Source organism: Shewanella colwelliana ATCC 39565 (assembly GCF_000518705.1).
GTDB classification, from domain to species: Bacteria; Pseudomonadota; Gammaproteobacteria; order Enterobacterales; family Shewanellaceae; genus Shewanella; species Shewanella colwelliana.
The window spans coordinates 24,069-139,411 of the sequence record NZ_KI912481.1 but is presented as its reverse complement, the minus strand read 5'-3'; the positions used below and the strand labels follow the sequence as shown (position 1 = coordinate 139,411).

The window sequence follows — 115,343 nt, the reverse complement described above, 5'->3', positions numbered from 1 at the left end:
ATGGCGCACTGCATGCTTTGAGTGTCGACACCTCTTGCTACAACACTTCACGGTCAGTGACCTTTTTTCAAGCCAGTAAAGAGATAGATGATTGGCAACGAGCAAGACGTTGTGGTTTACGAACTCACCTAAACACCGACCATCTACTTGCCAGTGCGGCAATTCCATTAGTGTTTCCCTCAGTTAAGCTTAATCGTGGTTATTATGGCGACGGTTCGGTGCACCAATTGGCACCGCTAAGTAGCCCTATTCACCTTGGCGCCGAAAAAATAATGGTGATTAATTTAGAGAGTCGTCATAAGCAAGTGCACCAGGATTTAGAGCATCATCCCAAAACGGCAACCATAGCTGGCCACCTGCTCGACACTATCTTTTCTGACACACTAAACAGTGATTTAGAAAGATTACAGCGCATCAACGGAACAGTGAAGCTGATCCCTGAAGAGGTTCGTCACCAAGCAGCGCTTAAACCTATTGAAACACTGGTGATAAAGCCAAGTGAAGATTTAAGCATGATTGCCGCTCAACATTACCAAGATATGCCTATGGCTGTTAAAGCACTGCTGAGACTGATTGGCATTAACCAACAATCAGACTCGAGTATCGTCTCCTATCTGCTGTTTGAGCGTAGCTATTGCAGCGCATTGATAAACCTTGGCTACCTAGATGGTTTAGCACAAATGGATGAGATTAAAGCCTTCTTTAATATTGATTAGCCGAACCTTTGGTGGCGCTAATATAATGCGATGCGGCAGCCTCCCCCCATAACTGATAACTCGCCGAACTTGGGTGGAATCCATCGCGAGCCATCGCCTCGTCATTAACAGGCAATTGTAAGTCAAGCAGACAACAGCGAGTATCGCCGCTGGCCAACTGACGTAATTTACCATTAAACGCTGCAGCTCTTTGCCCCAAAAACCAGCCCAACAAACTTGGAAATGCGGGGAATACACCTAAAGGTGGGACTGGTGTTAACACAATATGTGCATTAGGCGAGTACTGATGCAAGGTATCAATCAGTGCCCGCTGCGCCAGCAGCCAACGATTTACACTGATTGGGCTGAGCACATCGTTCACCCCTAGAGAGACCAGCACCAAATCAAACTCATTAGATTGCATCACCTTGATGCCATGCCCTGATTTTAAGTGATTTAAGGTACTGACGGTCGTCGCACCAGAGCGTGCTACCAATGTCCAGTTGAGCGAATAATATTGTGCTAAACATTTAGATAAACACCCAGATAAGGCTTTATCTTGGGTATCTACGCCCACCCCAGCAGCGGCTGAATCTCCCAATATCAATAGGTTAAGCGGCATACCATAGCCCCCTTTACCAGAACGTTCGCCTTCTGCTTCGGGCAGTCTTAATGTGTTCCGTTTAACCCATAGTGCTTGCACTAAGAGTATCGGCCACAGTAATAGTGCAACAAACTGGTACAAAATAGCTTTCTCCAAAACATAAATAATGGGTTGAACACGGGTTACCTGCGGAAACCTTATCTCCCCCACCGTAGAAGGAAGACTCAACATAAAGGCGCTATATCACTGTTTTACCCCTGCAACAAATAGTGTTCTGCCTTCTCAATACGCCTCGGCTTACCTAAAATAATCAATATATCCCCAGGACGAACCTGCCAATTAAGCTCAGGACTTTCTACCTCTGCGCCCGCCCGGCGAACCGCTCTTATCTCGACCCTGAGTTTCTCCCACGGGATATCCCCCAAGGTTTGGCCAACCACATGAGCACCTTTGGGCAATGCAACCGCATGCAGAAGTTCAAGCGTGAAGTCTGTCTCTTCGCCGGAAAAAAAGCCGTGCAAATACTGATAATGATTCCGCCGTTCATACTCTAAACGCTTAAGAATACGCGATAGTGGCACACCACATTGAAATAGCACTTGGGATACCAACATCAAGCTGCCCTCCAGAGATTCAGGGATCACTTGACTCGCACCAGCTTGCTCTAGCTCCTCCATCCCCTCATCATCGCGAGTGCGTACCAAGATGTTAGCGTCAGGCGCCAATTGCCGACACAAAGGCAACACCTCATCAAGTACCCGGCTACTACTAAAGGTAAGAACAATCAGCTTGGCCTCTTTGATCTGCGCCTGTTTTAAAATCGAGCGCTTTGCAACGTCACCAAAATAGACTGGCTCGCCAGCTCGTCTCGCTTCTGAGACTCGTTTAGGGTCTAAATCTAACACCAAATAGGGAATGGCCTCAGTTTTCATAAAACGCGCAATAGTTTGCCCTACACGGCCGTAGCCCAAAATGAGCACCAACTCATTGCCATGATCAACGGTCGGGATCTCCTCATACTCAGCCTGCTGTGGTTTAACACCGTGCAATCGCCGAGCAATATCCACGCTATTTTTTACCAGCCAAGGGGCTACTGCCATAGACAGTACGGCCACCATGACCAATTTAGTACTTAAATTAATATCGAGCAGCTCATAATTAACCGCCAACGCCAGTACCACAAAACTAAACTCACCCACTTGGGCCAAACTTATCGCACTGGATACCGAGGTTCTAAAGGACTCTTTAGCGGCCCTTAATAAACCATAAACAATTAGCGCTTTGGCGATGATCACCGCCACCACTAGCAGTAACACCTGCCACCAGAAGGTGATCACTAAACTAAAGTCAAGCAGCATGCCGATGGAGATAAAGAACAAGCCCATGAGCAGATCCCTAAAGGGTCTGATATCGGCTTCAAGTTGACGCTTATATTGACTCTCACCCAACAGCATCCCCGCCATAAAAGCGCCCAATGCCATGGATAAGCCTATCCACTGCGTAAAGGCTCCGGTCACCAATGCGACAACGAGTGTCGATAATACAAACAGTTCATTAGAGCGAGAGCGTGCCACCTCATCAAAAATTTTAGGCAAGGCCCACTTACCAAAGGCCATCAGCGCAACAAAGGCCAAAACCCCTTCCGCCATGGCTAAACCAATGGCACTCCATGTGAGTGTTTCTCCGTTTGATGCCAGCAATGGCATAAGGATCAGTAGCGGTACGACGGCAAGGTCTTGAAACAACAATACACTGACCGACAGCTCACCGTGGCGGCGACGTAACCATCCGCGTTCGTTCAGCAGTTTAAGGACAATGGCCGTGGAAGAGAGCGCGATAGCCGAACCGACAACGATAGATTCCGTTAACGATAAACCGATCAACAAACTGATGCACATCGTCAGGACGGCAGTAACAAAGACTTGAGCGCTACCTAAGCCAAATACGGTTCGGCGCATTGCCCACAATCGCGGCAGTGAAAACTCAAGCCCCAAGGAAAACATCAATAAAACGACGCCAAGTTCGGCGACAGAATGAATCTGCTGCTGACTAAACCAGTTGAATAGTGAGGGGCCGCTTATAACCCCTGTCACAAGATACGCCAAAATGGCTGGCAAGCCTGCACGACGAAAAAGGGCAATAGAGACAATCGCTATTACCAACATCAATAAAATCTTTATGAGAAAGCTATGTTCCATTACTGCTCCAATCGACAGACTTTACGTGGTGTTGTTCGGTTAAGTGGTTCCCCTGACCAAGAGGATTGCTTGGTGGCTGATGTTGGGAAACCTTGCTTTCGTCAAAATCCTGACGCGCGCAAGTAAACCTATAACTAAGAGATTAACTTAATGACAAATAAAGACAAATTTAAATTTAAAGTATTAGGCACGATATTTGCTTAATAGAATATATCTTCAGTCCGATTTATTGTGGAGCAAACACTATGGACTTTGCCTTAGCGACAGAATTTTCACCTGACGAGTATCGCTTTCAACCAGAGTATCAACATGCTCGTCACACTGAGCCTAACTTAGTGTCTATGATGCAGCAGTTGCACGAAAGTTTAGATCCTCGGACAGTCTTTGCCTGCTACGGCAAACTGATGGGTCAATATCTGCCTGTCCATGGCGTTAAACTCCACTGTAAAGAGTATCAGCTAAGCTGGGGCAGTGAGCAAGGTCTGCAGATTAAACAAGCAATAGGTTTTGCCGGTGAAAAATATGAACTCGCCTATCAACTTATTGCACCACTGGTGCCATCACAGGCTGAACTACTCTACCAGATGCAAGACTTACTCTTGTTACCGCTGTTTAACGCCATCAAATATGATCAAATGGCAAGACAAGCGATGCACGATGCCCTAACAGGCTTAGGTAATCGTCACTACTATAACGAAGCAATCACTAAATCATTAGCTAGATCACAACGCCATGGCGAGATGATCTCTTTGGTGATCTTGGATTTGGATAACTTTAAGAAGCTAAATGACCAATATGGACACTTAGTGGGTGATGATGTGTTATCGACCTTTGGCCAAACATTAAAACAGGCGATTAGAGATACGGATCAAGCCTTTAGAATAGGCGGTGATGAATTTTTAGTCATAGTCGAAGGTGATACCTTAGTAGCGCGGATTTTGTGTGAACGGGTATTAGATATCATGAACCATCACCCACTGCTCAACAAATTTAACGTACAAAGCAGTCTCGGTGCAGCCCAGTGGTGCAGTGGTGACACATCGCAAGATCTTTACCTGCGCGCGGATAAAGCCTTGTATCGTGCAAAAGCATCAGGGAGAAGATGCTATAAGATTGATGGTCAAGCATAGTGAGTTAACCTAAGATGGTTAGCTCACGACTCTGCTGAACACTATTTAATAACGTAGGACAGTGCGTAAATACTCAGGCTTTAACCCGCACTCACTATTTTAGTTGGATATCGAGACCCATTTGGTCTGAAGCGGCAACAAACTTCCTCTCCACCCAGTAACCGATTGCAGCCACTATGCGCTCATTAAAATAGAGCAGCGGCACGCTATCACGTTCCCAAGGCGGCACGTCAAACTCCTGCCACAACTTCTTTAGCTCCCGTCCCTTATCGCGCATATGTGGATGACATCTGAGCGATCCTGGCACAGCAAAGCGTACACTGACCGTTTCACCAGGCATAGGCATGCGCACTCTCACGCCTTGGGAAGCTATGAAAAACTGCAATTGCCGCTGCGGGTCAATTTGTACCCTGGTTGCAACATCTGCTAGGGGCAAAGTGGTTATATCCACCATCAGGTTACTCAGCGCTACATTGCACCTAGGCTGATACTCACTTAAATAAAGATAGTGACGAAACCGACGTAACAATGTGGCCTGAAAACGGATCTCAACCTTGGCATCTGGTTTAGCATCAAGCAGTTGTGACAATGCTTGTTGCAGCTGAACAACCGATGGCATTGCGTGTCCTTGAGACTCAATAAAACCACGCAGTAGCTGGGCACGCCAAAGTGGACGCTGAGCTGCCAGCAACTTGAGGTCCAATACGGGAAAAACCCTATGGGGCAGATTGACTAACATTGCAGGTAAGCGAGCGCCCACCTCTTCATCAATCAGTGCCTGTTGATCGGCACATAGCTGAGCGCTACGACTGGTGGTGGCCGCAATAGCTGGCCAGCGCGACTTTAATTGCGGAATGACATGCAGCCGTAAAAAGTTGCGGTCAAAGCGACTATCGGCATTACTCTCATCTTCTATATGCGCCAACGCCTGCGCGTTGGCAAAGGTTTCTATCTGCTCGCGCTGAATATCCAGTAGCGGCCTGACTAGCCAAAAGTGCTTACCTAAGCCTTGAATGGTCCCCATCGCAGCGAGACCTTTGGGGCCGAGGCCACGTTTAAGGGCTAATAGTAACGTCTCAAGTTGATCATCTTGATGGTGAGCAGTCAGTAAGATATCGTCGGGCTCCATCACGCTTTGTAACGCGCTATAACGTGCCTCACGTGCAGCCGCTTCAATACTGACTCGTGGCCCACTGTCTACTTGTACCCGTTTCACCACAATGGGCAATTGATACTGCTTGGCTCTGGTTACACAATGCGTTTGCCACATTGCAGCATTGTCACTCAAGCCATGATGGACATGCACCAATAAGTAACGATACTCAGGGTGCAACTGCGCAAATTCAGCTAAGCCATAAGCAAGCACTTCAGAGTCGACGCCACCACTGTAAGCAAGCACTAACTGCGTGCCTGCCACAGGTCGATGTTCAGCAATGAGCTGTTCAATCTGCTTACAGGGGGAAAAACTCGGTAGGGCCATGTTAGAACAAGATCCTGACTTTATCCGAGCCGGTTAAGGTCTCTAACGCCAACATCAACTCATCGGTAGGATTTACCCGCCAATCATCACCTAACTTAAACTGCGCTTTTGCCTGTGCTTGAGCATAATTGATCACAACTGGCACAGTGCCTGATTTCCATGGTTCGAGAGCGGTTTTAAAGCCTTCAAGCCATGTGGAGTCGATGGCTTGCGACTCAACGTCTATCTCAACCGCATGGGCGAAATGACTGCGCGCCTCCCCCATATCAATAATGTTACGTGCCGTCATACGGTTACCGCCAGAGAAGTCATCAAAACTAACCTCCCCTTCGATAATCAAAATACGGTCTTTCTCTAATAGGTGACCAAACTTCTCAAACGCTTCGGTAAATAACATCACCTCAAGGCGGGCACTTTTATCGTCTATCGTCACCAGCCCCATCTTAGAGCCTCGTTTGGTCATCATCACTCGTGTTGCTATCACTAAGCCTGCAGCCTTCATCGTTTTGCCGCGCTCGGTTGGATGCACATCCTTCAATCGGCCAGAGGTGTAGTGCTTAAGCTCTTTGAGGTACTGATTAATCGGGTGCCCCGTAAGGTAGAGTCCTAAGGTCTCACGCTCCCCTTCTAGCCAAATTTTATCAGGCCACGGCGTACACTCAACAAACTGCTGTTTGCTGTCCTCTGGCTCACTATTGAGTAAGCCAAACATGTCGTGCTGGCCAATGGCTTCGGCTTTAGCATGTTGATCGGCCGCGCGAATAGCCTCAGGCAGTGTTGCCATCATCGACGCGCGGTGTGGCCCTAAGGTGTCAAGCGCACCTGCACAAATCAGCTTTTCTATCACACGTTTATTAAGCTTTTTCAGGTCTATACGGGCACAGAAATCAAACAAATCGGTAAATGGGCCATCTTCTCTGGCTTTAAGAATTGAATCAACCGGCCCTTCACCGACACCTTTAATCGCGCCAATGCCATAGACAATATTCATCTCGTCATCGACCGTAAAACGGAACAGACCTTTATTGACATCGGGTGGTAACAGAGGCAAACCCATACGCTCACACTCATCCACCAAGGTAACTATTTTATCTGTGTTATCCATATCGGCAGACATTACCGCTGCCATAAACTCCGATGGATAGTGAGTCTTAAGCCATAACGTTTGGTACGATACTAAGGCGTAAGCAGCGGAGTGAGATTTGTTGAACCCGTAACCGGCGAACTTTTCTACCAAGTCAAAGATCTTCATCGACAGATCGCCGTCGACACCGTTATTGACGGCACCCTCTTTGAAAATACTGCGCTGTTTGGCCATCTCCTCTGGCTTCTTCTTACCCATTGCACGACGCAACATATCCGCGCCGCCAAGGGTATAGCCAGAAAGTACCTGAGCAATCTGCATCACCTGTTCTTGATACAAAATAATGCCGTAGGTGGGCTCAAGCAGGGTCTTTAACGACTCATGCTGATATTGTGAATCGGGGTACGATACCTCTTCACGGCCATGCTTACGCTCAATAAAGTTATCAACCATGCCTGACTGCAGTGGCCCCGGCCTAAACAGGGCTACCAGTGCAATCATATCTTCAAAACAGTCGGGTTGCAGACGCTTAATCAGATCTTTCATACCACGGGATTCCAGCTGGAAAACGGCGGTGGTTTCATAACGCTGCAATAACCTAAATGAGGTAGGATCATCTAGTGGAATGGCTTCAATTCTTACCGGCGGTTTACCCTTTTTCTCAAGGCGCGGATTAACCATCTGCAGCGCCCAGTCGATAATCGTTAAGGTTCGCAGTCCCAGGAAGTCGAACTTAACTAAACCTGCGGTTTCCACATCGTTTTTATCAAACTGGGTCACCGGGTTTTGACCTTCAGAGTCACAGTAAAGCGGCGCGAAATCGGTGATCACCGTAGGTGCAATCACCACGCCCCCCGCATGCTTACCTGCGTTACGAGTTACCCCTTCTAAGATGCGACACATGTCGATAAGGTCTTTGACCTCTTCATCGGCGTCATAGGCTTCAGGCAGCGCAGGTTCTGCCTCAAAGGCTTTGGCTAGCGTCATTCCAGGTTCTGCGGGGATCATCTTAGAAATACGGTCGACAAAACCATAAGGGTGACCGAGTACTCGACCAACATCTCGTACCACCGCTTTCGCCGCCATGGTACCAAAGGTAATAATCTGTGATACCGCATCACGACCATACAGTTCAGCAACGTGGTCGATCACTTCATCTCGTCTATCCATGCAGAAATCGACGTCGAAGTCGGGCATAGATACACGTTCAGGGTTTAGAAAACGTTCGAAAAGCAGGTCAAACTCTAGCGGATCAAGGTCGGTAATTTTAAGCGCATAAGCGACTAAAGAGCCTGCACCCGAACCACGTCCTGGACCAATAGGAATATCGTTATCTTTACCCCACTGAATAAACTCCATTACGATCAGGAAGTAACCGGGAAAACCCATGTTATTAATTACCGTAAGCTCGATGTCGAGTCGTTCGTCATATTCTGGACGACGTTCTGCGCGAACATGTTCATCAGGGAAAAGAAACGCTAACCGCTCTTCAAGGCCCTTTTTAGAGACCTCGACCAAGAAGTCTTCGATAGAAAGATCGCCCGTTGGGAAATTAGGCAGAAAGTACTCGCCCAGACGCACAGTAACGTTACAACGTTTCGCAATCTCTACCGAATTAGCCAATGCTTCGGGAATATCTTCAAACAGTTCACACATCTCCTGTTCGGAGCGGAAATACTGCTGTTCACTATAAAGCTTTGGCCTACGCGGATCGGCTAACGTAAAACCATCGGAGATCGCCACGCGGATCTCGTGGGCCTCAAATTGTTCAGGCTGGAGAAACACCACTTGGTTAGTTGCTACCACAGGCAGATCTTTTTCACCCGCAAGATTAACCGCCATATGCAGATAACGCTCTTCATCGGCGCGGCCAGTACGAATGAGCTCAAGGTAGTAACGGTCAGGGAAATGGGTCTGATAAAACTCAACCAAAGAATCAACCTGGCCTTTATTACCTTTCAGCAGTGCCTTGCCCACATCACCATCTTTGGCGCCAGACAATAAAATCAAGCCCTCACTGTATTTTATCAACCACTCCTGATCGATAACCGCTCGGTCTCTGATATGACCACGTAAATACGCATCACTGATCAACAAGGTCAAGTTTTTGTAACCTTGGTTATTAATGGCCAATACCGTGATAGAGCAAAACTCGTCATCAAATCCTGGCGCTAACATCGAAAAGTCAGTTCCGATAATAGGCTTAATCCCAGCACCATGGCAGCCACTGTAAAACTTCACCAGACCACAAAGGTTGGTTTTGTCTGTTAGCGCCAATGCGGGCATCTCAAGCTCGCTGGCTTTGGCTAAAATTGGCTTTACTTTAGTAAGGCCATCAGACATAGAAAAATCACTGTGAACGCGCAAGTGCACGAAACGAGGTTCTGACATAGTTGATAGTTTCTTAATTATTTGGGCAGGTAATCGCCCTTTGAGATTAACAGAGTCACGCTTTACACGCTAGCCCAGCAAACCGTGAGCTAGCCATAAACATTGGTGACTATTGCGCGTCGAGGCGCTCTTTTACCGGGCGAAAACTTTTACGATGTTCAGCCAATACCCCGTATTGCGCCAAGGCTTCAAAATGCGCTTTAGTTGGGTAGCCCTTATGCTTAGCAAACCCAAACTCTGGATACTTAACATCTAAGGCTTCCATCTCTTTATCACGCACGACTTTAGCTATAATCGACGCAGCACTAATGCCAGCAATCAGTCCATCGCCTTTTATCACAGCATGGCTTTCGACACCGCCCTCTATGCATCCCTTAGCACTAAAGTCAGGGACTCGATTGCCATCGACCAGAATTCGATCTGGGCGTGCGCGCAGCCCTGCAATAGCACGCTGCATCGCCAACATGGTTGCGTGCAAAATGTTTAGCTCATCAATTTCAGTGGGTGTCGCTCGCCCTATAGAGACATCTAAGGCTTTTTCATAGATCTCATCAAATAATTTTAAGCGTTTTTTTTCACTAAGCTTTTTTGAATCATTCAAGCCTTCAATTGGGTTATTGGGATCAAGTACAACTGCAGCAGTGACTACATCGCCCACCAAGGGGCCACGCCCCACTTCATCGACACCAGCATAGTAACCAACGCACAAGGTACTGACTTGCTCAGGGGTGATATCTTTAAAAATGGCCATGCTAGGCTCCTGAAATCAGTGCTGTGACGGCATCAGCAGCGCGTTGGCTCGCATTACACTTAAGCTGCTGGTGCATCTGTTCAAATTGAGCGATAAGCGGTCGGAAATCACTGTCAAGTTGTGCAGACACGGCTGTAGCAATTTGCTCTGGCGTACAATCGGACTGGATTAACTCCGGCACTAAATCCGTATCGGCTAATAAATTAGGCAGAGAATAACGATCGATCTGCATCATGCCTTTGGCAATTTTATAAGTAATTGGACTCACGCGATAGGCCACCACCATCGGGCGTTTGACCAACATCGCCTCAAGCGTTGCTGTACCTGAGGCCAATAAAATCATATCGGCGGCCGCCATCACAGTACGTGATTGCCCTTCGACTAAATGAATCTCTAAATCAGGCGCAAACTGCGCCAAAGCAGCTTCAAACTGTGCACGCCTTTTTGCATTAACTAACGGGGTGACAAATTTAAGGTCTGGGTAACGCTGACGTAAAATTTGCGCCGCTTTAACAAAGGGCTCGGCAAGCTGTTTTAATTCGCCGCCACGGGACCCTGGCAGGATTGCCAAATACTCATCATCGGCTTCAAGCCCTAAGGTTTCGCGAGCTAAAGCTTTATCACTGATCATGGGGATATCGTCGGCTAAGGTATGACCAACGAAAGTACAAGGCACCTGATGTGTATCGTAAAACGCTTTTTCAAATGGCAATAATGACAACACCATATTGGTCGCTTTAGCAATTTTGAAGATACGTTTAGGTCGCCAAGCCCATACTGATGGGCTGACATAATGTATCGTCTTAATGCCGCGTTGCTTAAGCTTTAATTCCAGACCGATATTAAAGTCAGGCGCATCGATACCAATAAAGCAATCTGGGTTTAGCGCAGTGATCTCGTTAATAAGCGTTTTACGCACTTTTAAAAGACGTGGTAATCGCGACAACACTTCGACCAAGCCCATTACCGCTAACTCTTCAAAAGAAAAAATAGACTCGAAACCCAGTGCATCCATTTGCGGGCCACCAATGCCAACAAATCGTGCATCAGGGTATTGCTGTTTCAGTGCCTTAATCAGCCCGGCACCTAAGATATCGCCAGAGAGCTCCCCTGCGACCATGGCAAATATTTTCTGTCTATTTTCACTCATAACGTCATTCTTTTACTGTAATACCAATTGCTGTCATAAAAAAAAGCCCGTTAAAACGAGCTTTTCTTTTTATGGGCATATTCTTAACGAATAATGCCACGGCTAGAGTTAACGACAAAGTCCATCATCAACTTAACTTGTTCGTCCTGGGCATCATCACCCAATGCAGCTACCGCTTCGTCGATGGTCAATCCCTTACGGTAAAGACTCTTATAAGCACGACGCACCGCAAGCTGGCTCTCTTTAGAGAAACCACGACGTTTAAGTCCTTCGCTGTTCAGGCCACGTGGTATTGCTGGCTGTCCAGACGCCATCACAAATGGCGGTACATCTTGCAGAATTAATGAATAGCCTGCCGTAAAGGCATGAGCACCAATATGCACAAATTGATGCACACCTGTCATCCCACCAAGAATAGCCCAATCACCAACATGAACATGGCCAGCAATAGAAGCATTATTTGCCATAATAACGTTGTTACCGACCACACAATCGTGGGCAATATGCACGTATGCCATAAACAGGTTATTAGACCCGATAATGGTTTCGCCCTTATCTTGGGTGGTGCCGCGATGAATCGTAACTGATTCACGGATCACGTTGTTATCACCAATAATAAGACGTGTCGGCTCGCCGGCATATTTCTTATCTTGGCAATCCTCGCCCACAGACGCGAATTGGAAAATTCGGTTACCTTTACCGATAACGGTAGGTCCCCTAACCACCACGTGTGAGCTTAGATGACAATCATCACCAATCTCTACGTCTGCACCAATATAGGTCCAAGGACCAATGGTTACATTGGCACCGATTTTTGCGTCAGGATGTACAAAAGCTAACTTATCAATCACTTGCTAATCTCTCTACGAGCACACATGATTTCAGCTGAACAAACTAGTTCACCATCAACCCGAGCTTCACCAGTGAACACCCCAATCCCGCGGCGCTCTTTAATCATTTTTACTTCGAAATGAAGTTGGTCACCAGGCTCTACCACACGCTTAAAACGTGCTTTGTCGATCCCAGCAAAATAATACAATGCATCATTTGACGGTGCATCGCTCATGGTTTTAAACGCTAATAAACCAGTAGCTTGCGCCATCGCCTCAAGGATCAATACGCCAGGCATGACAGGCTGAACCGGAAAATGGCCTTGGAAAAATGGCTCATTGATCGTGACGTTCTTAATCGCGTGAAGCGTTTCACCTGGGGTAAAGTCTAAGACTCTATCGATCAACAAAAATGGATATCTATGGGGTAAAAACTTCAGGATCTCTTTGATATCCATTGTATTTAATTGATTTGACACTCAATAACTTCCTTAGCCGCCAACTGGCAGTTAATCATCTGATTTAACGTTTTTCTCTAACTTTTTAACGCGCTGGAACAACTCATCTAACTGTCTAAAGCGAACCGTATTACGGCGCCAGACTTTGTTTTCCATCGCAATTGTAGCAGAAGAGTATACACCAGGCTCTCTGATAACACTCGTGACGTTTGTGCCACCTGAGATGTGAGTACCATCTGCTACCGATAAGTGTCCTGCTACAGCACAGTTGCCACCGACAATGCAATATTTACCTAAAGTAGTGCTGCCAGCAAAGGTAGAACTCCCTGCCAGCGCCGTGTTTTCACCAATAATTACATTATGTGCAATTTGCACTTGGTTATCGATGATCACACCATCATGGATTTCGGTATGCTCAATAGCCCCTCTATCGATACTGGTACAAGCACCAATCTCCACGCGGTCACCAATACGAACGCCGCCAGTTTGGGGGATTTTAATCCATTGGCCACGCTCATTAGCATAACCAAAACCATCAGAACCAATAACCGTACTTGAATGAACGATGCAAGACTGGCCTAAGTGCACATCGTGATAAATGGTCACATTGGCCCAGAGCATTGAATTTGAGCCAATGATGACATTTTGCCCGATAACACAACCCGCACCAATTTGGACATTCTCACCAAGGATCACGTTTGCACCAATAACAGCATTAGCACCAATGGCCACCCCCTCACCTAAGGTTGCACTGGCATCGATAACCGCAGATGGGTGAATCGATTCCGCAGCACGTGGCGTGGTATCCAGTAACTGCGCGACTCTGGCAAATCCTACGTAAGGGTCTTTTAGTACAATGGCGTTACCCACAAACCCTTGTGCCGATTGAGGAGACAAGAGTACAGCCGATGCTGCCGTCCCCTCTAACTGACTTTGATACTTAGGGTTTGCTAAAAAAGAGATCTCACCAACTTGCGCCTTTTCTAGGGTAGCAACTCGAGTAATCTCAACCGAATCATCACCTTGTACTTCTGCATTTAGGTATGCGGCGATCTCTTTTATTGTATAGCTTTTCATCTATCTTTAGCCTTTGCTCAACGCTTCAACAACTTTACTGCTGATATCTGAAGTAGGCTTAACATAGATAACGGCGCCACGTTGGAACACCATGTCATACTGTTCTTTCTCTGCAATGGCGCTGATCGCTTTTTGAACTTTAACTAATAGTTTGTTCTGCTCTTCACCATTACGACGACGCATATCTTCATCCAAAGCCTTACCTTTGAGTTGTAGCTCGGCTTTGATTGATTCCATCTTACGTAACATCTCTGTCTTTTGGGTTTCGCTCATCAGGGCTGCATCACGCTGCTGAGTTTCAAGCATAGTGCGCAGTTCGTCTTGCATCTTTTGCACACCAGCAACACGATCACCAAATTCAGTTTTAAGGGTTTTGCTCACTTCTTCACGCTGAGGTAGTTGCTCAAACACCGCCTGCATATCAACAACGGCAATTTTCTCAGCTTGCGCAGCAATTGGTGCACCTAAAAGAACCAAAACCATCATTGCGCGATTAAACATCTTATTCAAAATAAACTCCTTATTGTCAGCAAAACTTGCCGAATACTTTTTAATTAAATTAATTCTACTTTAGAAAGTTTTACCAATGTTGAACGAGAAGATCTCTGTTTCGTCATCTTCATATTCTTTGATTGGCCAAGCAAGACTAAATACCATGGGTCCCATTGGCGACAACCATTGCACACTCATCCCCGCAGACGCACGAATACGTCCTGGATCAGAGTAATCCTGCAGCTTAGCAAACTGATCGGCTGGCAAGAAGCGATATGAGTCATAGTCAAACTCGGTGTCCCATACGTTACCCGCATCGACGAAGAAACTGGTACGTACAGAGTTTGTGTAAGCCTCATCGAGGAACGGCGTTGGTACAATCATTTCCAGCGTCGCTGTCGCGATAGCATTACCACCAATAGAGCGACCTTCACTCACTGTTACCCGATTTGGGTCCCCAGGCAAGCTACAACCGTCACCGGATGGATCTGGCGAACAAGGTTCGCTACCACGGTAGAGATAGAAAGAACGAGGTCCAACTGAGTTGGATTTAAAGCCACGTAATGAGCTGCTACCACCTGAGTAATAGTTTTCCCAAAACGGTAGAATCTGGTCATTATCGTTGAACTGACCATAACCGTTACCGTAGCCTAGACGTGCTTTGGTTAATACCACAAAGCTGTGACTGCGAGTAATTGGCCAGTAAAAACTGGTATCAAAATCGGTTTTGAAATATTGCAGATCTGAACCTGGTACCGTCATCTTACCACTTAAACGCTGCGATGAACCGTCGGTTGGGAAGGTACCACGGTTAAGCGTACTGCGAGACCAGCCTAGATTCATTTCAAAGTTATCAAATGATAAATCAGCATTAGGATCGCCCGCGTCACGATAGATATTATAGAAACGCAGCGCTTGTTCATAGGCTGATATTTCTGAAATTTCGTTGTGACGATAACCGATACCACCGTTAATACGGTTGTATTCGTTAATCGGGAATCCTGAGTTCAATGCAATACCATAAGAGCTATTCTTATAACGCTCTAGGTTAGCCTCATTTGCATCAAATTCGTTCCAATAGATATTTCCGCCCAAACTTACACCATCTTTGGTGAAATAAGGGTCCGTATAGGAGATATTGACGTTTTTAGAATACTTGTTGGTGTTTAAGTTAATACCAGCCTGGTTCCCCGTACCCAAGAAGTTACTCTGCTGTACACCAAACTGCAGGCTTAAGCCTGACTCGGTACCATAACCCACACCAGCGTTAAATGAGCCCGATGGCTGCTCCTTAACCGCAAAAGCAACATCGACTAGGTCATCAGTGCCAGGCACTTGAATTGTTTGTGTATCAACCGTCTCAAAATAACCTAAACGGTTTAAACGCGCCTTGGACTGCTCGACTTGGGCTGAGTTTAACCAAGCACCTTCCATCTGACGTAGCTCGCGACGCATCACTTCATCTTTGGTCACTTGGTTACCAGTAAAGTTAATGCTGCGAACATAAACACGCTTGCCTGGTTTAATATTAACGTTAAGGGCGACCTCTTTGGTCTCATCGTCAATTTCTGGATAGGTTTTCACTTCTGGGTAGGCATAACCAAAACGACCAAGGTACTTACCATACATCTCTTCGGTAAAGGTTACATCGGCACCGTTATAGGTATCACCCGCTTTGATAGGTAAAATGGCTTCCATCACCTTTTCACGGCCCATCAAATCACCAGTCAGGTTAACTTCTTTAACCTTGTACTGCTCACCTTCATCGACGTTGATAGTAATATATAAGCCTTTACGATCAGGTGTCATCGCCACCTGGGTCGAGGTGACATCAAATCGGATATAACCGCGGTTATGGTAGAAGGTCTTGATGGTCTCGAGGTCAGCTTGAAGCTTCTGCTTTTGATAGCGACGCTCACCAAAGAGGTCCCACCATGCAACATAATCTTTCAGCTCAAGCATGCCGATCAGCTCAGCATCAGAAAACACCGTATTACCCACAACGTTGATCTGACGAATTTCAGCGGCTAGACCTTCGGTAAACTTAAATTTAAGCTCAACACGATTTCGAGGCAGATTGATCACTTGCGCTTCAACTTTCGCGCCATATTTACCAACGCCATAGTAGAAATCTTGCAGACTCTTCTCGATACCGCTCAGCATAGTGCGATCAAGAGACTCACCGACTTTAACGTCGCTGCCGTCTAAACTTTCTTGAAGCTGCTCATCTTTAATATCTTTGTTGCCTTCGAAAGTTACAATACTGATCGTTGGCCGCTCTTTAACCGTCACCACCAGTACATTGCCATCGCGGCTTACGCCGATATGCTCAAAGTTAGTTGATGCATACAAGCTCTTAATTGCTTGTTGCAAGCGCTGTTCGTCAACGGTATCACCCACCTTAATGGGGATATTCAATAGTGCGGCACCCAAAGCAACACGTTGTAAACCTTGCACTTGGATATCGGTGACTTCAAATGGCTGGAATGTGTCGGCCCAACCGTTCCCTGATAAAGACGCACCGACTAATATCATCGAGGCAAAAATTTTATTCAATCTCATAGAGCACTTCTAATTATGTGTGTGTCCTTGCTCAGAGTCGGGAAAAATCATTGAAAAGGGCGATACTCATCAACATTAGCAGCATAGCTGCCCCAAATCTGAATCCAATTTCCTGCACCTTTTCGGGTACAGGCCTGCCTGTGATCACTTCGATGAAGTAATATAACAGATGCCCACCATCAAGCACTGGCAAAGGCAATAAATTAATAATGCCCAAGTTTACGCTGATTAATGCTAGGAATCCTAAAAAATAAACCAAACCATAGTTAGCACTACTTCCCGCACCTTGTGCAATAGAAATAGGGCCACTCAGGTTTTTCACTGACACATCGCCAGTAAACAATTTGCCAATCATCTTAATGCTGACGACGACAAGTTGCCATGTTTTATCGGCGGCGACCACAAAAGATTCGCCAAAGCCATACTCTAACTGCAAGCGCATCTCTTCAGGCCAAGGGGCTTGTGTCGGTGCAACACCGATAACCCCCTCTAACTGACCATCGACACCTTCTCGCTGCCCAGGTGTCACCGATAAATTAATCTGTTCGCCATCGCGCCGTACGGTTATAGAAATCGCTTTGTTAGCAGACGCTTTAATCTGGGCAACAAAGTCATCCCAATCACGATAAGGCTGTTGGTTAATCGCCACTAACGTATCGCCAACTTGCATACCGGCAGCTTTGGCTGCGCCATCATCACTCACCAATCCAAGCACGGGGGTGATTTCAGGCCTGTATACGCCTAAGCCAAGTGAAGTGATGGGCGACTGTTTTTCTGGGTCAAACTTCCAGTTACTGGTATCGAGTCGATATTGTCGTTCTTCTCCCATCAAACCAGACATGGGTGCTAAGGTAATATCGATATTCTCATCGCCAATATACCCAACCAAGGCATAAGTAACCTCCTCCCAGTTGCGCACTTCTCGATCGCCAACAGCAATAACCTGCATAGGTTTATTGACTTGAATCACTGCTGCGGGAGTGTTCTCTTGGGTCGATTCGATAATAGGTTTTAGCGAAGGGACACCAATCAAATACATAATATAAAGCGCAAAAATCGCAAAGACGAAATTGGCCATGGGTCCTGCACCCACAATCGCAATACGCTGCCAAACAGATTTTCGGTTAAACGCTTGTGACTTTAATGCCTCTGGCACCTCTTCTACCCGTTCATCGAGCATTTTTACGTAGCCACCAAGCGGTATCATCGCCACGACATATTCAGTGCCATCTGCACCGACCTTACGCCAAATAGCCTTACCAAAGCCAATAGAGAAACGCTCAACTTTAACGCCACAGCGGCGCGCGACCCAAAAATGACCATATTCATGGGCAGTAATGAGTATGCCTAACGCTATGATAAAAGAACCTAAGTTCCACAAAAAGTCTAACATCTCACTCCCTTTCTATTGCTTTAGCTGTTGTACTTGTTCAGCAGCAATACGACGTGTGTGCGTATCTAACGCTAAAATATCTTCGATACTATTTAAACTAGGCTGCGCTAATTTTGTTAGACAATATTCATTTACCTTGGCGATATCGGTAAATTTAATAACACCATTTAAAAATGCGTCTACCGAGATTTCATTGGCAGCATTCACCACGGTGGTTGCTTCTTGTCCCTGTGCACAAGCATCAATTGCTAAGGCTAAGCAGGGAAAACGATTGAAATCAGGTTCCATAAAGCTTAACTGTCCGACTTTGAAAAAATCTAAAGGTTCAACGCCTGCTGAAATTCTTTGCGGATAAGCCATACAATGAGCAATAGGTGTACGCATATCAGGATTACCCAACTGCGCGACGACTGAACCATCTTTATATTGCACCATTGAGTGAATGACACTCTGGGGATGCACCACCACTTTGAGCTGTTCTTGGCTGGCATTAAATAACCAACGAGCTTCAATATACTCAAGCCCTTTATTCATCATGGTGGCTGAGTCGACTGAGATTTTACGCCCCATCGACCAGTTAGGGTGTTTACACGCTTGTGCAGGAGTCATGGTATCGAGTGATGCGAGATCCGCCGTCAAAAAGGGACCACCCGATCCGGTGAGCAAAATATGTGAAATACCCGCATCGGTTAGTTGGCATGCACCAATCTGCTGTTGCACCCGCTCAGGTAAACATTGAAAAATGGCATTATGCTCACTATCAACCGGTAATACTTGCGCGCCAGAACCTTGCATCTCATCGATGAATAGTCGGCCTGACATCACCAACGACTCTTTATTTGCCAGCAGCACTCGCTTGCCAGCTTTCACCGCAGCTAAGGTTGAAGGTAAACCCGCCGCGCCGACAATCGCCGCCATCACGGTATCGACTTCAGGCGCGCTCACAAGGGCTAATAGCTCATCCTCGCCGCTCGTCACCTCAATATTTAATGCTGCCGGTAAACGAGACCTTAGTGCTAACGCCGCATCACAGTCCACCATATGGACGATAACGGGCTTATGAACCAAGCAAAGCGCTAGCATCTTGTCGACGCTAGCATTAGCGACCAATGCATAGGCCTTAAAGGTTTCAGGATTTTTTTCGATAACACTTAGGGTACTGGCGCCAATAGACCCCGTTGCCCCTAAAATCACCATATTTTGCATGGTTACATCCAAAATGCGATATAGATCAGCGTAAACACAGGTAACGCTGCAGTCAGACTATCGATGCGGTCAAGAACACCACCATGGCCTGGCAAGATAGTACCTGAATCTTTAATTTCAGCCACTCGTTTGAACATACTTTCAGAGAGGTCGCCAAGGGCTGAGATAAGCGCCACAAATAGGGTGACACTAATGACCAGGCCAAGCTCTTGTTCTGGGGAAACCATCATAATCCCCGTGACAACGACCATGGTTGTTAAAAGCCCCCCAACCAATCCCTCTATGGTTTTCGCTGGGCTTACATTAGGCATAAGCTTATGTTTACCCAAGGCTTTACCTGCGAAATAAGCGCCAGTATCGGTAGCCCATACGGTTAACATTACTAAAAAGACCAGTGCGCCACCATAGTATGGCATGGCGTCTGAACTGAGCGCTTTCAATGCTATCAGCGCGGTAAAGCAGGGAATAAGTGTGAGTTGGCCAAACATTGACTTCAACATGTGGCTCTTGCCCCAAAAATTGGCGCTTTTGGGAAACGATAGCACCAAGAGCAACGAGATTGCCCACCACATGGCACCAATGATCATGATGGCTAAAAAGATGGGGTGAAGGCTACCTTTAAACCATATTTCATCCGTAGGCACCAATACATTGAGTGCAATAAGCAACACGGCAATGGTGAAAGTAAAACTCCACTGAGTGACGGTACAGCGCTTATCTATAATGCGCCCCCACTCTTTAGCTGCAATCAAAAACACGGCAACTAAAGCCCATGAAAAATACTCCACAGGGAAAAAGAAAATGGCTCCCATGACTAATGGGATCAACCAGACTGCTGTTATTATTCTATGTTTTAGCAAAACTTTCCCTCTTTAAAATTATTGCTCAGCTTGCAACGTCTCTATTTGCGACCCCGTTAATCCAAAACGGCGCTGCCGAGTAGCAAATATGGCGACTGCGTCCTTAAACGCTTGCTCATCAAAATCTGGCCATAACACATCAGTAAACACTAACTCTGCATAGGCGGCCTGCCATAACACAAAATTACTGATGCGGAAGTCTCCTCCGGTGCGGATCATTAAATCAACTTCCGGCTGATTTTGCATGCATAAATGCTGACTTAATGCCTCTTCGGTGAACTGACTGCTGCTCATTTCACCAGATTCGACTTTTTCTGCCAAGGTTTGGGCCGCTTGCATGATATCCCAGCGTCCACCGTAGTTGGCCGCAACATTGAGCACAAGACCCGTGTTGTCCTCTGTCTTTGCCATTGCCGAGGCGATCTGCTTTTGCAAACGCTCAGAAAAACGGCTGATATCGCCAATGATATTGAGACGAACACCATTTTTATGCAGCAGCTTAAGTTCACGTTGCAGAACCGTAAAAAACAGCTCCATCAACAAACTGACCTCTTTATCTGGACGGCGCCAGTTTTCACTTGAAAAGGCAAACAATGTCAGCGAACCAATGCCCATCTCACGTGCAGTACTCACTGCCCGTCGCACGGCCTTTACCCCAGCTTTATGCCCGATTACACGCGGCTTTCCCTGGGACTGTGCCCAGCGTCCATTACCATCCATGATAATCGCAACATGCTTAGGTATAGACTGCTTTACCAGCTCGCAGAGTGCTTCATTAGAAAACTCTGAGCTAGATTGAGGTTCGATTGACATCTATTACAACCCTTTAAAATAGCAAACGCCGTGTAGTATACCCCTACACGGCGTGTTAACTCTAGTAACGAAGCAGGGAGATTAGACTTCCATCAACTCTGCTTCTTTTGCAGCCAAAATCTCATCGATCTGCTTAACGTGTGCATCGGTGAATTTTTGCACTTCATCTTCAGAACGGCGCACATCGTCTTCTGTACACTCTTTCTCTTTCTCTAACGCTTTGACATCTGAGTTTGCATCACGACGTACGTTACGTACCGCGATACGACCATTCTCAGCTTCTGCACGAACGACTTTGATCAGATCCTTGCGACGTTCTTCTGTTAGCGCTGGAAGAGGAATGCGAATCGTTGTACCGGCAGACATAGGGTTTAGACCAAGGTCTGAACTCATAATGGCCTTCTCAACAGCTGGGATAAGTGTGCTATCAAATACCGTTACAGCAAGTGTTCTTGAGTCTTCAATTGACACATTACCCACTTGCTTAAGTGGAGTCATTGAACCGTAATAAGAAACCTTAATTGAATCTAATAAGCTAGGGTGTGCACGACCAGTACGAACTTTCGCCATCTGGGTTTTAGTCGCTTCTACACATTTACCCATGCGTTCTTTCGCATCTTGTTTGATATCATTAATCACGTTAATTATCCTTTTGGGTTACTCAATTTTTTTACTCGGGCTGGCACTGCGCCATCCCGATATCTATCTGGTTTATTCGGCTGATTTTGCGTTACTGCTTCGAATCATAGTGCCTTCATGATCGCCCATAATAACACGGCGTAGCGCACCAGGCTTGTTCATATTAAACACTAAAATTGGCATGTCGTGATCTCGCGCAAGTGTAAATGCCGCAAGATCCATCACTTTTAATTCTTTATCTAAGACTTCATCATAACCCATCTCGTCATATTTAACGGCTTCAGGGTTTTTCACTGGATCGTCTGAGTATACGCCATCCACTTTAGTGCCTTTGAGTACCACTTCAGCTTCAATTTCAATGCCACGCAAACACGCTGCTGAATCTGTAGTACAGAATGGGTTACCTGTACCCGCTGCGAAAATAACAACACGGCCCGATTTTAGCAAGCTAATCGCCTCGGCCCAGTTATAGTCATCACAAACACCTTTTAATGGGATAGCAGACATCAAACGAGCATTGACGTATGCGCGGTGCAATGCATCACGCATGGCCAAACCATTCATAACGGTTGCTAGCATTCCCATATGGTCGCCAACAACGCGGTTCATGCCAGCTTTCGCCAAACCTTCGCCACGGAAAAGGTTACCGCCACCAATCACAACACCTACTTGAATACCAAGCTCTACAAGCTCTTTGACTTCTTGCGCCATGCGGTCAAGTACTTTGGGGTCAATACTAAAGCCCTCTTCGCCCATTAGGGCCTCACCACTTAATTTAAGAAGAATACGTCGAAAAGCAGGTTTTGGATTTGTGCTCATGGTTATTTATCCTGATCAATGCGATGGGTAACTTGCCAATTATATAGGAAATAATGCGTATTGCGGAATCTAATTGACATAACAAAACCGCAGCGATTGCTGCGGTTTTGGGGGTATCTTAAAAGCGGCGATTACGCCTTAGAAGCGGCGATTTGCGCTGCAACTTCAGCAGCAAAATCTTCTTCTTTCTTCGCGATACCTTCACCAACTTCTAAACGAATGAAGTTTGTAACTGTTGCGCCTTTCTCTTTAAGAATCTCGCCAACAGTTTTCTTTGGTTCCATGATGAACGCTTGACCAGTAAGAGAAACCTCACCAGTAAACTTCTTCATACGACCAGAAACCATTTTCTCAGCGATATCTTGAGGCTTGCCTTCGTTCATCGCAATTTCGATTTGAACGGCTTTCTCTTTTTCAACAACATCAGCTGGTACGTCACTTGGGTTAACGTACTCTGGCTTAGAAGCAGCAACGTGCATTGCGATGTGCTTAAGAGTCTCTTCGTCAGCTTCACCAGTTACAACAACACCGATACGCTCACCGTGACGGTATGTAGCAAGGCTAGCACCATCGATGTATTCAACGCGACGAACGTTGATGTTTTCACCGATTTTAGCAACTAGTGCAACACGAGTTTCTTCGAACTGTGCTTTTAGATCTTCAACAGTAACTTTAGAAGCCGCTGCAACATCTAGTACTGCGTTAGCAAATGCTAGGAAGTTTCCGTCTTTTGCAACGAAGTCAGTTTGACAGTTAACTTCTAGTAGCGCAGTAAAGCCTTCACCTTGCTTGATAAGGATTGTGCCTTCAGCAGCAATGTTACCCGCTTTTTTAGCAGCCTTTGCAGCACCGCTCTTACGCATGTTTTCAATCGCTAGCTCAATGTCACCATTGGTTTCAGTTAGCGCTTTTTTACAATCCATCATGCCAGCGCCAGTGCGCTCACGTAGTTCTTTAACTTGGGCAGCAGTAATTGCCATTGTTAAATCCTCTATAGGTAAATCTACAAATCAAATGATAAAAAACAGGGGCCTTAGGGCCCCTGTTCACCAATCATATATCTTGGTTAATAAGGGCGATGAAATTCATCTCGCCTTATTATTCAGCTTCTACGAAACCGTCTTGCTCAGCTTGAACAGCTAGGTCTTGACCGCGACCTTCTTTAGCAGCTGCAGCAACAGACTCAGTGTACAGACGGATAGAACGCATAGCATCATCGTTACCAGGAACGATGTAGTTGATGCCGTCTGGAGAAGAGTTAGTATCTACAACAGCAACAACTGGAATACCTAGGTTGTTAGCTTCTTTAATAGCGATATGCTCATGATCAGCACCGATAACGAAGATAACGTCAGGTAGGCCGCCCATGTTCTTGATACCACCAAGAGACTTTTCTAGCTTCTCAAGCTCACGAGTACGCATAAGCGCTTCTTTCTTAGTAAGCTTGTCGAAAGTACCGTCTACAGACTGGCTTTCAAGGTCTTTAAGACGCTTGATTGATTGACGAACTGTTTTCCAGTTAGTCAACATGCCGCCTAACCAACGGTTGTCAACGTAGTACTGATCACAAGAAATTGCTGATTCTTTGATTGCTTCGCTTGCAGCGCGCTTAGTACCTACGAAAAGAACTTTACCTTTCTTAGATGCTACGTTGCTGATGAACGCTAGTGCTTCATTGAACATAGGCACAGTGTGCTCTAGGTTAATGATGTGAACACCGTTACGTGCGCCGAAGATGAATGGCTTCATCTTTGGGTTCCAGTAACGAGTTTGGTGACCGAAGTGAACACCGGCTTGAAGCATGTCGCGCATTGAAACTGTAGTCATTTTATTACCTTAAAATATTAGGGGTTAGACCTCCACGCATCCCATATCTCCGACCTAATTAGGCACCCCGAAGAACGTGTCGATACGTGTGTGATTTAGTATTTAATAAATGCCATGTATAATGGCAGCCATATTCACTTTTAGCCCTATGTCCTCAGACAAAACAGACTAAGAGTCAAACATAACGGCGCGCTTTATACCATAATACCGGCGCAAACACAAATTTTTAGCGTAGAAACGTACCTAAAAGTGCGGCTACCGACATACAAGAGAAAGCTTAATGAGTATAGTGATAAAAACAGCCCAAGAGATTGAAAAAATGCGCGCCGCGGGCAAGCTGGCGGCAGAAGTTTTAGAGATGATTGCCCCCCATGTTGTTGCTGGCGTGACGACTAATCAGCTCAACGATATCTGTGCTAAATACACTGAAGAGCAAGGTGCGATCTCTGCACCACTCGATTATCACGGTTTCCCTAAATCAATTTGCACCTCTGTCAATGAAGTGATCTGTCATGGTATCCCTAGTGACAGAGCCCTCAAGGATGGTGACATCATCAATATTGATATCACTGTTATCAAAGATGGTTACCATGGCGACACGTCAAAAATGTTCCTGATTGGCGACGTCAGTGCCAAAGATATGCGTCTATGCCGTATCGCTCAAGAAAGCCTCTATGAAGCCATTAAGAAAGTACGCCCTGGCATGAAACTGGGTGAAATTGGTACGATTATCGAAAAATTCATCAAGAGCAAGAAAACTGGCCTTGAAAAGTACAGCATTGTTACCGATTACTGCGGTCACGGTATTGGTGCTGGCTTCCATGAAGAGCCACAGGTGATGCACTATAAAAACAATGATAAGACTGTGCTGCGTCCAGGTATGTGCTTTACCATTGAACCTATGATTAATGCGGGTCGTCATACAAGCGTGTTAGACAAAGAAGACAACTGGACTGTGACCACATCTGATGGAAAAAACTCAGCTCAATGGGAACATACATTGCTCGTGACCCAAACCGGTGTTGAGATCCTTACTTTGCGTGCAGAGGAAACCATTTCTCGGATTATCAACCACAAGAGTTAGCCCCTTAACGCGCAAAAGCGGACCAATGCGTCCGCTTTTAGCACAGTTAATTCGAGGAATGTAATGAATACAGCGCTATCAGCCAAGACCGCATTAAAACAACAAAATCAAGAGTTATTGGAGCGATTTAGCGCAAAAGAGTCCGTTACATCCTTGGTGAGTCAACGATGTCGATTTGTCGATGAGCTACTGATAGAACATTGGCAGTCTTATCAATTGGACCGTTATCCCATCGCGTTAATCGCTGTCGGTGGCTATGGCAGAGGAGAGTTGCACCCGCAATCTGATGTCGACCTGCTATTTCTTATTGACGACAGCCTTCCTAAAGAGGCCGAAACCCAGCTTGGTAGCTATATCGCTTTCCTATGGGATGCAGGGCTTGAAGTGGGTCACAGTGTTCGCACGATAGATGAAACCATCGCACAGGGTGCACCAGACATTACCATTGCCACCAACCTATTGGAAGCGCGTTTGTTGTGCGGTCCTCAGGCGATGTTTAACACCTTGTATGACAGGGTGCGTGAGCCGCTATTTTGGCCCGCTAGCGAATTTTTCATCGCTAAGCGCGATGAGCAAACCGCACGACATGCCAAAGCCAGTGCCTTTGATCTGGAGCCTAACCTAAAATCTTGCCCCGGTGGATTGAGGGATATCCAGACCGTCAGTTGGGTCGCCATGCGCTACTTCGACGCCTCGTGTATTGAAGAGTTAGTTGCCCACGAATTTTTAGAACAAGATGAGCTTGAAGAATTACTCGAATGCCAAGGCTATTTATGGCAACTGCGCTTTGCACTTCACTTAATCTCTGGTCGCGACGAAAACCGTCTACTTTTTAACCTACAAAGACAAGTTGCGGAGCTAATGGGCTTTAAGGATGGTACCGAGTTAGCCGTTGAACAGATGATGAAGCGATATTACCGCACAGTGAGGCGTGTAATGGAGCTTAATCAAATGTTGCTACAGCTGTTTAAACGCGCCACTTTAGGACACACCAGCGCGTTAGAGATCAAAAAGATTAATGATCACTATCAACGTCGGGGCGCTTTTATCGAATGTTTGCAACCTGAGCGACTCAATGATCCTGTTGAGTTGATGCAGCTATTTTTACATGTAGCTAAAAACTCCAACATTAAAGCTATCTACGCACCAACACTTAGGAGCCTACGGCGCGCACGTCGCGCACAAACAACTCCCTTAATGGAAAATGAGCTGTGCAGAGCCGTATTCTTGGAAATCCTGCGCCATCCTCGCGGTATAGCCTCACTGTCGTTAATGCATAGCCATGGCATACTGTCGGCCTACTTACCCGCTTGGCGACGTATTGAAGGCCAGATGCAGTTTGATCTGTTCCATGCTTACACGGTCGACGAACACACCTATAGATTATTGCGCAATATCGATCGTTTTTCTCAGCCTGAACAGAAAGATGAATTTCCACTAGGCTCGGTATTGATCAATCAATTGCCAAAGAAGGGCTTGTTAGTGTTAGCGGCAATTTTCCATGATATTGGCAAAGGCCGCGGTGGCGATCACAGCAAGCTAGGCGCTGTCGATGCGCAGGCATTTTGTGATCTACATGGCCTCAACAAACACGATGGACGACTCGTGAGCTGGCTAGTCGAAAATCACCTCGTCATGTCGGTAGTGGCACAGCGCCGAGACATCTCAGATCCCGATGTTGTCGCGGACTTTGCCGACAAGGTCCGCGATGCGGTCCATCTCAGCTACCTCTATTGTCTCACCGTCGCCGATATTTGCGCCACTAACGAGAAGACTTGGAACAATTGGAAAGGCTCTTTGTTAAGGGATCTCTATTTCTCAACCCAAAGGGTGCTTGCTCGTGGAAAAGAGAAGCCTGTAGATATTCGCGCACGGGTGCGAGAGCACCAAGGAAAAGCAAAGAAAGAGCTGCTACGTCGTGGTATCAAAGAGAAAAGTCTCGATCTGCTTTGGCAGCGCTTTAAAGCCGACTACTTTCTCCGCCATCAACCCAACCAAGTAGCATGGCACAGTGAGGCGATACTCAAACATAAGCACGATGAAGCACTCGTATTGATCTCTAAACATACCACTCGAGGTGGTACTGAACTGTTTGTTTATAGTCCAGATAAGCCTAAGTTATTCGCTACAGTTATGGCCGTTTTGGATAACAAGAATATAAATGTTCATGATGCCAGTATCATGACCTCAAAAGATGGTTATGCACTGGATTCTTTCGTCATTTTAGAGCAAGATGGCAGCCCTGTTTCGCAATTGTCGCGTATTCAAGGTTTAAGAAAAGCCTTAGTGAAAGCGTTAAGTAGCGATACAGGCAAACTGCCAAAATTTAAGAAGCTACCACGTAAGATGAAGCCCTTTAAGGTGCGCACCCAAGTGAGCTTTTTACCTGCCCGTAAGCAAGGCACCAGCATGATGGAGCTGATCGCACTTGATAGCCCTGGATTGTTGGCTAAAGTTGGTGACATTCTCTATCGTTGCCAAATAACGCTACTAGCGGCCAAGATCACCACTATCGGTGAGCGCGCAGAAGATTTCTTTATGTTACAAACGGCAGATGGACAACAGTTAGATCAGACACAACAAGATGAGCTGAGTGCGGCACTAATTCAAGCCCTCACTGAGCCCAGCAGTTAAGTTTTTTAATCAACAGTCATAAATAATGATAATTGGGAGATGTTAATGGAGGCTTTACGCCAACGTATTGAGGTAGCTTTTGAAGCTCGCGCAGAAATTACCCCTAGCTCGGTTGACTCAAGTGTTCGTGCCGATGTAGAAAAAGTTATTGCTATGCTAGATAAAGGCGAAGCACGTGTCGCCGAAAAAATCGATGGCCAGTGGCATGTACATCAATGGCTAAAGAAAGCCGTTCTGCTCTCTTTCCGTATCTTCGATAATGAAGTTATCGATGGCGCTGAAACCAAATATTTTGACAAAGTTCCAATGAAGTTTGCCGATTATGATGAAGCACGCTTCAAAGAGGAAGCAATCCGCGTTGTGCCACCAGCAGCCGTACGTAAAGGCTCCTACATAGGCAAAAACACCGTGCTTATGCCGTCATACGTAAACCTTGGTGCCTATGTCGATGAAGGTACTATGGTTGATACTTGGGCAACTGTTGGTTCATGTGCGCAAATTGGTAAAAATGTACACCTCTCTGGCGGTGTTGGCATTGGTGGCGTACTAGAGCCATTACAAGCAGGTCCAACCATCATCGAAGATAACTGCTTTATTGGCGCACGTTCAGAGATCGTAGAAGGTGTTGTCGTTGAAGAGGGCAGCGTTATCTCTATGGGCGTTTATATTGGTCAAAGCACCCGCATTTTCGACCGTGAAACCGGTGAAGTTCATTACGGTCGTGTTCCTGCAGGCTCTGTTGTCGTGTCAGGTAATTTGCCTTCTAAGTGCGGCACTTACAGTTTATATGCTGCGATCATCGTTAAAAAGGTTGATGCTAAAACACGCGGTAAAGTCGGGATCAACGAGCTACTACGTATCGTTGACTAATCAATTGAACCGTTAAATGATTGCTAAAGCCAAGCTTCTCGCTTGGCTTTTTTAATGGTGCAATTCAGACTCAAATTCATATGATTGTGCACTAGCGAAGGTTTTCCAGGTTACCGCCCCTATTGCCTTGCCATCCAACACTACCACAAGAAACTCATGGGGCTCTCTATCTAGCTGGTGTTTAGCATCTTTTAATATAGTTTTACCCGCCACAATGGGGAGGTGATGGCTCATCACTTGATGAATTCGTTTGTTTTCAATATTGCGATCAACCGTTCTTTCTGCGGCGGTATCGAGTAACGGACTGTGCCATAAATCCAAAATACCTTTATCTACAATACCAACCATTTTGGCGCCAGTCTCATCACGAACCACAGCAATGTTGGCATTGCAATCACGCATTAATTGACGAACTTCACCCAAACTATTATATAGCTCCACCTCAATCACAGGCTCTAACTGCAGATGACAAACACACGGCACATTTTCAAACTCATGGCCCGACAGCATATCTAAACAAACATCGACGATCTTTGGCTCAAAAAGGCTACCTTTGCCACTTTCTAAAATTTCAGTGAGCTTTTTTATCCCCAATGAAGGTCGATAGGGTCTGTGGCTCAATACTGAATCAGCCACGTCAGCAACACCAATTATTTTGGCTTCCAATATAATCTGATCCCCCTTTAAGCCTCTTGGATAGCCTGAGCCATCCAAGCGTTCATGGTGCTGTAGAATCATCTCCTTTATTGGCCAAGGAAACTCGACCTCATCAATGATATCTGCGCCCTGCTGTGAGTGCATTTTCACCAATGCATACTCTTCACTGGTCAGCCTTGAAGGTTTTGCTAAAATTTGAGCAGGGATACCAAGCTTACCAATATCATGAATAAGCGCCCCAAGCTTTAGCCCTTCTAATTGTTCATGTTGTAACCCAAGCTTTTCACCAATTAAATAGGCGAGTTGAGAAACCGATTTTTGATGACCTGCGGTATAGGCATCTTTTAACTCTACCGCTTCCGACACAGCGCCAATCAGTTGCACTAAGGTGTGAGATAACCGTTCTCGTTGACTTTTTATGACCTGTGATTGTTTCCATAGCACCCGCATGGAGCGAGGTAGCTCAACACTGTGCCAAAGAATCGTTGCAAACACGCTCAAGGATTTAGCATCAACTGGGGTATATGGGGTCTCTCGATTGCCCACACCGATCACGCCAACAATGCGATTACGATAAATAATAGGCACACTCATGTGGCGATTCAGCTCAAAATGTCCTTGGGGCAAACCTTTTTGATTTTGTTCATGACCATAATTGTTATGGATCATCGCTTCGCGGCTACGTATACAATCCGCCCAGATCCCCGCCTCGTCAAGGTTTTGATGTTTTTGTTCAGGGATAGCACACATGGCCAAAGCTGAATTGGACCAGGCCGTTAAAGTTAATTGCTTACTTTTATCATTATATAAATGCAAGTAACCGATTTCACTATAAGTCAGCGCAATAGCTTGCTCGACTGCCGTTTGAAAAACTAATTCAGGCTTTGACAGCATCACAGCTTCTATTTGCGTCAACCATTCATCACTGGATTGGATTGCATGGTGGTAATCAGGGTGGAGTTCCATCAACCATTTATCATCCAAATTGATTTTACTCACCACTACACTCCATAATCCCTGCTTATCTGGCACAGGAGTGAATACACCTTGGATACCAAGGCCCTTATCATCCACCCAATGACTCGTAACGCTCTCATGTTCAGATAGCGCGACATTTGTCACATCAAATGAAGAAAAACACTGGCAAAGATGTTGATTAAGTACATGGGAGATGGGTTTATTAACCAAATTAAAAAAAGCTTCACTGACACTCTTAAGCTCAAAGTCTTGGTTGACCATCGCCCAAGTGATCACTGCGCTCTTCGGTAGATCCGCTGGCTTTAAAAATAGATCAAACTTCTGGTTGCGCATAGAAACTCCTGTAAAATTGCACTCCCTCTTATCTAATCAGTATGGCTTACTTTATTAACTCGTATATTTTGCAGACTAAAAAATCAAAAAAATATCTCTTTATAGATATATATGTTGAATATGAATGGCAGTAATAGCGAATAAACTGGCGACGTTTAAGCGTTCAAATTGTGGCAGACACAAATTGTTACCCACGGACACACTCTGATCCAGACCACATATCAAGATACATTTGGCTACAAATGCCTAACAGCTTTTCACCTTGATAAACGCTTTACTGATAATCGACCCCAATAAAAAACCGCTAGGAGCAGAACATGAAAAAGTTACTTATCATTGCCGCTATCGCATCAGCACCGTTTGCGTTTTCAGCCAATGCTGCAATGTCGCCTCAAATGGAAAAAACATTAGTTGCTGTCTGTAAAGCAGGTGCTAGCAACAGTATGATTGAGTTTAGTAGCACGTTAAAAGAGCACCGTATAAATAAGCAACGGGTATTTCCCCGTCTGGTTTGTAACGACCAAAGCTTTCATCAATTTGCATTAAGCCAAGGTGCGGATAGAACCGCTAAAAAAATCGCCCCTTATGCTACTGGTACGGTAACAATTAAAGATATTGCTATGACTTACGGTGATGATCAAATCATGGCGGTAAATTTTTGATTAATGTTATCCTTGTAGACAGCACTTTAGTGTTAACCCAAAAGAGCCTCAAGGCTCTTTTTTTATGCCTAGACAAAAAGCCTAATCAGGCATAACTATACCAAGTTACGACACTAAGACTCATCAACAGACATGCTTTGTAACCTCAAGATACAACAAGAAAGCATTCATAAAAATCGATACATTTCAGCACAAATTCAATACAGCTTTACACTTCAACAAGGGGTTTAATAAAGACTAATCCAACCCGCTAGGAGCAACACATGAACAAAGTATTAGTCGCAACAACATTCGCACTCAGTGCGTTAAGCTGCAATGCGTTCGCCGCAATGGATAGCAAAATGGAGCAGACTTTAGTCGAAGTATGTCAAACTGGTCTAAGCGATGATCTGCATCAGTTCAGAACAACAATCACTCACCACCACATTAATAAAAAGCAGGTTTTCCCAAAGCTGGTCTGCAATGGGCAAAATTTCTATCAATTTGCTAAATCCAATGGTGCTGATCGTATCGCTGCTAAGGTACGCCCCTACATGTCGCACCAAGTCTCAATTACCGATCTGGCAAGTGCGGACAAGAACGAGCAGTTATCAGTGACATTTTCTACTGCAAAGTAACGGATATGGCTAAAGCAAACACAGCTAAAAGCCAAAAAGGCGCCCTCGGCGCCTTTTTTATTTTGCAGATAATCTAAAAAACTACCGTCTTATTGCCATACACAATCACATCTTCTTGCATAACTAACTGTAGTGCCTTGCTCAACACACTTTTTTCAACGTCGCGACCACACTTAGCCAACTCTTCGGCGCTGTAGCTGTGATCAACAGGAATCACATCTTGTTTAATAATGGGGCCTTCATCCAAACAGTTATTCACAAAATGTGCGGTCGCGCCAATAATCTTAACGCCGCGCTCCCATGCTTGACGATAAGGCGCCGCACCAATAAACGCAGGTAAGAAAGAGTGATGAATATTGATAATACGATTAGGGTATTGCTCAACAAACTCAGGGGTCAATACACGCATGTATTTGGCTAAGACTAGGTAATCGGGCTGATGACTCGCAATAATCTCTAACATTTGCTGTTCATGGTCATGACGAGTCAATCCGTCATGGGGCACATAATAGAAAGGGATATCGAATTTATCAGCCAGTGGTTTCAAGGTGTCATAGTTACCAACAATCGCTGCAATCTCAACGTCAAGCCCACCGTAGTATGCTTTCATTAAGAGATCACCTAAGCAATGTGCTTCTTTGGTCACCATCACCACAATTCGTTTAACGCCCTTTTCAACCAATTTGCAGTGCCGCTGAGGCGGTAAAACCTCATCGATATCAGCAAGAAATTGAGTCTCGTCAAAAGCCCCCTCTAACTCAGTGCGCATAAAAAATCGACCCTGGGCATTGTCGACAAATTCACTATTTTTTATGATATTGAGTCCGTGTTGATAACAGACACCGGTAATCTTTGTAATTAATCCTGGTGCATCGGCACAATCTGTAATTAAAACCTTTTGTTGCATGAGTCCCTACCCTCTTTGAAAATCAATCTGAATTGTGCCTATCGATAAAACGCTGCATTAAGCGCCTAATACTCTCGGCCTTTGTGCCATAGACGATCTGTACGCCATTTCCCATCACAACGTATCCCTTTGCACCTAAGTCGCCAAGCAAATTTTTATCTATCAAACTGGCTTGTTTTACACTTATCCTCAAGCGTGTCAGGCACGCACCAAGGTCGACAATATTGTCTTTGCCCCCGAGCGCATTAATAATAGAAATGATGCCCACCCGTCGCTCGGTATAATCTGCCACTCTCCCGGGTGTTTTTAAATTAAACGCTAAAATTGCGCCCCTAAATACCAAGTAATAGATCAATGCGGTAAAGGGGCCTAAAACCCAAAACCATTCTACATTTCTCGACTGACCCAGTAATAGACTAAAATCAACTAAGCCATGGGAAAACACCACACTATGATGAACATCCAAACTAATGGTGACCGCGTAGGCTATCCCCGTCATAAGCGCATGAACCAAAAACAGAACTGGCGCGACAAACATGAAAGCAAACTCTATAGGTTCTGTAACCCCGGTTAACCAACAAGCTGTGGCTGCTGATAGCATGATACCTGCGACTCTATTTCGCTCACTTTTATCCGCACAGCGCCATATTGCCAGTGCTGCAGCTGGTAATCCCCACATCTTAATGAGGTAACCTCCAGCCAAATTCCCCGCTTGTGGATCACCGGCTAAATACCGTGCTACTTCGCCTCTCACAACTTCCTGGTCCGTCACATATTGCCCCATCTCCAAGTAAAATGGGGCATTCCAGATGTGATGCAAGCCTAAAGGAATAAGCAAACGCTCAACCGTGCCATATAACGCAAATGCAAATGCGGGCTCTTGGTACACAGCCCAATTAGAGACGTGTTCAATCTTCACTGATAAAGGCGGCCAAAGTAGAAGAAATAGGTAAGCTAGGGCAATAGCAAGCGGAATCATCAATAATGGCGCACTGCGTCGACCTTCGAAAAATGAAAAGACCGAGGGTAGCCTAAGGCGTTCACTTTGCTTAACGGCCAAGCAAGTCAAGGCACCGACTAACATTCCCCCAGCAATCCCTGTATCTATGGTCTGGGCTCCCAAAATCGTTTTAGTGGCTAACTGGTGAATACCGACCAAGGCAGCAAAACTTGAGAAAAAAACGCCGTAACCAAATACCGCACTGAACGCAGCAATACCTTGATCACGACAAAAACCGATGGCAATGGTTACCGCAAACAACATCGGCATCATCGAGAAAATCAAGTTACCAACGGTCAACATTAGTATCGATGTTTCTGCTGAGATAAACGGAATTGGGTTGGTGGCTAGACCAATCATGACCCCTGCAGCAGGTAAAATAGCAATAGGCAATAACAGCGCCTGACTGAGGCGCTGGGCAAACTTAAACCAGTGACGACTGATCTGGTTTAGTCGACTTGATTTTCGTCGATCAGTTTGTGCCATTCCACTAACCATGATTGTGCAGCCACCTCTGGTTCCATCGTTTCACAGGCATCGATTTTAAGTAACTCACCGACTCTATTTGCACCCAGTTCCGTCAACAGTTCATCAAATCGAATCCCGGCGTGACAGAAGGTTTCATAGCTAGAATCGCCTAATGCAATAACACCATAGTTCAACTGAGGTAAGTAGGGAGCCTCCCCTCTAAGGGTTTCAAACCATAGGTTGATATCGTCGGGGATATCCCCTTGACCAGTGGTCGAGGTCACCACTAACAACCACTCATCCTGAGGGGGGACAAAACCGCTAAGTGACTCAGGCTGTATCAGATTCACTTCCCAGTCCATCGTCAATAGCTGCTGTTGCAGGGTTTCCGCGACAAATTGTGCATTCCCATAGACAGTTCCAAAAACCAGATTCACTTTTCGCATGTTTTACTTAGCCCTTAGCAAATAATTTTCATATAATTTAAACATACTTTATTGAAAGCTTGATGGCTACACTAGGTTATTGAGTTTCAAGGATCATTAGATGCGCCATTCAAGCCGACAGAAACATCTAAAGCATGTGCACCGTAGCGCACACATTCGCAGAATGTGCTATTTCAGAACGGTACAATCACTCTCCCTAACCAACTCTCCCAGCATGACGCTCAACGAAAAAAACCTTAACCCTATGTCAGCGATAAAAGATGACTATGACGTCTGTAAGTAAACAGCATTAAGCATCAACAGATAAATTGACTCGGCGCTGCATCTAAACCAGCGTCTAGGTCCGAATCGCCCCAGCCTAACTGGCCAAATAATTGTAGCCATTCGGTTTCTAATTCAGCCTCAACACTCATCCGCTTACCCGTTCTCGGGTGATTAAAGCTGAGCTTCTTAGCGATTAACCACAATCTATTTATGTCGAAATGTTCCCTAAAAAAGCGATTTTGCTTGCCATCTCCATGGGTTGTATCACCAAGAATAGGATGACGTAGATGTGCCATATGGCGACGCAGTTGATGCTTTCTTCCTGTATGAGGGGTTAGGTGCACTAAGCAATAACGGCTAGTGGCATAGCGACCCGACGGAAAAGGAATTTCACAGGTTAATAATGGCTGATAACTGGTTTGCGCCTCTTGTGCGGCTTTATTTGGATCAACGTCTTTATCACCCAGTTCGTCAAACTCTTGTTTCAGCGCATAATCCAGCAATCCTGCTTCAAGAATATGTCCCCTGACCAGAGCCAAATAGTGTTTATCTACCTGTTTACTCGCAAACTGCTCACACAACACATTCGCCATCTCACTGCTTTTAGCAAATAACAGCACACCTGAGGTGGGTCGATCAAGGCGATGAACAGGGAATACATGACAGCCTACAAGGTCACGGGTCATCTGCATCGCAAAAAAACGTTCTCTGCGTGCTAAATAACTACGATGCACCAATAATCCCGCCGGTTTATGGATCACAACAATATCATCGTCTTCAAACAGTATCTTTATCTCAGGCGGCTGTAGCTGTTCATCAGATAAGCTGTCAGGCATGGTTTCGTCAAACTCAGGGGGGTTATCTTGGCTCACTTAAACGCTCGTCTAATTGGTAAATAATGGTGATTAACGGCTTCATCTTGGGCTGCTGTGACCATAAGTGGTCGGCCACCGGCCCTAAGGCGATATTCTGGGGCAAACTTGTACGTTCGATCACAATGATAGACATCTTCGGAATAAAGATGAATTGCAACCAGTGTTCAAATGGCATTGATTGGCAAGCAAAAGGCGTAGGATCTGACATTGCCTCATCTGAAGGCGGTTTATTTGCCCACAGCCCTAATGATTTAAGCTCACGCTCTATCAACAGCAACTGCTTTTTGGTGAAAAGGTACAACATACTATTATTCGCTTACCGATTGAATTTTATGAACTCAGCACAAAACCAAGTTTGTTTGGCTATTTTGCGGCAAATTATACCATCTGTGTAGAGTTCTCCCTATAATAAGCGCCATTGAAGACCCCTATCGTAAACCAACGGCAAGTATATGACTGAAATCACCACTTTGACTCAATTTCTCAACACCGCTAACACTCAATTTCATGTGTATGACTTGGGTCGTCGGGTGCAACATATCGATATGCTAGCCTTTGCACAGATAGAGCAGCTTAATACTCCCTACCCGTCACCAATTCAAGGGCATGCGCAATTTGCCATTGTCTTTTGGGATGCATCAGAGCAACACTATATCTGGTTTCTAAAGCTGCCATTGGATGAGCGCGGTTTACTCTCTCCAGCCCCCCGCACCCAATTTATTCGTATGGTACTAGAAGCACTTGGCAGCGACCCAACTAAACCTATCTCTAAAGCAGATCAGGATAAATTGGCTAACCATCCCTTTGCATTTAAACCTTCCGCTGAAAAACTTGCTCTGTTTAACGCCTTGGTGCGCAAACAGTTGGGCCAGCCCGCTTCACCACAATATGAATTTGCCTACCAATATTTATCAGGTCAGGTAAACCCGCAACGATGGCAAGATGTTGGCCTTCAAGGTATCGCCGATATTTGTGCACGAATCAATGAACTAGACCATTTAGAGCAGATAAAAAAGAGCTTTGATTTTGCGCCAATTGAAGTCCAAATTGCTCTCTGTCAGCAACTAGAGCATATCGCCATACCTGACGATGTTGCAGCGTTATTGTTGCAAAAACTCCAACAGGTTCAAGCTGAACATAGAGGCTATTTTCTGCGCGCATTAGCCGCTCAGCCTAAGCAAGCTCAACAAGCCATTGAGTACCTGAATCAGCAAGAGGCGCTCGATGCTAACATGTTGATCACAATAGCAGGCCGTAACTGGACCGCATTAAAGCAGGATCAAACCCGCACTATTTATCTCGAAGCCTTAGCAAAGCAGGAACAACACTTCTTTAACCAAATTTTTGCTGATATTGTAGCAATACCGGCAATAAGAACAGAGATGCTGATGACGCTAAGAGATCCTAATCGCAGCGAGCAACTCTCCAAAGCCATAGGCGGACTTTTTAAGGTAACGAAAGCATGATGACAGACTTTTTACTCATTGCCGCATTGGTGGTTATTGCCGCTTTCTTTTGGCAATTGAGACAGATGGCAGAGCTTAGTCGTGTATTTGCCAACCGTGAATGTAAAAAACAACGTGTGCAGCTTTTAGCCATTGCCATGGAGTCTGCCCGACCAAGTATCGGTGGCACTAGCGGACTAACCTGGAAAGCAAAGTACCTGCTTGAGTTTAGTACCGACGGCATCAACCAGTACCAGGCTCACATCTGGATGCATGGCAAGACAGTGCACAAGATGCAATGGCCAATATTTCCTGAACCTGAATGGTTAGATGCACCAGAAGCCAGAGGTACTGTTGGCGGCAGCTGTGGAAGTCGCAGTGGTGGTGGGTGTAAATCGGGTGGCTGTAAATAAGCGTAAGACATTAAAAATAAAAAAGAAAAAGCGCGGCTTCCTGAGAAGCCGCGCCTTCTATCTTTTTGTTAAGCTTTCCCGCTATTATTGTGCTCCCTGCACCATCCATGCGATCAAAATGCTCCGTGCATCATCCATGCCCTCTATCTTCCTTGTACTTACGCACTTTCCCTTTGCTTGGTTATCCATTTACCAAGTTTGCTCAATCCTTAAGCATGTCCTAGTTCATCCATGATGAATCCGTTCAATACACTCCGTGTATGCCACCTGTCCTAGGCAGTAAAGTGTCATCCTTGATGATTCGGCTATCCTTAGTCATTAAGCATTCATCCTGAATGCACATCCTTGTCTCTCCTGTTGGGTTAACACTCCGGCTAACTCAATAGTCTTCCTGACCTTGTCCTTTATTCAGTCTTCCTGACCGAGTCCGTGATTTAGTCATCCTTTACTATTCATCCTTGAACACAAACAATTCTAAAGTAATCACAACACTTTTCTATCACTCAACATACAAATAATCTGACACGGAGACTAACCAACACTAACCAAAAACCATAAGGCACTGTATTAAAAAGATTTAAATACATTTCATGGATATAACCCACCTATTTCCGCCCTCATTTCTCACATCATTGTGAGAGATCTCTTACAAGATACAGAGCAGTATGTGAGTTCTGTGACATGGGTCAGCGATATGAATGGCAAAAACACACTAAAGACGTACTTTTTGTGACACGGTTGTCACTGTTAAGATTCAAAAAACAGAGGTTAACCCCTCAAATTACAATTAGCGATTGGGCACCGCGAAAGTTAGGGAGAACGAGTCCAACCCGCATAAAAAACAGGCCAAAAAATTTGAGGTTTGCGCAAATCAATCCACTATGACTTCCTCTAAAAAGGGCCGCCACCAACCAAAGGTAAGTTAACAGCGACGACGCTATAATCGCTGCCCACTAGATGACTATCCCCCTGTTATCGTTTGCTTCGCCCTGTCAGCCACTGGAACAACATGACCCAGTCGGCTAGGAGACTGTAAAGAGGGTATTGAAACGTGGCAGGTCGATTTTTCTCAAATACAAAGTGCCCCACCCAAGCAAATCCATATCCCACAATGGGAGCTGCCAACAACAGATAACCATTACCCAAAATCATCGCAGCAAGTAACAGCAGTAGAACGAGTAAGCTCCCTACATAATGCAATGCTCTGCATACAGGGTGCTGATGTTGCGATAGATAAAAAGGGTAAAATGTTGAAAATTGCTTATAGATTTTGCTCACTTTCTTCACTCCGATAGAATAAAAGCTCACCTTCTACATCACCAATATCAAGCTTATCTATTGCGGCAAAGCCCATTTTAGAGAAAAGGTGGCCATGGCTTTCTTGTGTCACATACACGCCGATTCCATCGAGTGCTGGTTGTTCATCACACCAGCTCATCACAGCCTTAACTAAGTGGGAGCCCAAGCCTTTATTCTGCTCAATGGGGGTTAATGCAATAAACTGCAAAATGCCGCAATGGGAACTTGGTAGGTGCTCTAAAATTGAGGCCTCTTTTTTCATCAATGTCTGAGTGGATTGCCAGCCAGTGCTCAACAGCATTTTTAGACGCCAATGCCAATACCGCGCTTCCCCCAATGGAACTTGCTGCGTGACGATACAGGCTAAACCAATCAAGCGTTGATCATCAAACAAGCCTATCAGCGCTTGCTCTTGTTGCCAGAGCGTATTGAGTTCTTCGCGTATCGCTCCTCTGAGCTTCTGCTCATACTGAGCAATATCCCCCTTATTGAGGGCAGCAATGAAGAACGGATCGTCATGGTAAGCGTTATAAAGGATAGACGCCGCGACACGTAAATCTTCGGCGGTTAAATACACAGCTTTATATTGTTCTTTTGTCGCTTCTGGTGCTGCTGTATGCATCACTGTATTCCCTGATCTATATCAACATTCACCAATGTAACAAGCTTGTAAAAAAGTGCAAACTTTAATCAATTGGACACCTTAGTAATATGTTCCATTATTAAAAGGGTTGATCATTAGACATGAAGGAAAAAAAATGGATAGAACATTACCAGAACTGACTAACTTGTTTGCACAACTTGGGCTAGCTAACCATCCGCAAGCGATTGCACAATTTATTAGTCAACACAGAATCAGCGCAAATATACATATTACACAGGCTAGCTTTTGGAATGAGGCACAGCGCCATTTTCTGCAAGAAGCGCATGAACAAGATGCTCAATGGACCGAAATTATCGATCAGCTAGATGCGCAATTAAGAGACTAATAACAATGAGCTTAGGAAGACGCTGCCGCTAATTGAACATCCTATCCTTGGTCATTCAATATAGCGGCTCAGTGAATTACATCGCGGCGTAGGCTTTAGGACCCCAACCTACAACAGCGTTGTTGGTTAGTACCACTGGCGTACACTCATCTTTGGTGGTGGTGCCATCGCCTCGAACTCTTTGAGTGCGATAATAGAGCACATATATCTCTTTATCTTGCTTAACATAGGCCTCATTAAAATCTGCAGTACCCATTAATGCCATCACCTGCTCACGACTCATTCCCATGGTTAGCTTGGCTATATTTGCACGATTTTGATCTTGTACACGCTCCCAAGAATCAGTGTTACTCCACTGCCCCTCTCCTTCACCGATGTTTAATACACAGCCTGAAAGACCTATACTAGCAACACTAACTAATACTAAGCTTAATAATTTTGTTTTCACTTTAACTTCCTGTTTATCTATTATACCTAGCAGCGTTAAAGCAAAGCTTGTGCCAAACAGTTATCGCATTGTTTTATATAGACTTAGCTTATCTATTATTAGGTGTAGTTTAAATATATTGCTAATTAGTGAGGAAATTTACTAACTATGAGTCCCATCGAACAGGTCCTTGCTGCGGCTAAGTCAATCGCCTCGTCAGGCAAGACTCCGAGCCTAGCGCTGATAAAATCTCGCCTAGGTAAACAGCTCCCAATGCCAATATTGGTACAGGGATTACAACGCTTTAAAGCGCTATCTAAAGAAGAGGTTGCCGCGCTGGTATTTGACTCCACAAATGTAGCGAATCAGGAAACTGAACAACCGACACCGCACTCCATCGCAACCTTGGTAACGCAAGTAACAGCGTTGCAGTTACAACAGCAGCAACTTATTGCGCGTATCGAAATGTTGGAAACAGCGCTAAACAACCGAGATAACCATTAATGCACGTCATTGAATTAAGATTTGAATGCTTCGATAACACCACTATCTCCGCTGCGGAGCAGGCAATAAACGGCTTACTTGAAGCCTATCGCGCTAATGGTCAAGTACTAGGGAGAGAATTTGCGGTCGCCTTTAACGATGGTGAATTTAAAGTGCGTCTACTGATGCCAGAAAAGAGCAGTTTAGCCAAACGCTATAATAGTCCATGGGTTGAACGTGCTTTGCAGAGTTTAACCGATGCTAAACTACTGCACCCGAGAGAGAAATATATTGGCCAAGATATTAATTCTGAAGTCAGCAGTACAGAACCTGCCAGTTGGCAACTGCTATACACTAGCTATGTTCACATGTGTTCACCACTGCGAAATGGCGATACGTTACAACCTATTCCACTTTACAAAATCCCAGCCACTTTTAATGGTGATCACAAACGCGTGATAAAATGGCAAACTGAGTGGCAGGCCTGTGATGAGCTGCAAATGGCGGCCGCAACTCAAGCAGAGTTTGCGGCACTGGCAGAGTTAACCCTTTGTGATAGCGATCTATTTCGCAGAGGTTGGGACCTACGTGGGCGAATTGAATATCTGACTAAAATCCCAACCTATTACTACCTATACCGCGTTGGTGGTGAAAGCTTAGCCCATGAAAAGGCGCGTTCATGCCCTAAATGCGGCAATAATGAATGGCTACTTGAGGAGCCATTACTTGAGCTGTTTCACTTTCGCTGCGACGACTGCCGCATCGTGTCAAATATCTCTTGGGATCACCTATAACTCGCAGGGCTAACGCTTACCCAGTAGATTTTGCCACATTATTTTAAAGCGTTGCCAAATGCCTGGGTGGTCTATGCTTGCCATAGACTCCTCCACCACTAATTGCGGCGGGCAAACGCGCGGTGTCAACACGCTGATAAATGCATCAAGCGTGTCGGCAAGCTTTATTTGTGGCTCATCTCCGGGGATCTCAATCCAGACCGAACCATCCTCATTATTGACGACTAACATCTGATCACCCTCACCCAATACACCAATAAACCATGTCGCAGGTTGCTTCAGCTTCTGCTTCATCATTAGGTGACCAATCAAGTTTTGTTGCAAATAATCAAAATCATTATCATTCCATACCTGCAACAGCTCGCCGTCTCCCCATTGCGAGTTAAACATCAATGGTGCCGCAAAATAATCACCATACAGATAGTTGATATCCTTGTGCAGTGTCATCTCTAACGCGTGGTCGATATTATCGAACCTGCCTTTGACCTGACGCTTTACCGCTCGCCATGTCACCGAATCTTTTTGAGACTCATCCATCCCCTCGTGATATTCACCCTCGATACAATCAGATTGTTCGCCATGAGGGTAATACCGAGGTAGTTCACCTAGTTTGTCCATATAACTTTGGTGATATAACGCGAGAAATTTATCTAAAGCAGGTAAAGAAGACACTTAGCACAAGCCCAAAATTCAAGTATAATATTCGTCTATTTTGACATGGAAAAACGATTGATGACACCAGTTCATGACCCATATAGTAACGCTCCAGCCCTTTCAGAGTTAACCCTTGGAAAATCGACCGGTTATCAAGCTGAATACGATGCATCCTTGCTACAAGGCGTACCGAGAAAATTAAATCGTGATGCGATTGCTTTATCGGCTGAACTCCCCTTCCATGGTGCCGATATCTGGACCGGTTACGAGCTCTCTTGGCTAAATGCTAAAGGCAAGCCAATGGTGGCGATAGCTGAGTTTATTCTGGATTATCAAAGCGCAAACCTGATTGAATCCAAGTCATTCAAACTCTACCTTAATAGCTACAACCAAACTCGCTTTGAGTCTGTGGAGCAGGTACAGCAGACCTTGGCTAAAGATCTGACGGCATGCGCCGAAGGTGAAGTTGTGGTGAAGATCCTTGAACCCAAGCAGTTTGGCGCCCAACGCGTGGTTGAATTACCCGGAACTTGCATCGACGACCTTGATATTGAAGTTGATAACTATGCATTTACCAGCGACTACCTAATCGATAGTACCGATGACAAAAGTGTTGTGGCAGAAACGTTAAGCTCAAATCTCCTGAAGTCTAACTGCTTAATTACTTCACAACCCGATTGGGGCAGTGTGATGATCCGTTACCAAGGTCCTAAAATTGATCGAGAGAAACTACTGCGTTATCTCATATCATTCCGCCAACATAATGAGTTTCATGAGCAGTGCGTTGAGCGAATATTTGTCGATCTTAAGCAATTTTGTCACTGCGCCAAACTTACGGTTTATGCTCGCTATACACGCCGCGGCGGCCTTGATATCAACCCATACCGCAGTGATTTCGAAAACCCACCAGAAAGCCACCGTCTTGCACGCCAATAGACTTTGTTAAGTTATTAATGGCCCAGCAAATGCTGGGCTTTTTATTCATGATCTTCATTTTCTGACACCAAGAGCGATTCTCTCCGTCTCCAAAAGCTGCATCCCTACATTAGATAGTTACGATAAATACCTATTTAGGAATACCTCTAATTTAGTACAAGCTTATGATCTTTATCACATTTATTGACACAGAAATGTAATCATCCCGCAACATTGTTTTAGATCAAAAAATCAAACCGTTATCAGCTCTATAACAGCTGCAAGCACTGATGAAACAAAAGGATCACAATAAATGAAAGTTCATGCCCTAACCTTAGCCGTACTCGCGAGTTTAGCATCAAGCACCGTATTCGCTGAAAATGTCGACCCACTAAAAAAAGCATTTATCGATGACTCAGCCGTAAAAGTTCAATTCCGTCTGCGTTATGAAGACGTAGATGTTGCCAATGTCGATCAGCAAAACCAAACTACATTACGTACCCGTTTAAACTATAAGACAGGTGACCTATACAACCTGTTTGCAGTTGCAGAAGTCGATGATGTACGCTCAACTGACAACGAAGCACTCATTGGGGACTATAAGTACACTCAAATCAACCAAGGCTATATCGGCTATAAAGGCCCTGCGAACACCTTGGCTCAGCTAGGTCGTCAGCGCATAATACTTGATAATCAAAGATTTGTTGGTGGCGTTGGTTTCCGTCAAAATGAACAGACCTATGATGCGTTTTCAGCAAAAAATACTGCTATTGAAGGCCTAACCGCTTATTACGCCTATGTTGCTACTGTAAACCGTATTTTCCCTGAAGGCTCAGGTAAAGAAGAGCATGACAACGAAACACACCTAATCAACGTCAACTACAAAGGCCTTGAGTTTGCCAAATTAACGGGTTATGCCTACCTTATCGACAACCAAGATGTCGCCGCATTCTCAACTGACACCTATGGTGTGCGCGCTACCGGTGATGTAAAACTTGATGCTTTAAAATTAAGCTACGAAGCGGAATTTGCCCAGCAATCTGAAGGAAGCGATAATCCAGCAAGTTACAGCGCGTCATACTACAAACTGGGTGCAGGTATCAACTTCGATGCTTTTGGCGCCAAAATTGGCTACGAAGTGCTAGGTTCTGACGATGGTAAAGCAGGCTTTATTACCCCTCTTGCGACCTTACATGCCTTCAATGGTTGGACAGATAAGTTCTTATTTGGCGGTAAAGGTAACTGGGAAAATGGTCTAGTTGACACTCATCTCATCGTGACTGCAAAACTTGCAGGCCTAAAGCTACTCGCTAAATATCACAAGTTTGATTCAGACTATGGTGACATCGACATGGGTAAGGAGTGGGGTGTTTCGGCTACCTACCCATTTGCCAATCACTACAGCGTGGGTGTTAAGTACGCCAGCTTCAGTGGCGCCGACGAAGGCTACGGTTTCTCAAACGATACCGACAAGCTTTGGCTCACTTTCCAAGCTAACTACTAATCGTCTAAGCGTTTAAACCCATGTGGTTTAAGCGCAACACTCCCTAATTAAGCAGGCAAGGTTATTTATGCCTGCTTTTTTCTGTCCATTACACACTTTTAAATAACTCACTTAGGCTGATCATTGTGCCACGCAGACATTGTGTAGGCCGATTAATACACACCGCAAAGCGATAATATTCATCCAGATGCGCCAATGTCACACTCCAATCATCGCTGCGCTCTGCGCTGTCTCGATACTGCATCAGACTAATCCCTCGGCTCGCTTCAATCTTGCCTAAACCGTCAATCAACAAACACTGACAGCTAACGTCATCAAAGCTGAAGCCAAATGACTTTAAGGATAGTGCTAGGCCTAACCCTTTCGCTTTGATATACGACTCTTTTAACGCCCACAGATTGAAAAAACGTTCGCGCTGCTCAGCCGTTGGCAACGCCAGCAACCCATCACGCTCCTGCTCAGTGAAATAGTGATTTAAAATGGAGTAAATATTGGTCGTTGAACGCCGCCTCTCAATATCTGCGCCCAGCTCGATATCGGCGTCGCCATGAGTAATGGCAAGTAGAAGGTAATCGCCACTATGACTGATGTTAAATGCGATTTGAGTGCGCTGAAACAGATCGGCTTGTAGCCTAGGTTTGCCTTTGTCACCATAGTCAAACCGCCATTGACTTGGTGTTATCTCAACTCCTAATGTCATAGCATAACGGGTTAACAAGGCACGTAAGTAACCTCTAACCAGTAACCCTTTTTCTTGCGCCTCTTGGCGTGCATAGCGCCTTACTTTAGCAAGCTCATCTTCTGGTAACCAAAGCGACAACTTAGCACGGTCAGTTGCAGACAAGCCATCATCAACTAATGGGCAACAATATACGGCAATGTCGTTGGTGACCTTATCAACTGGCGGTGTCAAATTGATTGCTCTTTAAGGAGGGTAAAGCGCGATTTTAACAGCATGAAGCGTCTAAGCAAATATCTCCAAAATTGATCACTGCGGCAATCGCAATTAAAAACTCCACCTCATCTGGCCAAAGACAACTGTCGACGCAGATTGGCCAAATAAACTCTCTGCCTTACCATCGAAACGCTGGGCGATAAGTTGCAATTGCCAGTCATTAGCGAGCGAATAACTGACGCTAGCCCCCAAGAAATAGGACCCATCCTGATAATAACTCCCAGAGGCACTAAGGCGGCTTAATGATGATACATCAAAGCTCACTTCGCCATAATAGGTCCATTGGGTATAACTCAGTGTCCGGGCATTCACAGGTAAGTTGAAGTAGAGCAATGCATTATCAGCCTGAGTCGGTGCTGAGATATAAAGCACAGAGCCTCGTATCATCCAGTTACGCTCGCTAGCAAAACTGTAGTCGCTCTCAAGCGTGGCCACATGGGTTGCTGATAATTGCTGTGTAGGCGAGATTAACTGCATCGACAATGACGAGTTTAACGCCTGGTTGAGCCGTGGCCAGCTATCATAAATTGGGTCAAAATAGCTCCACTCTCCTCGCACTCCCGCCCCTTGAATATCTGCGGCAAAGCCGCCGCCGAACACCCTATCAATCCCCGCTTTCCCTGCTAGGAACTGTATGTCCCACCCGCCATGGTTAAATAACATGCGCGTCGCGTAGCGATTGAGATCCTTATCTTGGTTAGCGTTATAAACTAACTCTACACTACTGGCAAACCCCAGTTTACGGCTAACCATCACCGCATCAGCACCTGCTCGTTCCTCATAATCAAAATCGTAAATAGAGTAAGCATTAAAAATATCATTGGGATTCCACAATGTGCTCATCGCCCAATTAATTCGAAACCGCCCCAATTTAAGCTGCCAATCTGCATCGGCATTAAAGGTTAAATATGCCCTATCAAGTTGGCTGTTGCCGACCCAGCCATCACTATCGAGCCAGTTGGTCGACAGGTCGAAATATCCACTATCAACGCCCACCAGCTTACCGTAGGCTGGAAACTGACTGGAATCGCCATAAAAGAGTCGATTACGCATCCCCAAATTAACGCGCAGTTTACTGTCAAAACGATATTCAAAGTTGAAACGCTGATGAAGCAGATGATCAAGCAAACTATCACTGCCATCAGGATGAGTGGCTGTGGCCATATATTTAACATAACCGGTTAGATCCCATGCTTTTTGAGGGGCAAGCCCGGGGATGGGCGATGCACTCAATGGGTAAACCATGCAAAGAGTCAGCAGGCTAGCAAACCGATAGTGGTTCGTTTTCACTGCTGTTTGTCCTCAACAAGCTGACCATCGTCAAAAACAATCACTCGCTTGGCGCGTTTTATCACCCGTTGATCATGGGTGGAGAAAATAAAAGTGGTGCCCTCTTTTTCATTGAGTTGTTGCATAATATCAAGCAGTTCACTGGTACTTTTAGCATCCAAATTTGCGGTAGGCTCATCTGCCATCACAAAGCGTGGCCGCGGCGCTAATGCTCTGGCAACAGCTACTCGTTGTTGCTGGCCTCCTGATAGCTTGGCAGGCACCTTATGTAACTGGTCTGTCAGCCCAACCTGATTTAGCAATTCTGTGGCCCGTTGCCGACACACTTGCTCGCTGTGCCCCTGAAGTTGCATCACAAACTCCACATTCTCTAACGCAGTCAGCACAGGGAGTAGGCTGTAATCTTGAAAAATAAAGCCAACATGATCGCGGCGAAAAGCAATTAATGCCTTGTCATCTAACAGACAAATATCGTTATCATCGATGCATACAGCCCCAGAGGTAGGGGAGTCGATGCCACCGATCATATTGAGTAACGTGGTCTTGCCTGAACCCGATGGCCCCATTACTGCGACAAACTCCCCCTGCTTTATACTCAAATCTAACGCTTTAACCGCATGCACTGGAAAGTCACTTTCCGGGTTGTAAACTTTACTTAGCTGACGAATTTCGATACTCATCGCATCAACTCCTTAATGCTTATGTGACATGGCATCAACAGGCCGCTGTTTTAAAATTTGCCGTGCAGGATAGAGTGACGCCAAGATGCTGACCAACACCACAGTGACAAACACCGCGACATATTCATTGGCGCTTACTGTTGGGTAAAGCGTGGTGTCGACACCAAACGCCCCTAACCCTTGAGCCATACTGCCTAGCGGAATGCCAGTGTGTCCCAGCAGCGTGACCAACATTAAACTGGCCAGTAATCCAATCGTTGCGCCCGTTACCCCTAAAAGCGTCGACTCCATTATAATAAGACTGAACACCTTGCCTTTTACCATGCCAATAGCCATCAACATTCCTAGCTCTCTGGTACGTTCAAACACCGACATCAGCATCACATTAACAATACCGAAGCCCATTGCAGACACAAAAATGATCAATATCACTGCATTGGACGCGCCCATCTGCGAAATGATGGTCGCCAGCATCGGCTGCACTTGCTGCCAATCTCGCACCCTGTTGCCACTATCGCTCAACAGGCTCAATTGTCCCGCAAGTTGTTTTGCCACGTGATTATCCATATTATTTGATTCATTGAGCACAATAGCTATTTCATGAATGCCCTTAACCCCTGCCAGTTTGCTCAAATCGCTGCGCCGCACGTAACTGTTTGCTTCATCAAAGCTGCTCGAAGGCGAGTTAAAGATGCCAGCGACACGAAAGGCAGCCCCGTGACGTCTTTGTCGGCATTACTAAACGTCAGAACGACTTTAGACCCCAGTTTCAGTCGCAGGCGCTCTGCGGTCTTTTGTGATACGACAATCGGATGTCGTCCCGTTTGCGGCAGCCAACTTCCCTGGGTAATACTGCCAACAATTGGGGTCACTTCAGCTTCGTGCAAACTATCTATGCCGTTAATGCGTATACCGCGATTAGCACGGGCCGAAGCAATCATGCCATCAACAAGGAAGCGCGTAGAAAAAGCCTTTACCTGTGGCATCCTCTGTAACGCCTCAATTAATGGCTGCGGGTTGATTAAAGTCTCGTTGATATCGGGGTCATCGAGATAGCGCTGGCTTTGGATCTGAATATGACTAGTTTGCCATGCAATGGCATTATCAATCATGTTGCCATACATGCCCGACATAAACCCCATCATCGCCACCACGCCCATCAAGCCAAATACCATGGCACACACCATGGTTGAGGTACGAATTTTGTTACGCCATAGGTTTCGCCAAGCCAATTTAATGACCATTATTATCCCCCTTCAGCGCCGCAACCAACGTTAAATGATAAGCACGCCACAAAGGATAAAGCAGACAAACACTCATCAGCGTTAATACAATGAACACCTGTTCTGCAACAAGCCTGACCGAGATCAACATTGGCATAATTGGCTCCCAGCCCATCTCCAACATCATCCTTGCTGTATCTCCCGTCAATTGGATGGGGTGATAATAAAAGTACCCGATAACAGGTAGACTCACCGCTAACCCAATAATGACACCAAGCACAGAGATAAAACTCGACTCGATAGCGATAAGCAGCAGTAGCTTACGCCGTAATAATCCCGTCGCTAACATGACACCAAATTCACGCTGTCTCTCTAAGGTCATCATTAAAATGGTGGCAAACAGTGCAAAGCCAACAATGCCATAAAGCAGATACATCATAAACACGCCACCAGCCTTATCCATGGTGATCTGTTGCGCCATCTCAGGGGCTAACTGTTGCCAGTCTCTAACATTTACCTCGGCGCCATACAAGGTTTGTAATTCAGCCTTTATGGCCGGGATCAGTGACAATTCGTCGCTGTGCAGTACCCAAGTAGTAACCTGCTCACCAGTAGAATAAAGCGTCTGAGCCAGTGACAACGGCATATAAACCAGCTGTTTATCTAGCCCTGCTAAGGGAAAGTGCAATATGCCTTTTATCCGATAGAGGCCTGCCGCCGTTTGCCCGCGATAACCCTGGCCATACAGCACAATTTCATCGCCAACCCCCAGAGATAATGCTTGAGCAAGCCCCTCACCAACCAGTACCGACTTATCGTTAGTTGCTATAAACTCACCTGCAACCAACTTACTCGCTATCCCTGAATATTGCTCTTCTCGCTCAGGTAACACACCAATCACCATCACCCCTTTTGAGCGTTCACCCGCCGAAGCCAGCGCAAAGGATTCGATACGCGGCAGTCGATAACTTACATGGGGCAGCGCCGATGCCAGCGAAATAAAGTGTTCGGTTTGAGGCAGGAGGTCTTCGATGCTTTGACTTTGAGCAAATTCAGGATGTTGTAGCTGTATTAACCCAGTCGAAAAACGCGCGCTATTGTCGATATTGTATTGGTAACTCCCCTCCTGCATGCTACGCATAAAAAGTGACAAAAACAGCGCTAACGCCAGCGACAGCGAGGTTAATAGAGTGCGCCGCTTTTGCCGCCATAGATTACGCCACGCGAGTTTCACCAACATAATTAATCCCTTAAGCGATAATTAATCCCGTAGTGCTTTCATCTGCTGCTGTGAGAAAAAACTGTCATCAATAGCGAAATTAAACTGCGCCTCATGGGTAATAAACTCGGTTCTTTGCCCCGGTTTATCCGCAGGAATCATCGCCATCTTGGTGGCCAACATTCGGCCACCCAATGACTTAATCTCCGAGGTTTCTAAGGTATTAACCAGCTCGTCAAACTCATCATAAAACTCAACGCGGCGCTGTAGAAAACTGGTCGTAGAGATCCACAAACGAACCTTATTCCACACCACTGGCGCATCGGGTTTTGCCAACGCATCGATAATATAGCTATTATCTCCATCAACTGTTTCTTGCCCGACAATCTGATGGTCATAGTCGACGACAATAGAAGATTGATTAATTAAATCATCATTGGTGAAATCCGAGCCCATCCAAGATTGACTTAGCATAGAGGGAGCGATTTTAATGACACGCTCAATGGAGGGGATCCAGTTCCACATTTCCTTAAAGCGCTTAAGTGATGCGCTCCCTTTATCTTTAGCTGGCGCGGTCACCAGTACCAGTGACAGGTCTTGTCCCTTAGTCCAACTTTTCATGGTCATTGAACGGGTCCAATCGGGACGGATAATGTTCATGGTTGCCACGCTGTAGCTGGACTCTCCTCGCATCTGTTTATCTGACTGACGCACAATATCTTGCGCCTCTAACACACGCTCATCTGCAATAACCAGCTGTGCTAAGGTCAATAAGAGCACACATGTAAAAAAATGAACCATCTTCCCTGAAATCTTATTCATCACCCCTCCTATTATCCCTATTGCACAGAGAAATTTTGCATCTACTGTAACTATAACTGATTGAACAACAACGAAACAGGGAATGGTCAGAAAATAAGCTCAGGGGATAAAACATAGAAATAGCACCATTCCCTCACTCGACTAACCAGTAGTCATCACACCAATTTGGCACACAATAAAGGGCACAGACCGCAGAAAACAGGCTTTATCTAAGCAAGCTTAAAATAAAAAATTAATACGACTAATGTGCTAGCCAAGGCCACTATAAATTGTAGGCCCGCTCGGCGATGTTGTTTGGAATACGCAAGCACTTGAGGATGGGTAATTTGACTAAATAGCGGATGGTTTTCAACATTAAACAAAATAAAAGGCGCTTTAAACCAAGCTGGTGCGCCCAACGCAAACCAGATCCTCGGCTCATGATGTTTTATCGCTTGATAATAGCGCAGCTCAATAACACTGGTTCTGATGACTAACGCTGCCAAACACAAAGCTAATACCGTCAACATTGCTCACCGCTCCATATCTCGTGTTAACACTATACGTCTTGGCAACATAACACTAAAAAAGCGCGATGGGTCAGCATCACGCTTTGTTGGCTTTAGAAATAAACTTATTTTTTACAAGCTTTCATGGGGACCAAAAACCTCGTAGTGCATGCGGCTACTGTCGATACCTAAGTCCAATAATTGCTGCTTAATAGATGCCATAAATGCTACCGGCCCACAGAAATAATAGCGCGCGTTGGGTTGGATCTTATCGGCAACTTTCGACAGTTCCATAGTTCCTTCAAATTGATAATCTTCTGCAGGTAAGTCTTGGCTGTTTGGCTGGCGATACCAGACAAAACGCGTTAACTTATCATGGTGATGAATTTGGCTATTGATATAGGACTTAAACCCGTGTAACTCGCCGTTTTCACAAGCATGGAGCCAAGTGATGTTGGCGTGACTGTCGTCAGCCAATCGATAATTAAGCATGCTCATCATAGGTGTTAAGCCAACCCCTGCAGAGATCAACACGACCGGATTTACCTCCTGTGTATCCAAGAAAAAATCGCCCGCTGGCGGGATCACGGCAAGCTCATCACCCACCTCATAACTGTCATGTAATAACGAAGAAACCTGGCCACCGACTTCGCGCTTCACACTAATGCGATAATTGCGACCATTAGGCGAATCTGAAAGTGAGTATTGACGTATCTCTTGGTTCTCTAGTCTCGGGTGGTTTAGATGAACACTTAGGTATTGCCCTGGCAAAAAGCCTAGCACTGGTTCACCGTCTACAGGTGTCAACTCAAAAGAGGTGATCACGGCAGACTCAATCACTTTGGCACTGATGGTAAACTGACGGGTTCCCTGCCAACCGCCTGTTTGCTCGGCACTATTCTGATAGAGCTGGGCTTCACGGCCAATAAAAATATCGGCAAGAAAACCGTAAGCTTTGCCCCATGCTTCAAGCACCTCGTCGGTAACAGCCTCTCCACCAAGCTCCTTAAGCGTTGCCAGCAAATGTCCGCCGACAATTTGATACTGCTCTGGTGTGATCAAAAAGCCAGTATGTTTGTGGGCTATACGCTCAACGGCGTCAGTTAGGGCACTCAGGTTTTCTATATTTTTAGCATAAGCGGCAACCGCGTTAAACAAGGCAACAGGCTGGCCACCTGTGTGTTGGTGGGCTAAATTGAAGGTATCTTTCAGCTCAGGGTTATGTTCAAACATCCGCTGATAAAAGTGAGTGGTTAGCGCCGGGCCGGCAGACTCGAGCAATGGGATTGTACTCTTAACAACATGGATTGTGTGTTGATCCAACATAGTGAACGGCTCCTAACATGCAAATATTATGTTTGTTTATTTTCTGCGATAATAAAGATGCATTTGATTTAGATCAATAAATATTATTATAAATTGTGTTGGACACGATCGTGATCACAAAAGAAAAACGGGTTACTGCGCCAAGAGCACCACAACCTTGTGACGACAAAATGGTTAGCGAGCCTCGCAGGAGAGAAGCATCAGTAAACAACAAGGGAGATAAGGCCAGCCATCTACACTCGCCAAATACCAAAATACAAAGCTTAAGCACTTGCATATTAACAAGTGCTTTTATGCAGCAACTTATTCAGGCTGACATGCCGCCACAAAGGTCATTTCAACTAAATAACTAGGGTCAGCAAGTTCCGCTTTAACACAGGCGCGACTTGGTGCACAACCTTGAGGGAACCAAGCGTCCCATTGCTCATTTAAAATCGCCAAGTGCGCAAAATCTGTCACATAAATAGTGGTCGACAATACCGATGATCTATCACTGCCGACCTTCGCTAAAGTCGCTTCCGCTTGCGCCAAAATCTGCTTAACTTGGCCGTGCATGTCTGCACTGGTGTCTGTCGCAATCTCGACAAAATGCGCGATGCCATTAAAAATGGTCGCATCAGACCAGCGCGGACTTGGGTTAATGCGTCAAATATTCATTTAATACCTTCTTCAACAAAATAAAGCGGTATGATAACTAAGTTTAGCGGCATACATCAGTAAAAATACGCAAGCCTAGCAGTTTAAGCCGCTCAGCAGTTTGTTAACATCTGTCGATTCATTCATGGCAAAAAATAAGGAGATCATTCAACATGCGCCAACTATTTCCGCTAGCACTGCTGCTCTATTCTGGTATCAGTCATGCCACTATCGCGCCGCAAACATTAACCGAGATAAAAGCCATTCAATTTAGTGAGCCCAATATTGCCACCGCCGGCTTACCCACCCCCGCACAGTTTGTGCAACTTAAAGAAGCGGGCGTCGATCTTGTGATCAATCTTATTCCACAGGGAAACCCCAACGGCCATGACAACGAGCAAGCACTGGTCACCGAAGCTGGTATGCGCTACGAAGGAATTGAAGTGGACTGGGAGCAGCCACGCTTAGAAGATGTTACCCGTTTTTTTGAAATAATGGATGCCCATAAGGGCCAAGATATCTTAATCCATTGTGTGGCTAATTATCGTGCATCGGCATTCTACTACCTCTATCGCAGCACCAGAGAAGGCGATGGTGAGCCAGTGTCAATGCAACAGGTGATGAGCCCATGGGGAGATTTAGACAGTAGCTTGCCACAGTATCCACAATGGCAGCAGTTAATTGAACAAGTAACAGCCCAAAGCGCACAATGACACTGACAGCGTTAATACATAACGAGCAAGCAATTAGCCTGCTCTATTTGTATTAACGCTACGCCTCTCTTTTTGATAACAACTCACCCTGGCAGTTCAATCGTCGCCAGCTTCTAAAGCAAGGTTGCCTTGAGGGATCATTGTCATGCCAGGCTCGTAGCAGGTAACGCGGTCACGGCCGTTAGCTTTAGATTGATACATAGCGATATCGACTCGAGTCATTAACGGATCTAAGCTGAGATCCGCTTCAACGCTGGTGCACACACCAAAACTGGCTGTAAGCGCAAACGTTTTTTGTGACGAGTAATTATCAATTTTTGCAACGGTTTTACGACACCGCTCGGCTAGCGCCAATGCATCAGTTGCGGTGCAATAGGGCAAAAACAGCGCAAACTCCTCTCCCCCATTCGTACAAATAGGTCTTGCTTACCGGTTAAGGGCTTGATGGCCGTGACCACTTCTTTAAGTGCCCAGTCACCCGCACTATGACCATAATTATCATTAATTGACTTAAATAGATCTAAATCAAACATGATCACACTAAACGCACCACCATGGGCTAAAACGTCTACAAATGAAATTTCAGCCGCTTCTTGACCTGTGCCACGGTTCAATATTTTGGTTAACTGATCCAGCTGAGATAGGCGCTTATATTTGCGACGTTGAAAAAACATATTCACGGAAAAAATCACCAACAACACCGAAAGACCGATAATGATGGTTGACACTAACCTCTCTTGCGAACGCGCTAAATCGACTAGCTTTTGCTGCGCGGTGTATAGTGCTCTATCTTGATTAAGCATCTTAATTTCACGAGTCTTTTCAGCGTTCTCAAATTTAGCCATTTGATAAGCGTAAGCTTTCGCTTTAGTTTCATTGATGAGGTTTTCACTCAGTGTCTGATACTCAGCTAAATATTTGTATGCCTGTGAATAGTCACCGCGTTTTTCAAGCACTCCTACCATGGCTTTCGTTGCACGTTTTTTTACTTCGACATGACTAGGATCGTCGGGTAAAGAGATCACCCGTTGTGCATAAGTCACCGCGTTATCGTACTCAGAAAGAGATAAATATGTTTCCGCCAGTAAAGAGTTAACGTCATTAATTTCAAGTTGATACTGAAATTGCCGATATTGGTTCAGCGCCAATTGAAACTGTTTTAGCGCATCACTATATTCACCAAGTTCAAAACAGGCACTTCCAATGCCTTTATTTGCCATGGCGACAATGAGTGGAATATTGTGCTCAGCACAATAGGAGCGAGCAGCAGTTAAAGCGGATTTTGCTTCTTGATAATTCGACTGTTTTAGCTCTGACACGCCAATATACAACTGCGCATAACATTGCTCTTTCGCCGATATGCCTCGACTTAACTCAAACGCTAACGTCGCATAACGCTTTACCTCATCAAACACTTGCAGATCAAGATACAGATTAGCAAGCCTCAAATAAGAGGTCATCTTAATCGTGATATCATCAATCTCCTCGATTCGGCTTAAATTCATAGCCATCGCTTCGAGAGCGCCCTGATAGTTTCTCAGCGCCATCAACGCCGTTGCTTGATAGAGATATATAGAGTTAAGCAAACTTGCAGAATGAGTAAGCTGTTCAGCTTCCACAAGCAAACTATAGGCTTTAGCATATTCGCCTTTAAACAGTTCTTTATTGCTTTCTAAAGAGAGCAACCTCGCGTGTTGCTCTCTTGTCAGAACATTAACATTTTCTTTTAATAAATGGATTAAATCAGATGACTTAGCTGGCTCGGCAATCAAAGAGGCTTTTAGCTCATCCAAAATTGAATCATAATCAATTGCAGCAGCAAAGGCTTGGCTATGGGCCAAGCAAACAATTAAAGCCAGGATTATCGCTCTGAGATAATACATATCTTTTAAAAGTCGTTATTTGCTGTCATTGGGATTTGTAATGATCATATAAGATTTAGCATCAACTGAATCACCAGATAGCTGTTTTAACTTAGTCTTATCCCCAGTTAATACCGCTTGTATCTCTTCATCACTAAGTCCATTAGCTTTCATCACACCTTCAGGGTCTTTTTGATAAGCTTCCATTAGCGCTGCATCGGATCCTAGCTTCTCAAAAAAATCACTTAACTTAGACATATCATTCTCCATTGTTATGTTTTTACATTATCTACATTGCAAGGCGGTGATTCAGTGCTAAGCCCAACCACCAATTAAATCCTAACTACCCTAAATCCGCTTCACTGATCCCCAGTTTCGCCAAAATGGCGTGATTCACCGTCAAGGGTTGTGAAGGGGGAATAAGTAAAGTCGTAATGGCTGACAGTGACGCAAAAGGCAGCTCCCTCAATGGCAGTTTATCTATCCGCGGTGACTGTATCGGCAGATTGGGGGCTTCATAAAGGATTATTTCATGATCAAGGGGATACCACTGATTAAGCTGTTCGACTAACACCTGTAGTCGATCTGAATTGGTATGAAACTCGGTTAAGGTGTGCTCGCCTGCAATCCCTATCTGCCACAAGAGTAAATGGGTGGTGGGGTCAGGAGTATGGCAATAGAACATAAACTGACTTGCTTCAAAGCTCTGATGGCCCGAATTGCCAGGATCAATTCCCACGTCAGCCCAAAGACATGCTTCGGCAGAGATACCCGGTTCCATCTTGGCGCTATAACCCTCTTTACGGGCACGCCTAATAGCAAAATGAGAAACACAAGCAAATACGCCGGGATGACCATAAAGGGCGCAGACCACCTTTTTGTTCGCGCGCACCTCGGTCAAAATTGCTTCGACCATCTGCTCATAGGTATCGCGGCGGTTTTTAATTTCCCCAGGTTGAGCGTAATAGCACTGCAAAGAGCGCACATCACCATTAAGTTTTTCAAGCCAACTGAGTGCAAAACCATCGGGAACCAGTGAAAACACCACATCGGCATGCTCAATGTGGCTTTTGCTGATCACGCTAATCTGCCCAGCAAGGTTAAGCCCGGTGCCTACGCACACTAAACTGCCCGAATTATCCGTTTCCGTCACGCCTAAACACTTTCCATTATCGTTTTTATTATTCATCGAAACTGTCATGCTCAAAATAGCAAGTAAACGATGCTTTCAAGCAAGCGTAAACCTAGAGCAATGTTGATGATATTAGAGCATTAACTTAGCACATTTACCATGAATGCAAACAGATCAAAGCAATTTCCTAACAACTTTTTGATCCATGCTAAACCAAACCGTTACAGTGAGAAATGCAAACTTATTTCACCAAAATGAAACTTCCCTCCTTGCTTTTGGTCTGACCTTACAATTATCAATCTAAATTTGGGGCATTTAATCTTGACCAATATGAACAAATTACATCAGCTCAATCCCCTAAGCCTATTGTGATACTCAACACTTAAGCTGGACTGTCACCTTGTGATTGATGGTTAGAATAATGGAGCGCAGCGATGCGTCGGTTGCACCCAAATACAGCACAACCGGGCAGTGATTAGGCAAGATGACAATGACAACAAACCATGGGATTAAGCCTTATGGCTCGCCCCGGGTTCAGGTTAATTAAGCTGATACCCAAAAAACGTTTTCCCCTTAGAGCTAGCAGGCAACTTGAAACAAGCCAGAGAAAACAACAATAGCGCTTGTCAGCGAGGGGAATGCTTGGGTATTATGGCCGACAGATTTTTAGGACGTAGCGCATTCAATGACTATAAAAAAACATAGTATTACCCTTTTAGGCGCAGCTGCGCTTTCTCTATCACTTAGTGCCTGTAGCGTTTTCGATTGGCTCATTTATAAGCCAGACATTCCGCAGGGCAACTACATGGAAACTCAGCAAGTTGAGAAGCTTCGTGTCGAGATGACCAAAGAGCAAGTAGAGTACATCCTAGGTCGTCCGGTACTGCGCGACAGTTTTTCCGACAACACTTGGTACTATGTTTACCACTATAAAAGTGGCCGTGATGCGAGCATCATCCATAAAGAGCTTATCCTGCATTTCGATGAAGATAAGTTAAGGCGTATCGACGGTGATTATGAATTATCAGCCGAGTTTAACACCCCACTGGATCAGAGCCGTTTACCTCAACTCAGTGGTGAAATTTCAGATAAAGGCGACTTAGTGCCATTAAACCCTGAATCTCGGCCCGATGCGAAGCCGCTGATTGAAGAGAAGAAGCCGCAGTCGCTCAACGAAATTAAATCTTCTGAATAGCATCATAGCGATTTAGTTGATACAAAAAAGGTTCTTCAGCTTATGCTCAAGAACCTTTTTATTATCGAGATCTAATGACCCATACACTGAAAGTTTTTATTAACCACAGCCAGCATTAACGATCAATATTAACTGCGGCCACCGGTAACTTTATTGGCTCTGCCCTCTTCTTTAGCCTTTTCCGCTCGTTTACGACGAACATCCTTAGGATCGGCAATCAGTGGACGATAGATTTCAACCCGTTGACCGGGTAACAACACCTCATCATGTTTTACCGCGCGGCTAAATATACCTAACTTAACCTTTTCAAGGTCAATTTCTGGAAAAAATCGGCACATATCGCTTTGTTTAACGGCATCGATACAACGAGTTCCAGGGGGCACCATTACCGAAATGCGTTTCTGTTGGTTAGGTAACGCATAGATCACTTCAACGGCAAAGTTTTCTTGTTCAATCATGAATACTTGACTTCCTTACTCTTGCCTAGGACTTGTAAACAACTTTAGCACGGCTAGTAAACGCCGATACCATAGAGGACATTAACTCTTTAAATACGCGACCAAATGCCATATCGGCAACCGGGCTAGAAAATTCAAAATTAAGTTGAAAATCCACCTTACAGGCATCTTCAGTTAACTCGGTAAAAAACCATGTGCCATGCAAATGTTTAAACGGACCATTTTCTAGTGCCAGCTCAATAGACTTGCCAGGCTCAACTTGATTACGTGTGGTAAAGGTTTTGCTGATCCCCGCTTTAGACACATCGACAGAAGCCAACATGGTTTTACCATCAAACTCAAGTACCTTGCCCCCAACACATCCAGGCAAGAATTCTTTATATGACTCAACATCGTTAACCAGTTCATACATCTGCATCGCACTAAAACGGACTAACACACTGCGGGATATCTGTGGCATCTGTTTGTTTAACCTAAATAGCGTTAAAGATTACTTAAAATCTGATTGAGCGATTTTACCACGCTCCCAGCCACGGGTCACCTGTGGCTCAAGGCTGGATAAGCTGGATGAAAAAACATCAAATCGACAACTAAACGCCACAAAATCGCGAAATAATGTCGTCAGCCAATTCCAAATTAGCTAACCGCGCGTATAATAGCCCGCCTATGGCTAAGAAAAATGCAAAAAAATCAAAGAACCCACCAGCAACGATAGCGCGTAATAAACGTGCGACCTTCGATTATAAATTTGAAGAGAAATTTGAAGCTGGCTTATCCCTCATGGGATGGGAAGTGAAATCGATCCGAGTCGGTAAGGTTAACCTGTCTGAGAGCTACGTGTTCTTACGAAACGGTGAAGCTTATCTATTTGGTTGTACTATCACACCACTCAACACCGCATCGACCCATGTAGTGTGTGACCCTATGCGCGACAGAAAGCTTTTGCTTAACCGCAAAGAGCTGGACAAGCTGCAAGGCTTGGTCGACCGCCAAGGTTACTCTATTGTGCCGATCTCAATGTACTGGCGCAAAGGCGCTTGGGTAAAAATTGAGATTGGTTTGGGTAAAGGCAAGAAAGAACACGATAAGCGCGACGATACCAAAGAGCGCGAGTGGAAGATTGAAAAATCTCGTACCATGAAGAAAGCCGTTCAACAGTAATTAGCGTAAGCTTGCTGTTTAAACAGGTAAAATGGTCGGATAACGAACAATCAATTGTAACAACATGATTTATCCTTGGTGTTAGAGGATTTAGCAGGTTACAATCACATTGTACTTGGGGGCGATTCTGGATTCGACAAGATTCACGAAACCCTAGGAGCATGCCGAGGGGCGGTTGGCCTCGTAAAAAGCCGCACAGTTATAGTTGCAAACGACGATAACTACGCTCTAGCAGCTTAGGCTAGCTAGCCATCTTGCTCACGTTTCTCAAATGGGCAGAGTAATAAGATGGTCACCTTTACATTTGATAGCGAGGGAACCACGTTCAGGGGTGAACCGCGAAACAGTACTGAACTCGCCAATTGCAATCCTGTCTTTCGGAGTGTACTTGGTTAACCAAAAGAGAGACTAAGCATGTAGCGCCGAGGATGTAGGCTTTTTGGACGCGGGTTCGAGCCCCGCCGCCTCCACCAAATATAGGATTAAAGACGTCTCAGGACGTCTTTTTTTCTGCCTGCAGAACACTAAAATCAATGACTTAGCACCATTTAGCGTTTTTTAACATCCCATAGCAGCTTGAGATCTATGTAACACCTACTGTAACATCGGAGCCAAATCTCAATTTGGGTGTTACAGTCATGGCCAATACCACTAAGCAGCTCACCGCAACGCAAGTTGCTAACGCAAAGCCTAAAGACAAAGAGTACAACCTCGCTGATGGCAGAGGGTTATCACTCAGAGTCAAAACCAGTGGTTCCAAGTTCTGGCTATTCAACTACACACGCCCAATCACCAAGAAGCGCGCAAACCTAGGTTTAGGCACTTACCCTGATGTGCCGTTAGCAGAAGCCAGAAAGCGCAGAGAAGCCGCCCGAGAGCTGCTTGCCCAAGGTATCGATCCACAGCACCACCAGCAGCAACTGAAAGAAGCGGTAAAAAACGATGCTGAAAACACCCTAAGATCGGTAACCGACACCTGGTTTGAAATTAAGAAGCAAAAGGTCTCTAAAAATCATGGTCAAAAGCTGTATCGCCGCCTCGAGCTTTACCTCTTCCCAGCCCTGGCTGACACGCCAATCAGTACCTTAACTGCCCCACAGGTCATCCAGGTGCTCAAGCCTGCCGAAGCTAAGGGCAATGTAGAAACCTGCAAGCGTGTCATCAGCTGGCTAAACGAAGTGATGACCTTTGCAGTCAATACTGGGTTAATACATTCAAATCCACTGATAGGCATAGCAGCTGCATTTGGTGTCCCAGAGAAGCGTCAAATGCCGACACTGAAACCTGCCGAACTTCCTGAGTTTATGGAAGCGTTGTCTTACGCCAGCATCAAGCTGACTACTCGTTGTTTGATTGAACTGCAACTGCACACCATGACTCGGCCAGCGGAAGCCGCTATGGCTAAGTGGACTGAGATAGATTTCGAACAGCAGATATGGGTGATACCTGCTGAGCGGATGAAGATGAAGCGCGAACATATCATCCCGCTAACACCACAAGTCATAGCGCTACTACAGCGTATGCAGCCGATCAGCGCCCACCTGAAGTACATATTCCCTGCCGATAGGAACCCAAACAACCACACCAATACTGAAACGGCCAATATGGCTATCGGGCGTATGGGTTACCAGGGCCGCTTAGTGGCTCATGGCCTGCGAGCATTAGCCAGCACCACGCTAAACGAACAAGGCTTTGATGCAGAGCTCATCGAGGTGTCCCTGGCTCACGTAGATAAGAACACAGTTCGAGCGGCTTACAACCGCGCCGACTACATTGAGCGGCGTAGAGAGCTTATGTGTTGGTGGAGTGGGCATATCTACCAGCCAGGAAAAGGCTAGAGTGACCAAGAATAATGGGCTGCACATTTAAAGCCCTTCCTTAGCTCATTTCTGGACAGAAGCGCTTTAGAGCATTAGGTCTAGGCAACCTAACATTAATTAGTAACAAAAGTTTTTCGAAATCCTTAATTCGCTGCGACCCTTTCACCTGCTTATTCACATCATTCATCTAACTGATTTATCTATTTTTATTTCCTAGACTGTTGTAGCATTGCCTGGTGAATAATCACGCATCTAGCCGGTAGGTTAATGAATGGCAATAAAGACAGCATGGGCACTTAAAGACAACAAGTTGATTAACATTAATCAGCTCGATAGAGATACAGAGCGTGGCTCAAAGTGTGGCTGTTTATGTATTTCATGCAATTCACAACTCGTAGCTCGAATGGGTGATCATAAGGCTTATCACTTTGCACACGGCTCAGACTACAACTGTTCTCTTGAGAGCATCCAGCACCAGCTTGCAAAAGCAATTATTGCCACCTGCATTTCTGAATCAATTACCACTTCATCAAACAATCCTATTAATACGAATCTGAATCACAGCGTAGTGCTTAAAACTGTCGATCTTGAAAAAGCACTAGCTGACGGTGAACTGATAGCAGATTGCTTTGTTAACCGAGAGCACGAGTCATTTGCTATTGAGATTTTTTACACGAACAAGAAAAGCTCTGCTCATATAGAGCGATACCATGATCTTGGGATTTCTGCTCTGGAAATAGATGTTTCAGAGATGGGACTGCAACTTAACCGTGACGAACTCAAACGATTTGTACTAGATGATGCGCCAAGAAAGTGGCTCAGAAAGACTCTGCTAGAACAAGAAATAGAGTATAGCACCGCTGACGGATTGGACTGGATAACAGCTGATGATACCGTATGCGCACTAAAAGAACTCCACGAAAATGACAGGCTGTACGACTTCGTTGGAGCTATTGGCACATGTGGACAGTCTAGTTTTAGGCGCAGAGAGAGGATAAATGTTCAATCTGTAGAAGGTGTAATAGAGTTAAATGAGCACTATGTGTTAGCTCGTGGCTTTGTGAATAGAAGCGTATCAGTAGCCATCATGTTTCCGCTTGGTGATTACGAACCACAGAGCCTTACGTCCCCCACTCTCGTGGTGGATCTCGATATCTGGGGGAGTCATCATCGTGCTAATTGGCACGGTATTGAGAAGTGGAAAAAGAAACTCCAGTATCAAGCGGACTTAGAAGCGGAGAAAAAAGAACAAAGGCGGCTTAAACGTCTTACTGCTAAAGATAACGAACTCAAGATAGAGCACATCTGCAAGATGTATAAGCAGTCATCTTCATTGACTGATTTTTATAGAGCTCTTGCTGAGCAAACTGGCTTGGAATTATCAGATCTGCCATTCATGAGTAGTGAAAAAATCATGACCAACTGGAATTGTCCAAGAGCTGTATGGCGAGCAATTGTACTACTTGTTTTCGTTCGACAGGGAAAGGAGCTGGAGTGCGACATGATTGGCTATGATATGTTCATGAATGATGCCTTTGGCTGTGATTATCGTTATGCCGAGAACAGAAGCAAAGAAGTGTACTTCTGGCTTGATAAACACTTCGAAACACTTGGTGCCAAGAAAAAGCGGCTCGTTTATCAGTTCCACAAGTCGAAGCTACCGAAGAACTTCGACGCTATGATGGTGGATTTGATTACTAGCTAGCCTGCCAACTTTCGACCAGATGTTACCTACTTTCAAGCTCATTGTAGTGGTACGGTTAATTTGGTCACCTAATCAAAGGTGTTGCCATTCGGATAACTTAAACCAATGTTTTTTGATACCAGCCTTTCCGGTAGGTTTAATGAATTAGTTCGCCATCATCTTCTGAAACTCCATGAACTGCTTAAATTGGTCTTCCATATCTGGCGAGGTCTTTTCTGCAGGCTTTGATAACTTACGCAACAACTCGGCTTGTTTGTAGTCAGGCACATCACCGTAGCTATAAAAGCTGGTCAACACACTTTCGTGCCCTAAGTTTTGGCTCCATGCTTTAAACTCTTCTGGCGTACGACACAGGTTCTCACCAAGCCTGACCAGCGTGTTTCGAAAACTGTGTGGGTTATAGTAAGGCAGCCCCACTGATTCAAAGGCTGTTCTAAAGATCTTACGAATCGGGGTTGCATTACTCCAACTCTCCTTAAGCAAGCCAACAGCTGTGAATTGTTGATTGTAGTTGTGCGCCAGCTTAGTCTTGGGAAACAAGGGATCATTTGGTTTATACCCGAGCTCTCCAGTCAAACGCTCAATCCACTCTGCCAAAATTTTTGATGGCAGCTCTCCCACGGGAAAAAAGTAAGTGATAAAGGTTTTACTGAACTTGGTCTTAACCTCCCTAGCATCTTGATAGAAGCTTTGCTCAACAAGATCAACATGCTTGATCTTAACCGAAGCAACCGCCCCGTCTCTTGCGCCAGTTATGAGAACAAATGCGAGTAACGCTCTATCACGCATTTCTAATACTGTTTCACAAGGCATCGCTTGCAAGGTCTGCATAATTTGCTCTACCGTTGCCACATTTCTTGTACGCTTGGCATTGGCAATACGGGTATCTTTTTCAGAGAGGTTGAAATACTCAATATCGCTATAGTTAATTTTTGCTCGATAGCCTTTTTGCGTTACCAGGAATTGAAAAAAACCTTTCAAGTGTCGCATGGTAGTCAGCACCGTTGCCTTGCTCAGTTTATCGCCTGTCACCACTGATTTACAAGAAAGAAGGTGCTTCTTAAAAGCGATTGCATGCTTAGCCCTAAACTTCTTAAAGTCTAGGTAATTTGTAGCCTCATCAAACCGATTAATTGATTTCATTACGCCATCAATCGTTGAGTCATCCAGCTGTTTTGCTTCCTTCAAATACTTTGCGTATTCGTACAGGATTCGGGCGTTTTTTGTACTATTTGTTTTCATCATTAAATACCTTAGTTAAAGGATAATTTAAGAGCGTTTGATCTCTCAGGATTAAGTGCTTTTCAGCTATCGGTAATTTCCCCCCGAGTTCAAGCCAAATCTGGTTTACATCGCGCCAAGAAACATATTTATTTGACCACTTACCACACTCACCACACCGACCTTTCATTTGCGCCATGCCCGAAGGCTTTGCTATAAATTCAACCGAATTGATGCTCGGCACTTTAGGTTGCTTGCATTTGAAACAGTACATTTCATCAAGCTCACATCGATGCAGATATGTCTTACGCTTCTGTTTTAAATACAGCTTCAAGTCAGCACCTTGAATTAGCAAAGGGCGGGTTTCATCGATAACTGGCAAGCCAGCACGAATCCAATTACGCACAGTTTTCGGATGAACATCCAAAGTTTCACTAACATCCATGACTGTATAGCTGCGATGAATTTTGATTCGATTAGGGTTATTACGACTACTCATTGTTAGTCCCCTTAGCTGCAGCGATCCGCTCATCTAGCCATTGCTCGATATCTGACTCGAGCCAACCCACAGCTCGGTCACCTAATGAAATGCTTGCGGGGAATTTCCCCTGAGCGATGCGCAAATAGATACTGCTACGCGATAAACCAACCTTTCCTTTAACTGCAGGTAGGCGCAGAACTTTCTTGGACATAAAAAAACCTCTTGGCTGTTTATTGGATAGCCAAGAGGTTACAGATAGGTGGAGGTTAGAAAGCGCAATTGCGGAAAGCAGATACTCAATTGCGTTTCTGAATTGCTATGAGTCAGCTAAGTCGTATCAACTTGGGCCTTGTTGATCAGATCAATCACAGGGCAAGCCTATCCCAGGCTGCTTCTGATAGTGACCGTTGGTGATAATCATTGTCTTTCTTCCACTGATTCAATTCATCTTTCTTAAGCGCGGCAACGGCTTCATTTCTTGGATGCTATCCTTCCCAGTAAGCCGCATTTTTCCTGGCCAATATTTGTCCACTAATTAGCTACAAACCTTTTGCCTATATTAAAGTATTTGAAGCTGCTTAAGATCGGCGTCAACTTGCATCAGCACATCATTATACCGGTCCAGTCTTAGCTCTTTTTGCTGTAAATCCTGGGATAACTGCTCGACACTGTCGGCCAGGTCTCGCGTCAAGCTAGGGACAAATTCAGCCTCCTCCTGTGACAGCTTGGCCAGCATGTTACGAATACAGATCTTCAGTTCTGCGGCAATATCCTGCAACAGCAGCGCAACGACTCGCGACTACTCATTACGCAGCTGAGCGATTTGATCTCCTTCCACCTGGCTGCTGGTAAATTGCTGGCGAATGGTATCGATATGCCGCGCCAGATCCAGATTAATCGCCGGGATAGTTATTCGCGCCACCGCATTGTCCAGAGGTAACAATACCATCTCAGGGTCAAAATCATCGTCGCTGAAGTCGAACATGTCTTTGACCGCCGACTTGATGTCGTTTCTGAACAGCCCCAGATTAATGGCCTGCTCACTAGCCGCAAACAATTTACGACTGGTTGCCATCACAAAGTCCTCCAACCTGGCGACCGCCTCCTGCACATCGGCATAGGTATAGTTCACGGTACGATAATGCGTGGTATATTCGGTGCGACTGCTCCCCCAGGAAGATGGGTTATACCATTTAGAGGTACTGACCTGATGCGAAGTCTCATAGCTCTCCTGTCGCGAGCCCGTTTGAGACTGTACCTGTTTGGCACCAAGGGAGGCCTGTTCGATTTCATTGCTCGCCTTGAGCAGTGCTTTCTCTGCCTGGATCCGGTATTTTTCAAATACGGTTTTAACCTTGAACTCACCGGCCTCGATGCGCTTAATGAGCGCGTTCTGCTTCTGAGTCAATGCCTCCAGATCGCCGTCACACAGGAGTTTTTGCTTATGACTCACATCCTCGCGCATGCTGGAAAGCTTTTGCAACACTTCACGTGAAGAGCCCCTGAGCAGATTACCGAAGCGCTCCGCCATAATCTGGGTTTTCTTGTCCCGAACGCTATCCAGCTTATGCTCAATTTTACCAAAGTTGCCCAATTGCCTTAGAATTTCCGGTGTCACACTAAAACCCGGGTACATCTCATTTAATTTGTCCAATGACAACTGTTCTTCATCCGACAACACCAGATTGTCATTTGCCAACTTGCGGGCAAGATCCAGACAGCGGGCAGAGATGAATATCGGCGGCAAGGCATTTTGCAGTGTCTGCATCAGATGGCTCTGGCTGCTGACATCGGCGCAGTCCGCCTGCGATTGCTGACTCAACTCCCGGGCACACACACTGGCCACACTGTCCTGAGCATGGCGATTGAGCTTGCTGGTCAGCCCGGACAATGCAGCGCCAATATTCGGATAGCTGTGATACTCATCGTCCAGGGCATTGTCAAATACAGAGCCTACCAGGACAATTTCTTCTATGCCCTTGTTGGGAATATTCTGTGCCAGCAGACCCATATCGTGCACGTCCAAAAACTGGCTGCAATTGCTTAAAAAGAAGATCACATCGCACTGGCCGATAAATTCCTGGGTCTTGCGGCCGCGGGAAATAATGGGATCGTTCACCCCAGGAGTATCCACCACCTCGATATCCTGTAAGCCCGGAATATTCAGTCGCAGCTCAGTACTCTTGACTATCGGGGTAAACTGGCCATTGGCGCCCACAAATTGATTCAGTTGATCAACCAAGTCACGGTTGCTGTTCACCCCATGAATACTATGTGACTGTCCCAGGTAATCATCTACATCGACGCCATTGCTGGCGATCATGTTCACCAGTTCCTGACTGGCACTCTCCTCATCACTGGGGGCCACGGCCAGTGGGCGCATCGCAAAGCCCCTCCCACCAGCCCTGGCCTGATTAAATGCATTCAGTTCACGCTCATAGTTGGCCTGTTTTTCACTGGCAGTTGCGGCGGTACTCTGCACCTGTTCCCACTCGGCCTGGCTGTAAAACTCAACAGTGGCGGCCGGTTGTTCTTGAAAGCTAATCCTTGTCAGGGCTGCCGTCATTGGGGTGGCAGCCTTGGGCAAGACATCCTTGCCATCAAACAGCAAGGAGTTCAAGAATGATGACTTTCCCCGCTTGATTTGACCGATAATCCCGATCCTCAGAGTCCGGTTATCATCCAGACAATGGGCGGCATCCTGCCTGAATACTGCGGCCAGAGACTGCAACTCATCGAGCTGCGTGGCATTGACCGCATCATCATAAGCCAGGTACTTCTCGCTGAGACGATTAAATACGCTGCTCTTGTCGTTTACCTGTTTATTGATATCCACAAATCACTTCCTGTTATCATTTCAGCTTTCAAGGCCGGCCCAACGGACAGGCCAGGCGCTCTGGTCAAACAAGACCAGCGGGAAAAGCCAACACTCATCCCAGGTCTGGCTTGTATGGGATTAAAAAATGAGACTGCAAAAGTCGTTGAGTAGCTCGACCGGCAACTCTTCTTGCGTGTATGGCGTATCCACTTGTTGCAGACAATAGAGGCTGTCGCTTAATTGGTCGTAACCTATGCCCAAGCGGGATAACTGGCAATAGACCGCATCCTGATGTGTTTTTTTAAGTGCTTGACCCACGATGCGAACCTGGCGCCGCGCCAACAGACTCTGCAGGTAGGGCAGCATGATGCCTTGTTGCAGTAAAGCCGAGTAACTGACTGGCGATTTAGCATTGAGCCCCCCCAGCAACTGGTATCGATCAGTTTCCTCTATGGCAATCAACACATTCTCGGCTAGAGTCTCGGGCGAATCACACAAGATGGATGCGATAGCATGTCCTAGCTCCCCTTCCCCCTTTAGCTCCCAGGCCAGGATGCTCATAGCCATCGGGGCCGAAAATACCTTGGCCTCGTGTCTATGACTCATAGCTTGGGCTAACCTAAATGCACCAAACGTGATATTAGAGTCAGAAAGCCAATACTCAAAGACCGGCTCTCCCTTTTTAATCAACTGGGCGCACGTCGCTTTATCAAACTCACCGCTTCCGACACGAGACAACTGATGACCTACCAACGCTTGTTTTGCCGACAGGCTATATATTGGCTGTTTCTTTAGCGCAGTCCACCGTACAGCCGTCAGATTCACATCCAGTAATGCCTCTACTCGCTCGCGTAATTTTGGCTTTCCCGTGTCTGCCAGCGACTGTAACAGCTCATCCATCTCCACCCCATGGTAATCCAGCAAGTGCCTGAAGTGATCCGGATTGAGCAGGTGCGAAGCCAAATACACCGCGCTCTCATCCCAGTTGCGCTGCCTGATATACCCGAAAAGGCTCTTTATATCGTTTTGGGTACCCGGAAGGATTTCCAGCTTTTCCGCCATGGCGTGGATCAAAGCTAGCTCAGACGCTTGCATCTCACCGTCCCTGTAACTCAGCATCAGCGCATCAAACAAGAACAGTTGCGCCAAAGGCTGGCGACGATAACAGCCCACAAAGGCCTGAATAGTATCCTTGTCGGGGTCGACCGCAAAGCTGCACAGCGAGTCCAGCAGGCTGTCATCCAGTTGGAATGATTTCAGCAGGATGCGCAGGTACTCCAGCTCCTCGGTATGGCGCTCTCCATCGGCGTTCATCACCATGGCCAGCCCCTGAAGATAGAGGATTTGCGCCTCCAGATTTTCATCGGCAACCGGGTGCCCCGCAAAGGCCTCGGCCTCCTGGGTCGCCGCCGTAAACAGGTTCAGCATATCCATTGTTACTCCTTATTTTGACTACCGGCCTTGGCTCATACCACGGCCTAACGGCTAGATTAAATAACTCGCAACACCATTGTTAAACATGTCTTCAAGGTATTCGCACATTTCAATTTTTGTAAGATGCCCTGCGATGTAACCGGTATTGTGATTTTTTTCATACCAGAGATCAATTTGCTCAACTGAAGAAAATCCTGCATCGGGATTGCAATAAAGCGACTCAATATTCCATATTTGATAATTCTCCTGTGTTGCCTTATACAAGCAAGCATCGATTTGCACATAAGGGAAGTCCTCTGTCAATGGCGAGGATAACTGCAGCGTGCCGGCTTCTAACTCGACGCCTTTGCTGAATTGCAGCCTGCCCTTGTATAGCACCCTGGCGGCTTCACTCGCCGTGAGCGCATCGATCTTCAACAGCAGCAGTTTCACCAGGGCCTGGCTATGGACCACCAGTTCTGGCTCGCCGGAGATCACACAGGCTTCAGGATCCCAGTGCAGCTTGAGGGGGGACAACGCAATATCGCCGATTTCGGTCAGATTAGACTCAAACACCATATTGTTTATGCTGGCGTTACCACGGTCCAGCTCGGCCTGCAGCAGGGGCACCACGATCTCGTGATCCAGCACCGGCTTACTGTTTTCACCTTCCACTGGCTCTGGCATTCTGGCAGTCAGCGCCTGCAGGATGCGCTTGGCCCTAAGCTCGGCAGTTTCTGTGAGTAGTTGCTCAATATCCACCTCATGATAATCGAGCAAGTGCTTGAAGTGCTCAGGGTTTAGCAGGTGCGAGTCGAAATACAGGGCGCTCTCCTGCCAGTTGCGGTTCTTGATATGGCAGAAGAGATCGAAGATATCCTGGCGCGTCCCGTTGAGGATTTCCAGTTGCTCGGCAATCTTGTTAACCACCGCCGTCTCTTTGTCTGCCACTTCTTCATCCCTGCGAGTCATCATCAGGGCGTCGAATAAAAACAGCTGCGCGATAGGCTTGCGCCTGAAGGCGCGAAAGAAGGCCTGCACAGTATCTTTGTCAGGGGCGATGGCAAAAGCGATCACATCATCGAGCGACGACTCATCCAGTCCCATAGACTTGATAAGAATGCGGATATACTCAGATTCACGGCTGTCAATATCGCCGTCGGCGTTCATCACTAGGGCCAGGCCGTTGAGGTACAGAACTTTCTCCTCCATGCTCAGCGCACCCGCCGGGTGCTGCTCGAAGGCATTGGCCTCTGTGGTGGCATCACAGATGATATCCAGAATATCGAAATCCATTTTACTTCCTTTTCTGTTGCTGATATTGAAAACATAGACTGCTGGAGCGGCGTCAAACCTGAGGCTGAGCCAGTTCCAGCCTGACCACGGCTTTCTTGTTATCCAGGATTTGAACCCGGGCCGGCTGCTGCGGGACAATGAGTTCCCCCAATGGCCCCGCGCCCAATGCCTGGGTGAGTTTGTTTTTGGTGATTAAAATCTCAAAATCCAGACCTATATCAATAAATGCGCCTACGGCGCTGACTCGGCTAATTTTGCCGGCAACGTCGGTAAGATCGGCAAATTTGGCTAACTGAGTTTGATCGCCCTTGAGCAGCGCTTCGAATCGGTATTCCACCAACACTTGATCGGACTTTTGCTGCATGCGTGCTATCGCCACTGGCGAGGGCTGCCGACAGATTTTGAGTGATAAGGCCTGACAAATCTGCTCGATTAATTCTGCCAGCACCTGGTTTATCTGTATTGCTTCCTGCTTATATTGGCTGCATGCAGACACTTGCTGAGTGTTTTTTTGACGCAGATCTTGCAGGTGCACTTTCTTGGTATCATCCAGTTGCTCTTCATACACAAGCTCTTTGATGGTCTTGCTGGTCAGATTGAGGGTATGCAGGCGCGAATCGAAACCATTGACATAAGGCTTAAAGAGTTCATTGAGTTGCCATAAGACCGCCGTACCCGCCTTGCCCTGGCTGACTCTTTCGAGGAAATCAGTTAACACCTGACGGGTGGGTGAATATTCCTTGTGCTGCTGCGCCGAATAGCCAATCACCTGGTGATAGGCTATCTCGGCCTGATCCAAATCTTGCCGGGCTGCGGCAATAATGGCCTCTATCTGGGCGGGCGGCTTTTTATCTGCCTTGCTGATGACCACCAGCACAGGTTGGCTAAGTTCGAGGGATTGCAGAAATTCGATATCATGTCTTGGGATCGTGCCATTTTGCTGATCCACCAGCCAGATCAGATAATCTGCCCGGCCCAGATGTGCCCGGGCGATATTTTCGTCGGTATTTCTGGCGGCATCATGAATATCATCGGCCTTGCTATAGCCGGGTGTATCCAAAAACACCAGTTCAGGATAACGAAACTCACAGCGCTCGACCGAAATCAGCTGCAGCAGATGACTGAAGGTCACCCCAAATTTCTGGCTAAAGCTATGACAAATGGCCTTGAGTCCATCCTGGTCAATGCGGGTTTTCTTGTGATAAAAATTCAACGCATGAATCGCATCCTCCGCCCCACGGGTAATATAGGTGGGTATCGAAGTGGTGGGCGTGGTGTCAGTAGGCAGCAAGGAGTCACACCCAAGTACCGAATTCAAAAATCTCGATTTACCAGCACTGAAAGAGCCCCCAACGGCAATGGTGTGGTACGACTCCAGATGTGGGAAGCTGACAATTTCAGCCAGCTTTTTGGCCAGTCCCAGTAACTGCTCATAGGTATCGACCGCCAGCATGTTGTCGGCCTGTTTGCTGTGGGGTAAAAAACGCTCACTAATGACCCGACTGAATTGCCCCAACAGCTGTTCTGTCTGTGTATGGGTATCGCCGCTGGCGATCAACTCGGCACACAAGCCAAGCCCATCCTCTGGTCGGCTCAGATAACGATTCTCGCCCAAGGCAGAGCCAGTCTGGCCATGTATGCCGGCGGGTTCTTGTGGTGTCGCTTGCTGGTGTCCATTCATCAAGGCTTCAAAATCCAAGGCCTGTGTCATCGATTTTCCTCCAGCGCCACTGGTATCAATAACTGCCTCAGTTGCTGTACTTGCTGCAGGCCATCGGCATAATCAGCCTGAAGTCGATCAAATTTAGCTTTATCTTCATTGAGTTGCTGTTGCAGGCTGTGCAATTTTTGCTGATGGGCATGTTTGTTCTGCTCGAAAGAGTCCATAACCTGGTCTTTGAGTTGCGCTGCGGCTTTCTCAAGTTGGGCCTTGATATGCTCGATGGCATGATTAATCGCCTGCGGGATCACCTCACTTTGGATTTTCTGTTGTAGCATCGCCTGCTGATCTTGTTGCTGCGCGGGTTTGGCACCGAAGATCTGCGCTAACAGATTGCTGATAATCAGCCCCACCGGCCCTAGGCGGCTTAAAATAAGTGGCCCCAGCGTCGCAATAATGATGGGGATGAGATCATCCAACTCATCTTTTTGTTCCGCGGCCAGTGACACCGAGATCTGCAAGCCCTGGTAGTCGGTGCAGCTGATTGAATCGAGCTGTTTTTCGAGCTTTCCTACTTCTGCCTGTATCAGGCTTTTTATGCCGGACTGTAATACTGGCCTAAGGATCTCGGCAATTTCACTACTCAATTGATTGGCCTTGGCGGCACCAAGCAGTCGATCGGTGGCGGTATTGAGCACCATACTCACCTGGCTGATCAGCTGCTCTTTACCCAGGCTGCACAGGTTGTACTCGAGTTGTGTCAAACTGTGATTCAATTCTTCCCTTGCCTGTGAATACGCCTGCTCCGCAACGCCTATCTGCTGACGTAACTGAGCTTCGTTGGATTGGCTATACCTTTGCATTGACTGGAGCTCATGTACCAATTTGTCCAGACTGGCATCCAGTTGAGTGGTAAAGCGCTTGCTTAGCAGCTCATCAAAACGCAAGCCAATATCGGCCAATCCACCGTCAAAGTCATCCAGTGTGAATCTTTTCTTATCAACGGCTTCGATATGGCCAATCGATATTCTGCTGCCAGTCGTGCGGGCAAGTGTTTCAACCAAGCTTGCCTTGCTCTCATTTAATGCCGCAGCGGTTTGCCGCCCAGACTTTGACAACAGACAAAGCACATCCTTGCCGTGATCCAGTTTTATCTCGGCAATACTGTCGATGATTGAACCATCAAAAGACACACCTGCAGGAAACAGACACACGAACAAATCACCGCGAGCCAGGTAATTGGCTATGGCCTTATGATGAGCCTGACTCTTGGAGTCAAAACCAGGCATGTCAACCAGAACCACATTTGGATGGCATTTAAGCGCGTCATTGTTTAAGAACAATTGCACATAGAATAAATTGTCTCTCCCCTGGAGTGTGCCCAGCGCGTCAGCCGGTAATTCGGCAACTGGCGTATCGTCCAGATAATGAACCAAGAGTTTTTCGGTTTCACTGTAATGAAGCTCTGTGGCAAAAGCCGTTTCCGGGGTGATGTCATGCTTTAAAACGGAGTTGCGCATATGCGTATTGAGTAGAGTACTTTTGCCGCCAGAAAATTTGCCGACTACAGGCACCATTACCTTAAAGTCAGCTAGCTTAGCGGATAAATATTCCATTTCCCTAGCGGTGGAATCGCTGATATTTAACGCTGCATTCAGACTTTCGGCCTTTCCGATTAAATCGATAAAAAATGACTGGGAATGGAAATCGAACCTGTGCGGCACTGTCATCTTGACTCTCCGGTTTGCTGTGGTTGTTTTGCCAAATAGGCATGAATATCATGGATAATTTGCTGGCGGATGCCATTGGGGCTAATAACTTCTATGTTTGGCATCCAACGCTTGATAAGCGGGACAATCTGCATGCCATCGACAACCTTGGATGACAACAAGAGATCACCATGTTCCAACTCTTTGATTAAGACTTGCTCAGGCAACAATTGACGCCGTTTAAAATAGTGGGCAACGTCACTGTCGACTCTGAGGACGACTTCAAACTTGTTCTTACCGAAATATATTCCTTCTTCCTCATCAATAATTTGAATAATTTCAGGGTCAGATATGAAGGTTTCGGCTAAAGGCACCAACAGGGTTATTTTTGTTAATGCAAATGATTTCAGTTGGCCATGATCTACTGCGGCCAGATACCAGACCCCTCTTTGGCTGATGAGCTTATAAGGGGAGATGCGGCAATACTGTTTATCTTTATAGTAAAAATTGATTAACAGGCTTTTGGAAATGACGCGTTCAACCTGTTTTAACAAGGGCTCAAGACGAGTATTGGCTTCATATTGTTCGGCTTTAACTAGGTAAGGACTGTTAAATGCCTGACTGAGAACCGAAGTGATAAAGCTTGAATCCATTTTTGGAAACAAGTTACTGACCCCGACTAAACTGGCGAAATTACGAATATCCTGCTTTGACAAACGCCCCAAAAAAACCGGCTCCAGACTGAAGACACCATTGATTTTTTTAAGAGGTAAAAAGGAAAGCCTTTCATTGATATCACGCTGGATTGTTCGCTTATCGACGCCAAACTCAGTGACAAGATCATCAAGTGAAAATTGTTCACCTAGATTGAGCTTACTGATGATGCTGACGATACGCTCAGCCAGTTTTACGTTAAGTTCCATGTAACTCGTTATCCGTTTGCTTGATCCTTACAGCGGACATTAACATAGCAAAATGACAGGTGGTGTCATTAAAATTGTTTTATTTTTATGAGTAGAATCAAAGATGTTACGCAATTGCTGCAATAAAAAATAATCAGTACCTAATGGTACGGTGAGTTTGCCATCAGGGCTGTAGAAGGCATTCCTAGTCCTATGACGTTGTTCATCACCTTTATACCCGCCAGTACCTCGCCAACTTGCCCGTTGTAATCCCTGAGGCTCAACTTCGCGCTGATGAGCTGCTTGTAGCGATACATGGCAGTATCTGACAGTGACAGTTGGTGGTAATCATTGTCTTTCTTCCACGGCTGGGATTGCGGTAGTTAATATGAACCGTCTTGGCGCTTAGAAATACAGCTATAGCCGGGTGAAGTTATGGGCAAATCCATCAGGCCAAAGATCCAACTAAAAAAGCCCTCCAATGCACGTAATGGCTGATTGAATAGGACTTTTAGCATTAGCACTGTTTCAATAGCCTTTCTGCTAATGGAGAGGGCTGTACTGGTAAGCACATCCTCGGCCACCATGGTGCTCAGTACAACACCAGTGACTGATGGCCTGATCATCGATCCAAAAAATCAGCGGGCCTCTGTTAACTAGGGCTTAGTTGTATTGGGGCCAGTTGGTTTTGCGATGCTTTGATTTCCCCATTTTGTGCTTTCCTGTGATGTGTTCACAAGATCAGATCGCAGCGGCGGACAAAGGTTCCCTATTTAGGCAACAACGCCATCTTAGGACAGAGAATTATATTTATTTAGGCCGGATTAATCCAAAAGGTACTTCCAGCAAGTTCAAATATCTCAAGCTCATCAGAAAATTTAATTTCCTTAGAGATACATTTCTCAGCATCAAGATATACAGCATCACACTTGCCTCTTAAAATGCAATCAACTGCGACCTGATAAAAGGCTTTTTGGCGTTCGTTAAAAAACTCCGTTAACAAAACTGTTTTAAAAACTAAGCCTTTGTTTTCATGAAGAGAAGCAGCCACTATAACATATTCTTTAAAAACAAAATGAGAGTCGCAAGCATACCATTTCGATGGTCTATTCCTATTTACAATCCAGGTTATCAAAGGATAAATCTTAGGGCCGATTTCAGTAAATCCATGCAAACCTAACCGCTGAACCATTCTAATTAAAAAGTGCTCATGAAAATAAAATTTGCTTTTATAGCTTAAATGCCCAACACCTCCCTTGATAAGCCTTCTGGTATCCCACCCATCAATAAATAAACGACTAACAGGACCAATGCCATCCATTTCAATTAATTCATATTCTACCGCAGCCATTTCCTCATAAAAATGCCAGCTATTCTTGCGCATAGTCCGCCGATTGTAGAGCAGAAAACCTTGATGCAGCCTGGAGATATCATTTATAAATCTAGTAATGTTTTTCTTAGAAAAAGGGGTGTAAAGACCTCTTTTCTTATTTAGTTTTAGCTGCTCAAAGTTAGCCTTGACTTGCCTAAAAGCACCTTTGACTTCAGCCTTAGCAATAGATTCATGCTTCATAAATTATTCCATTAAATTAGTATACGTCAGCTATTATTTATTCTTAAAAATCGAGACAAGAAATTAAGAACAAATTCGGCAACTATGACTTATCAACACGAACAGAATACTCATATTTTCCGAGCTTCTCGAAAATCACTTGTTCACCAGGCATTGCATGATTTATTTCTAAAAAATGTCGTATTTCACCACGACAACGAAAGATCTTTTTATCCCCTGCAATATCAGTTTTTACCCAGCCTATACCATGCAAATTGAGAGAGATTTGCCTTGGTGCCACCTCAGCTTTTTTTTGAGCCGCCAATTATTTCATTCGGCAACAAATGTAAGATGGAAGATAACGGTATATAACTGTTTTTTAAGGCTCCAGTTGATAACGTAACCGGAAAGACGATTGAACGCCCTTGAGCTTCTTCATTTGGGCAATATGACTGGCATTCAGGTTTATGCACTTCTCTTCTACTAGCCTTTAACATCGGTTCCTTAATCTCGTCTTTAACATGAGAATCAAAACTGATTGCTGGAGCGCCGTGAGCCATAGTGGCGGTAGTCATATTAAGTGCTTCTAGAGCCCAATCACGTTTATGCGCCTGTTTACCAACAGCCATATCGAGCCAATCGTTAAAATGATGCCCGGTAGTGCCTGCAGGATGAATGACATGTACCCAAGTACGTTCCTGGTCAGCATAAGCTACGGGGTTGATTCTTTTCAGACCAGGGTAAAGATTGCGAAATTGCTCGTAACAAGCATCTACATAGCCATCATCGTTACTTAATAAAACAACAACTTTGGTTTTCTTAGGAATAGCTCCTAAAAATTTACGTGTACATTTGTCGATGGCTGACTGAGAATTTGAATCTCTGGCGCTTCTAGCTATGATATTACCGGACTTCAGATATTTCCCCGAGTGTTCGTCCTTTACAGACAGTGAACAACGAACTAAGGAGGCAAAATGAAAACGACTATTATCTTCACCATGAATTAAAGTATCTACAACTTCACCAGAGTTGAGTAGATTCAGGCGATCTAACACTTTTGAAAGCCTGTGACGGAAACCAGAATACGGGATGGAATTAAAATCAGAACTTTGCAACTTCGAGTTTTGGTTGGTTCCTTTTGAGAAGCCAAGAACCAGTACTTCTGGATTCTGACCACCCCAACTGCACGGGTTGTTATCAATTAACCAGTTATCTTGTTGAAGTGATGTTTTGCCCCATTCAGCTCCAGAGGGAAAACAATCTTGGCAGTTAATTTTTCCATGTGTTGGTAACATATCTATATCCTATCCTTTTGATTTATTACTCAGTTTTAAAGCACCTAATTCTTGGCAACTAGTTATAACTCTACCAGGTACTACCAAATGCGAAGATATAACTAATTATTGACTGTCGGATTGGGTTAATAGGCAACACCCTCCGTACGAGTAAATTTCCTTCTTTCTTGTAACCATCTTCGCGCTTCCTTAACCGACACATAAACTTGCCGCCCATCTTTGATATGCTCAAGTCTGTCATCTTTGCTGTAGATAGCATTTCTTACTGACCGTTCGCTTATCCCCGCTAAAAGAGCTATTTCCATAACAGTTAGATGCATTTCATGTGTATATGGAAAAGGGGTTAATCCGCAACCGATTACTTCTTCCAAGTCACATTCAAAATCTAATTTAAGCCTGGCAAGAAATTTATAGACGATTTGTTCACCGACAAAACTAAGATAAAATCCGTGATATTCCTTCATTGGATAGGTGCAACAAATCCATTTCACAGCATTCTCTAGGTGGTCAGTAAGCCAAGCCCCAATATTTTCAGAAGAACTTATATTGATAGGCTTACCCAGCTCTGCATAAGAAAATAATTCTTTAAAAACCAACCAAACACGACTAGCTTTCATGATTGCCAATTGTTGCTTATTGCCTTCCCATTTCGGCACCTCATGAGGATCACCTTCTGCTCCATAGCTCTCTAGACTCTGACGCAAGTTTTCAATTAGTGTCAGAGTCTCAAAGCAATAAGCCATTAGCTCACTTTCCTGAACAGGGGGTAAAGACGTTTTCGTTGGTAGTCTTAGACTGAGAAGGTTCATTATACACTCCTTTATGTACTCACTGACTACATAATGCACCAGCAAACATGTACTTGTCAAGTACATGTTTGGAATTATTTAGTTAGTAAACCCCTCCAGTGCACGCAATGGCAGACCGAATAGGGCTTTTAGCATTAGCGCTGTTTCAATAGCTTCCTGCTAATGGAGAGGGCAGTACTGAAATCCTCGACCACGGCCACCATGATGCTCATAGCAAAACCAATGATTGATGGCTTGCTCGCCTATCCAAAAAGTCAGCGCCCCCGGTTAACCAAGACTTTGTTGTATTGGGACCTGTTGGTGATGCGTTGCTTTGATTTACCCATATGTGCGCTTTCCTGTGACGAGTTCACAGGATCAGATCGCAACGGGAGCAGAAGACTCCCTATTTAGGCAACAACGCCATCAACCTGCAATATCACTAACTTGATTGAGGATCTTACGGATTGTATTTTCAGATATTGGCGTGCCTGCCGTCTCTGTCATTAACCTAATTGCAGATGTAACACCTCTACCTGAAGGATCTATGCCCTGCTCTTTTAACAATGCATCGATAAGGGCAAGAAGCGTGTTACGCTCTTTTGAGCCCAATGGCTTCTCTATTTGGGCTGGTAACGAATGTGCTTCGTCTAGCGATTGAACAAATCGTGTAAGTTCATTTGTTTTAATGACAAGTTGATAGCTAAAATCTTCAAGGGCAAGGTAAGCATCACTTTCTTCATGGTCACCGTGCTCATCTTGCTCATCTTGCTCATCTTGCTCATCTTGCTCACCCTGCATAAATACAGAATTAATCTGCATAAAGTCTTCAAGCTCAGCGTCATTTAAAGCATCTAGTGCATAGCTATTGTCGCTGTTCAGAATATCATTAATTGTTAAGCCTTTGGATTTCAGAAGGGAATCGAATTTTGCCTGCAAAGCTTCCAGATTGCCTTCCCCGTCATCAAGGGGAAGGCTTGTTAGAAGTTTGTAAATAAACTCTCCTCGCCTTAAGAAGAAACCATTAAGTGCAGCAAATACAGGCTCAGGGCCACCAACTTCTTTTTGGTGCAGCATTTTAATTTCTTGAGACTCGATTCCAATCATGGCTAAATCCCAGATTCCATCGATGACATTAATCTTTTTATCGAACGCGAGCCATTTGTTTTCTGCGACCTGCAACTCATCATCCAAACAAATGTGACGTGGTTCACTTAAGGCTTCGTTAGTCGCCAGGTTATAGTCAACTTGATACCGATTAGTGCCATTATCTTGACTGTAAATATACTGCCCACCGATGGCGTATGCTTGGTTGATCAATCGAACTGACAGTAATAAATGCTTATCTAGCGCTAAACCATAGATATCTGATAAACGTACTTGTTCATTTAATGAAGAAGACAAGTATTCCGCAGCTTCTTCAACGGTTAAATAACCCTTTATTTTAAATAACTTGCTCATTCACAGCCTATTTTATCCCTTCACACCACCAGCAACGAACGCATTCAACTCATGCTAATTTAGTGAATAGTGCTTAACCACAAAGAAAATCGATCTTCGGCAGTAGTACTGCTACTGGCTTATCGTGGCATAAAAATAACGCTGTGAATGTGAAAAGGCTATTAATTTGGAAAGAACCACTACAGAGGGTTAGCCGAAAGGCTACAGGCCGCCGATGATTATTTTTTGTAAAATATTTCAAAGTGACCCGCCACAATTGTAACACTCGACGTAACACCACAAGAGCCTCAAGCCAACGAATACATCACAAACAATAGGTTACAGCAGACACCAGAGCCCCGCCGCCTCCACCAACACAAGGTTAGCAATAACCTTCAAAGGCCGCTAAACCCCTACCAGACGGGTTTAGCGGCTTTTTTGTATCTGTGATTTACCTGAATTCGCTAGGGATCTTAACTTTGAATCGTCCCCATGCGTTGTACGATGACCTAGCGATGATAGTCATTGCGGTAGGCATAAGCGGCTGGAACAGCAGATGGACTTAAGGCTTCAGTCATAAAGAAGATAGCCAGTATGGTGCAGCCATGCCGCGCACCATACTGGCTAAAAGAGATGGGCGTTTAACAACAAATCAATATAAATGGGTTTCAGCGAGATCCATCTGTTGGTCGAGCGAGACATAATCGGCAGCAGTAAAATTGATATGTCCTAACTTACGATTAGGCTTAGACTCCTTGTTATACCAATGCAAACTTGAACTCGAACTTAGCGCTTTCATCGGCGGCACAGCAACACCAAGTAGGTTTAACATACCGGTTTTGCTAGTTAACGTGGTAGCCCCAAGTGGCAAGCCTGCAACTGCGCGAATATGATTTTCAAACTGACATGTTGTAGCCCCCATTTGGGTCCAGTGTCCACTGTTATGAACACGAGGGGCCAGTTCATTGACCAGCAATTGGTCGCCTACTACAAATAGTTCCATCGCCAACACGCCAACATAATCCTCAGCTTCGAGTAGTCGGCGCATATAGTCCTGCGCTGCGGCTTCCATCTTTGGGCTAATATGCTTAGCTGGCGCGGTTGAGCGAATCAAAATGCCTTTGCGATGCACATTTTCGGTCAAGGGATAAAAATGAATGTCACCGTCATGACCACGCGTACCAATAAGTGACACCTCTTTATCGAAGGGTACCCACTGTTCTATCAAATGATCGCCAAAACTTTCTGAGGCCGTAAGCGTATTGAGGCTATCACTGTCATGGACGACCCACTGATTTTTACCATCATAACCTTCATCCAAGGACTTTATCACCATAGGCAAACCAAGGGTTGTGGCGCTTTGAGCCAGGTCAACTTGATAGGTAAAAGGCGCACAAGGAATGTCTAGCTTGGCCAACAATTGCTTCTCTTTGATACGACTTTTACACTGGGCAATGCTAGCGGCGCTGGGGCGAACCGTGCAATAGGTTTCAAGTTGCTGCACGAGATGCAAATCAACCTGCTCTTTTTCTACCGTGATCACATCGGGTTTACCAAGGGCTTGATAAAGAGCTTCTATACTTTGCCCTGGCTGCCAGGGCGCTATAATGCCCAAACCTTCAACACAACTGAGATCGGTATCAACACCGCTATCGGCAACAAAGCTAAATTTTATCCCTAGCGGTAGTCCTGCAAGGGCCATCATTCTGGCTAGCTGACCGCAACCAATGATGCCAATACGCATTACTCAACCTCCAAGGGAACACTGGCAGTTTGGCTCGCGCGCCAGTCACATAGACGCTGGGTCAACTCTTTATCTTTTAATGCCAAAATTTGCGCCGCCATCAAGCCTGCATTAAACGCCCCTGCTTCACCGATAGCTTGAGTGGCCACCGCGACACCTTTTGGCATCTGCACAATAGAAAGTAGACTGTCCATTCCCTTTAACGCCTTACTCTGCACCGGCACTGCAATCACAGGCAAATGTGTCATGGCAGCTGTCATTCCTGGTAAATGTGCAGCACCACCCGCACCGGCAATAATCACCTCAACACCGTCTGCGGCGGCGCCATGGCTAAACTCAACTAAACGCTCAGGAGTGCGATGAGCCGACACAACCTGCGCGGTATAGGCAATCTCTAGCGCATCTAACACTGTGGTAGCATTTTTCATGGTTGGCCAATCACTTTGCGAACCCATGATGATGGCGACTTTAGCTTGATTCATATTTGCCTCTTAATTTGTTAACCAATGAGTGAACAACGCATAGGTAGGTATTCCTACTAACACATTGAACGGGAATGTAATTGCTAAGGAGTATGTAATAGATAAACTGTGATTTGCGTTAGGGATAGCCACTCGCATTGCAGCAGGAACCGCGATATATGACGCACTTCCTCCCAGCACTGCCAACAAGGTCGCGCCACCACTAGAAAGCCCCATCTGTATGCCCAACATGCAACCTAAAAGACCACCAATAAGTGGCATGGCCACACCGAACGCCAGCATAAAATTACCCATCTGCTTCAAATCTTTAATGCGGCTCGCTGCGACCATCCCCATCTCCAATAAGAAGAGGGCTAACACACCGCGAAACAGGTCAAAGAAGAGTGGCTTTATTGAACCAATTTGGTCGGCCCCCCAGTAACCAATTAATAGCGCTCCAACAAGCAGCAACATACTCTGGTTGCAAAAGACCTCGTGCAGTAACACGCGCCACTTCACTTTATCGCCAGTCTTTTTTGCTAGAGCAATACCGACCGCAATTGCAGGCACTTCGAGTAGCACGACAAACAGCGGGAAATAGGCTTCATAGGCGATATTTTGTGTTTCTAAAAATGCAACAGCAACCGCATAAGTACCAATACTCACCGAACCATAATGGGCTGCAATCGAGGCAGAGTCTTCACGATTGAGCTGACCGATAAAGCGCAGAATAGGAAAAGCAATGAGTGGTATCACTAGCCCCAGTAAGATCACCAGCCCCGACTGAGGCAACAACTTGGCTGAACCATGCTCCGCCAAAGCAACGCCACCTTTGAGTCCTATGGCGATTAGCAAAAACAGGGTAAGCCCCTGATACAGGGCTTTGGGAAATTGAATGTTAGCCTTTACCAAGGTGGCTAAGGCGCCCAATATGAAAAATGCGATAGTGATATCCATCTGCATCTTATGCTTCCTTAGGCTTTAGCAACTTAGTCATTGAGCCCGTTGGCGACACCGCATGCTTTGTTCTGTGTAAGCTCGCCGCGAGTGAAAAACCAGCCAAGGAAAGAATGCTCGCACCAACCATCATCAAGCCTGCACCATTATGCCCTTGAGACATAGCACTTGCCCCAATAAGGGTGACCACAAGGCCAGTGAACAGACTAAATAGAGACTGCTTATCTTGCAGCGCAATGTGCATAAATCGTTTCATAAAGACCTCGCTATATAGGGTGGTAAGCCAACCGTAAAACCATGAAGCGATTCTGCCAAAAAAGATTAATATATAAAAATAGATATTTTCATGGTTATATATAGATAAAAATCTATATATGTAGCGAGAGAAGATTCAATGTCATTAAGGTTACAGGCTCATTTGGGCACACTTCGGCAGATGGAGATCCTACTCGCCGTCTATGATAGCGGTAGCGTCGGTGGCGCAGCAGAGGCGCTCCACCTGACACAGCCCACCATTTCAATGCAATTAAAGAAGCTCACCGATGTGGTTGGCTTACCCTTATATAATATTGTTGGCAGAAAGGTGGTGTTCACCGAAGCAGGCTTGGAAGTAGTCAAAACCGCAACAGAGGTGTTAGACAGCTTCTCAAGGCTTGAAATGGCACTGTCTGATATGGGCGAACTGAAATCTGGTACGCTAAGGTTAGCAGTGGTAACGACCTCCAAGTACTTTATTCCCCACCTGCTGGGGCCCTTTTGCGAACGCTATCCTAACGTTGCAGTTCAACTCAATGTGGGTAACCGTCAGCAAATTATTGACCGGCTAAAACAAGGTATTGATGATTTCTACGTGTTTAGCCACCCACCAGGAGATCTCAACACCGACAGCATTGAGTTTTTCAACAATCCACTGGTTGCTATCGCGCACGAAAACCACCCTCTGGTAAAACAGCGTGACGTGTCATTGGCGGAGCTATGTAATGAACCTTTTCTGATGCGAGAAAATGGCTCAGGAACCCGATTAGCCATAGAGAAGTTCATGAGCAAGCAGGGTGTTAAGTTAAATGTGAAAATGACCATCGAGAGTAACGAAGCCATTAAACACTCGGTTATGTCAGGTTTGGGAGTGAGCATCCTGTCAGCACACACCTTAGCTTTTGGCGGCAATATGGGGTTAGCACAACTAAAGGTCGAAGAGTTGGCCATCAATTCAAACTGGTATTTTTTATGGCTCAAAACTAAACGCCCCTCTGCCATCGCGCAAGCGTTTCTCACTCACGTTGAAAGTGACGGGCGTCAAATGTTGCTGACAGAGCTAAGCAAACATAAATGATAAAAGCCCCTTATAGCATTTGCTAAAGAGGCTTAATAGCGTGAAACAATATCGCTTTTGATCAATCTAACGATGCTCGATATCCGACTGACTGCCGCTATGTCCAGCTAACACGAGTAACCCAGCTAGAATACCTAGATTTTTGACAAAATTTTGCATTTCATGGGCACCTTCTACCCCGCTGAAATTCCAAAAATCATGCAAACTAAAGTTAATCACTAGCACCAACCCCGCCAACAGTAGTGACACCAGTCCTGTGTAGCGATTTAAGATCAACGCAATTGCAGCGGCGATCTGAAACACGCCCGCTGCGGTTAATAACACAGGTATCATCACCATGCTGTGCTTTTGCATCAGCGCCACATGCATGTCCCAGCTAATAAACTTCATCACCCCTGGTAATAAGAAATAGAGTGCAAGTAACACCCTGCCGATGGTGACGAATATTGGTGCTATTTTATTATTCAACGAGATTCTCCATTAACCCTGCCCCCTAGCCTTTAACGACTGTTTACAATGCTTGGTTATTTACCGTTAACGCAACATCTATGTTGTTTCGTACAGCGTTTGAGTAGGGACACACTTGATGCGCGGCATTCACTAAGTCAACCGCCCGCTCTTGTGGCAGCGCTAGCTCGACACTCAAGGCTACGGTTAACGCAAACCCTCCCTCTTTACGCGCACCAATCCCGACCTTAGCTGTTACTGGCGCAGCTGTTAAAGCAACTTTTGCCTCTCTGGCAACGTGCAATATTGCATTTGAAAAACAAGCGCTATACCCAGCGGCAAACAATTGCTCAGGGTTTGTCGCTTCACCACTTCCACCCATCTCTTTTGGGTAACTGAGCATCACAGATAATTTGCCATCATCTGTGGCTACCTGACCATTGCGTCCTGCACTCGCGGTAGCAGTTGTTTCATATAGAGTGTTCATATCAATATCCTTAAAATTTGTTCAACTTAGCCTATTAAAGTTGCGCACAACTCAATAGCTCACAGTTATACCAGACAAATCCAAAGCGAGCAATTAAATTGCGCGCAATTAAGTTAAAGTGATTAGATTAAGACTATCGAAAAAATCGATAACATCACTGCCACCCCATTCGCCAGACTTCACTGTCTTTGAGCGAGCGCCATTCAATAGGGTACTGATTGCCAGTCATTACAGCTTCAATCGTACAGTTCAGCACATTTTGGTCCTCATCCACCTCAACCTCGACAAGCATAAAGTGCTTCTCACGGTTAGTGGGCATGACTTTAGTCCACTTACTGTGCAATAATTTTTTCGGATTAACTTTATTCATGGTAGGCATACGTTTTAAGGGTTGATTTAGATCAGTAAATCATTGTGATACTTTACAAAACGTCACATTGAAGTGCTTGTATAAACGACTACAACAACTATGCTGGACAGACGCTTACTCAAGTCATTGGAGTTGCCCATGTTAACAAGCCGACTACCAAGATCTTGGTGCCTACCCTTTTTGTTAATCGCTAGCGCTTGCAACGCTTCTGCAAATGATGTCGGCCAATGGTACCTGCAATTAGACAATGATATTATTTTCGGTGACGATGGCGATTTTACCAATGGTATAAACCTTGGCTACAAACATAGTTTATTGTCCGTTGATATAAAGTCTCCCACCTGGTTTGAATGGCAAAAACAACTTCTCTTGCCACAAGCACAGTACGAACACACATGGGCAATAGGTTTAAGCCAACGCATGTGGACACCTAACGAAATCGAGCATAGTACCCCACAACCCTTTGACAGACCTTATGCGGGTACCTTAATGGCCGAGTTTCACGGCGCGCTATACACTTCTGATCTTGCGCAAAAAAACTGGATTTCATTAGGTATCATTGGCCCTGAGTCTGGCAATGAAGCACTGCAAAATTGGGTACATAAGGTGACTGGCTCATCGCCACCAAAAGGTTGGCAATATCAAATAGAGAGACAATTCATCGCCCAGTACGCGTATGAGATTGAATCACTGCTATATCGCAACAAGAGTTTTGCTACTAGTGAGTGGGAATTAAGTGGTTTTAGTCACAATGAAATTGGTAATTTACGCAGCGAAATGCAAGCAGGACTCTCTTTGCGCTGGGGCTTCGACTTAGCCAGCTCTTTTGGAAACCTTAGCAATCACTATAGTGATGCAGGCTTACTCAATACCGCGGGATCGATGAGTCAATTCATGCTCTTTAGTCGAGTTTTCATCGGCTATCGTTTTAATGACCTAACTATCTCAGGCAACCTCCCCTATACCTCGGAGATTGATATAGCGCATCAGCAAGCCGGCGTTAGTGTTGGTGCAATATGGGATAACCCGGCTTGGTCAGTATCATGGACCTTTAATGGTTACAGCAAAGAGTATACCGACGACAATAGCGCTTGGCATGGTTATGGTAGCTTGCTATTCAGTTGGAAGCTATAAACCACGCTAGCGGCCTCCACACTAGATCAACCATTAAACAACAAAAAATTAAAACTTTGATCTCACGCAGTAACATTTGCTAGACAGTTCAACCGATTGGTCTTATCGTAAAAATAGAGTATATACTCTAAACCTTTCACGAGATAGCTGGAGTCACTATGGTTGAGATTATTGATGTAAACGGTACCCAAGTTCATGTCCAAGGTCAGGGCGAACAAACCATCGTCATGCTTCACGGTTGGCCTGATACCTATCGACTATGGGACCCTCAAGTAGAAATTCTACAATCTAATTACCGCTGCGTGAGATTTAGCCTACCTGGATATGAAGACGGCCAATCACGCACCCTATACACATTAGAACAAATTGTTGCCCTTATTGACGAAGTCGTCACCGCAGTCAGCCCCAATAACAAAGTCGTGCTCATGCTTCATGATTGGGGGTGCTTTTTTGGCTACCAGTTTTATATGCGTCATCAGGACAAAGTCGAGAAGATCATTGGCGTAGACATAGGTGATGCCGGATCACCTGACCATAAACTCAGCGCCAAAGTAAAAGCATTTATGTTCACCTACCAAATGTGGCTAGCAACCGCTTGGAAAATTGGTGGTGGTTTAGGTGATGCCATGACTCGGAAAATGGCCAAATGGCTGCATGCGCCTGGCGATCAAAAGCTTATAAGTGCATCAATGACTTACTCTTATTATTGGAAGTGGAGCCGAACATTAACAGGTAAGCCTTTAGGGCATTTACCGTTAGACATTCAGTGCCCATTGCTATTTTTATACGGTAAAAACAAGCCTGGAATGTTCCACTCTCAGCCATGGGAAAGGAAAATGGCTGCTATAGAAGGTAATCAAGTCATTGCCTTTGATACGCGTCACTGGGTGATGACCGAAGCCCCTGATAAATTTAACCACGCCATTACTGATTGGCTAGCTAAGTAATACCCATAAATATAAGAGCGTGATCGACTCAGCGTATTTTCTGACTACCTATTCAACACGCATAGGTGAATAAATAGATATTTATCAATGAGTCCATGCAAGCCAGAATTAAGCGACTAGCACTTTATATTCATGGGTAAATTAATAGGCTCAGTGTAAACCCAAGCACTGAGCCGACTTGTCCTCGGCGCCCTTGCACCCCCCATCAATCACGCCATCGCTACAATATATTGTTCATGCGCTATAGTTATGCCCCTTAAAAGCTTATTAAACCAAACAAGCTGGCAACGATAATATTTAACACCAATTTCTACTTGCCTAAGGTTAATCATTCCGCTTACACTCATAACGCAACATTTGAGTAACAATTAAAAAACAAAATAAAAACAATTACCAAAAGGATAAATTGATGAGCAAAATATTAAACCTATCAGTTGTCGCGTTAGCAAGCAGCTTAATGAGTTACGGTGCATTAGCTGATGGCATTGCGGCTAAGCTTCAGATGAGCCAAAACAGTTACAACGACGCACAAGATGTGATGGTGACGGTAACGTTAACCAACGAAGAACATGTGCCCGTAAAGGTGCTGAAATGGTATACCGCTGCAGAGGGCGTTGAAGAGTCGCTATTTAAGGTCTCTGCTGATGGCGAACAACGTAAGTATCTTGGTGCACATTACAAACGTCAAGCACCTACTCATAAAGATTACATTAAGCTAAAAGCCGGCGAAAGTGTGTCATATGACGTTGAGCTGTCATCACTTTATGATATGTCTGCAACGGCAAACTACGAGATCAGCTATAACGTCAGTTCACTACAGCTTTTTTCCCCTAACCCAGGTCAAGCAAAGAAACTTGCGCGCTTAGGCATAGAAGGTATCCACTCTGATAGCGCCAGCTTCTATTTAGAAGGTCGTGAATTTAAAGGTGGAAACAACAAAGGAAAACCTGGCACTGGCGATGGAGGCGGCACAACACCTGATGGCATTAGCTTTACAGGACGCTGCAGCAACTCACAGCAAAGTGATATTTTAGCAGGCCTAGCAGCGGCAAAAAACATGGCGGCAGATGCGAATCAACACCTAGCAACGGCGAGCAGTAGCTCTGTTCGTTACAGTACCTGGTTTGGTGACTACAACTCCTCTCGCTGGAATACCGTTAGCACTAATTTCAGCAAGATTGAAAGTGCATTAAATGATGAACCTCTAACGTTCGATTGTAGCTGTAAGAAGCAATACTTTGCTTACGTCTACCCAACCCAACCATACAAAATCTATATGTGTAGTGCTTTCTGGTCAGCGCCAATAACTGGTACTGACTCAAAAGGCGGCACAATTATTCATGAAACCAGCCATTTCAATGTCGTCGCAGGCACTGATGATGTGGTCTATGGCCAGAGCGGTGCACAATCCTTGGCAGACACAGATCCAGCTCAAGCGATTCAAAACGCTGACAGCCATGAATATTTTGCCGAAAACACGCCTAATCTAAACTAAACTTGTAACACTCCTTGTCTTTTGGGCGGATGATTCCGCCCCTTTTTTTAACACCTTAAAAGGTTAATCACCCATTGATGTTAACCCTATTGAGAACCACGCTACTCTTTTTAATAATGATGCTTTTACCTGTAAAGGACACATTAGCGACGATGCAACGACCTACCTGCCAACTTGCGGCCAACAGTTTAGGTCATTTGACCTTCACGCTCGACAATCAAACTGAGCAAATCTGGTCTCTACTTACTTGGCAGACACCGTTTGATGCTTGGTTCAGTGAGTTTATAACCATACGCCACCAACAAACTAATCAGAAAATCACCTACCAAGGTGCCTTAGCTAAACGCGCGGCGATAAATGCAGACGATTACCTCACATTGCCAGCGCACAGTCATCATGTCATCCAGCTAGATCTATCTCAGGTATATAACCTTAGTGAAGGTCACTACGATGTCAGCCTGATTTCACTGCGATTACTGCCACATAACGCTGATCTATCTCAGCCGTCACAGGAAGATGATTTTATCTTTGTTGACTGCCCTTCTACCCAAATGAACATAGTGAAGTAACACTCAACCCTAGCTTACAATCGCCATCAAGCCCATCTGTTAGATAAAACAGTCATGAAAACCTAAGGGAAAGACGCTATCTATCATCTATGAAACGGGTGATGGAACACTGCAGATAGCGATGATTTCGCGTGAATTAGCCATAAAAAAACCACCTAAATAGGTGGTTTTTTCAATCAATGAAACTTAAACAAGCTTCATCTCTTGGATGATTTCATGTGCAATTTCAGGTGTTGTACTCACAGGCTTTTCGTGTAAATCAGCTTTTAAGTGACCTTTTCTATGTTTAAGCGCTGCATCAAGCTTCTTGGCTGCAGTCGCAATAGCCGGATACATTACAGCATCAGTGCCTGATGCAGAGATTCGACTACCTTCGTAATTGGTTCTCAGCTCTACTTGGTACTCTCCATGTTCTTTTGAAATAATAGCATCGAGCGAGATAAGTGTTGGAAAATGCGTCGCGATTTTGGAAAACTTTTGATTCACATGCTCTTTAATTGAATCGGTAATATCAACGTGATGACCAGAAAGATTTATTTTCATAGGTTTTCCTTTTAAGAATTACTTCAATAATAAACTTGGGGGTAGGTAGAAGAAAAAACAAGGGCCTGTAGCGTTTTTTTCATTTGACGCCTTTTAAGCATGCGCCATAACCAAGTAAATATCCATTCATTGTCTATTAATATGTACCCTTGAACCCCAGTAAAAGCAAGGGCGTTTACCCAGATAATAGCGATAAATGGGTTGTCTAGCCCATAAAACACTCAAACTAAACAAAAATTAATCATTGCTAATAAGTCAACCACTGAAATTCATTCCTTCATAACGTCTGTAACTCTTTACATGTAAATAGGAATGAGAACCAATATCAATTAATTTATAATCACTTTACTCAGCCACTTGCGAATTAACGCCTGACAATTAGAACAACTTGTGATCAGTAAACCACTATTTAAATCGTCTCTATCGAGTAAACCCGCCGCCATTACCATTCGCCTACTGATGAGCGTACTAGGAGGATATGGTGTTGCGTCACTTAGCTGTGTGCTGCTAAGCCAAACGCTCCCCCTAGAGCAAGTTGACGCAATTCTCGTCGCCACCATGCTCTCTTTTGCAGTATTTGGCACTGTAGTTATTCGAGTTTTTAGTGTCAGAAGTTTACGGCAGGTAATCGTAGAACCCTTAATGCTCTCTACAGCCCTCTATTTGCTTACTGTAATGGAGAGCTAGCCGATGAAAGAGACTTTCTTTCGATCCATGAGTTGGCTACACACCTGGGCCGGTCTGCTTGTTTGCTGGCTACTTTTAGTGATTTTTTTCGCGGGGACACTAAGCTACTTTCGCCATGAAATAACTCTCTGGAGCAAGCCTGAGCTCCACAGTGGCATACTGCAAAGTTACTCAGCACAAAAAGTAGAGCAGCAACTAACACAAGGGCAGAACTACTTAAATAAACAAGCACCCGATGCAAGAAGCTGGTACATAGAACTGCCTAGCACAAGAAAACCTTACCTCAGCTTTAATTGGCAAGACTTTCCTGAACCAGGTCAACGCCGCGGACAATTTAACCAACACCAGCCGTCTGAAGACGGACAACAAGTCGTGACAAATGTACGCGACTCAAAAGGCGGAAACTTTTTTTACCGATTGCACTTTGACCTTCACTACATTCCTGTTGGACTAGCCCGCTGGATCGTGGGGTTTGCCACGATGTTTATGCTTATCGCATTAATTAGTGGCATCGTTATTCACAAGCGAATATTCAAAGACTTCTTCAGCTTTCGACGAGGTAAGGCGAGTCGCACATGGTTAGATGCCCACAATATCAGTTCGGTGATCGCGCTGCCTTACCATTTAATGATCACCTATACAGGTTTAATTGCCCTAATGTTTATGTATATGCCGTGGGGGGTATTAACCAACTATGATGGTGATACGAAAGCATTTAGGCAAGCACTCAATCCAACGCGAGTACAAATACAGCCAAGCGGCGAACCTGCCAACCTTATAGCCATAAATACCCTACTGCCACAAGTTAGGGCATTGTGGGGAGACCTGCCGATAAAACAAGTCGTCATAAGCTACCCAATGGATACGAATAGCCGTATTAGCTTTTATCAAAACAGTGCGCAATCAGTTAGTGAGCAAAAAGTCGCCGCTATATTTAGCGGCGTGAGTGGTGAACTACTTTACGCTACTCCCGACGAGCACTCTACGAGTCGAAGCACCTACGACACAATGATGGCTCTGCATACTGCAAGGTTCTCAAATGGTTTACTACGTGGATTGTTTTTTCTCAGTGGGCTCTTAGGCTGCGCCATAATCGCTACCGGCACCTTACTGTGGGCGGTCAAAATCACTCAAAAACAACAGAGGCAACTCGCCTTAGGCGCTAAGCCCAGCATTGGTTTGCGACTTGTTAATGGGTTAAACCTCACTCTGATAGCCGGTTTACCTTTAGCTACAGCTGTCTTTTTCTATGCGAATCGCCTTATTCCTAGCGCGATTGAAAATCGTAGCCAATGGGAGGTACACAGCTTTTTCATCACCTTAGGGTTAATTGCGACGGTGGCACTCATAGATGGGGTAAGTCTCAAACAGAGTAAGATTCGCTGGCAACAGCTTGCCTGGGCCTGCGCAGCACTATTTGCCGGAATTCCACTACTAAATGCACTGACATCGCCCAGCAATCTATGGCAAAACATGCAAACACAACAATGGAGTCTAGTGGGCTTTGATCTGCTCTGTGTCTTGAGTGCGATCATTATGTTTATGGTGGCGAGAAAACTCAGTTCCAGCCACCAGCAATCCGCGCTATAACCTCGGCAACGAGCAACCTCGAAAGGAAACAGCTAGTGATAGTCAGCATTATGAGCGTCAGTTATATTGGGTTAGGCCTATTTGCCCTGTCGATGTTCACTCACTTTCGTGACGCGTTAAAACGGACACAAACAGAAACTCAGCAGCACTTGTTTAAATTGACTGGAGGGCTGGTACTTATTGGCAGTTATGCGGCAGCGTTAACGCAATACGGGGGGATTTATGGCACCCTTATTTTGATGGGCATTCTCACTGTTTCAGCACTACTGGTAATACTGACCTTAAGCTACCGTCCAAAAGCATTACCCTTTACAATGCTAATTTGTGCGATTTGCAGTGGCGGACAGCAACTGTTTTTTTAGCTCAAAATCTCAGCACTAGTTCAGCAGTCATTCAGCAGGCATTGGCTAAAGTACTCCTAACGTCAATTTAAGTGGGGGCTTTAACCATGCAGATAGCCAATGGAACACCTTTTAATCAGCAGCTTGCTGCCCAGCAAGGGCTTAGGCATTTAGCAAGTGAAAATCCCCCTTCACACACACTCGATCACGACAAGACTTTGCAGCAAGCGGCCCACTTAACTGAAGATACTGTGACAATTTCACAAATGGGCAAAATCCTGAGTGAACAAGAGCAACTAAAACCCCCTCAAAACCTGCCCACATTGCCAAATAATAGCGATAGGTTAGATAACTATGTCACCTACAAGAAGGTACAGCTAGAGTATCAAATTTACAGCGATATGGTTGGAGTCGCTACAGGCAAAGGCGATGGCCTATCGCCAGCAAGCGCCTATTACCTCTCAAATAATGATACAGCCCGCAGTGCCGTGATAAACGCTAACGCGCAGCAACAAAATGTCACAGCGATGCAAACTTATGCTGCGACGAGTCAACAGGCAAGTCAATGGTATGAGTAATCAGCCCTATTTATAGCCTAGTTATAAAAAGGTCTGTTATATTTGCACAATGCTGTTCACCTCGAAATACTGCCTATGACCTTTAATTTGACACTTAACTGGCAACCTCATGCAGGCCAACAAAGCCCACGCGACCACACCATTAGCTTCGGCAGTGGGCAGATGATTAATGGATCTGCCGCGAGCACCTATCAAGGCTGTGCGACAAAAGTGAATCCAGAAGAGAGTTTACTTGCGGCGATTAGCGCTTGCCACATGATGAGTGTATTAACTATCGCAGATAAAAAGCGTTTGACTATAACTGGTTATACGGATCAGGCGACGGCAACGCTGGGGAAAAACAGTGGTAATAGGCTGGCTATCAATCACATCATTTTGCGACCAAAAATAGAATTTAGTGATGAATCAGAACTTGATCTGTTGGGGCTACAAAAACTTCATCATCTCGCCCATAACAACTGCTTTATCGCCAACTCTCTGAGTAGTGAAGTAAAAGTCACAATTGAAGCCTGAGTAACAGCTTAGAGCCTAGCCTAATAGATAACAGGCTAGACTCCCTCTTACGCGGCAATTAAAAATGATAAGCCAGTGTCAGCATTGGTCCTTTAAAGCCGTAGTAGATATCAAGTGATGAATAGTCCCTCTGCACTTCGACATCGATATCATAATATTTATATGATAAATCGACAGCAAAACTGTCTGTCATCTCGTAGCTAACCCCACCACTAAAATCAACCAGCTGACCTTTGACCTCGTCCACTTTGATATAAAAGTATTGAATGTGTCCTGACACACGCCAATTGGGTGCAAATTTATAGCTGGCCAACAACCCAATATCAGGCAGTGGTGCAGTAACCTCTGTGAGAACCACATTATCAGGGTCCACTTCAACGACCCTACACTCATCATCAAGACACGCACCGAACTCCCCTTCAAATGAGAGTTTCATCCACATCACATGCAAGCCGATGGTGGCGATAAGATCAAAATTATCATCACTGTAAAAGTCATACCCATAACCAATACGCGCAATATCGACATTAAAAATCGTCGTCAAATCCGCCCCAGCCTTTACCTGATAAGTTTCTCCAGTATCAACGTCCTCAAACTCATACGGCACTGTTATTTTTGTATTGTTGGCATTACGATGAAGTCGCTTCCAATCGAAATAGAGGCCATGGTTTTCATTAAACCAGTACGACATCTCCAAAAAAGGTAAAAACTCATTTTCAACGAGCTGTAAATCAGTTTCGAAATCTAAGGTAAATTCCTCACCATTCGACGGGTTTGTTACCTCCATCCCTGAATCTGATGTAGAGTAAAATCCCCCTACCGCCAGCTTAAAACCCTCTTCCGTTGCTGCGGTAATTGGACTCAATGTCATTGTAATCAGTCCAAAGACTATAGGCGCCACACTTTTTACCCATGGTTTAAACATACTTTCTCTCCATATTCCTTTGAAACGAAAATGATGTCAGTGCTACTCGCACCTATATCAGTGGGACGTAAAAGTAGCAACGAGCCCACTGAGTGCTAGCCTAAAATCTCGCTTTGCTGCAGTGAATGTTAACAATATTAAATAACGATGAGCTTGATTCATCCTTTTGCCTACAGAGCTTTGAATTCTCGCTGCATGCTCAAACACTCAATGCAATTAATAGAACATTTATTAAGCGTATAAACAGATCGACAGATTGCATAGGCGATAGTAAAAAAGTTAACAATCAAAGGTCAATACGCTGAGGGATTAGTGATTGATTCACTAAAAAAGGAATCATTACGTTGAAAAAATGATAGCGCTTAGCGAAGTGAAAAACGGGAGTTATTGGCCTGGGAACTGCTTGGCCAATAACCCCCTAAAAGGGTGAAGCTTATTGCGAATTACTTAATATCTTGTGCCATTCCTTTTGGCGCCATTGGTAGCGCCTGTAAAGGCTCTACACTCTGCTGAGTCAACTTCTCTTGCAGATAGTCCACAGCAGCATTCAACTGAGCATCAACGCCGTTAAACGTTGCGAGAGGCAGATTGTCGACCTCTATATCAGGACTAATCCCACGCCCTTCAACAATCCAACGCCCGTCCATTGCATACTGAGGGTATTCTGCCACTCGAGCCATACCTTTGTCGGTTAACGAGTTACGCCCCGATAACCAAACACCAGCCCCAGCGGTTTGCTTACCAATCAATGGGGCAACTCCTAAGGCTTTTATCCCAGCAGAAAAGGTTTCACCATCTGAGTATGTCAATTGGTCAGTCAAGACCACTAAGTGGCCTCTAAACGCTTGCTGCATATTGCTGCTAGGCGTTCCCTGAGTTGGCTGCCAGAACATCCATGCTCGACGTAATAGTTTCTCAATAATCCAACTATCGATATTGCCACCACGGTTACGACGCACGTCGATGATTAAGCCCTTTTTATCGATATTGGCATAAAACTCTCGAGCAAAGCTGGCAATGTCTCCCGACCCCATGGCATACAGGTGCAGGTAACCAATATCACCTTTGCTGTCATCTGTGACCTTGTTAACATTATGATTAACCCAGTCTAAATAGCGTAACTTGGCGTCGGTTCTATTATTCACTGGTAAGACAACGGTTTTAACCATTTTATTATCACGTTTTAGCGTGAGTAAAACCTGTTTGTTACTCTGATTACGAAGAGACTTAGCCACATCCGCTACACTGTTAACCGGCTTACCATTGACTGCGCTGATGATATCGTCAACCTTCGCATTCACATTAACCCGCGCTAACGGAGAGGCATAGCTTGGTAACTCGGCATCGGCCTGATAAATATGTGCAATACGCACACCATTATCGGTTTGCACTAATCTTGCCCCTAAATTAGCCCCTTTAGGCATATCAGCATCAACGGGCAGATCACCACCACGGACTTGGGAGTGTAACGAGTCGAGCTCCCCCATCATCTGCTTAAAAATATCATTGAGTTCATGGCGGTCCGTCAATCGGTCAAGCAAGGGTTGATACTTGGTCCGTGTAGCCTGCCAATCAAGGCCACGCATGTTCTTATCAAAGAATGAGTCGCGATGCATTAACCATGCATCTTCGAAAATCTGTTGCCACTCTAACTGAGGAGATATGACCAATTGCCATTGCTGCGTCTGCACTTTTGCTAAGCTAACATCTTTAGGCAATACCTCTCCTGCATCGACAATAAGTAGATTATTGCCACCGTCGCTTTGACGACGAAGCATCAACTTACTGTTATCGGCAGATAAGGAAAAACGGGCTATATCATCAGCAAAGGTTTCAACTTTAGGCGCAAGCGCATCAAACTTGATCCACTTGAGCGAAGGCGCACTGGCAGGAGCTATCGAACGGTCCAACACATACAGCCCTTTATCCGTCACCTTAAGTGATTGGTAATTTCCAGCACCAACAGGCACTTGCCATAAGCGCTCGCTAAGGCCTTTCCAAGTCACCTTGGTCTGTTTAGTGCTGTCCTCATCTTTATCCAGCGTCACCGCACTTGTTAACTCATTAGGTTTATCGAAGGGAAAAATAGCATCGGGAGTCAGTGCTAACGCAAAAATTTCTCCGCGTTTGTCAAACACAGGGCCCATATTGCGATCACCCCAAGGCGATGAAGGTGTCGCTGTAAACGCGCGGTTAGACAAGAAGTATAGCCATTGGCCATCGTCGCTAAATGCGGGCGAAAATGACTCATATTTATCGCTGGTTAATGCTTGGGCCTTATTACCCTTTATTGAATAGAGCACCACTTGAGGACGAAGTTTGCCCTGTTCACTCTTAGTTAAGGCGATAAAGCGGCTGTCGTTAGACCACACCACGTCAGCATATGGTCCTAAACCCTCACCATTAATAATAATTTTGCGATTCTTACCTTTGTTCAGATCAAGCAGCCACACATTGCCGTCGTAATCATCATGAGCCAGATACCGTCCATCGGGTGAAAGGTGCAGGCCCATGCGTAACGTTTTACCGTCATCGGTTAGCTGTTTAGCCTCGTCAGTGCCGTTGGCAGCATACCGCCAAATCTCCTGCTCACCAGAGGCATCACTGATCGCATAAATCCATTGACCATCTGGACTCATTATCGCGTCTCTCACCCGATAATCACCCGCTAAGCTAACCTCCACGAGTCGAGAACCATCGGTGCCCGCAATAGCGACGTGGCTGCGCGCGGTAATAATCGCCTTGTCACCCGCAGGTGATAAGTTAGCAGATGTTGCATATTTCATCGGCTGATTGACCCAATGCTCACGGCGCTGAGAAAAATCAGAGGTCAGTTGCAGGTCGAGCAGTTGTGTTGTATCCGCAGCAATATCATAAAGCTTAATATCCGCGCCTTGCTGAAATACGATACGACCATTATCTAAACGCGCACCACGCACCTGCCAATCACTAAATTGCGTATGCTGACGCAAAGCTTGACCATCAAGGGTCATAGACCAAATGTTGTCGCTACCGCTTTCGTCGCTAATAAAGTAAAGGCGCCCCTGCCACAACATGGGCTGTCGAACTGAGCCTAGGTGCTGAGTCGATAGTTGAGTTGCTTCGGTTTGGCTCGCTATTTTATAGCGCCATAACTCACCTTTAGCACCACCGCGATAAACCTTTGCGTTATCACCAGTGGTTTGTAAACCAAAGCGGGTAAAATAAAGATACTCTCCCGCGTCATCAATAACGCCTTCAATAGCATCGGCCAGCGGTAAATCTTGAGTGCGTAAACTAACTGGGTCGACACTACGTAGCACCCAATAGTTAGCAGGACCAAATGCATTGTCGGTGGCATAGAGCACTTGCCCATCGGACGTCCACCCCTGCACGCGCACGCGGCTATTTTCAAAACTGACCCGTTTGGCGACACCACCATTAATCGGCATTACATACACTTCACTCGCGCCTTCGTAATTGGCGACGTATGCCAACCATTGACCATCTTTTGAGATAGTCGCGCCAAGCTCTTCGGCGGGTAATGTGGTCAAGCGACGCGCATGAGTATCGCTTAGCCCTTGGGTCCACAAATCTCCTTCAGCAGTAAACACCAAGGTGTCTCCACTTAGGGCTGGAGAGCGATAGTATCCCTGATTTTCAAGAGGTTGGGCAGATAAGGCGAAAGGTGAATTAACTGTGCCCAGTGCAAGTATGCAACAGGCAAACGCATGGCGAAGTTTCATGTGCAGCTCATCTATTTGTTATTGAATTCTTTTTCTGAGGGCAACAAGGTAGCAAACTTTTATTAAATCCACAGTAATTTATCGCCAAAGAAGTATTAGCAAATGTGTACAGCTACACTCGATGACTTTATCGCGCTCTACGTGAAGCGTTCATCACATAGAGAGGCGATAGAAGCTTTTTAGGTTAACAACGCATGGCCGATGTTACAGCAAGTTATTTGTCACTGACTCACTGCAGCTACTTATGCTGGGCTATCGCCTTAAGTAGCTTTGACCATTGTAAATGCTGAGGATGCTGCACATGATTAAGCTGGGGGCGCTCTTCAGCCATCTTCTGCGACAGTATTATCGCCTCAGACCACTGTTGAGAGGACACTAATTGCGACAAGTGATTAACCGCCTGCAGATCGGAAATAATCGCTTTATTCTGGGAGTTATTCTCAGCTAATACTGGGTCATCGCTTTTCATCATCTCGATGGTTGCAGACCTATGATGGTCATCAACACCGTTAGCCATTGAGGCCTGCTTAGCATTTGGACCAGATGTTGACTCAACAATAACGGGCATATCGACACTCAAATCAGCATTGCCTGACTGCTCAGACTGCCCAGCACTGCGCATCATCGCGGGCTCATCTTGTTGCATCAACAGCGGCGCACTTTGTGGCATCGCCGCATCGTCGCTGAGCAACTCATCGTGTATCTCGGGATTAACCAGCAGTAATGTGACCACCAGCATCACTGATGCCGCTGAAGAGATAGGCCAGCGGTACTGCCGCCAAAAATCGGCCCGAGGCTTAACCACATTATCTTTATTATGGTTTGCTATCGCGGCCTTTGCCTGAGCAATGACTTTATCGTCAAGCTGTTCACTCGGTTGCTCTGTCGCTTGCAATCGATACCAAGTGTGTAATTGGCTATCCACAGATTCTGTATTTAGGTTATCTTTCATCATTCTGCTCCTGCCATTTCTCGCTTACGCACTCTCTTAGGGCTTGGTTTGCGTATCGAATGCGACTCTTGGTTGCTTCAAGGCCCACTCCCGCGATCTCCGCAATGACAGCAGCCGTAAAGCCCATTTCTATATTAAGTAAGAAAGCCTCTTTCTGTACTTGAGGTAACAAGACAATGCAGCGCTTGAGCAAACTGGCTTTAAGCTGCTCTTCCGCATCGGCATAAGGCGAATGCTTATCGCTAGGCAATAAACCATCACTATCTTGCTCCTCAGTAAACAGCTCACTAAAGTTGTCTACAGGCTTTAGCGCCCGAACATGATCAACTAACAGATTATGGGCAATTCGATAGAGCCATGTGGTAAATTTAGCTTGGCTTTGATAACTCGTAGCAGCTTTAATCACCCGCCCCCATGTTTCTTGATACAGATCTTCCGCCAACGTTTTATCGCCAATCTGACGCACAAAATACCGATAAAGTGGCCCTTTATGTTTTAGATATAGTTGTTCAAATGCACTGTGATCGCCTTGCGCGTACTGATGCATTAACGTCTGGTCAATATCATCAACCACTTCAATTTCAGATACCTTAGTCACGCTAGGCTCCCTGCTTTGCCATCATCTCTATGATGGAGCAAAGTCTGCACCCCGTGACAGGATTTGTCTATGGCTTACAAGACCTATACAGGTAAAATCCAAAATATAATATCGCTGCCACTCACCAAGTGTCGTTTTTCAATTCGCCCATTACTTGTGGTTTCGGCTCTGGTTGTGGCGGCCAAGGTTTGTCTATGGGTTTAGTCAAATTATGCATCCCTTTATGCCAAACAGGCACTGGCGTCACTTCAAGTCTTTCCTGCTTTACGACTTTAGGTATCATTGGCACGGGGTCTGGGATGGTCTCTCTAGTTTGCGACAGCGAACTCATTTCAATTACTGTTCCACAAGCACTAACCTCAGCAACCGACATAATGGACAGCATTAACAGAGCACTTAAACGCCCTCTGGATGCGATAAAGCTAGCAAGCTCGATATAAGGCATTGTCTTACTCCAACCTCCCTAAAACGCAGCGCAACACGTCTGTTAACCGTGCTGTAAGTTGACCAAACATTAGGTTCCTTACCACATTTTCTATCGGGAATCGTATTTAAAGATATAGATACTAACGGAGTAGGCTCGTAAAAGGGTTATAACAATCAGTATAAATTTAGGTCACAAAAAAGCCGCAAGGTGTCACTTGCGGCTTTCACATTGAGATTGGGTTAACGCTTATGCGTTCGCCAGTTTTTCTTGTAACTTGGCATCTTTCGCTTGAACGGCTTCGGCAGACTTGGCACGCTCTTCTTTAACCGCAATAGCTAATGCATCATCGCCAACAGCTAGCATTTGCGCCGCAAGGTAACCCGCGTTTTTCGCACCAGCGCTGCCAATAGCCACTGTTGCAACAGGTACACCGCCAGGCATCATTACTGTAGAGAGTAAGGCATCGTGACCTTGTAATGGACCACAATCCACTGGAACACCAATAACAGGACGAGTAGTGATACCAGCAACCGCACCAGCAAGGTGAGCGGCAAGTCCCGCTGCACAGATAAAGACTTTACAACCACGCGCTTCAGCATCTGTCACATAAGCATGCGTCGCTGCAGGTGTGCGATGCGCTGAGGTCACTTTAGCTTCGAACTGAATACCAAAGGTCTTTAGTATATCTAAGGTGCCTTGCATAGTAGGCAAGTCAGAGTCCGATCCCATTAATACAGCAACAAATGGCTTAGTCATCTTTTATCCTTTATTTGTAGGGTAGAGCTATTATTTTGCGCGCATTATAGTCATTTTTGCGCCTATAAAACAGTGAAAAATTGATGTTAGCGGTGAGTAGTGGCCTAAGTTTGCCAAAACCTAGCCATTCAAGAGAATATACCAACTCATATTGTTTGCCATAGCGAACAGCTATATCTCAATATCAAACGAGAATATTATTTAAGTCAATTTAAATGATCACTCAACTCTGCTTTTGTTGCTGAGCATTTTGAGCGAATCACCTTAAATTCGATGCGCTTCGCCACTCAATTGCGAAACCGATACCGCTGGTTGGCAGATGCTAGCCCTGAATCGCTGCAGCTCTGTGATACAACTGATATTATTACAGGTTAGCAGCTCTAGATACTCAAATACCTTTCCAATTAGCGCAAATACATCAGCAACATACCCAGCAAGAAAGACATTAGCCAAAAAAAACCTCGATACTATCGAGGTTTTTAATGATGGGCTTAACCAAAGAAGAGACGCCATAACCATGATGAGTCGAGATCTTCTTGGCAACTGCGATACTGCGCCGCGTAGCGTTTCGAGCGCGCATCGACCTTATCGGCAACTTTAATCAACCAAGCTTTTTGATTGTAGGTCTTACGTTTATAGCCGCCCCAGCCTTCGTGATAATTCAAATACTGGTTGCGGGCATCCCACTTTGATACCCCGTTGATTTTATGTGTTTTATAGATAAACCACCCCATAAAATCCATTGCATCATCAAAGTCACTGCGACTCGACCATGAGTTGCCAGTTTCTTTGACATAATCATCCCAAGTCATGGTTTTTGCTTGCGCATAGCCATAGGCATCGCTGGCTCGTCCTATTGGGATGAAGCCTAAAAAGTATTCCATCGGCGGCGCCGCATTGTGTTTAAACGAGCTTTCTTGATACATCATGGCTAACGGAACGTGCACAGGCACGCCCCACTTTTCACGAGTCTTCACTGCGGCCTTGTACCAATCGCGATTCTCTTGGTAGATGGCACACAAATTCTCAGGGTTTTGAGGTGGAGCTGTCGCGCAGCCTGTCAGTAAAAGTGCCAGCACTCCTGCAATGACTGCCATGAAAGTTTTAATCATCAATAATACCGAATAAAGCCCATAAACGAACTGATAGTGTCACATTGATAGCAATCATAATCAATTGCACAGTTGTTAATAGTTAAGTTAATCAATACCTTCAGATGGGATTAGTTCGCACTCATGTTGCTCTTGCGACCAAACAACCGGTTGCCAATAATCACTGCTCAAGCCACGATAGACCTTATCTTGATTGAATTGCGCACCGATGTGGTAACGCTGGTTTGACTTAACATCTATCGTTAAGGTTTTAGGTGCGCGCGCAGCCAGTTTAACCTTTAAACGAGGCGAATCTATTAGCTCTGCAACCGTAAACTGATATCGCCCAGGGGCAAGTTCGTAGTTTGGTCTTGAGATCACAGGGACACCATCGAGATGAGTCACCACGACACGATAGAAGCCCTCATCCATATTGGGCGCTAGATAGCCAGATACCATTCCGCACTGATTTTGCGTATCTGGTATTGATGAACAGCCCGATACAAGGGCTAAACACCAAATGACTAACGCCGCGATTCTCATCCAACCTGCTCAACTAAATCTAACTTTGGCGCAAAGTAATCAACCAGATAGTCTTCAAAACTTACCTTTTCATTTGACTCCAATTGCGCCTGAGCCGCTAACGATGATGCGGCAGCCTGCTGGTATGCTTGTTCTTGCTGCGTGCTCAGAGGGTAATCCATCAACTGCTGGTAATAAGTCTGTGCCAGATCTTTTACCCAATAACTATGGTCAATTTGGCTCTCGAGCAATTGATTCAAAATACGTCCAGAGAAGGTCTTTGCAGGATCGTCTACCGCAGCTTGCCACTGAGCAATCGCCTGCTTATATTGGCCATTTTCATCACCATCTAGCATAGTCGCTAAGCTATTTAACTCGGCAAATAAGCTATTTAACCAGGTCGCCATTAACTGGGGTTCACCGTGTTGCTGTAACATCAATCCAGGCTTACGCCCTTCAATGATAACCGTATTCAGGTTGTGACTAATCTCTTGTTCATCAGCCTCACTAGTATTCGGCGACGGGCTAAGCAGGCAATGCAGTAGAAACAGGTCAAGAAAACGAACTTGGTCCGCATCGATACCTACAGGGCTAAACGGATTAACATCTAGTGCTCTGACTTCAATATATTCAACCCCTGCACGGGCTAAAGCTTCAGAGGGTTTTTCACCGCTCACTCCAACACGCTTGGCCCGAATAGGTGAATAAAATTCATTCTCGATTTGTAAAACGTTAGCGTTCAGCTGTCGATATTCGCCGTCAACTTTAACGCCGATCGCTTCGAAATGTGCCGACGGCATCTCTATCGCCGCTTTTATCCCCTCAAGGTATTCACCGAGTGAGTTGTAACTGATGTGCAGTCTTTCCTGTTCTTTATTGGTATAACCCAGATCACTCATTCGCAACGATGTCGCATAGGGTAGATATAGTGTGCCTTTGCCCAGCTTTTCGAAGGCCAGATCAGTTTGTTGATCCTTAATAAAAGAACCACACAAGGCAGGTGATGCACCAAATAGATAAGGGAGTACCCACACTAAACGGCGATAATTGCGGATAAGCCCAAAATAAGACTCTGAAATAAAGTCACAACGACTTAATGACTTATCACTCTGTTGATATAAACGATCCCACAACTGCTCTGATACTGAGAAATTAAAATGTACACCAGAAATAATTTGCATCTGCGCACCATAGCGATAGGTTAACCCTTTACGATATAGACGCTTAAGCTGCCCCACATTGGACTCGCCATAATCAGCAATAGGAATATCAGCCAGATCACCGACATAACAAGGCATGCTAACAGGCCACAACCGCTGCTCACCAATATTGCGAACCGTGAATGCATGGGTCTGAGTGAGATCGGTCAACAAGGTATCGATATTTTCATGCACTGGCGTAATAAACTCGAGTAACGACTCACTGTAATCGGTCGTTATCCGCGAATGGGTCAATGCAGAGCCAAGGCTTTTAGGATGTTTATCGGTAGCCAAGTGCCCCGATGCTTCAATACGCAGCGCTTCTCTTTCGATACCACGTTGCATACCTTTTAATGCACTTCGCCCCTGCTCGTCATCGAGTTGGCCAATCACTTCGTTGAAAGATTTCAATATCTTTGTCTCTTATTACGTCATTATGATGCTTTGCAGGACAGACCTGAAAAAAGCGTAAATGATTTCAACATCACCACAAAATAGCCGTTGAGCTAGATGATAGGCAAGGGAAATAAAAATAAAGCGGTGAGCCTAAAATGGTTTCACCGCGATCCTTATATTGGGTCAAGTCTCACCGATTACAACTCTAATACGGTAACCGGATAGCCCAAGGCCTTAATATTTTTTTCAATCTTAGCTCTATCGCCCACGATAAGCACTATCATCTCATCAAGTTTTAGCTCAGAACTGGCTAACTTGTTCAATGTCTCTTTTGAGATGGTATTAATGATCTGTGCTTGAGTTTGGGTAAAGTCTGCATCTAACCCAAAACGTTGGATACGTCGCATAAAGCCCGCTTTTTGATAAGGTGTTTCGTAATCGAGCGCCTGCCCCTGAGAGATAGAGTTTCTCATAAACATCAGCTCTTTCTCAGTCATGCCTGATGCTTGATACCCATTAATCTCATTGGCAAACTCTACCATAGCTTCGGCGGTCACATCGGTGCGCACGCTCGCTGACGCTTCAAATAGCCCCTCTTCACTGCCACCAGAAAAATAGCTTCTTGCGCCGTAGGTGTAACCTTTGTCTTCACGAAGGTTGAGGTTAATTCGGCTATTGAACGCACCACCAAGCGGGTAGTTCATCAAGTAAGATTTGAAGTAATCACCAGTCGCATCATAAGGCATTGCGCGTTTACCGATTTTAATCACCGACTGCGCGGCCCCAGGCTTATCCAACAGATATACATGCCCACCCGCCAGCGCTGGCAATGGCTTCATTGCAGGGAGCTTACTGCTGTCTCCCTGCCACGTCGCAAAACCTGCAAGCTTGTTCATCAATTTATCTTTATTTAAATCCCCAACCACGACCATCTGCGCATTGCCTGCACGATATTGCACTTGATAGAAAGCCCTAACATCCTCAAGCGTTAACGCAGCAACACTCGCCATAGTGCCTTGGCTGCTGACCCCTAACGGCGTGTCTGCGCCAAAAAGCAGTGCATCAAATGTACTGTCTGCAATGTAGTTAGGATCAGACTGCATATGTTGTAAACTTTGCAGATGTTGCTGCTTGATTCGCTCAAAGTCTGCAGCCTTAAAGCCTGGTTCAAAGAGCTTTTCATTGACGATAGCCAATGTCTCATCTAGATGAGAGGTCAACGTAGAGACCTTGATGTAGCTTTGATAAGTACTCGCACCAAAGCTGACCGAACTACCCAACATCTCGAGTGCTTGCGCCAGCTCCTCAGTCGTTCTCTTTTGGCTTGACTCATTTAATAACGATGCAGTGAGGTTGGCTAAGCCCGCCTGTTTAATATCAACGAGACGATGACCGCCATTAAGGTAGATAACGAGTTCAACGGTCGGGGTTTCTTCGCTGGTCGTCCCCATAACAGGTATGCCATTTTGCAAGTTACCCGTCCACAATACTGGTGCGGTGATCACTGGTGCTTGTTGCGCTACGGGCATGACACTGCGATCAAAGGAGGAACTTGCCAAAGCGATGGCATTGACACCTGAAACAGCTTCATCAGCCACCTTTGGGGCTGGCGCAATAAAGTTATCAGCATGAGCAATAAGTTGCTTTTGCCCCTCTGGAACAACACTCATCACTACCATTGGCTTGCCTTTAATATAGGTATTAAAAACACGCATGACATCAGCCTTCGTCACTCCTGCATAGCGTTTTAAATCAAACGCGATTCGGTCTGGATCACCAAAGAAAGTTTGATTAAGTGCCAAGGTCGACACTTTTCCTTTGACGCTCTGCAGACCAAAAATAGTACTGGCTTCAAATTGAACTTTTACTTTCTGTAGATCCGCATCGGTGACGCCACGTTCCTCAAACTCCGCAATAGACTCTTTAACGCGCTGCTCAATATCGCTTAGCTGACCACCACGTGCAGGGTTCGCTAACGCATAAATAGAAAACTGACAGGCCAACTCTTGACAAGGGTGACTCACCCCCGCTTGCACGGCATAGCCATCTTTGACTAGATTTTTATAGACAAGCGACGTCGGCCCACCACCTATGATATTGGCGAGTAGATCCAAAGCCGCCTCATCTTCATGACTCGCGTAAACCATTGGAAATGCAATGCGCAGCAAAGGTAAATGCACCCGATCTTCCATCGAAATATAACGTGTTGCATCTAAAGTCACTAACTCCTTTGTTTCACCCGTGACTTCTGGGCCGCGAGGGATCTCGCCGAAATACTTATTGATCCATGCCAACGCTTGCACTTCATCAAAGTCGCCGCCGATAGTTAGCGTCGCATTATTAGGGCCATACCAGCGTTGAAAGAAATGCTTCACATCATCCACATTCGCGCGATCTAAATCCGCAGGCCATCCGATAACAGGCCATGAATATTGATGTCCGGCAGGGTAAAATGCCTGATTAAAGCGCTCGTTCATGCGGCCGTAGGGTTGATTATCAATCCGTTGTGCACGTTCATTTTTAACGGTTTCACGCTGCACTTCAAATTTTTCTTCAGTCAGCGCTGGCAAAAAATAACCCATACGATCAGATTCTAACCAGAGCATTTTTTCAAGCTGATTACTCGGCACGGTCTCAAAATAGTTAGTGCGATCAGTGTTGGTGGTGCCATTGAGTGTGCCACCTGCTTCGGTTACCGTCTTGAAATGCTGTTCATCACCAACATGTTCTGACCCCTGAAACATCATGTGTTCGAACAGGTGAGCAAAACCTGAACGTCCCGGCAGTTCTCTTGCCGAGCCCACATGGTATGTCACATCAACATGCACTAAAGGATCTGAGCTGTCTTGATGCAGCACCACAGTTAACCCATTAGCCAACATATATTTTTTATAAGGAATTCCAACTGCAGAGTCGGCGACAGTCACCGTTTCCAATAGGGTCACCCCTTGTGGTAAAGCAGTTGGTGACTGAGACGCAGAACAGGCCGTTAACGCTGCAGAAATTGCTGCAGCTAATATCCATTTTTTCATTAATTATAACTCCATACATTAAGCAAATCATTGCTTACAACCAATGTAACGCCATTGCTGCGATCAGCAGATAGCGCAATCCTTTTCCTATAAAAATCATCACTGTTGACTTAATCACAGGTAGTTTAACCCAACCTGCAAGCAAACAGAGAAGGTCACCAATGACTGGTGCCCACGCGAGCAGTAAACTCCAGCAGCCATAGCGCTGCACTAGTGCGATACTGTGTCGATACCGTCCAGTACTGAGCGCTTCAGGTGTCTTCGCGAATCGGCCAGCATAGCCCAAATAATAGCTGGTGATAGAACCCAATGTATTGCCGACTGTCGCGGCAATAACCAATGCCAGCCACGTATCTGTCGAATCATTGATCAAGGCGGCAAGTAAAACTTCTGATCCACCCGGCAACAAAGTCGCAGCAACAAATGCACCACTAAACATCAACCATAACGCGCTCATAATGGCTTACCTAATGAAAATTCGTAATTTTTTATGATCAATTTCAACGGTCTACGCCTTGTTACTCAAAGGTTAACTTTTAAAGTTATTAAAACAATCTTTTTAATGACAATAAGTTATAACAAATTAGGTTTGTTATGCAAGTCATGCTCTCTATAGAATGGACGGCTAAAAAGGTGTAGGTTGATAAGCTTTCATAGCTCATGCTAAAACACCCACGATTAAAACAACAAAATAAATTTGGAATTTATCCCATGTGGCAAACAATTAAACAGATCCCATTTTGGAAGAAAGTATTAGCTGGTTTTATTTTAGGGGTCGGCCTTGGAATCGTACTTGGTGAACAGGCAACCATGCTTAAGCCATTAGGCGACCTATTTATTTCGGCAATCAAGATGTTGGTTGCACCACTCATTTTCTGTGCCATTGTCGTCAGTATTACCAGCCTTGGCAATGACGTGAGTTTAAAGCGTCTTAGCTTCAAAACATTAGCCATGTTTATGTTTACCGGCACCCTAGCCTCACTAATTGGCCTAACCGTTGGTAGCCTTATCGATATGGGGGGCAGCTTAGAGCTTGCCACCAGCGAGGTGCGTGAACGTAATATCCCAGGCTTTGCACAAGTCCTGCTGGATATGATCCCAGTCAATCCATTTGCGTCACTTGCTGAGGGCAAAGTATTACAGATCATCGTCTTTGCGGCCCTTGTAGGCATAGCGATTAATCAGATAGGTGAAAAAGCTGAGCCGCTAAAACGCACTATCGAAGCGGGCGCAGAAGTGATGTTTCAATTAACCCGTATGGTGCTACAACTTACACCTATTGGTGTATTCGGCTTAATGGCTTGGGTTGTTGGTGAGTACGGTATTTCGACACTGTTACCATTAGGTAAGTTCATTGCAGCAATCTATATTGCAGCCCTTATCCATATCTTGTTTGTTTACGGTGGTTTGATTAAATTCGCAGCAAAACTTAGCCCGGTTCAGTTTTTCCGTAAAGCCATGCCTGCTCAATTGGTGGCCTTTACTACCGCATCAAGTTTCGGCACATTACCTGCCAGCACTCGCTGCACCGAATCCATGGGTGTATCAAAACGCTATGCTGCATTTGTCTTGCCATTAGGCGCGACCATGAACATGGATGGTTGTGGCGGTATTTACCCAGCTATTGCGGCCATATTTATTGCACAAATTTACGCTATTCCTCTGGATATGACCGACTATATGCTGATTGCCGTCACCGCCACAGTGGCTTCGGTGGGCACAGCTGGCGTACCTGGTAGCGCTATGGTGATGTTATCAGTCACCTTGGGTGTGGTTGGCTTACCGCTAGAAGGGATCGCCTTTATTGCTGCCATTGACCGCGTCATCGATATGATAAGAACGGCAACTAACGTCACAGGTGACATGATGACCGCTGTCGTTGTTGGGAAGTCTGAAGGTCAATTAGATGAGGTTCAGTTTAACGCGCAAGAGGATGAGGTTGTCTCTCAAACCACGAGCTAGCAGTTAGCCCTACTCCTCACAAAAATTTAAAAAGCCGCGCATGCGGCTTTTTGTCTGTAATGGTCTGTTCAAATTGAGATAAATAGCAAAATTCATATTATACTTGCGCAAACAACGTGCAAAACTTTGAGGGTACTATGACACGGATTTTCCTTTTGCCTATTTTACTTTGTCTTTTTTGGACAATGTTCCTGTTCCTGAATGGCGTGCCACTAAAGCAGGGTAGAAAAGGGTTTATCTACATCATAGCCATCAGCGCTACCGTAATTGCATCGCTTGGATTTTTGCTTTGGATCACCGCTGGACAAAACCTGCGTAGCTAAGTCTGTATCTTCTACTAGCACCATTTTAAAGTTCTGGTAAGATAGCGCCCCTTTTCATCCGCCCTTAGGGCAATGCTCTGGACTCAAAATGTCTGACAAATTCTTTTTCAAGGGCCGAAAAACCCCCAAGCCAAAACATGAAAGTTATGGCTACAACACAAAGCGCGCAGCTAAACCAGGCAGCGAGGCCTTTCCGTTAGCCATTATCGTCAATAACGAAGCAAGATATACGGAAATTAAGGCGTTAGCTGATGAGCATCAGCTCGTTGCTGACATCGAAATCAAGCCTGAAGCGGTTGAAGATATTAGTGCCTTGATGGGGATTTTAAATAAACCTCAAACCACAACGGTAGAGAAAAAACCACAGCGTAATGATCCCTGCATTTGTGGCAGCGGCAAAAAATACAAAAAATGTTGTGGTTCATAGCCAGGCATACAGCAGTGATAAGCGTTTGCTATCACTGCTGTGTCATCACATTTGATCAGAGATAATGCTAAGGTGAGCTTCAAGTTCAGCTTCGGTTTTAGGTAACGAATCCAGCTCAAACGTTAATGGGCTGCCACCGTTTAACATGAAAACTGAACGCTCGCCGTGATCATAGTGAAACCATTTGCCATTCACACACAAATCGGTATAGCAGTTAGGTTGTAATTCCATCATCGTCATCCTCATTCAGTTCAAATAATCCCAATACTTGTGAGATACATCACCGTTATCAGACTACAGATCAGATAGAGACTTGTTGATCTACATCAACTGATTAAGAATTAGCTTGATTAAGAAAAGTTCGATATAGACTATATCATCGTTGAAACAATTAGTTAGCCAAATATAAAAATGACCTGCTGAGTAGCAGGCCATTATGTGTTTAATCAGGTAAACCTCAAGAGATCAGCCTAGTACCGCCAACAATACCCCTGCTGCAACTGCCGAACCCAATACTCCCGCAACATTAGGCCCCATCGCATGCATCAACAAGAAGTTTTGTTGGTTAGACTCCAGCCCGACCTTGTTAACCACCCTCGCAGCCATCGGCACAGCGGAGACCCCAGCAGCACCAATCAATGGGTTAATCTTACCGCCAGATAACTTACTCATTAGCTTGGCCATTAATACACCGGTAGCAGTACCAATACCAAATGCGACAGCCCCCAACACCAAAATCCCTAAGGTTTCCAATTGCAGAAACTTATCAGCAGAAAGCTTTGAGCCTACCGCCAAACCAAGGAAAATAGTCACTATGTTGATCAGCTCATTTTGAGCAGTGCTGGATAGCCTATCAACTACCCCTGATTCGCGCATCAAGTTACCTAAACAGAACATCCCAACTAATGGCGTTGCAGCAGGAAGAAACAGTATCGTTAATCCCAACACCATCAAAGGAAAAAAGATCTTCTCCTTCTTACTAACCTCTCTGAGCTGTTCCATCTTGATTTGGCGCTCGCTCTCAGTGGTTAGCAGCTTCATAATCGGTGGCTGGATAATCGGTACTAGCGCCATATATGAATAAGCAGCTACCGCAATAGCCCCCAGCAGCTCTGGAGCCAATTTAGACGCCAAAAAGATTGCCGTTGGTCCATCTGCACCACCAATAATGGCAATGGCCGCAGCATCTTGCATAGTGAACTCAAACCCTGGAACCGCATTTAACGCTATCGCACCAATCAAGGTGGCGAAAATACCAAATTGGGCAGCAGCACCTAGCAGTAACATCTTTGGATTAGCGATTAATGCTCCAAAGTCTGTTAGTGCCCCGACCCCCCATAAAGATAAGGAGTGGAAAAACGCCAGTTTCAATTCCGACGTGATAAGCAAAATAGAGTAAGCCCCCTTCATCGGTAAAACCACCGTTAGGGATGTTTGCTAACACGGCACCAAAACCTATGGGCAGCAGCAGCAGGGGCTCAAACCCACGAACGATGGCCAGATAGAGTAACAAACCGCCCACCGCCATCATCAGTAGTTGTCCACCAGTAAAGTTGGCGATCCCCGACTCGGCCCAAAAAGCTAATAAACCTTCCATACTAGCTCCTAAGCTATGGCAAGTAGTTGATTGCCTACGGCAACAGAGTCACCCTCTTTAACCCAAACCTCACTGATAACACCATCAGACTCGGCGCGGATCTCTGTCTCCATTTTCATCGCTTCTAGAATGATCACGACATCACCAGCTTTAACTGCGTCGCCAGCTCGAACATTCACTTTAAAAATGTTACCCGAAAGCGGTGCATTCATTGCAGCTTTTATCGCCCCCGTTGGTGCCGATACTGGCGCGGTAAACGGCACCACATTCTCGCTAGCCACCACTTGAGTAATATCACCACCTGGGGAGACTTCGACCACAAAACTCTGCCCTTGGACATTAACGGTATAGGTTTCTGGCCCACCATTTGTCGCGGTACTGACTTGCGCGGTTGCAGTGGTATTGCTTGCAGATGGCGCTTCAGGTTTAGGCTCAAATGCATCGGGATTATTACGATTCTTGAGAAACTTAAGTCCGATTTGTGGGAACAACGCATAGGTTAAAACGTCATCATCAAGATCTGATGCTAATGTTATTTCCTCTTCCTTTGCCTTAGCGGTTAACTCTGCACGTAACTTATCCAGTTCAGCGTCAAGTAAATCTGCTGGGCGACAAACGATAGCCTCAGCGCCATCAAGCACACGAGCTTGCAGCGCTTTATTGACAGGTGCAGGAGTAGCACCGTACTCGCCCTTCAGCACACCTTCGGTCTCTTTGGTCATCGACTTGTAACGCTCACCCGTTAAGACGTTAATTACCGCCTGGGTACCCACAATTTGTGACGTTGGGGTAACTAATGGTAAAAAGCCGAGATCTTCACGCACTTTAGGGATCTCTTCGAGAACAAGATCTAGCTTGTCTGCCGCACCTTGTTCACGAAGTTGGTTTTCCATATTAGTCAACATACCACCAGGTACCTGCGCGCGAAGAATACGCGAATCGATACCTTTTAGCTCTCCTTCGAAAGCGGCGTACTTCTTGCGCACCTCTCTAAAATAGGCTGCAATCTCTTCAAGCAGCGCCATATCATAGCCTGTAGCCCGCTCTGTATCCTCAACCATCGCCACAAGCGTCTCTGTAGCACTATGGCCATAAGTCTGACTCATTGATGAGATGGCTGTATCTAACACATCAATGCCCGCTTCTATCGCCTTTTGATAGGTTGCTGTACTTAACCCAGTGGTCGCATGACACTGCATAGATACGATTAGGTTGGTTTGTGACTTAAGTTGACTAATTAAGTCGAATGCATCAAATGGCTTAAGCAAACCAGCCATATCTTTGATACACAATGAGTGACACCCCATATCCTCAAGGCGCTTAGCCATATCCACCCAAGTGTCGAGGGTGTGCACCGGGCTAGTTGTATAAGAGATAGTCCCTTGGGCATGTCCACCAACATCGACAACCGCCTTCACCGCTGTCTCAAGGTTGCGCACGTCGTTCATGGCATCAAAAATACGGAAGACATCCACGCCATTGCTGTGGGCGCGTTCAACAAAACGGTGCACTAAATCATCAGCGTAGTGACGATAACCTAATAAGTTTTGACCACGTAGTAACATCTGTTGTGGCGTATTAGGCATCACCTTCTTCAACTCACGAATACGTTCCCATGGATCTTCGCCTAAATAGCGGATACAAGAGTCAAATGTTGCGCCGCCCCAAGATTCCAGTGACCAAAAGCCTACCTTATCCAATAATGGTGCGATAGGAAGCATATCTTCAGTACGAAGACGAGTCGCAAGAATAGACTGATGAGCATCTCGTAAGACAACGTCGGTTAATGCAAGTGGCTTGCTCATAATAACTCCCTACTTTTTTATTGTGCTTTAGCGCGGTGCTGATGAATTGCTGCGGTGATCACGGCAACCATTTTAGGATCGATGCCCTGCTTAACCTCTGCACCGTTCCGTGCCGTAGGCTTAGCATTTACATCATGTAGTTTAGGCCCAAACTTCCAAGCCACTAATTTAACGCCTAGGATTAAGGTAGAAAGAAATATGAAAACCAATCCCATCCCTAATATCATAATGCCAAGTGCATCGGTTACTTGTTGCGCAATCGAATCCATATCGTCCTCTTTGGTATAGCTGTTAGTCCCACCTCAATAGCGCAAAACGCATCTAGGCGTATTTATTCACTAAATAAGCAAAAAAAAATCACCTTATCAAGGTGATCTTTTGCTAGGACTTAGCTTGAATCTGTTCGACACCGAATAAACAATAACTAATCTATAACAAAAATGCCAACAGCTTGTAAATTGGTCTTACCAAAATTAATTAACAAAAAAGCCTGCAGATGAGAATTCCTTACATAAGGCGCCAATATAATGAGATATCCTCAAAATAATTACCATTTATGACAAAAAGTAAGATTCTCGCGGTAATATGAATGAAAATTGAATTCAGGAATATGAACAGACAATAGTCTAATGCAAAGGTATTCACTCAGCGTGGAGAGGCATAAGAAAACTGAAGACATTGCCATCCAAAGACTTAGCAACGCTTATGCAATTAGGCTTCATAGCCAAGAAAGCTGGGTTGTTAAACCACAGATGAGAATGGTTGATAGGGATAATTAGAAAACAACACATCTTAGTGTGTTTGTGTCTTAATCACCAAAATAGCCAACAAAAATAACAGGCATAAAAAAACCCGCAACTTTCGTTACGGGTTTTAATAATGGCGGAGAAGGAGGGATTCGAACCCTCGATGGGATTTAAAGCCCATACTCCCTTAGCAGGGGAGCGCCTTCGGCCACTCGGCCACCTCTCCG

The 115,343-nt window shown here is 45.4% G+C and carries 111 protein-coding genes, 1 tRNA gene, 1 other RNA gene and 6 pseudogenes (1 of these 119 only partly in view); 34 read left to right on the top strand and 85 right to left on the bottom strand.

Annotated features, from left to right (window positions below; all coding sequences use genetic code 11):
- Positions 1 to 716 carry the 3' portion of a patatin-like phospholipase family protein gene (locus L876_RS0119850; protein ID WP_028765395.1) on the top strand. It extends 409 nt beyond the left edge of the window, so only the last 716 of its 1,125 coding nucleotides appear in the window; its start codon lies beyond the left edge, outside the window; the stop codon is at positions 714 to 716.
- Here L876_RS0119850 and L876_RS0119845 read toward each other — a convergent pair.
- On the bottom strand, positions 703 to 1,530 hold the full coding sequence (locus tag L876_RS0119845; RefSeq protein WP_081730753.1) for an SGNH/GDSL hydrolase family protein: 828 nt from the start codon (positions 1,528 to 1,530) through the stop codon (positions 703 to 705). The genes L876_RS0119850 and L876_RS0119845 overlap by 14 nt on opposite strands.
- A gap of 20 nt (positions 1,531 to 1,550) precedes the next feature.
- Entirely contained in the window at positions 1,551 to 3,497 is a 1,947-nt protein-coding gene (locus tag L876_RS0119840; RefSeq protein WP_028765393.1) for a monovalent cation:proton antiporter family protein, read from the bottom strand.
- Between the two features lie 245 nt (positions 3,498 to 3,742).
- Between L876_RS0119840 and dgcS the strand changes: the two genes are divergently transcribed.
- Positions 3,743 to 4,627, top strand: coding sequence for a diguanylate cyclase DgcS (gene dgcS, locus L876_RS0119835; RefSeq protein ID WP_028765392.1), 885 nt, complete (start codon positions 3,743 to 3,745; stop codon positions 4,625 to 4,627).
- Between the two features lie 94 nt (positions 4,628 to 4,721).
- Here dgcS and tilS read toward each other — a convergent pair whose 3' ends face one another.
- The 17 genes from tilS to rpsB all read right to left on the bottom strand — a co-directional run bounded on the left by tilS (position 4,722) and on the right by rpsB (position 24,459).
- A complete protein-coding gene (gene tilS / locus L876_RS0119830; RefSeq protein WP_028765391.1) occupies positions 4,722 to 6,107 on the bottom strand; it encodes a tRNA lysidine(34) synthetase TilS in 1,386 nt (461 codons plus the stop codon).
- 1 nt (position 6,108) lies between these two features.
- The gene (gene dnaE, locus L876_RS0119825; protein WP_028765390.1) at positions 6,109 to 9,582 is read right to left on the bottom strand and encodes a DNA polymerase III subunit alpha; all 3,474 of its coding nucleotides are present in this window, start codon (positions 9,580 to 9,582) and stop codon (positions 6,109 to 6,111) included.
- A 109-nt stretch (positions 9,583 to 9,691) separates the two neighbouring features.
- Positions 9,692 to 10,333: a ribonuclease HII gene (gene rnhB, locus L876_RS0119820; protein WP_028765389.1), complete on the bottom strand. Its 642-nt coding sequence runs from the start codon at positions 10,331 to 10,333 to the stop codon at positions 9,692 to 9,694.
- Position 10,334: 1 nt separating this feature from the next.
- A complete protein-coding gene (gene lpxB / locus L876_RS0119815) occupies positions 10,335 to 11,483 on the bottom strand; it encodes a lipid-A-disaccharide synthase (protein ID WP_028765388.1) in 1,149 nt (382 codons plus the stop codon).
- Positions 11,484 to 11,566: 83 nt separating this feature from the next.
- On the bottom strand, positions 11,567 to 12,334 hold the full coding sequence (gene lpxA / locus L876_RS0119810) for an acyl-ACP--UDP-N-acetylglucosamine O-acyltransferase (RefSeq protein WP_028765387.1): 768 nt from the start codon (positions 12,332 to 12,334) through the stop codon (positions 11,567 to 11,569).
- Positions 12,331 to 12,792, bottom strand: coding sequence for a 3-hydroxyacyl-ACP dehydratase FabZ (gene fabZ / locus L876_RS0119805; protein ID WP_028765386.1), 462 nt, complete (start codon positions 12,790 to 12,792; stop codon positions 12,331 to 12,333). Before fabZ ends, lpxA begins: the two co-directional genes overlap by 4 nt.
- A 30-nt stretch (positions 12,793 to 12,822) precedes the next feature.
- Complete coding sequence (gene lpxD, locus L876_RS0119800) at positions 12,823 to 13,848, bottom strand: UDP-3-O-(3-hydroxymyristoyl)glucosamine N-acyltransferase (protein ID WP_028765385.1); 1,026 nt, start codon at positions 13,846 to 13,848, stop codon at positions 12,823 to 12,825.
- Between the two features lie 6 nt (positions 13,849 to 13,854).
- Positions 13,855 to 14,349: an OmpH/Skp family outer membrane protein gene (locus tag L876_RS0119795; RefSeq protein ID WP_037429401.1), complete on the bottom strand. Its 495-nt coding sequence runs from the start codon at positions 14,347 to 14,349 to the stop codon at positions 13,855 to 13,857.
- 69 nt (positions 14,350 to 14,418) lie between these two features.
- Positions 14,419 to 16,902, bottom strand: a complete 2,484-nt coding sequence (gene bamA, locus L876_RS0119790; protein ID WP_028765383.1) for an outer membrane protein assembly factor BamA — start codon at positions 16,900 to 16,902, stop codon at positions 14,419 to 14,421.
- A gap of 31 nt (positions 16,903 to 16,933) precedes the next feature.
- Positions 16,934 to 18,295, bottom strand: a complete 1,362-nt coding sequence (gene rseP / locus L876_RS0119785) for a sigma E protease regulator RseP (protein ID WP_028765382.1) — start codon at positions 18,293 to 18,295, stop codon at positions 16,934 to 16,936.
- A 12-nt stretch (positions 18,296 to 18,307) separates the two neighbouring features.
- Positions 18,308 to 19,501 (bottom strand): 1-deoxy-D-xylulose-5-phosphate reductoisomerase, encoded by a 1,194-nt coding sequence (ispC, locus tag L876_RS0119780; RefSeq protein WP_028765381.1) that lies wholly within the window; start codon positions 19,499 to 19,501, stop codon positions 18,308 to 18,310.
- A gap of 2 nt (positions 19,502 to 19,503) precedes the next feature.
- Complete coding sequence (locus L876_RS0119775; RefSeq protein ID WP_028765380.1) at positions 19,504 to 20,361, bottom strand: phosphatidate cytidylyltransferase; 858 nt, start codon at positions 20,359 to 20,361, stop codon at positions 19,504 to 19,506.
- A gap of 18 nt (positions 20,362 to 20,379) precedes the next feature.
- Complete coding sequence (uppS, locus tag L876_RS0119770) at positions 20,380 to 21,174, bottom strand: polyprenyl diphosphate synthase (protein WP_028765379.1); 795 nt, start codon at positions 21,172 to 21,174, stop codon at positions 20,380 to 20,382.
- An 81-nt stretch (positions 21,175 to 21,255) separates the two neighbouring features.
- The gene (frr, locus tag L876_RS0119765; protein ID WP_028765378.1) at positions 21,256 to 21,813 is read right to left on the bottom strand and encodes a ribosome recycling factor; all 558 of its coding nucleotides are present in this window, start codon (positions 21,811 to 21,813) and stop codon (positions 21,256 to 21,258) included.
- A gap of 72 nt (positions 21,814 to 21,885) precedes the next feature.
- Complete coding sequence (pyrH, locus tag L876_RS0119760) at positions 21,886 to 22,632, bottom strand: UMP kinase (protein WP_028765377.1); 747 nt, start codon at positions 22,630 to 22,632, stop codon at positions 21,886 to 21,888.
- A gap of 131 nt (positions 22,633 to 22,763) precedes the next feature.
- Positions 22,764 to 23,612: a translation elongation factor Ts gene (tsf, locus tag L876_RS0119755; protein ID WP_028765376.1), complete on the bottom strand. Its 849-nt coding sequence runs from the start codon at positions 23,610 to 23,612 to the stop codon at positions 22,764 to 22,766.
- Between the two features lie 118 nt (positions 23,613 to 23,730).
- Complete coding sequence (rpsB, locus tag L876_RS0119750) at positions 23,731 to 24,459, bottom strand: 30S ribosomal protein S2 (protein WP_028765375.1); 729 nt, start codon at positions 24,457 to 24,459, stop codon at positions 23,731 to 23,733.
- A 280-nt stretch (positions 24,460 to 24,739) separates the two neighbouring features.
- On the opposite strand from rpsB, the gene map reads away from it, so the two are divergent.
- The 3 genes and pseudogenes from map (at position 24,740) to dapD (ending at position 29,047) form a co-directional block, all read left to right on the top strand.
- The gene (map, locus tag L876_RS0119745) at positions 24,740 to 25,543 is read left to right on the top strand and encodes a type I methionyl aminopeptidase (protein ID WP_028765374.1); all 804 of its coding nucleotides are present in this window, start codon (positions 24,740 to 24,742) and stop codon (positions 25,541 to 25,543) included.
- 57 nt (positions 25,544 to 25,600) lie between these two features.
- Positions 25,601 to 28,177, top strand: a pseudogene (gene glnD / locus L876_RS0119740) (bifunctional uridylyltransferase/uridylyl-removing protein GlnD); the annotation flags it as partial.
- Between the two features lie 45 nt (positions 28,178 to 28,222).
- Positions 28,223 to 29,047 (top strand): 2,3,4,5-tetrahydropyridine-2,6-dicarboxylate N-succinyltransferase, encoded by an 825-nt coding sequence (gene dapD / locus L876_RS0119735; protein WP_028765372.1) that lies wholly within the window; start codon positions 28,223 to 28,225, stop codon positions 29,045 to 29,047.
- A 51-nt stretch (positions 29,048 to 29,098) separates the two neighbouring features.
- Here dapD and L876_RS22190 read toward each other — a convergent pair whose 3' ends face one another.
- Positions 29,099 to 31,015 carry an HD domain-containing phosphohydrolase gene (locus tag L876_RS22190; protein ID WP_051413207.1) on the bottom strand — a complete coding sequence of 639 codons (1,917 nt, stop codon included), beginning with the start codon at positions 31,013 to 31,015 and terminating at the stop codon, positions 29,099 to 29,101.
- Positions 31,016 to 31,332: 317 nt separating this feature from the next.
- Here L876_RS22190 and L876_RS0119725 point away from each other — a divergent pair, with 317 nt between their 5' ends.
- Together L876_RS0119725 and L876_RS0119720 are read left to right on the top strand one after the other, a co-directional pair.
- Positions 31,333 to 31,677 carry a DUF3718 domain-containing protein gene (locus L876_RS0119725; protein ID WP_028765371.1) on the top strand — a complete coding sequence of 115 codons (345 nt, stop codon included), beginning with the start codon at positions 31,333 to 31,335 and terminating at the stop codon, positions 31,675 to 31,677.
- 263 nt (positions 31,678 to 31,940) lie between these two features.
- Positions 31,941 to 32,294 carry a DUF3718 domain-containing protein gene (locus tag L876_RS0119720; RefSeq protein WP_028765370.1) on the top strand — a complete coding sequence of 118 codons (354 nt, stop codon included), beginning with the start codon at positions 31,941 to 31,943 and terminating at the stop codon, positions 32,292 to 32,294.
- Between the two features lie 73 nt (positions 32,295 to 32,367).
- On the opposite strand, the gene purU is transcribed toward L876_RS0119720, so the two are convergent.
- The 3 genes from purU to L876_RS0119705 are packed head-to-tail and all read right to left on the bottom strand — an operon-like array spanning position 32,368 to position 35,115.
- Positions 32,368 to 33,201 carry a formyltetrahydrofolate deformylase gene (gene purU / locus L876_RS0119715; RefSeq protein WP_028765369.1) on the bottom strand — a complete coding sequence of 278 codons (834 nt, stop codon included), beginning with the start codon at positions 33,199 to 33,201 and terminating at the stop codon, positions 32,368 to 32,370.
- Between the two features lie 22 nt (positions 33,202 to 33,223).
- Positions 33,224 to 34,699: a PTS transporter subunit EIIC gene (locus tag L876_RS0119710; protein WP_028765368.1), complete on the bottom strand. Its 1,476-nt coding sequence runs from the start codon at positions 34,697 to 34,699 to the stop codon at positions 33,224 to 33,226.
- Positions 34,651 to 35,115, bottom strand: coding sequence for a flavodoxin (locus tag L876_RS0119705; protein ID WP_028765406.1), 465 nt, complete (start codon positions 35,113 to 35,115; stop codon positions 34,651 to 34,653). The genes L876_RS0119710 and L876_RS0119705 overlap by 49 nt, the downstream gene beginning before the upstream one ends.
- Positions 35,116 to 35,215: 100 nt before the next feature.
- Here L876_RS0119705 and L876_RS22825 point away from each other — a divergent pair, with 100 nt between their 5' ends.
- Complete coding sequence (locus L876_RS22825; RefSeq protein ID WP_139151810.1) at positions 35,216 to 35,398, top strand: hypothetical protein; 183 nt, start codon at positions 35,216 to 35,218, stop codon at positions 35,396 to 35,398.
- A gap of 13 nt (positions 35,399 to 35,411) precedes the next feature.
- Here L876_RS22825 and truC read toward each other — a convergent pair whose 3' ends face one another.
- Positions 35,412 to 36,215: a tRNA pseudouridine(65) synthase TruC gene (truC, locus tag L876_RS0119700; RefSeq protein ID WP_156029456.1), complete on the bottom strand. Its 804-nt coding sequence runs from the start codon at positions 36,213 to 36,215 to the stop codon at positions 35,412 to 35,414.
- A 22-nt stretch (positions 36,216 to 36,237) separates the two neighbouring features.
- Complete coding sequence (locus L876_RS0119695) at positions 36,238 to 36,558, bottom strand: YqcC family protein (RefSeq protein WP_028765366.1); 321 nt, start codon at positions 36,556 to 36,558, stop codon at positions 36,238 to 36,240.
- A 148-nt stretch (positions 36,559 to 36,706) separates the two neighbouring features.
- On the opposite strand from L876_RS0119695, the gene L876_RS0119690 reads away from it, so the two are divergent.
- Both L876_RS0119690 and L876_RS0119685 read left to right on the top strand, forming a co-directional pair.
- Entirely contained in the window at positions 36,707 to 37,720 is a 1,014-nt protein-coding gene (locus L876_RS0119690) for a DUF3549 family protein (protein WP_028765365.1), read from the top strand.
- The gene (locus L876_RS0119685; protein ID WP_028765364.1) at positions 37,717 to 38,112 is read left to right on the top strand and encodes a DUF3301 domain-containing protein; all 396 of its coding nucleotides are present in this window, start codon (positions 37,717 to 37,719) and stop codon (positions 38,110 to 38,112) included. The genes L876_RS0119690 and L876_RS0119685 overlap by 4 nt, the downstream gene beginning before the upstream one ends.
- A 972-nt stretch (positions 38,113 to 39,084) precedes the next feature.
- On the opposite strand, the gene L876_RS0119675 is transcribed toward L876_RS0119685, so the two are convergent.
- A complete protein-coding gene (locus L876_RS0119675) occupies positions 39,085 to 39,390 on the bottom strand; it encodes an Mpo1-like protein (RefSeq protein ID WP_028765363.1) in 306 nt (101 codons plus the stop codon).
- Positions 39,374 to 40,033 carry a GNAT family N-acetyltransferase gene (locus L876_RS0119670; protein WP_028765362.1) on the bottom strand — a complete coding sequence of 220 codons (660 nt, stop codon included), beginning with the start codon at positions 40,031 to 40,033 and terminating at the stop codon, positions 39,374 to 39,376. The genes L876_RS0119675 and L876_RS0119670 overlap by 17 nt, the downstream gene beginning before the upstream one ends.
- Positions 40,034 to 40,169: 136 nt before the next feature.
- Between L876_RS0119670 and L876_RS0119665 the strand changes: the two genes are divergently transcribed.
- Positions 40,170 to 40,400, top strand: a complete 231-nt coding sequence (locus L876_RS0119665; protein WP_028765361.1) for a DUF2789 family protein — start codon at positions 40,170 to 40,172, stop codon at positions 40,398 to 40,400.
- Between the two features lie 76 nt (positions 40,401 to 40,476).
- On the opposite strand, the gene L876_RS0119660 is transcribed toward L876_RS0119665, so the two are convergent.
- Positions 40,477 to 40,848, bottom strand: a complete 372-nt coding sequence (locus L876_RS0119660) for a DUF3192 domain-containing protein (RefSeq protein WP_028765360.1) — start codon at positions 40,846 to 40,848, stop codon at positions 40,477 to 40,479.
- Between the two features lie 147 nt (positions 40,849 to 40,995).
- Between L876_RS0119660 and L876_RS0119655 the strand changes: the two genes are divergently transcribed.
- Both L876_RS0119655 and L876_RS0119650 read left to right on the top strand, forming a co-directional pair.
- On the top strand, positions 40,996 to 41,331 hold the full coding sequence (locus L876_RS0119655; RefSeq protein ID WP_028765359.1) for a hypothetical protein: 336 nt from the start codon (positions 40,996 to 40,998) through the stop codon (positions 41,329 to 41,331).
- Positions 41,331 to 42,104 (top strand): Zn-ribbon-containing protein, encoded by a 774-nt coding sequence (locus L876_RS0119650; protein WP_028765358.1) that lies wholly within the window; start codon positions 41,331 to 41,333, stop codon positions 42,102 to 42,104. Before L876_RS0119655 ends, L876_RS0119650 begins: the two co-directional genes overlap by 1 nt.
- A gap of 9 nt (positions 42,105 to 42,113) precedes the next feature.
- Here L876_RS0119650 and syd read toward each other — a convergent pair whose 3' ends face one another.
- Positions 42,114 to 42,776 carry a SecY-interacting protein gene (gene syd / locus L876_RS0119645; RefSeq protein ID WP_028765357.1) on the bottom strand — a complete coding sequence of 221 codons (663 nt, stop codon included), beginning with the start codon at positions 42,774 to 42,776 and terminating at the stop codon, positions 42,114 to 42,116.
- A gap of 60 nt (positions 42,777 to 42,836) precedes the next feature.
- On the opposite strand from syd, the gene queF reads away from it, so the two are divergent.
- Entirely contained in the window at positions 42,837 to 43,694 is an 858-nt protein-coding gene (queF, locus tag L876_RS0119640) for an NADPH-dependent 7-cyano-7-deazaguanine reductase QueF (RefSeq protein ID WP_028765356.1), read from the top strand.
- 292 nt (positions 43,695 to 43,986) lie between these two features.
- Entirely contained in the window at positions 43,987 to 45,177 is a 1,191-nt protein-coding gene (locus L876_RS0119635; RefSeq protein ID WP_028765355.1) for an alginate export family protein, read from the top strand.
- Positions 45,178 to 45,265: 88 nt separating this feature from the next.
- Here L876_RS0119635 and L876_RS23220 read toward each other — a convergent pair whose 3' ends face one another.
- From L876_RS23220 to L876_RS0119585, 10 genes are all read right to left on the bottom strand, one after another.
- Positions 45,266 to 46,090, bottom strand: a complete 825-nt coding sequence (locus L876_RS23220) for a 4'-phosphopantetheinyl transferase family protein (protein WP_028765354.1) — start codon at positions 46,088 to 46,090, stop codon at positions 45,266 to 45,268.
- Between the two features lie 93 nt (positions 46,091 to 46,183).
- Complete coding sequence (locus tag L876_RS0119625; RefSeq protein WP_248674680.1) at positions 46,184 to 47,422, bottom strand: hypothetical protein; 1,239 nt, start codon at positions 47,420 to 47,422, stop codon at positions 46,184 to 46,186.
- The gene (locus L876_RS0119620) at positions 47,419 to 48,102 is read right to left on the bottom strand and encodes an ABC transporter ATP-binding protein (RefSeq protein WP_028765352.1); all 684 of its coding nucleotides are present in this window, start codon (positions 48,100 to 48,102) and stop codon (positions 47,419 to 47,421) included. Before L876_RS0119620 ends, L876_RS0119625 begins: the two co-directional genes overlap by 4 nt.
- 12 nt (positions 48,103 to 48,114) lie before the next feature.
- Complete coding sequence (locus tag L876_RS23105) at positions 48,115 to 48,735, bottom strand: ABC transporter permease (protein ID WP_248674678.1); 621 nt, start codon at positions 48,733 to 48,735, stop codon at positions 48,115 to 48,117.
- The gene (locus tag L876_RS23100) at positions 48,732 to 49,346 is read right to left on the bottom strand and encodes an ABC transporter permease (protein ID WP_248674677.1); all 615 of its coding nucleotides are present in this window, start codon (positions 49,344 to 49,346) and stop codon (positions 48,732 to 48,734) included. The genes L876_RS23105 and L876_RS23100 overlap by 4 nt, the downstream gene beginning before the upstream one ends.
- A complete protein-coding gene (locus L876_RS0119610) occupies positions 49,336 to 50,565 on the bottom strand; it encodes an ABC transporter permease (RefSeq protein ID WP_028765351.1) in 1,230 nt (409 codons plus the stop codon). Before L876_RS0119610 ends, L876_RS23100 begins: the two co-directional genes overlap by 11 nt.
- A 21-nt stretch (positions 50,566 to 50,586) precedes the next feature.
- Positions 50,587 to 51,366 carry an outer membrane lipoprotein-sorting protein gene (locus tag L876_RS0119605; RefSeq protein ID WP_248674675.1) on the bottom strand — a complete coding sequence of 260 codons (780 nt, stop codon included), beginning with the start codon at positions 51,364 to 51,366 and terminating at the stop codon, positions 50,587 to 50,589.
- Between the two features lie 209 nt (positions 51,367 to 51,575).
- The gene (locus L876_RS0119600) at positions 51,576 to 51,875 is read right to left on the bottom strand and encodes a hypothetical protein (protein WP_028765349.1); all 300 of its coding nucleotides are present in this window, start codon (positions 51,873 to 51,875) and stop codon (positions 51,576 to 51,578) included.
- Positions 51,876 to 51,986: 111 nt separating this feature from the next.
- Complete coding sequence (gene hmpA / locus L876_RS0119595; protein ID WP_028765348.1) at positions 51,987 to 53,180, bottom strand: NO-inducible flavohemoprotein; 1,194 nt, start codon at positions 53,178 to 53,180, stop codon at positions 51,987 to 51,989.
- 303 nt (positions 53,181 to 53,483) lie between these two features.
- The gene (locus tag L876_RS0119585; protein ID WP_345939983.1) at positions 53,484 to 53,822 is read right to left on the bottom strand and encodes a RidA family protein; all 339 of its coding nucleotides are present in this window, start codon (positions 53,820 to 53,822) and stop codon (positions 53,484 to 53,486) included.
- 167 nt (positions 53,823 to 53,989) lie between these two features.
- On the opposite strand from L876_RS0119585, the gene L876_RS0119580 reads away from it, so the two are divergent.
- Positions 53,990 to 54,529 (top strand): protein tyrosine phosphatase family protein, encoded by a 540-nt coding sequence (locus L876_RS0119580; RefSeq protein WP_028765345.1) that lies wholly within the window; start codon positions 53,990 to 53,992, stop codon positions 54,527 to 54,529.
- Positions 54,530 to 54,625: 96 nt separating this feature from the next.
- On the opposite strand, the pseudogene L876_RS23260 reads toward L876_RS0119580, so the two are convergent.
- From L876_RS23260 to L876_RS0119565, 3 genes and pseudogenes are all read right to left on the bottom strand, one after another.
- Positions 54,626 to 55,203: pseudogene (locus L876_RS23260) on the bottom strand (GGDEF domain-containing protein).
- Between the two features lie 1,224 nt (positions 55,204 to 56,427).
- Positions 56,428 to 56,649, bottom strand: a complete 222-nt coding sequence (locus L876_RS0119570) for a hypothetical protein (protein WP_028765344.1) — start codon at positions 56,647 to 56,649, stop codon at positions 56,428 to 56,430.
- An 85-nt stretch (positions 56,650 to 56,734) separates the two neighbouring features.
- The gene (locus L876_RS0119565) at positions 56,735 to 57,580 is read right to left on the bottom strand and encodes an SAM-dependent methyltransferase (protein WP_051413204.1); all 846 of its coding nucleotides are present in this window, start codon (positions 57,578 to 57,580) and stop codon (positions 56,735 to 56,737) included.
- 628 nt (positions 57,581 to 58,208) lie between these two features.
- Here L876_RS0119565 and L876_RS0119560 point away from each other — a divergent pair.
- On the top strand, positions 58,209 to 58,718 hold the full coding sequence (locus tag L876_RS0119560; RefSeq protein WP_028765342.1) for an outer membrane protein assembly factor BamE: 510 nt from the start codon (positions 58,209 to 58,211) through the stop codon (positions 58,716 to 58,718).
- A gap of 128 nt (positions 58,719 to 58,846) precedes the next feature.
- On the opposite strand, the gene L876_RS0119555 is transcribed toward L876_RS0119560, so the two are convergent.
- Together L876_RS0119555 and L876_RS0119550 are read right to left on the bottom strand one after the other, a co-directional pair.
- Positions 58,847 to 59,176, bottom strand: a complete 330-nt coding sequence (locus L876_RS0119555) for an RnfH family protein (RefSeq protein ID WP_028765341.1) — start codon at positions 59,174 to 59,176, stop codon at positions 58,847 to 58,849.
- 25 nt (positions 59,177 to 59,201) lie between these two features.
- Positions 59,202 to 59,636, bottom strand: a complete 435-nt coding sequence (locus L876_RS0119550) for an SRPBCC family protein (protein WP_028765340.1) — start codon at positions 59,634 to 59,636, stop codon at positions 59,202 to 59,204.
- Between the two features lie 206 nt (positions 59,637 to 59,842).
- Between L876_RS0119550 and smpB the strand changes: the two genes are divergently transcribed.
- The 4 genes from smpB (at position 59,843) to L876_RS0119535 (ending at position 63,862) form a co-directional block, all read left to right on the top strand.
- Positions 59,843 to 60,337, top strand: a complete 495-nt coding sequence (gene smpB, locus L876_RS0119545) for an SsrA-binding protein SmpB (protein ID WP_028765339.1) — start codon at positions 59,843 to 59,845, stop codon at positions 60,335 to 60,337.
- Between the two features lie 117 nt (positions 60,338 to 60,454).
- Positions 60,455 to 60,810: a transfer-messenger RNA gene (gene ssrA, locus L876_RS22615) on the top strand.
- Between the two features lie 165 nt (positions 60,811 to 60,975).
- Positions 60,976 to 62,175 (top strand): integrase domain-containing protein, encoded by a 1,200-nt coding sequence (locus L876_RS0119540; RefSeq protein WP_028765338.1) that lies wholly within the window; start codon positions 60,976 to 60,978, stop codon positions 62,173 to 62,175.
- 253 nt (positions 62,176 to 62,428) lie between these two features.
- Positions 62,429 to 63,862 carry a competence protein CoiA family protein gene (locus L876_RS0119535; RefSeq protein WP_028765337.1) on the top strand — a complete coding sequence of 478 codons (1,434 nt, stop codon included), beginning with the start codon at positions 62,429 to 62,431 and terminating at the stop codon, positions 63,860 to 63,862.
- A gap of 144 nt (positions 63,863 to 64,006) precedes the next feature.
- Here L876_RS0119535 and L876_RS0119530 read toward each other — a convergent pair whose 3' ends face one another.
- The 21 genes and pseudogenes from L876_RS0119530 to L876_RS0119430 form a co-directional block, all read right to left on the bottom strand.
- Positions 64,007 to 65,104 (bottom strand): tyrosine-type recombinase/integrase, encoded by a 1,098-nt coding sequence (locus L876_RS0119530; protein ID WP_028765336.1) that lies wholly within the window; start codon positions 65,102 to 65,104, stop codon positions 64,007 to 64,009.
- On the bottom strand, positions 65,091 to 65,582 hold the full coding sequence (locus L876_RS0119525; protein WP_028765335.1) for a helix-turn-helix domain-containing protein: 492 nt from the start codon (positions 65,580 to 65,582) through the stop codon (positions 65,091 to 65,093). The genes L876_RS0119530 and L876_RS0119525 overlap by 14 nt, the downstream gene beginning before the upstream one ends.
- On the bottom strand, positions 65,575 to 65,775 hold the full coding sequence (locus L876_RS0119520; protein ID WP_028765334.1) for a helix-turn-helix transcriptional regulator: 201 nt from the start codon (positions 65,773 to 65,775) through the stop codon (positions 65,575 to 65,577). Before L876_RS0119520 ends, L876_RS0119525 begins: the two co-directional genes overlap by 8 nt.
- Positions 65,776 to 65,941: 166 nt before the next feature.
- Positions 65,942 to 66,079, bottom strand: a pseudogene (locus L876_RS22820) (IS5/IS1182 family transposase); the annotation flags it as partial.
- Between the two features lie 44 nt (positions 66,080 to 66,123).
- Positions 66,124 to 66,342, bottom strand: coding sequence for a hypothetical protein (locus L876_RS0119515; RefSeq protein WP_028765333.1), 219 nt, complete (start codon positions 66,340 to 66,342; stop codon positions 66,124 to 66,126).
- Between the two features lie 21 nt (positions 66,343 to 66,363).
- Positions 66,364 to 68,400: a dynamin family protein gene (locus tag L876_RS0119510; RefSeq protein WP_081730751.1), complete on the bottom strand. Its 2,037-nt coding sequence runs from the start codon at positions 68,398 to 68,400 to the stop codon at positions 66,364 to 66,366.
- 120 nt (positions 68,401 to 68,520) lie between these two features.
- The gene (locus L876_RS0119500; RefSeq protein WP_028765330.1) at positions 68,521 to 69,816 is read right to left on the bottom strand and encodes a tellurite resistance TerB family protein; all 1,296 of its coding nucleotides are present in this window, start codon (positions 69,814 to 69,816) and stop codon (positions 68,521 to 68,523) included.
- Positions 69,817 to 69,867: 51 nt separating this feature from the next.
- Positions 69,868 to 71,091, bottom strand: a complete 1,224-nt coding sequence (locus tag L876_RS0119495; protein WP_028765329.1) for a TerB family tellurite resistance protein — start codon at positions 71,089 to 71,091, stop codon at positions 69,868 to 69,870.
- Between the two features lie 52 nt (positions 71,092 to 71,143).
- Positions 71,144 to 72,802, bottom strand: coding sequence for a dynamin family protein (locus L876_RS22370; protein ID WP_028765328.1), 1,659 nt, complete (start codon positions 72,800 to 72,802; stop codon positions 71,144 to 71,146).
- Positions 72,799 to 74,481 (bottom strand): dynamin family protein, encoded by a 1,683-nt coding sequence (locus L876_RS0119485; protein ID WP_028765327.1) that lies wholly within the window; start codon positions 74,479 to 74,481, stop codon positions 72,799 to 72,801. The genes L876_RS22370 and L876_RS0119485 overlap by 4 nt, the downstream gene beginning before the upstream one ends.
- On the bottom strand, positions 74,478 to 75,383 hold the full coding sequence (locus L876_RS22170) for a helix-turn-helix transcriptional regulator (RefSeq protein ID WP_037429361.1): 906 nt from the start codon (positions 75,381 to 75,383) through the stop codon (positions 74,478 to 74,480). The genes L876_RS0119485 and L876_RS22170 overlap by 4 nt, the downstream gene beginning before the upstream one ends.
- A 140-nt stretch (positions 75,384 to 75,523) precedes the next feature.
- Positions 75,524 to 76,073: pseudogene (locus tag L876_RS22610) on the bottom strand (transposase).
- Positions 76,074 to 76,176: 103 nt separating this feature from the next.
- Entirely contained in the window at positions 76,177 to 76,935 is a 759-nt protein-coding gene (locus tag L876_RS0119470; RefSeq protein WP_028765326.1) for a hypothetical protein, read from the bottom strand.
- 281 nt (positions 76,936 to 77,216) lie between these two features.
- Positions 77,217 to 78,209 (bottom strand): hypothetical protein, encoded by a 993-nt coding sequence (locus L876_RS0119460; protein WP_028765324.1) that lies wholly within the window; start codon positions 78,207 to 78,209, stop codon positions 77,217 to 77,219.
- 125 nt (positions 78,210 to 78,334) lie between these two features.
- Positions 78,335 to 79,018, bottom strand: a complete 684-nt coding sequence (locus L876_RS0119455; protein ID WP_028765323.1) for a helix-turn-helix domain-containing protein — start codon at positions 79,016 to 79,018, stop codon at positions 78,335 to 78,337.
- A gap of 81 nt (positions 79,019 to 79,099) precedes the next feature.
- A pseudogene (locus L876_RS22605) lies at positions 79,100 to 79,344 on the bottom strand (transposase); the annotation flags it as partial.
- A gap of 79 nt (positions 79,345 to 79,423) precedes the next feature.
- Positions 79,424 to 80,458 (bottom strand): hypothetical protein, encoded by a 1,035-nt coding sequence (locus L876_RS0119450; protein WP_028765322.1) that lies wholly within the window; start codon positions 80,456 to 80,458, stop codon positions 79,424 to 79,426.
- 631 nt (positions 80,459 to 81,089) lie between these two features.
- Positions 81,090 to 82,181: a 5-(carboxyamino)imidazole ribonucleotide synthase gene (locus tag L876_RS0119445; protein WP_028765321.1), complete on the bottom strand. Its 1,092-nt coding sequence runs from the start codon at positions 82,179 to 82,181 to the stop codon at positions 81,090 to 81,092.
- On the bottom strand, positions 82,181 to 82,663 hold the full coding sequence (gene purE, locus L876_RS0119440) for a 5-(carboxyamino)imidazole ribonucleotide mutase (protein ID WP_028765320.1): 483 nt from the start codon (positions 82,661 to 82,663) through the stop codon (positions 82,181 to 82,183). Before purE (L876_RS0119440) ends, L876_RS0119445 begins: the two co-directional genes overlap by 1 nt.
- Positions 82,664 to 82,672: 9 nt before the next feature.
- A complete protein-coding gene (locus tag L876_RS0119435; protein ID WP_028765319.1) occupies positions 82,673 to 83,605 on the bottom strand; it encodes a sodium-dependent bicarbonate transport family permease in 933 nt (310 codons plus the stop codon).
- Position 83,606: 1 nt separating this feature from the next.
- Positions 83,607 to 83,855 carry a hypothetical protein gene (locus L876_RS0119430; protein WP_028765318.1) on the bottom strand — a complete coding sequence of 83 codons (249 nt, stop codon included), beginning with the start codon at positions 83,853 to 83,855 and terminating at the stop codon, positions 83,607 to 83,609.
- Between the two features lie 138 nt (positions 83,856 to 83,993).
- Between L876_RS0119430 and L876_RS0119425 the strand changes: the two genes are divergently transcribed.
- Positions 83,994 to 84,932 carry a LysR family transcriptional regulator gene (locus L876_RS0119425; protein WP_028765317.1) on the top strand — a complete coding sequence of 313 codons (939 nt, stop codon included), beginning with the start codon at positions 83,994 to 83,996 and terminating at the stop codon, positions 84,930 to 84,932.
- A 66-nt stretch (positions 84,933 to 84,998) separates the two neighbouring features.
- Here the strand turns inward: L876_RS0119425 and L876_RS0119420 are convergent, their stop codons facing one another.
- The 3 genes from L876_RS0119420 to L876_RS0119410 all read right to left on the bottom strand — a co-directional run bounded on the left by L876_RS0119420 (position 84,999) and on the right by L876_RS0119410 (position 86,236).
- The gene (locus L876_RS0119420; protein WP_028765316.1) at positions 84,999 to 85,400 is read right to left on the bottom strand and encodes a DoxX family protein; all 402 of its coding nucleotides are present in this window, start codon (positions 85,398 to 85,400) and stop codon (positions 84,999 to 85,001) included.
- A gap of 43 nt (positions 85,401 to 85,443) precedes the next feature.
- The gene (gene ohr / locus L876_RS0119415) at positions 85,444 to 85,866 is read right to left on the bottom strand and encodes an organic hydroperoxide reductase Ohr (RefSeq protein WP_028765315.1); all 423 of its coding nucleotides are present in this window, start codon (positions 85,864 to 85,866) and stop codon (positions 85,444 to 85,446) included.
- A 154-nt stretch (positions 85,867 to 86,020) separates the two neighbouring features.
- Positions 86,021 to 86,236: a TIGR02450 family Trp-rich protein gene (locus tag L876_RS0119410; protein WP_028765314.1), complete on the bottom strand. Its 216-nt coding sequence runs from the start codon at positions 86,234 to 86,236 to the stop codon at positions 86,021 to 86,023.
- Positions 86,237 to 86,374: 138 nt separating this feature from the next.
- Between L876_RS0119410 and L876_RS0119405 the strand changes: the two genes are divergently transcribed.
- The 4 genes from L876_RS0119405 to L876_RS22365 all read left to right on the top strand — a co-directional run bounded on the left by L876_RS0119405 (position 86,375) and on the right by L876_RS22365 (position 90,381).
- Positions 86,375 to 87,370: a lipid A deacylase LpxR family protein gene (locus L876_RS0119405; protein WP_037429357.1), complete on the top strand. Its 996-nt coding sequence runs from the start codon at positions 86,375 to 86,377 to the stop codon at positions 87,368 to 87,370.
- A gap of 158 nt (positions 87,371 to 87,528) precedes the next feature.
- Positions 87,529 to 88,317 (top strand): alpha/beta fold hydrolase, encoded by a 789-nt coding sequence (locus tag L876_RS0119400; RefSeq protein WP_028765312.1) that lies wholly within the window; start codon positions 87,529 to 87,531, stop codon positions 88,315 to 88,317.
- A 409-nt stretch (positions 88,318 to 88,726) separates the two neighbouring features.
- Complete coding sequence (locus L876_RS0119395) at positions 88,727 to 89,812, top strand: M35 family metalloendopeptidase (protein ID WP_028765311.1); 1,086 nt, start codon at positions 88,727 to 88,729, stop codon at positions 89,810 to 89,812.
- Between the two features lie 152 nt (positions 89,813 to 89,964).
- A complete protein-coding gene (locus tag L876_RS22365; RefSeq protein ID WP_051413202.1) occupies positions 89,965 to 90,381 on the top strand; it encodes a hypothetical protein in 417 nt (138 codons plus the stop codon).
- 186 nt (positions 90,382 to 90,567) lie between these two features.
- Here L876_RS22365 and hpf read toward each other — a convergent pair whose 3' ends face one another.
- Complete coding sequence (gene hpf / locus L876_RS0119385) at positions 90,568 to 90,924, bottom strand: ribosome hibernation-promoting factor, HPF/YfiA family (RefSeq protein WP_028765310.1); 357 nt, start codon at positions 90,922 to 90,924, stop codon at positions 90,568 to 90,570.
- Between the two features lie 390 nt (positions 90,925 to 91,314).
- Between hpf and L876_RS22600 the strand changes: the two genes are divergently transcribed.
- From L876_RS22600 to L876_RS0119360, 5 genes are all read left to right on the top strand, one after another.
- A complete protein-coding gene (locus L876_RS22600; RefSeq protein WP_081730750.1) occupies positions 91,315 to 91,611 on the top strand; it encodes a hypothetical protein in 297 nt (98 codons plus the stop codon).
- A 3-nt stretch (positions 91,612 to 91,614) separates the two neighbouring features.
- Entirely contained in the window at positions 91,615 to 93,201 is a 1,587-nt protein-coding gene (locus L876_RS22155) for a PepSY-associated TM helix domain-containing protein (RefSeq protein WP_051413201.1), read from the top strand.
- Between the two features lie 35 nt (positions 93,202 to 93,236).
- On the top strand, positions 93,237 to 93,563 hold the full coding sequence (locus L876_RS22150) for a DUF3325 domain-containing protein (protein WP_051413200.1): 327 nt from the start codon (positions 93,237 to 93,239) through the stop codon (positions 93,561 to 93,563).
- Between the two features lie 86 nt (positions 93,564 to 93,649).
- Positions 93,650 to 94,120, top strand: coding sequence for a hypothetical protein (locus tag L876_RS0119365; protein ID WP_037429355.1), 471 nt, complete (start codon positions 93,650 to 93,652; stop codon positions 94,118 to 94,120).
- A gap of 75 nt (positions 94,121 to 94,195) precedes the next feature.
- Positions 94,196 to 94,633, top strand: a complete 438-nt coding sequence (locus tag L876_RS0119360; RefSeq protein WP_028765308.1) for an OsmC family protein — start codon at positions 94,196 to 94,198, stop codon at positions 94,631 to 94,633.
- Positions 94,634 to 94,691: 58 nt separating this feature from the next.
- On the opposite strand, the gene L876_RS0119355 is transcribed toward L876_RS0119360, so the two are convergent.
- From L876_RS0119355 to L876_RS0119305, 11 genes are all read right to left on the bottom strand, one after another.
- Positions 94,692 to 95,558: a hypothetical protein gene (locus L876_RS0119355; protein WP_051413199.1), complete on the bottom strand. Its 867-nt coding sequence runs from the start codon at positions 95,556 to 95,558 to the stop codon at positions 94,692 to 94,694.
- 443 nt (positions 95,559 to 96,001) lie between these two features.
- Entirely contained in the window at positions 96,002 to 99,283 is a 3,282-nt protein-coding gene (locus L876_RS0119350; RefSeq protein ID WP_028765306.1) for a S41 family peptidase, read from the bottom strand.
- 238 nt (positions 99,284 to 99,521) lie between these two features.
- Positions 99,522 to 100,235 carry a hypothetical protein gene (locus tag L876_RS0119345; protein ID WP_028765305.1) on the bottom strand — a complete coding sequence of 238 codons (714 nt, stop codon included), beginning with the start codon at positions 100,233 to 100,235 and terminating at the stop codon, positions 99,522 to 99,524.
- On the bottom strand, positions 100,225 to 100,782 hold the full coding sequence (locus L876_RS0119340) for a sigma-70 family RNA polymerase sigma factor (RefSeq protein WP_081730754.1): 558 nt from the start codon (positions 100,780 to 100,782) through the stop codon (positions 100,225 to 100,227). The genes L876_RS0119345 and L876_RS0119340 overlap by 11 nt, the downstream gene beginning before the upstream one ends.
- Before the next feature lie 172 nt (positions 100,783 to 100,954).
- Positions 100,955 to 101,278, bottom strand: coding sequence for a hypothetical protein (locus tag L876_RS0119335; protein WP_028765303.1), 324 nt, complete (start codon positions 101,276 to 101,278; stop codon positions 100,955 to 100,957).
- Between the two features lie 228 nt (positions 101,279 to 101,506).
- On the bottom strand, positions 101,507 to 102,016 hold the full coding sequence (gene purE, locus L876_RS0119330) for a 5-(carboxyamino)imidazole ribonucleotide mutase (protein ID WP_028765302.1): 510 nt from the start codon (positions 102,014 to 102,016) through the stop codon (positions 101,507 to 101,509).
- Between the two features lie 491 nt (positions 102,017 to 102,507).
- Positions 102,508 to 103,128 carry a transglycosylase SLT domain-containing protein gene (locus tag L876_RS0119325; protein WP_175427314.1) on the bottom strand — a complete coding sequence of 207 codons (621 nt, stop codon included), beginning with the start codon at positions 103,126 to 103,128 and terminating at the stop codon, positions 102,508 to 102,510.
- 87 nt (positions 103,129 to 103,215) lie between these two features.
- A complete protein-coding gene (locus tag L876_RS0119320) occupies positions 103,216 to 103,650 on the bottom strand; it encodes a hypothetical protein (protein ID WP_028765300.1) in 435 nt (144 codons plus the stop codon).
- Entirely contained in the window at positions 103,647 to 105,239 is a 1,593-nt protein-coding gene (gene gshA / locus L876_RS22145; RefSeq protein WP_037429350.1) for a glutamate--cysteine ligase, read from the bottom strand. The genes L876_RS0119320 and gshA overlap by 4 nt, the downstream gene beginning before the upstream one ends.
- 182 nt (positions 105,240 to 105,421) lie before the next feature.
- Positions 105,422 to 108,256: a M16 family metallopeptidase gene (locus L876_RS0119310; protein ID WP_028765299.1), complete on the bottom strand. Its 2,835-nt coding sequence runs from the start codon at positions 108,254 to 108,256 to the stop codon at positions 105,422 to 105,424.
- Between the two features lie 34 nt (positions 108,257 to 108,290).
- The gene (locus L876_RS0119305) at positions 108,291 to 108,713 is read right to left on the bottom strand and encodes a YqaA family protein (RefSeq protein ID WP_028765298.1); all 423 of its coding nucleotides are present in this window, start codon (positions 108,711 to 108,713) and stop codon (positions 108,291 to 108,293) included.
- A 254-nt stretch (positions 108,714 to 108,967) separates the two neighbouring features.
- On the opposite strand from L876_RS0119305, the gene L876_RS0119300 reads away from it, so the two are divergent.
- From L876_RS0119300 to L876_RS0119290, 3 genes are all read left to right on the top strand, one after another.
- Complete coding sequence (locus tag L876_RS0119300; protein WP_028765297.1) at positions 108,968 to 110,218, top strand: dicarboxylate/amino acid:cation symporter; 1,251 nt, start codon at positions 108,968 to 108,970, stop codon at positions 110,216 to 110,218.
- A 137-nt stretch (positions 110,219 to 110,355) separates the two neighbouring features.
- The gene (locus L876_RS23095; RefSeq protein ID WP_037429348.1) at positions 110,356 to 110,541 is read left to right on the top strand and encodes a hypothetical protein; all 186 of its coding nucleotides are present in this window, start codon (positions 110,356 to 110,358) and stop codon (positions 110,539 to 110,541) included.
- 88 nt (positions 110,542 to 110,629) lie between these two features.
- On the top strand, positions 110,630 to 110,968 hold the full coding sequence (locus L876_RS0119290; RefSeq protein ID WP_028765296.1) for a PBPRA1643 family SWIM/SEC-C metal-binding motif protein: 339 nt from the start codon (positions 110,630 to 110,632) through the stop codon (positions 110,966 to 110,968).
- 45 nt (positions 110,969 to 111,013) lie between these two features.
- Here the strand turns inward: L876_RS0119290 and L876_RS0119285 are convergent, their stop codons facing one another.
- The 5 genes and pseudogenes from L876_RS0119285 to L876_RS0119265 all read right to left on the bottom strand — a co-directional run bounded on the left by L876_RS0119285 (position 111,014) and on the right by L876_RS0119265 (position 115,342).
- On the bottom strand, positions 111,014 to 111,199 hold the full coding sequence (locus L876_RS0119285) for a hypothetical protein (protein ID WP_028765295.1): 186 nt from the start codon (positions 111,197 to 111,199) through the stop codon (positions 111,014 to 111,016).
- Positions 111,200 to 111,433: 234 nt separating this feature from the next.
- Positions 111,434 to 112,565: pseudogene (locus tag L876_RS22135) on the bottom strand (sodium ion-translocating decarboxylase subunit beta).
- An 8-nt stretch (positions 112,566 to 112,573) separates the two neighbouring features.
- Positions 112,574 to 114,370: a sodium-extruding oxaloacetate decarboxylase subunit alpha gene (oadA, locus tag L876_RS0119275; RefSeq protein ID WP_028765294.1), complete on the bottom strand. Its 1,797-nt coding sequence runs from the start codon at positions 114,368 to 114,370 to the stop codon at positions 112,574 to 112,576.
- 17 nt (positions 114,371 to 114,387) lie between these two features.
- Entirely contained in the window at positions 114,388 to 114,639 is a 252-nt protein-coding gene (locus L876_RS0119270; RefSeq protein WP_028765293.1) for an OadG family protein, read from the bottom strand.
- 611 nt (positions 114,640 to 115,250) lie between these two features.
- Positions 115,251 to 115,342: transfer RNA gene (locus L876_RS0119265), tRNA-Ser, on the bottom strand.
- Position 115,343 lies beyond the last annotated feature (1 nt).

Excerpts from the sequence above, each read along its gene's own strand:
- L876_RS0119845 (WP_081730753.1), bottom strand. The coding sequence starts at position 1,530 with ATGTTGAGTCTTCCTTCTACGGTGGGGGAGATAAGGTTTCCGCAGGTA.
- L876_RS0119840 (WP_028765393.1), bottom strand. The coding sequence starts at position 3,497 with ATGGAACATAGCTTTCTCATAAAGATTTTATTGATGTTGGTAATAGCG.
- dgcS (WP_028765392.1), top strand. The coding sequence starts at position 3,743 with ATGGACTTTGCCTTAGCGACAGAATTTTCACCTGACGAGTATCGCTTT.
- tilS (WP_028765391.1), bottom strand. The coding sequence starts at position 6,107 with ATGGCCCTACCGAGTTTTTCCCCCTGTAAGCAGATTGAACAGCTCATT.
- dnaE (WP_028765390.1), bottom strand. The coding sequence starts at position 9,582 with ATGTCAGAACCTCGTTTCGTGCACTTGCGCGTTCACAGTGATTTTTCT.
- rnhB (WP_028765389.1), bottom strand. The coding sequence starts at position 10,333 with ATGGCCATTTTTAAAGATATCACCCCTGAGCAAGTCAGTACCTTGTGC.
- lpxB (WP_028765388.1), bottom strand. The coding sequence starts at position 11,483 with ATGAGTGAAAATAGACAGAAAATATTTGCCATGGTCGCAGGGGAGCTC.
- lpxD (WP_028765385.1), bottom strand. The coding sequence starts at position 13,848 with ATGAAAAGCTATACAATAAAAGAGATCGCCGCATACCTAAATGCAGAA.
- L876_RS0119795 (WP_037429401.1), bottom strand. The coding sequence starts at position 14,349 with ATGTTTAATCGCGCAATGATGGTTTTGGTTCTTTTAGGTGCACCAATT.
- bamA (WP_028765383.1), bottom strand. The coding sequence starts at position 16,902 with ATGAGATTGAATAAAATTTTTGCCTCGATGATATTAGTCGGTGCGTCT.
- rseP (WP_028765382.1), bottom strand. The coding sequence starts at position 18,295 with ATGTTAGACTTTTTGTGGAACTTAGGTTCTTTTATCATAGCGTTAGGC.
- ispC (WP_028765381.1), bottom strand. The coding sequence starts at position 19,501 with ATGCAAAATATGGTGATTTTAGGGGCAACGGGGTCTATTGGCGCCAGT.
- uppS (WP_028765379.1), bottom strand. The coding sequence starts at position 21,174 with ATGTCAATCGAACCTCAATCTAGCTCAGAGTTTTCTAATGAAGCACTC.
- pyrH (WP_028765377.1), bottom strand. The coding sequence starts at position 22,632 with ATGAGCACAAATCCAAAACCTGCTTTTCGACGTATTCTTCTTAAATTA.
- tsf (WP_028765376.1), bottom strand. The coding sequence starts at position 23,612 with ATGGCAATTACTGCTGCCCAAGTTAAAGAACTACGTGAGCGCACTGGC.
- rpsB (WP_028765375.1), bottom strand. The coding sequence starts at position 24,459 with ATGACTACAGTTTCAATGCGCGACATGCTTCAAGCCGGTGTTCACTTC.
- map (WP_028765374.1), top strand. The coding sequence starts at position 24,740 with ATGAGTATAGTGATAAAAACAGCCCAAGAGATTGAAAAAATGCGCGCC.
- dapD (WP_028765372.1), top strand. The coding sequence starts at position 28,223 with ATGGAGGCTTTACGCCAACGTATTGAGGTAGCTTTTGAAGCTCGCGCA.
- L876_RS22190 (WP_051413207.1), bottom strand. The coding sequence starts at position 31,015 with ATGCGCAACCAGAAGTTTGATCTATTTTTAAAGCCAGCGGATCTACCG.
- L876_RS0119725 (WP_028765371.1), top strand. The coding sequence starts at position 31,333 with ATGAAAAAGTTACTTATCATTGCCGCTATCGCATCAGCACCGTTTGCG.
- L876_RS0119720 (WP_028765370.1), top strand. The coding sequence starts at position 31,941 with ATGAACAAAGTATTAGTCGCAACAACATTCGCACTCAGTGCGTTAAGC.
- purU (WP_028765369.1), bottom strand. The coding sequence starts at position 33,201 with ATGCAACAAAAGGTTTTAATTACAGATTGTGCCGATGCACCAGGATTA.
- L876_RS0119710 (WP_028765368.1), bottom strand. The coding sequence starts at position 34,699 with ATGGTTAGTGGAATGGCACAAACTGATCGACGAAAATCAAGTCGACTA.
- L876_RS0119705 (WP_028765406.1), bottom strand. The coding sequence starts at position 35,115 with ATGCGAAAAGTGAATCTGGTTTTTGGAACTGTCTATGGGAATGCACAA.
- L876_RS22825 (WP_139151810.1), top strand. The coding sequence starts at position 35,216 with ATGCGCCATTCAAGCCGACAGAAACATCTAAAGCATGTGCACCGTAGC.
- truC (WP_156029456.1), bottom strand. The coding sequence starts at position 36,215 with ATGCCTGACAGCTTATCTGATGAACAGCTACAGCCGCCTGAGATAAAG.
- L876_RS0119695 (WP_028765366.1), bottom strand. The coding sequence starts at position 36,558 with ATGTTGTACCTTTTCACCAAAAAGCAGTTGCTGTTGATAGAGCGTGAG.
- L876_RS0119690 (WP_028765365.1), top strand. The coding sequence starts at position 36,707 with ATGACTGAAATCACCACTTTGACTCAATTTCTCAACACCGCTAACACT.
- L876_RS0119685 (WP_028765364.1), top strand. The coding sequence starts at position 37,717 with ATGATGACAGACTTTTTACTCATTGCCGCATTGGTGGTTATTGCCGCT.
- L876_RS0119670 (WP_028765362.1), bottom strand. The coding sequence starts at position 40,033 with ATGCATACAGCAGCACCAGAAGCGACAAAAGAACAATATAAAGCTGTG.
- L876_RS0119665 (WP_028765361.1), top strand. The coding sequence starts at position 40,170 with ATGGATAGAACATTACCAGAACTGACTAACTTGTTTGCACAACTTGGG.
- L876_RS0119655 (WP_028765359.1), top strand. The coding sequence starts at position 40,996 with ATGAGTCCCATCGAACAGGTCCTTGCTGCGGCTAAGTCAATCGCCTCG.
- L876_RS0119650 (WP_028765358.1), top strand. The coding sequence starts at position 41,331 with ATGCACGTCATTGAATTAAGATTTGAATGCTTCGATAACACCACTATC.
- queF (WP_028765356.1), top strand. The coding sequence starts at position 42,837 with ATGACACCAGTTCATGACCCATATAGTAACGCTCCAGCCCTTTCAGAG.
- L876_RS0119635 (WP_028765355.1), top strand. The coding sequence starts at position 43,987 with ATGAAAGTTCATGCCCTAACCTTAGCCGTACTCGCGAGTTTAGCATCA.
- L876_RS0119620 (WP_028765352.1), bottom strand. The coding sequence starts at position 48,102 with ATGAGTATCGAAATTCGTCAGCTAAGTAAAGTTTACAACCCGGAAAGT.
- L876_RS23100 (WP_248674677.1), bottom strand. The coding sequence starts at position 49,346 with ATGGTCATTAAATTGGCTTGGCGAAACCTATGGCGTAACAAAATTCGT.
- L876_RS0119610 (WP_028765351.1), bottom strand. The coding sequence starts at position 50,565 with ATGTTGGTGAAACTCGCGTGGCGTAATCTATGGCGGCAAAAGCGGCGC.
- L876_RS0119605 (WP_248674675.1), bottom strand. The coding sequence starts at position 51,366 with ATGAATAAGATTTCAGGGAAGATGGTTCATTTTTTTACATGTGTGCTC.
- L876_RS0119600 (WP_028765349.1), bottom strand. The coding sequence starts at position 51,875 with ATGTTGACGGTATTAGCTTTGTGTTTGGCAGCGTTAGTCATCAGAACC.
- hmpA (WP_028765348.1), bottom strand. The coding sequence starts at position 53,180 with ATGTTGGATCAACACACAATCCATGTTGTTAAGAGTACAATCCCATTG.
- L876_RS0119580 (WP_028765345.1), top strand. The coding sequence starts at position 53,990 with ATGCGCCAACTATTTCCGCTAGCACTGCTGCTCTATTCTGGTATCAGT.
- L876_RS0119570 (WP_028765344.1), bottom strand. The coding sequence starts at position 56,649 with ATGTCTAAGTTAAGTGATTTTTTTGAGAAGCTAGGATCCGATGCAGCG.
- L876_RS0119565 (WP_051413204.1), bottom strand. The coding sequence starts at position 57,580 with ATGAATAATAAAAACGATAATGGAAAGTGTTTAGGCGTGACGGAAACG.
- L876_RS0119560 (WP_028765342.1), top strand. The coding sequence starts at position 58,209 with ATGACTATAAAAAAACATAGTATTACCCTTTTAGGCGCAGCTGCGCTT.
- L876_RS0119555 (WP_028765341.1), bottom strand. The coding sequence starts at position 59,176 with ATGATTGAACAAGAAAACTTTGCCGTTGAAGTGATCTATGCGTTACCT.
- L876_RS0119550 (WP_028765340.1), bottom strand. The coding sequence starts at position 59,636 with ATGCCACAGATATCCCGCAGTGTGTTAGTCCGTTTTAGTGCGATGCAG.
- smpB (WP_028765339.1), top strand. The coding sequence starts at position 59,843 with ATGGCTAAGAAAAATGCAAAAAAATCAAAGAACCCACCAGCAACGATA.
- L876_RS0119540 (WP_028765338.1), top strand. The coding sequence starts at position 60,976 with ATGGCCAATACCACTAAGCAGCTCACCGCAACGCAAGTTGCTAACGCA.
- L876_RS0119535 (WP_028765337.1), top strand. The coding sequence starts at position 62,429 with ATGGCAATAAAGACAGCATGGGCACTTAAAGACAACAAGTTGATTAAC.
- L876_RS0119530 (WP_028765336.1), bottom strand. The coding sequence starts at position 65,104 with ATGAAAACAAATAGTACAAAAAACGCCCGAATCCTGTACGAATACGCA.
- L876_RS0119525 (WP_028765335.1), bottom strand. The coding sequence starts at position 65,582 with ATGAGTAGTCGTAATAACCCTAATCGAATCAAAATTCATCGCAGCTAT.
- L876_RS0119520 (WP_028765334.1), bottom strand. The coding sequence starts at position 65,775 with ATGTCCAAGAAAGTTCTGCGCCTACCTGCAGTTAAAGGAAAGGTTGGT.
- L876_RS0119500 (WP_028765330.1), bottom strand. The coding sequence starts at position 69,816 with ATGGATATGCTGAACCTGTTTACGGCGGCGACCCAGGAGGCCGAGGCC.
- L876_RS0119495 (WP_028765329.1), bottom strand. The coding sequence starts at position 71,091 with ATGGATTTCGATATTCTGGATATCATCTGTGATGCCACCACAGAGGCC.
- L876_RS22370 (WP_028765328.1), bottom strand. The coding sequence starts at position 72,802 with ATGACACAGGCCTTGGATTTTGAAGCCTTGATGAATGGACACCAGCAA.
- L876_RS0119485 (WP_028765327.1), bottom strand. The coding sequence starts at position 74,481 with ATGACAGTGCCGCACAGGTTCGATTTCCATTCCCAGTCATTTTTTATC.
- L876_RS22170 (WP_037429361.1), bottom strand. The coding sequence starts at position 75,383 with ATGGAACTTAACGTAAAACTGGCTGAGCGTATCGTCAGCATCATCAGT.
- L876_RS0119470 (WP_028765326.1), bottom strand. The coding sequence starts at position 76,935 with ATGAAGCATGAATCTATTGCTAAGGCTGAAGTCAAAGGTGCTTTTAGG.
- L876_RS0119460 (WP_028765324.1), bottom strand. The coding sequence starts at position 78,209 with ATGTTACCAACACATGGAAAAATTAACTGCCAAGATTGTTTTCCCTCT.
- L876_RS0119455 (WP_028765323.1), bottom strand. The coding sequence starts at position 79,018 with ATGAACCTTCTCAGTCTAAGACTACCAACGAAAACGTCTTTACCCCCT.
- L876_RS0119450 (WP_028765322.1), bottom strand. The coding sequence starts at position 80,458 with ATGAGCAAGTTATTTAAAATAAAGGGTTATTTAACCGTTGAAGAAGCT.
- L876_RS0119445 (WP_028765321.1), bottom strand. The coding sequence starts at position 82,181 with ATGCGTATTGGCATCATTGGTTGCGGTCAGCTAGCCAGAATGATGGCC.
- purE (WP_028765320.1), bottom strand. The coding sequence starts at position 82,663 with ATGAATCAAGCTAAAGTCGCCATCATCATGGGTTCGCAAAGTGATTGG.
- L876_RS0119435 (WP_028765319.1), bottom strand. The coding sequence starts at position 83,605 with ATGCAGATGGATATCACTATCGCATTTTTCATATTGGGCGCCTTAGCC.
- L876_RS0119430 (WP_028765318.1), bottom strand. The coding sequence starts at position 83,855 with ATGAAACGATTTATGCACATTGCGCTGCAAGATAAGCAGTCTCTATTT.
- L876_RS0119425 (WP_028765317.1), top strand. The coding sequence starts at position 83,994 with ATGTCATTAAGGTTACAGGCTCATTTGGGCACACTTCGGCAGATGGAG.
- ohr (WP_028765315.1), bottom strand. The coding sequence starts at position 85,866 with ATGAACACTCTATATGAAACAACTGCTACCGCGAGTGCAGGACGCAAT.
- L876_RS0119410 (WP_028765314.1), bottom strand. The coding sequence starts at position 86,236 with ATGAATAAAGTTAATCCGAAAAAATTATTGCACAGTAAGTGGACTAAA.
- L876_RS0119405 (WP_037429357.1), top strand. The coding sequence starts at position 86,375 with ATGTTAACAAGCCGACTACCAAGATCTTGGTGCCTACCCTTTTTGTTA.
- L876_RS0119400 (WP_028765312.1), top strand. The coding sequence starts at position 87,529 with ATGGTTGAGATTATTGATGTAAACGGTACCCAAGTTCATGTCCAAGGT.
- L876_RS0119395 (WP_028765311.1), top strand. The coding sequence starts at position 88,727 with ATGAGCAAAATATTAAACCTATCAGTTGTCGCGTTAGCAAGCAGCTTA.
- L876_RS22365 (WP_051413202.1), top strand. The coding sequence starts at position 89,965 with ATGCAACGACCTACCTGCCAACTTGCGGCCAACAGTTTAGGTCATTTG.
- hpf (WP_028765310.1), bottom strand. The coding sequence starts at position 90,924 with ATGAAAATAAATCTTTCTGGTCATCACGTTGATATTACCGATTCAATT.
- L876_RS22155 (WP_051413201.1), top strand. The coding sequence starts at position 91,615 with ATGAAAGAGACTTTCTTTCGATCCATGAGTTGGCTACACACCTGGGCC.
- L876_RS0119365 (WP_037429355.1), top strand. The coding sequence starts at position 93,650 with ATGCAGATAGCCAATGGAACACCTTTTAATCAGCAGCTTGCTGCCCAG.
- L876_RS0119360 (WP_028765308.1), top strand. The coding sequence starts at position 94,196 with ATGACCTTTAATTTGACACTTAACTGGCAACCTCATGCAGGCCAACAA.
- L876_RS0119355 (WP_051413199.1), bottom strand. The coding sequence starts at position 95,558 with ATGTTTAAACCATGGGTAAAAAGTGTGGCGCCTATAGTCTTTGGACTG.
- L876_RS0119350 (WP_028765306.1), bottom strand. The coding sequence starts at position 99,283 with ATGAAACTTCGCCATGCGTTTGCCTGTTGCATACTTGCACTGGGCACA.
- L876_RS0119345 (WP_028765305.1), bottom strand. The coding sequence starts at position 100,235 with ATGAAAGATAACCTAAATACAGAATCTGTGGATAGCCAATTACACACT.
- L876_RS0119340 (WP_081730754.1), bottom strand. The coding sequence starts at position 100,782 with ATGCATCAGTACGCGCAAGGCGATCACAGTGCATTTGAACAACTATAT.
- L876_RS0119335 (WP_028765303.1), bottom strand. The coding sequence starts at position 101,278 with ATGCCTTATATCGAGCTTGCTAGCTTTATCGCATCCAGAGGGCGTTTA.
- purE (WP_028765302.1), bottom strand. The coding sequence starts at position 102,016 with ATGACTAAGCCATTTGTTGCTGTATTAATGGGATCGGACTCTGACTTG.
- L876_RS0119325 (WP_175427314.1), bottom strand. The coding sequence starts at position 103,128 with ATGATTAAAACTTTCATGGCAGTCATTGCAGGAGTGCTGGCACTTTTA.
- L876_RS0119320 (WP_028765300.1), bottom strand. The coding sequence starts at position 103,650 with ATGAGAATCGCGGCGTTAGTCATTTGGTGTTTAGCCCTTGTATCGGGC.
- L876_RS0119310 (WP_028765299.1), bottom strand. The coding sequence starts at position 108,256 with ATGAAAAAATGGATATTAGCTGCAGCAATTTCTGCAGCGTTAACGGCC.
- L876_RS0119305 (WP_028765298.1), bottom strand. The coding sequence starts at position 108,713 with ATGAGCGCGTTATGGTTGATGTTTAGTGGTGCATTTGTTGCTGCGACT.
- L876_RS0119300 (WP_028765297.1), top strand. The coding sequence starts at position 108,968 with ATGTGGCAAACAATTAAACAGATCCCATTTTGGAAGAAAGTATTAGCT.
- L876_RS23095 (WP_037429348.1), top strand. The coding sequence starts at position 110,356 with ATGACACGGATTTTCCTTTTGCCTATTTTACTTTGTCTTTTTTGGACA.
- L876_RS0119290 (WP_028765296.1), top strand. The coding sequence starts at position 110,630 with ATGTCTGACAAATTCTTTTTCAAGGGCCGAAAAACCCCCAAGCCAAAA.
- L876_RS0119285 (WP_028765295.1), bottom strand. The coding sequence starts at position 111,199 with ATGGAATTACAACCTAACTGCTATACCGATTTGTGTGTGAATGGCAAA.
- oadA (WP_028765294.1), bottom strand. The coding sequence starts at position 114,370 with ATGAGCAAGCCACTTGCATTAACCGACGTTGTCTTACGAGATGCTCAT.
- L876_RS0119270 (WP_028765293.1), bottom strand. The coding sequence starts at position 114,639 with ATGGATTCGATTGCGCAACAAGTAACCGATGCACTTGGCATTATGATA.